Raw genomic sequence first — 113,156 nt, 5'->3', positions numbered from 1 at the left:
ATGAACCAGGAACATGCCTGGTGTCTGGCCATTGAAAAGCTGACCGGAGTTGAGGTGCCGCGCCGAGGTTCTCTGATCCGGGTGCTGTATTCCGAGATCGGGCGCATCCTGAACCACTTGCTGAACGTGACCACGCAGGCGATGGATGTGGGGGCGCTGACCCCGCCGCTCTGGGGGTTTGAAGAGCGCGAAAAGCTGATGGTGTTCTATGAGCGGGCATGCGGTGCCCGCCTGCACGCGGCCTATTTCCGCCCCGGCGGCGTACATCAGGACCTGCCGCCGGAACTGCTGGACGATATCGAGACGTGGAGCCACGAATTCCCCACCATTCTCGACGATATTGACGGTCTGCTGACCGAGAACCGCATCTTCAAACAGCGCAACGCCGATATTGGCGTGGTGACCGAGGATGACATCCAGAAATACGGTTTCTCGGGTGTCATGGTACGCGGATCGGGGCTGGCCTGGGATTTGCGCCGCGCGCAGCCCTATGAATGCTATGACGAATTCGAGTTCCAGATTCCGGTCGGCAAGAACGGCGACTGCTATGACCGCTATCTCTGCCGCATGGAAGAGATGCGCCAGTCCTTGCTGATCATCCGTCAGGCCATCGCCAAAATCCGCGAATGCCCCGGAGATGTGCTGGCCCGCGGCAAGATCACCCCGCCGAAACGCTCGGATATGAAAACCTCGATGGAAAGCCTGATCCATCACTTCAAGCTGTATACCGAAGGCTTCCACGTGCCCGCGGGCGAGGTCTATGCCGCCGTCGAGGCCCCGAAGGGTGAGTTCGGCGTCTATCTGGTCGCCGATGGCACCAACAAGCCTTACAGGGCCAAACTGCGCGCGCCGGGCTTCCTGCACCTGCAAGCCATGGATCACATCGCCGGAGGCCACCAACTGGCCGACGTCGCCGCCATCATCGGCACCATGGATGTCGTATTTGGAGAGATTGACCGCTAATGCTCCGCCGTCTTCATCCCGAACAACCCGAAAGCTTCGCCTTTACCGCTGCCAACCGGCAATGGGCCGAAGCGCAGATCACCAAATACCCCGAAGGCCGTCAGGCCAGCGCGGTGATCCCTCTGCTGTGGCGCGCGCAAGAACAAGAGGGCTGGCTGAGCCGCCCGGCGATTGAATCCGTCGCTGACATGCTGGGCATGGCCTATATCCGCGTGCTCGAAGTCGCCTCGTTCTATTTCATGTTCCAGCTGCAGCCGGTTGGCTCGGTTGCGCATATTCAGGTGTGCGGCACCACATCCTGCATGATCTGCGGGGCCGAGGATTTGATCGCGGTCTGCAAGGACAAGATCGCCGCCAAGCCGCATGCGTTGTCCGCCGATGGCAAGCTCAGCTGGGAAGAGGTCGAATGCCTGGGCTCTTGCACCAACGCGCCGATGGCGCAGATCGGCAAGGACTATTACGAAGACCTGACCGCTGAGGGTTTTGGCAAGATCATCGACGATCTGGCCGCTGGCAAAGTGCCGACACCGGGCCCTCAGAACGGGCGCTATGCGGCAGAGCCTCTGAAGGGGCTGACCAGCCTGTCCGAATATGACAGCGGCCGAACCCAGTATAATGCCAGCGTTCAGTTGGCGACTGATCTGGGGGATACCGTCAAACGCATCGACGGGACCGAGGTTCCGATCCTTACGCCATGGCTGGGCAAGGATGGCAAGGCAGCGGCGACAAAGGCTGCTCCGAAACCTCCCAAGGCCCCCGCACCTGCCAAACCTGCGGTGAAACAAGCGGCTGAAGCGAAGGCGGTCAAAGAAGACCAGCCCGATACGCTTTCGGGTGCGCGGGACGGCAAGTCGGACGATCTGAAGCTGCTTAAAGGTGTCGGGCCTAAGCTTGAGAAGACGCTGAACGAGTTGGGCTTCTATCATTATGATCAGATCGCCAAATGGACGCCTGAGCAGGTTGCCTGGGTTGATGCGCGGCTGAAGTTCAAAGGCCGGATCGAGAGAGACGGCTGGATTGATCAGGCCACCAAGCTGGCGGCGGGTGAAGAAACCGAGTTCGCCAAGCGGGCCAAGGACGACGGTACATACGAAGACTAGGATGTGTGCCCGCTCTGGGCATTTAGGACAAGATGGACAAGGACAAGGAACAGGCCATGGCCCGCAAGGGTCGACATATCGGAGTGGTCATCGCTGTGACCATGCTGATCTGGCTTGCCATGACCATGTTCATTGGCCCCGCGATGGAACTGCCGGGACGCTATGCGCTGCTGTTTGATTTTGCCGCGCTGGCCGGGTTCATCTATGCGGGCGTCAACATTTTTCAACTCTGGCGCATGCGTCAGGACAGCTGAAGGTAACACATGATGCTGAAGGATCAGGACAGGATCTTTACCAACATCTACGGGATGCATGAGCGTACATTGCGCGGTGCACAGGCCCGGGGGCATTGGGACGGCACCGCTGGCCTGATCGGCAACGGGCGCGACTGGATCATCCAGACGATGAAGGATTCAGGGCTGCGCGGCCGGGGCGGCGCGGGTTTTCCAACCGGTCTGAAGTGGTCCTTCATGCCCAAGGAAAGTGACGGTCGCCCGTCCTATCTGGTGGTGAACGCGGATGAATCCGAGCCTGGCACCTGCAAAGACCGTGAAATCATGCGCCACGATCCGCATACGCTGATCGAAGGCTGCCTGATAGCCTCTTTCGCGATGAATGCGCATACTTGCTATATCTACCTGCGCGGGGAATACATCCGCGAGCGTGAGGCGCTGCAGGCCGCGATTGACGAAGGCTATGACGCCGGTTTGTTGGGCAAGAACGCCGCTGGGTCAGGCTGGGATTTCGACTTGTTTCTGCATCACGGGGCGGGCGCCTATATCTGTGGTGAAGAAACTGCCCTGATCGAAAGCCTTGAGGGCAAAAAGGGCATGCCGCGGATGAAGCCACCGTTCCCGGCGGGCGCAGGTCTGTATGGGTGCCCGACCACGGTGAACAATGTGGAATCCATTGCGGTAGTGCCGACGATCTTGCGTCGCGGGGCCGACTGGTTCGCAGGTTTTGGCCGTCAGAACAATGCAGGCACCAAGCTGTTTGCGATCTCGGGCCATGTGAACAACCCCTGTGTGGTCGAAGAGTCAATGTCGATCCCGTTTGAACAGCTGATCGAAACCCATTGCGGCGGCATTCGCGGCGGCTGGGACAATTTGCTGGCGGTTATTCCGGGTGGTTCGTCGGTGCCCTGTGTGCGCGGTGAGAATATGCGCGACGCGATCATGGACTTTGACCACCTGCGCAACGATCTGGGCTCGGGCCTGGGTACGGCTGCCGTGATCGTGATGGATAAATCCACCGATATAATCAAAGCGATCTGGCGATTGTCGAAGTTTTACAAACATGAAAGCTGCGGTCAGTGCACGCCGTGTCGCGAAGGCACCGGATGGATGATGCGCGTCATGGACCGCCTTGTGCGCGGTGAGGCCGAGTTGGAAGAGATCGACATGCTGTTTGACGTAACCAAACAGGTGGAAGGCCACACGATCTGTGCCCTCGGTGATGCGGCAGCCTGGCCAATCCAGGGCCTGATCCGCAATTTCCGGGAAGAAATCGAAGACCGCATCAAGGCCCAGAAATCGGGCCGCACGGGTGCGATGGCAGCGGAGTGATTCAAATGGAAGTATTCTCGGACTATGGCCATGCACTTGCATCGGTGATGATCTTCACCCTCGTCGTCCTGTTCCTAGCCCCATTTTCGGCAATGGCCAAACAGGGTAAGGGGCTGGCGCCAGGCGCCACGCCCGAGCAAGATTATTCAGACAGGGCCTATCGGATGAACCGTGCTTATCTGAACGGCACTGAAACGCTTCCTGCTTTTGCGGCGGTTACGATCGCGGCAATTTTGGTGGGGGTCAGCCCGTTTTGGGTAAACTTGCTCGCCTCGGTGGCACTGGTTTCGCGTCTGGCAATGCTGTTTGTTCATCTGCGTGGACTGGGTAAGCCGAACTCTGGCTTGCGCTCGGTTCTTTACGTGGTTGCCTGGCTTTGCATGTTCGTGATGGGGATCATGGCATTGGTGGCGGCGTTTTAATGATTGAACGAACTGTTGATCATGTGACCAGAACCAAGAATGTTTCCTTCATCGGCGCAGTTTTACTGTTGGTGGCGGTTTCGGCCTGCGGGCTGATTAAGCCTTCGGAAGATCGTATTCTATTCGATGGCAAGTCGTTCAGAGCCAAAGCAAAGCACATCAACAAAAAAGCGTCCCCTTCGGATTTCACCGTTGTGATCAAAGGAGTATCTGCCTCATTGGATGGTGCACGCGAGGCCGGCCGTTATGAGGGCACCAAGTTTTGCATCGCGAATTTCGGATCCTCCAGGATCGACTGGAAGGTCGGGCCGGATACCGAACCACAAAACCTTCAGATCAACGATGACAGACTAACCTTTGCCGGGAGCTGCCGCCGTCCATGAAGCGGGTTTTTGCATATCACGCCGTGACAGGCCCATTGCTATTGCATAGCAATGCTGACCTCCGTCGTCTTGGTCTTTCCAAGACGAAAGGATTTGTCATGTCTGGTATCAAAATGCTTGCCGTTGCAACGGCGCTGACACTGCCTGCGGTTGCTTTGGCTAAACCTCCCTTGCGCGAAGTCAAAGAGATCGACAACGAACTCTATTACATCGCAATCGCGAACGAAATTTCGGAATACTGCCCCTCCATCAGCGGACGGCGTATGAAGGCGATTGGTGTGATGTGGGGCTTGCGGTCGAAAGCGAACCAGTTGGGCTATTCCGACAGTGAAATCCGCTCCTATGTCGATTCGGATGCAGAAAAAGACCGAATGCGCGCCAAGGGCGAGGCCTATCTGGCCCAAAATGGCGTGTCGTATGACCGGCCGAATTCCTTCTGTACGCTTGGTCGCGCGGAAATTGAAAGAAACAGCGCCATCGGCGTGTATTTGAGGGCGAATTGAGTATGGGTTTCAGAGCTTTGATGACGGGCTTTGCTGGTGTTTTGCTTTTGGTCTTAGCTGGATGCGAGTCAACATCCAGCCAAGCTTTGGACGCTGACACATCTCGCGCTCAGTTTCGTACACAGGTTCCGCAGAGCCTCTATGATGTGGCCTTTGCCAACGCTATGGCAGAGCAGATTGCAGGCGGTTGTCCGAATTTGTCGCTCAATCGATCGCAGATCAGGCAAAGCATGAAAACGGTAGCTGACGACCTAGAAGCCAAGGGGTATCGGGAAAGTGATTTTGTCTATCTCGAAAGAAATTTGCCGCGGAAGCGGATACAGGACGACGCTATTCGCTATATCCAAGGAAACGGCATCGTGATTGGCGTTCCAGATACGATGTGCTCGGCAGGGCGAAGCGAAATCGCCAAAAAATCTGCTATCGGCACATTCCTGAAAGGGTAGTTTAAATCATGTCTGACCTCCGCAAAGTTAACATCGACGGACAGGAAATCGAAGTCGATGGTGCGATGACCCTGATTCAGGCCTGCGAACAGGCCGGGGTCGAAGTGCCGCGCTTTTGCTATCACGAGCGTCTGTCGATTGCCGGGAACTGCCGGATGTGTCTGGTCGAAGTTGTTGGGGGGCCGCCTAAACCTGCGGCCTCTTGTGCCATGCAGGTGCGCGATCTTCGTCCGGGGCCGGAAGGGCAAGCACCGGTGGTCAAAACCAACTCGCCCATGGTCAAGAAGGCCCGCGAAGGAGTGATGGAGTTCTTGCTGATCAACCATCCACTGGATTGCCCGATCTGCGATCAGGGTGGCGAGTGCGATCTGCAGGATCAGGCGATGGCTTATGGCATGTCGGGCACGCGGTTTAAGGAAGCCAAGCGCGCGGTCGATGATCTGGATCTGGGTCCGCTGGTTGGTACCGCGATGACCCGCTGCATCAGTTGCACCCGCTGCGTGCGCTTTACAACCGAAGTGGCCGGGATCACTCAGATGGGTCAAACCGGACGGGGCGAAGACGCCGAGATCACGTCATATCTGAACCAGACGCTGGATTCGAATCTGCAAGGTAATATCATCGACTTGTGCCCCGTCGGGGCGCTGACCTCGAAACCCTATGCTTTTACCGCGCGCCCTTGGGAACTGATCAAGACCGAAAGCATCGACGTGATGGATGCATTGGGTTCGAACATTCGTGTGGATACCAAAGGGCGCGAAGTCATGCGCTTTTTGCCGCGCAATCATGATGGCGTGAACGAAGAATGGATCAGTGATAAGACGCGGTTTGTGTGGGACGGCCTGCGTCGTCAGCGGCTGGACAAGCCATACTTGCGTGAAAACGGTAAGCTGCGCCCGGCGACGTGGCCCGAGGCGTTGACCAAAGCGGCCGAGGCGTTGAAAGGGGCTGAAAAGCCCGCCGGTATCGTGGGCGACTTGGCCCCGGTCGAGGCTACGTTTGCTCTGAAGCAGATGATTGAAGGGCAGGGCGGGGTTGTCGAAAGCCGTACCGATGGCGCCAAGTTGCCAACGGGCAACCGCGCGGCCTATGCCGGGACCGCTGCGATCGAAGATATCGACAGCGCCGAGCGCATTCTGCTGATCGGAACCAACCCGCGTGATGAGGCGCCGGTGCTGAACGCGCGCATTCGCAAAGCCTGGGCGCATGGGGCCGAGATTGCTGTGGTCGGCCCGGCAGTCGATCTGACCTATGACTACCACCATGTCGGCGATGATCGTGCGGCATTGCAGCAGGTGGTGGATATGGGCGGAGATGATGAGGTCAAGGGCAAACGCTCGTTGGTCATCATTGGTCAGGGTGCATTGCAGGAAGCGGATGGCGCTGCGGTTTTGGCCGCTGCGCAAACCATTGCGGCGAATACCGAAAGCGGTTTGATTGTCCTGCACACAGCCGCCTCACGTGTTGGTTCTATGGATGTCGATGCCACCAACGAAGGTGGCATGGATACAATCAGCGCGGCGGATGTGATCTATAATCTCGGTGCCGATGAAGTTGAAATCGGCGACGGCGCCTTTGTCATCTATCAGGGCAGCCATGGCGATCGAGGTGCGCACCGCGCCGACGTGATCCTGCCGGGCGCAGCCTATACCGAGGAAAACGGCCTGTTCGTGAACACCGAAGGCCGCCCGCAACTGGCGATGCGTGCCGGGTTTGCACCAGGTGAGGCTAAGGAAAACTGGGCGATCCTGCGCGCTTTGTCTGCCGAACTGGGTGCGACGCTGCCTTATGACTCGCTGGCGCAACTACGCACCGCGCTGATCGAGGCGGTGCCGCATCTGGCCCGTATCGACGAGGTGATCGAAAACGAGGTTCAGGCGCTGAAGCTCGGCCCTCTGGGCAAGGCGAGCTTCCGTCACACCGTCAAGGACTTCTACCTGAGCAACCCGATTGCACGGGCCTCGCAGTTGATGGCTGAGCTATCGGCGCAGACGCAGGCACGCAAAGGCGAAAAGATCGCGGCGGAATGAACCGAAACTCTGTCATATCGCATTTCGACCCTGTGCTGGTCGGACAGGGGCTCGCCCCTGTTTTGCCTATGAAACGGAATAAAAAGGGTGGCGTAGAGGCTGCAGATGCTGTTTACACCAACGCGCCGACCCAGACGCACTTTACGCAGGCACATGGCCTTAGCATTTCGTGCGGAAAACGGAATACCCACGGTGTGAGGACCAATGGCTGAATTCTTTAACACCCCAGGCGGAATAGCCCTCATCATTCTGGCACAAGTGCTTGCCGTTGTGGCCTTTGTGATGATCTCGCTGTTGTTCCTTGTCTATGGAGACCGGAAGATCTGGGCGGCGGTTCAGATGCGCCGTGGCCCCAACGTGGTGGGCGTCTATGGCCTGCTGCAATCGGTGGCCGACGCGCTGAAATATGTTGTTAAAGAGGTGGTTATCCCAGCGGGTGCAGACCGCACCGTCTTTATCCTCGCGCCGTTGACCTCATTTGTTCTGGCGATGATCGCCTGGGCCGTGATTCCGTTCAACGACGGCTGGGTGCTGTCGGATATAAATGTCGCCATCCTGTATGTCTTCGCCGTGTCCTCGTTGGAGGTTTATGGCGTGATCATGGGGGGGTGGGCGTCGAACTCAAAGTACCCTTTCCTTGGCTCATTGCGCTCTGCCGCTCAGATGATTTCCTACGAGGTCTCGATTGGTCTGATCATCATCGGTGTGATCCTGTCGACCGGGTCGATGAACTTCGGTGACATCGTGCATGCGCAAGACGGGCGCTTTGGGTTCTTCAGCTGGTACTGGTTGCCGCATTTCCCAATGGTCTTCCTGTTCTTCATCTCGGCGCTGGCCGAAACCAACCGCCCACCGTTTGACCTGCCAGAGGCGGAATCCGAACTGGTCGCGGGCTATCAGGTCGAATACTCGGCCACGCCTTTCCTGTTGTTCATGGCTGGCGAATATATCGCCATTTTCCTGATGTGCGCGCTGACCACGCTGCTGTTTTTCGGCGGCTGGCTGTCCCCGATCCCGGGCCTGCCCGACGGCGTGTTGTGGATGGTCGCGAAGATGGCGTTCTTCTTCTTCCTCTTCGCAATGGTCAAGGCGATCACGCCGCGCTACCGCTATGACCAGCTGATGCGGCTGGGTTGGAAAGTCTTCCTGCCCTTCTCGCTGGCTTGGGTAGTCTTCGTGGCCTTTGCGGCGAAATTCGACTGGTTCTGGGGGGCATTCGCCCGTTGGAGCGTAGGAGGCTGACATGACCCAAATCGACTACACCCGCGCCGCCAAGTACTTCCTGCTACAGGACTTCTGGGTCGGCATGAAGCTGGGACTGAAGTACTTCTTCGCACCGAAGGCCACCCTGAACTACCCGCATGAAAAGGGTCCTCTGTCTCCGCGTTTTCGCGGTGAACACGCCCTGCGTCGCTATCCCAACGGTGAAGAACGCTGTATTGCCTGCAAACTCTGCGAGGCGATCTGCCCTGCACAGGCCATTACAATCGACGCCGAACCGCGCGAAGATGGCAGCCGCCGTACCACGCGCTATGACATCGACATGACCAAGTGCATCTATTGCGGTTTCTGCCAAGAGGCCTGTCCGGTCGATGCCATTGTCGAAGGTCCGAACTTTGAATTCGCGACAGAAACCCGCGAAGAGCTGTTCTACGACAAGGAAAAACTGCTCGATAACGGCGAACGCTGGGAAGCCGAGATTGCCCGCAATCTGGAAATGGACGCGCCGTACAGATGAGTGACACGCCCCAAAATCCGTTTGAGCTGATGATGAAGCAGGCGCAGGACATGGCCAAGGCGATGAACCCTGCGATGGAGAGCTTCTCGCCCAAAGGGTTCGAAACTCTATGGCCGACCATGCCGAAAGAAGTCATGGAGATGATGTTCGGCAACACCGTCAACAAAGACGGGTTGGATGCCAAGACTCGCCTGTTGCTGACACTGGCCGGGCTGACCTGTCAGGGCGCGCAGGCGGATGCGGCGGTGCGTCAGACCGTGCGCCACGCTGTGGAAGCCGGTGCCAAGAAACAAGAGATCGTGGAAACGATCGGTCAGATGTCGGTGTTTGCCGGCATCCCGGCCATGACCCGCGCGCTGGAATTGGCGCAAGAGGTCATGGGCGATAACGAGGATACGGATCAATGACCGTCTTTGCCTTCTACCTGTTTGCCATCAGTGCCATCACCGGCGGGCTGTTCACGGTGATCAGCCGCCAGCCGGTGCATTCCGTGCTGTGGTTGATCCTGTCCTTCCTGTCCGCGGCAGGATTGTTTGTGCTGCTGGGGGCTGAGTTCGTGGCGATGCTGCTGATCATCGTCTATGTCGGCGCGGTCGCGGTTTTGTTCCTGTTCGTCGTGATGATGCTGGACGTGGATTTTGCTGAGCTCAAGGCCGAGATGGCGCGCTATATGCCGCTGGCCCTGCTGATCGGTCTGGTTATCCTGATGCAGTTTGTCATGGCCTTTGGGGCTTGGGACAGCGCGCAGGGTGCTTCCGCCAATCTGGCACAGCCGGTTCCGGTGGATCGTCACAATACCGAGGCACTGGGTGTCATCCTTTACGACCAATACTTCCTTCTGTTCCAACTGGCGGGCCTGATTCTGCTGGTGGCCATGATCGGCGCCATCGTGCTGACGCTGCGCCACCGTCAGGACATCAAGCGTCAGGACATCATCGGCCAGATGATGCGCGACCCGGCCAAAGCGATGGAGTTGAAGGACGTGAAACCGGGGCAGGGGTTGTGAGGTTCGGTGCCATCATATCTGGTTTTGCTGTGGCAAGTATGCCTTTGTCAGTAGTCGCGTTTCCAATAACGGAGTGCGATGGCCTGCCGTTGTTGTCCCATCATTGGATTGCAACTGAGCACCAAGTGATCGGTGACGGAGTTGTAGCTTTCTACGAAGCCGGCGGTCTTTGCGACGAAGAATTGGGATGCACGGAATCGACATTCCTAAAAATTTCAGCTTGCGAGACTGGGCAAACACTTAATGTCGTGACGCAACTCAACAGGGAATACGACAATACCCTTCTGGATCGAACTGACGAGGCAAGTGAAACCCTACAAAAACTGGCCAAAGGTGGTGCAAGCCATTCGTGGGATTCGGTGAAAAAGACATTCGATCAGAAAGCCTTCGACGTCAGCGAAATCACGGAAACGAATGAAAACTGCGCCTGTGCGGCGGCTTTTCCAGAGCTCCGTAACGGGAAAGAGAAATTCGAGGGACTATGAGACGATGATCGGACTTGAACACTATCTTACGGTCGCGGCGACGCTGTTCGTCATCGGCATCTTCGGTCTCTTCCTGAACCGCAAGAACGTCATCATCCTGCTGATGAGCATCGAACTGATGCTGCTGGCGGTGAATATCAACCTTGTGGCGTTCTCCAGCTTCCTGGGCGATCTGGTCGGGCAGGTGTTTACGCTGTTCGTGCTGACCGTGGCGGCGGCCGAGGCGGCGATCGGGCTGGCCATTCTGGTCTGCTTCTTCCGCAACCGCGGCTCGATCGCGGTTGAAGACGTCAATATGATGAAGGGGTAAGGGCACATGGAAACCACCATCCTCTTTGCCCCGCTGGTGGGCGCGATCCTGTGCGGGTTCGGCTGGAAGTTCATTGGCGAGAAAGCCGCCATGTGGACCGCCACGGGCCTGCTGTTTCTGGCCTGTCTGCTGTCGTGGATCGTCTTCCTGACGTTCGACGGCCACACCCAGCAGATCGAGATCATGCGCTGGATCGAAAGCGGCTCGCTCTCGACAAGCTGGGCCATTCGTCTGGACCGGCTGACAGCAATCATGTTGATCGTGGTGACGACCGTCTCGGCGCTGGTGCACCTGTATTCCTTTGGCTACATGGATCACGATCCGCAATGGCGCGAAGGCGAAAGCTATAAGCCACGCTTCTTTGCCTATCTGTCCTTCTTTACCTTCGCCATGCTGATGCTGGTGACCGCAGATAATCTGGTGCAGATGTTCTTTGGCTGGGAAGGTGTGGGCGTCGCGTCTTATCTGCTGATCGGGTTCTATTACCGCAAGCCAAGCGCCAATGCGGCAGCGATGAAGGCGTTTATCGTCAACCGGGTTGGGGACTTTGGCTTTGCGCTTGGCATCTTTGCGCTATTCCTGTTGACCGACAGCATCAATTTCTCGGACATCTTCGCCTCTGCCCCGGCATTGGCCGAAGAGAAGCTGCACTTCCTCTGGGGTGAATGGACCGCGATCGAAGTGATCTGCGTTCTGCTGTTCATCGGTGCGATGGGCAAATCGGCACAGTTGTTCCTGCACACCTGGCTGCCGGATGCGATGGAAGGTCCGACACCTGTATCAGCCCTGATCCACGCCGCGACCATGGTGACTGCGGGTGTATTTTTGATCTGCCGCATGTCTCCGCTGATGGAGTTTGCGCCGGGTGCGACCGGGTTCATCACCTTCCTCGGCGCTTCGACGGCTTTCTTTGCAGCGACCGTGGGTCTGGTACAGACCGATATCAAACGCGTCATCGCCTATTCGACCTGCTCGCAGCTGGGTTACATGTTCGTGGCCGCAGGCGTTGGCATGTATTCGGCGGCGATGTTCCACTTACTGACCCATGCGTTCTTCAAGGCGCTGCTGTTCCTTGGGGCCGGTTCTGTGATCCACGCGATGCATCACGAGCAAGAGATGACGGAATATGGCGGGTTGCGGAAGAAAATCCCCTATACGTTTTGGGCGATGATGATCGGTACGCTGGCTATTACTGGGGTTGGCATTCCTCTGACCACATTTGGCTTTGCCGGGTTCCTGTCGAAAGACGCGATCATCGAAAGCGCCTTTGCGGGCGGTACGGGCTATGCGTTCTGGATGCTGGTGATTGCGGCGGTATTTACGTCATTCTACAGCTGGCGTCTGATTTTCCTGACCTTCTATGGCGAGCCGCGCGGGGACAAACACACGCACGACCATGCGCATGAAAGCCCGTTGGTCATGCTGGTTCCGCTGGGCGTTCTGTCGCTGGGTGCGGTTTTCGCCGGGATGATCTGGTATGGCAACTTTTTTGGCCACACCGACAAGGTCGGCCAGTTCTATGGCATTCCGGTTGCAGAGGCTTCGGTGGATGGCCACGCGGCAGAGGGCGCGCATGGGGACGATACCCATGCCGAAGATGATCACGGCGACGATACGCATGCGGATGCCGGTCACGCGGAGGACAGCCATGGTGTGAAGGACGCGCAGGGCGGCGATCACCATTATGCCTTTGTTGGGACGCCCGGAGAAGGCGCGCTCTACATCGCACCGGACAATCATGTGCTGGACGATGCGCATGCTGTTCCGAAATGGGTCAAGGTCTCACCCTTCGTTGCGATGCTGCTTGGTTTCATCGTGGCCTATTGGTTCTATATCGTGAATACGACGTTGCCCGCGCGCTTGGCAGCAAACCAGCGTCCGCTTTATCTGTTCCTGCTGAACAAATGGTACTTTGATGAGATCTATGACGCGATCTTCGTCAAACCTGCCTTGGCACTTGGGCGGTTCCTGTGGAAACGCGGAGACGGCAACACGATTGACGGTTTCCTGAACGGGGTAGCGATGGGCATCGTGCCATTCTTCACCCGCCTCGCAGGCAAGGCGCAGACTGGTTACATATTTACCTATGCCTTCTGGATGGTCCTGGGAATTGCTGCCCTGGTCACCTGGATGTCGATCGGCGGAGGCGCACACTAATGGACAATATCCTCTCGATCGTCACCTTCATCCCCGCAGCGGCGGCCGCCATACTGGCGCTGTTTCTGCAGGGCGACGACGCAGCCGCGCAACGCAATGCCAAATGGGTGGCCATGGTTGCGACGACGGTGACCTTCCTGGTCTCGATTGGCATCTATACTGGCTTTGATCCTGAAAACACCGGCTTCCAGATGGTGGAAGAGGGCCAGTGGCTGATGGGTCTGAAATACAAGATGGGTGTGGATGGCATCAGCGTCCTGTTCGTGTTGCTGACCACTTTCATTATGCCGCTGACAATTCTGGCCAGCTGGAATGTGACAGACCGCGTCAAGGAATACATGATTGCTTTCCTGCTGCTGGAAACGCTGATGCTTGGCGTGTTCATGGCGCTGGACCTGGTGCTGTTCTACCTGTTCTTCGAAGCGGGTCTGATCCCGATGTTCCTGATCATCGGCATCTGGGGTGGTAAGGAGCGCATCTATGCCAGCTTCAAGTTCTTCCTCTACACGTTCCTTGGCTCTGTGCTGATGCTGGTGGCTATGGTTGCGATGTATGCGGATGCAGGCACGACGGATATCGAAGCGCTGATGGCGCATCATTTCTCGTCCGACAGCTTTACCGTTCTGGGCATCCATATCGTAGGCGGTATGCAGACGCTGATGTTCCTGGCGTTCTTTGCCTCATTTGCGGTGAAGATGCCGATGTGGCCGGTCCACACCTGGCTGCCGGATGCACACGTTCAGGCGCCGACCGCAGGGTCGGTCGTGCTGGCGGCGATCCTGTTGAAGATGGGTGGCTATGGCTTCCTGCGGTTCAGCCTGCCGATGTTCCCGGTGGGGTCGGCGGTGATGACCGATCTGGTGCTGTGGATGTCGGCCATCGCTGTAGTTTACACATCGCTGGTTGCTCTGGTGCAGGAGGATATGAAAAAGCTGATCGCTTATTCCTCGGTCGCACATATGGGCTTTGTCACCATGGGCATCTTTGCGGCAAACCAGCAGGGTGTCGACGGAGCCATCTTCCAGATGCTCAGCCACGGGTTCATCTCGGCAGCGCTCTTCCTGTGTGTCGGCGTGATCTATGACCGGATGCACACCCGCGATATCGAGGCCTATGGCGGTCTGGTGATCCGGATGCCCGCCTATGCGCTGGTCTTCATGCTGTTCACCATGGCCAATGTCGGTCTGCCGGGCACCAGTGGTTTCGTCGGAGAGTTCCTGACCCTGATGGGCGCATTCCAAGTCAATACCTGGGTGACTGCTGTGGCCGCGACTGGTGTTATCTTCTCGGCGGGATATGCTTTGTGGCTGTATCGTCGGGTCGTATTTGGCGATCTTATCAAAGAAAGCCTCAAGGCGATGACTGATATGAGCTCGCGCGAGCGGTTGATATTTGCCCCCCTGATCGTCATGACGATCCTGCTGGGTGTGTATCCATCGCTGGTAACAGATGTGATTGGCAACTCGACTGCCGCGCTGATTTCGAACTATGATACGGCTCTGGCCGCGGCTGAGACCGCGACCCAGACAGCCGCCTCGCATTAAGGAGGCTTTGGAGACATGATCCAGGCTGATCTGACAATTATCCTGCCAGAGATCGTTTTGGCACTATATGCGATGGCGGCATTGCTTGCGGCTGTTTACACCACCAAGGACGGGCTTGCGCCGACATTGGTCTGGGTGACAGCAGGGCTGATGGCGCTGCTGGCGTTCTGGATCGCAACAAATGGCGACGGAACAAACATCGCGTTTAACGGCATGTTTGTTGATGACGGGTTCTCGCGCTTTGCCAAAGTGGCGATCCTGCTATCTGCCGCAGCCGTTTTGATGATGAGCCAGGACTATATGACCCGCCGCGGGTTGTTGCGTTTCGAATACCCTTTGCTGGTGGCGCTTGCCGCTGTCGGCATGATGATGATGGTCAGCGCGGGTGACCTGATGTCTCTGTATATGGGTCTCGAGCTGCAATCGCTGGCACTCTACGTTGTGGCTGCGCTGCGTCGTGACAGCGCCAAATCCACCGAGGCTGGCCTGAAATATTTCGTTCTGGGCGCGCTTAGCTCGGGTTTGCTGCTGTATGGGGCTTCGCTTGTCTACGGCTTTACGGGTACCACGCTGTTCTCGGGCATCATTCAAACAGTTCACCACGGCGATGTGACCCTTGGGTTGCTGTTCGGGATGATCTTCCTGATCTCGGGGCTTGCGTTCAAGGTATCGGCCGTTCCGTTCCACATGTGGACACCCGATGTCTATGAAGGATCGCCCACACCAGTCACTGCCTTCTTCGCCACGGCGCCCAAAGTGGCCGCTATGGCCCTGTTTGCGCGCGTGTTGCACGACGCATTTGGAGGTGTCGTAAAGGACTGGCAGCAGGTGATCGTACTCTTGTCTGTTCTGTCTATGCTGCTGGGGGCCGTGGCTGCCATCGGACAACGCGACATTAAACGGCTGATGGCGTTTTCGTCGATTGCCCATATGGGGTATGCGCTGATCGGACTGGCGGCTGGGACCGAGCTGGGTATCAAGGCGATGCTGATGTATCTGGCGATTTACGTGACCATGAATGTCGGAACTTTCGCCTTTATCCTGATGATGGAACGGGACGGTAAACCTGTTACCGACATTGACGCCTTGCGCCAGTATTCCAAACGCGATCCGGGTAAGGCTCTGGCCGTGCTGATCCTGATGTTCAGCCTTGCCGGTGTTCCACCGATGCTTGGGTTCTTTGCGAAATTCGGCGTCTGGCAAGCGGGTATTGAGGCTGGCCTGACCGGTCTGGTTATCATGTCTGCCATCGCCTCGGTGATCGGTGCATTCTATTACCTACGGATCGTATACTATATGTATTTCGGTGCCGAGAATGACGACCCGATCGACGCAAATTCGTCTCCGGTTCTATGGGTTGCTCTGATGGGGTCAGCTGCATTGATGTTGGTTGGCGTATTCTATCAGTTTGGGATTGAGGGCGCAGCGGCAGCTGCAGCGGCGACGCTTGTTAACTGATTTCGACCATTGCCCGCGGCCTATTGTTCTTGTGACATGAGTGATTGGCCGGATGGATATGGGCTGCATGTATTGCAAGAGGTCGATAGCACTCTGAACGAAGCCGCCCGGATCGCGCCGATGGCTCAGGGTCCGGTCTGGATCCTGGCGCACCGCCAGACACAGGCGCGCGGTCGGCGCGGACGGGTCTGGACAAACCCCGAGGGAAATCTTGCCGCAACGCTGCTGATGCGGCCCGCAGGACGCCCGGAACAGGCCGCTCTGCGCAGTTTTGTCGCCGCCTTGGCCCTGTTTGATGCATGTGTGGCGGTCACCGGACGCATATCGGGTTTGTCGCTAAAATGGCCCAATGATGTGTTGCTGAACGGTGGCAAGCTTGCGGGGATACTGCTGGAAAGTACCGGGCAGGGGCGGGACGTCTCGCATTTGGCAATCGGCATCGGCGTCAATCTCGCGCAGGCACCGGCTGCAGATAAAGTCGAACCAGGTGCGCTAAGGCCGGTTTCGCTGTTGTCCGAGACAGGGGCAGATGTCACCACCGAAGACTTTTTGACCGAGCTTGCATCGGCCTATGCGCGTTTCGAGGCCCAGTTTGTAACCTACGGGTTCGAACCCATCCGCGCTGCCTGGTTGTCCCGCGCAGCTAAGCTGGGTGAGGTCATCACCGCGCGTACTGTCACCACTGAGACCGTCGGGACCTTCGAAACGGTGGACGCACGGGGTAACCTTGTCCTAAACACCGCGAAGGGCCGCGTCAGCATACCTGCGGCAGACGTATTTTTCTGAAAGGGGCAACAATGCTTCTAGCCATCGACTGCGGCAACACCAATACCGTTTTCTCGATCTGGGACGGTGAGGAATTTGTCTGCACGCTGCGCACGTCTACGCACCATGCCCGAACGGCGGATGCCTATTTCACTTGGTACTCTACGCTGGTCAAACATTATGAGATCGAAGCTGATATCACCGATGTGATTATCGCCTCGACCGTGCCGCGTGTGGTTTTCAATCTGCGCGTCTTTGCGGACCGGTTTTTTGGCTGTCGCCCATTGGTCGTGGGCAAGCCAGAGTGTCTGCTGCCTGTCAGCCCGCGCATAGACGAGGGTACGGTCCCTGGCCCGGATCGCCTGGCCAATGCTGCCGGGGCGTTTGAACGGCATGGCGGGGATGTGGTTGTTGTCGATTTTGGAACGGCCACCAACTTTGACGTGGTGTCTTCGGATGGAGCATATGTCGGCGGCATCATCGCCCCAGGTGTAAACCTGAGCCTTGAAGCGTTGCACCAGGGGGCCGCCGCGTTGCCGCATATCGACATTACACGTCCCGAAAAAGTGATCGGAACAAATACGGTTGGCTGCATTCAATCTGGCGTGTATTGGGGCTATTCCGGTCTGATCGAAGGGCTGATTGCCCGGATCAAGACGGAATACGGCATGCCGATGAAAGTCGTGGGAACCGGGGGGCTTGCGCCTCTGTTCGATCAGGCAGATGTTGGGTTTGACGCTATAGAAGACGATTTGACGATGCACGGACTGACCGTGATCCATCGCTATAACAAGGAAAATGGCTCAACATGAGCAGTGAACGACTGATCTATCTGCCCCTGGGCGGGGCGGGCGAAATTGGGATGAATGCCTATGTCTATGGCTATGGCAAGCCGGGAAAGGAGAAGCTGATCCTTGTCGATCTTGGTGTAACCTTCCCAGATATGGACACAACACCCGGTGTCGACCTGATCCATGCCGATATCAACTGGCTAAAAGAACGTGCCGACCGGCTTGAGGCGGTATTCGTCACCCATGCCCACGAAGATCATGTCGGCGCTGTGGCGCATTGCTATGACGACTTGGGCGCCCCGATCTATGCACGCGCTTTCACCGCAAATCTCGCGCGTCGCAAGATGGAAGAGAAAGCCCATCCGACAGACGCGGTTCAGACCCTGTCAGCCTGGCCTGAACAGGTGACGGTTGGCCCGTTTACAGTCGGGTTTTTGCCGGTATCGCACTCGATCCCCGAAAGTGCGGCGCTTGTCATAGACTCGCCAGCGGGGCGGATCGTGCATACAGGGGATTTCAAGCTGGATGCCAACCCTGTGGTAGGTGAACCGTTTGATCAGGACCTTTGGGCAGAAATTTCAAAGGACGGTGTGAAAGCATTGGTCTGCGACAGCACGAATGTGTTTTCATCGCATGCGGGCCGCTCGGAGTCCGAGGTAGGGCCCGAGATCACCAAATTGGTCGAAAATGCCAAATCAATGGTGGTTGCGACGACTTTTGCCTCGAATGTCGCACGGGTGAAGACGCTGGCCGAGGCTGGGCAGCGCGCGGGACGCTCGGTCGTTCTGTTAGGTCGTGCGATGCGGCGGATGATTGAGGCCGCGACGGAAACCGGTATTCTCACGGATTTTCCCAAGGTTATCAGCGCCGAAGAGGCCGTAGATATCCCGCGCCAGAACCTGATGCTGATCGTAACCGGCAGCCAGGGTGAACGCCGTGCGGCCAGTGCCCAGCTTGCACGCGGTAAATACCGCGGGATCGAGTTGAAGGAAGGCGATCTGTTCCTGTTCTCGTCGAAGACGATACCGGGCAATGAGAAGGGCGTAATCTTCATCATGAACCAGCTCAGCGAAAAGGGCGTTGATGTGGTGGATGACAGCTCGGGTCTGTATCACGTCTCTGGCCATGCCAACCGGCCTGATCTGGAAAAAGTGCACGCCATAGTCAACCCGCAGATGGTTATTCCCATGCATGGTGAACACCGACATCTGCGAGAACATGCTAAACTGGCCGAAGCGGGTGGTCGTACCGGGGTTGTGGCAGTCAATGGCACGATGCTGGATCTCAGCGGCAATGCCCCCAAGGTCGTCGACTACGTCGAGACAGGCCGAACTTATCTGGATGGATCCGTAAAGGTCGGAGCCTTGGATGGAGTTGTCCGCGACCGCATTCGCATGGCCTTGAACGGGCATGTAACCGTGACGGTTATTTTAGACGAAGAAGACGAACCGTTGGGTGAACCTTGGTGCGATACGATGGGCTTGGCCGAGACCGGAACATCGCGCGCAGCACTGGTCGAAGTTCTGGAAGAGGACCTGAACCAATTCCTCATGCGGGCGGATACCAAAACTCGGCGCGACGATGACAAGCTGGAAGAGGCATTGCGCCGGATCGTGCGTCAGACAGCAAAGACCGAGATCGGCAAAAAGCCCGAGGTGACCACGGTGATCAGCCGAATGAAGTAGGTTCGGCTAGAAGTCCTGTTCGGACATTGGATAGCCTTTGATCTGTAAGAACAGGCTTTGTTCTTCTTGATTGAGGAAGAACGGAACGCTTTGGGGTGGTTCGGGTCGTGTGACCCGGGCTGCAACTTCGGCCAGAACAACTTCGGTTATGAAGGGAAGATCAAGCTCGCGCGCCTTGTTCAACGGAACCCATTGCAGGTGAGACAACTCATCCGAAGCGCGGCCAAAGTCATCCAGATCGCCTTGCAGGGCGTCTGCATCTACCAAAAAGAATCGTGCATCAAAACGGCGCGTACGGCCGGGCGGGGTGACGGCGCGAAAAACAAACTGCAATGCCTGTGCAGAGGGCAGAAATCCTGCCTCTGCATAGCTTTGCCAGTCAATCGGCACCTCACCTGTCCAAGCGCCGGGAACTCCAAGCACCAGGCCGGTTTCCTCCCAGAGCTCGCGGATTGCGGCGGCCGCCAAAGCATTCTGCAGCCCGGGCGGAGACTGTTCAGTAAGCCGATCGCGGCAGAGCTGGGACATGTCAGCCGATAGCGGGACCAGGGCGTCCTCTGCGTCTACCGCGCCACCCGGAAACACGAATTTGTTCGGCATAAAAACGGCTTTTGCGCCCCTTTGACCCATCAAAATGGAAGGGTTCGACATCCGGTCCCGCAACACGATAACAGTTGCAGCGTCCCGTATAGCCGTTTTGTCTGTACTCATCTCAGGGCCGACCCAATCATTCCAGTCATCGGTCCGTTTCGAACCCATGCATCCGTCGTGCCCACTGATAGGCGACAACGGCCCCTTTCAGTCGCGGTAGCAGGAACAGTGTCAAGGCTGTACATCCGAAAGCAAAAATCAGGAACATGTTCAGCGGGTCAGGGCGCCACTGGACATAAGAGATGTGCAAAGCGGGCGCCAGCAGGTGACCGACCAACAGGATCGTCAGATAGGCTGGACCGTCATCCGCACGGTGATGAAACAGTTCCTGACCACAGCTGCTGCAGCTGTCATTCACCTTCAGGTAGCTGTGCAACAGCTTGCCTTCACCGCATTTTGGGCAGCGGCAGCGGAAGCCTTTGATTAGCGCAGGCCGGGTTGGACGGTCGTTCTCGGATATTGTGTCGATCGTTTGATCTGTCATTTTGAAACTCGCGCATTCAGATTGCCCTGATATTGCGCTTGTTTTGCCCCACAGAAAAGGGGGGTGCGTCGCTTTGTGCCGCGATGAGATGTCCGGAAATTATGAGGTCGATGGCAGTGAGCAACAGAAAAAATTCAAATTGGGCGACGGAAACCGAAAACTGCACCGTTTTAACCTATGTGAGCAGCGACAAACCGGTCGCGAGAAACAAAGGAAAACGATATGAAAAGCGCGAAACTTATCCCGGCCATTCTGGTATCGGCCATTGCATTGACAGGCACAACCGCCTTGGCTGTCGGTCCGAAAGGCCGAGAGGACGTGACCTTTCAAGAGCTGGACCTGAACAATGATGGTCAGGTCACGCAGGAAGAAATGCAAACCTATAGGCAACAGCGTTTCACCAATGCCGACACCAATGGCGACGGCATGTTGAGCGTCGACGAGATGCAAGCGGCTAGCCAGAAGAAGGCGAATGAGCGTGTGAATCAAATGTTCGAAAAGCACGATGCCAATCAGGATGGCCTCTTATCCGATGATGAGTTGCCCAAGCCGCGCCGTGCTGGCAAGATGTTTGACCGCATCGACGCGGACAAAAATGGCACGATCTCGGAACAGGAATTTGCCGATGCGAAAAACCGGATGGGCTGGCATCACAAAAAACGTGACAAGGCTGGCACCGACGACAGCTAATGAAGGATGCGGGACCTGAGTACCTCATCAACGGGGGCTCGCAGCCAAAGTCAGGCTGCGGGCGACCCCGGAGACGATGCATTGTTGCGGCGGTTCGCCGAGGGTGACGCTGATGCGGCACGCATTTTGACCGATCGGCTTGGGCCGCGCAGTTTTTCGGTGGCGCTCAGGCTGTTGAACGACCGGGCCGAAGCCGAAGATGTCACACAGGAAGCCATGATGCGCCTATGGAAGATGGCGCCGGATTGGGTTGCTGGACAGGCAAAGGTGTCGACTTGGCTTTACCGGGTCACTCTGAACCTGTGTGTCGATATTCGGCGGAAGAAATCGGCGGACAGTCTTTCTGATGTTGCCGAACCTGAAAGCGATGCGATCAGTGCAACCGAACACCTTCAGGATGCCGCCAGGTTGGACGCACTGCAGTTCGCGTTGGCGCAACTTCCGGACCGGCAACGTCAGGCTGTTGTCTTGCGCCACATCGAAGAGTTGCCCAATCCCGAAATCGCGGGAATCATGGATATTTCCGTCGAAGCTGTAGAGAGTCTGACAGCTCGGGGAAAGCGGGCACTGGCACAGCAGTTAGCCGCAAGAAGAGACGAGTTGGGATATGCCGATGGATGAAAATAGCGACCTGAATCACCTGTTTTTACGTGCTCGTCAAGAAAATGAGCCGTTACCCGATGCACTCGCCCTTCGTATTCTGGCCGATGCGGAAACCGTTCGTTTGCAAAGGCTTCAGAAATCACCCCAAGGGTTCTGGGCACAGGCATTGGATAGTTTCTTTGGCTGGCAGGGGATGGGAGGTCTGGCGGCCGCGGGCATTGCTGGCATCTGGATTGGATTGACTGCCCCGGCCTTTTTGCCCGATCCGGCGACGTTGCTTTATTCGCAATCCTCTGGATTTGAGGTTGCGGATATGGATCTGAATACAATCTTCCTGGAGGAAGGCGAATGAGCGAACAGTCAAAACCTAAACGCCGGTGGATGCCTGTCCTGCTGATCGTGTCCCTTGCTATCAATCTGCTAGTCATCGGTGCGGTTGTTGGCACGGTGCTGCGCGTCAGAAACAATGACCACGTCAAAGCCCCTCCGGGATTTGGATCGGCGCTTTATCGCGCGCTTCCCAAGCATGAACGCCAGGCGATGCGGGCCGAGCTTTCGGGCCTGCACCGCCAAGGTGTCGATCATCGGACGGCGGATTTTCAAGCCCTTGGCGACGCACTTCGCGCCGAACCCTTCGCGGCTGACGCTGTAGAGATTTTGTTGGGTCAGCAGGCGCAGGTGATGTCAGAGATGCAGTCTGCTTTGCAGGAACAGTGGCTGATCCGTGTGTCAGCCATGAGCCCGAAAGAACGCGTCGAATACGCTGATCGTCTGGAAGATGTGGTGCACCGAAAATCGAAAGCGGGCAGAAAACACGACTGACCGGATCAGGCTGCGTGATCCTGGACCATGACCTGATTGCGTCCCGCCTTTTTCGCAGCATACAGGGCTGTATCCGCAGATTTTATCATGTTGTCCAATGGTGCGGGTGGGATGCCCTGGCGAAACGTGTTGTCATCAGCTGTAATGAGGCCGATGCTGATTGTCACTGCGATTGGTTCGGCGGCCTCGGATAGGTCAAATGGACACTGGCAGATGTCGTCGCAGACGGTTCGTGCGATCCCCAATGCTCGAGGCCCCGTAGTTTCAGGCAGACCGATCAAGAATTCTTCGCCACCGATCCGTGCCACAAAGCCGTCAGAACCAATGGAATTGCGCATGCGCTCGGCTGTTTCGATCAAGACCTGATCGCCTCCGGCATGGCCAAACTTGTCGTTGATTGATTTGAAATGGTCCAGATCGGCCACCATCACGGTAAACCCGAGCCCGGTCTGCGCAGACTGCCGGGCGATTTGCTTCAATGCTCGCATTGCATAGCGGCGGTTATGCAGGCCGGTCAGTGGATCCACCCAGGATTCCGCGATGCCACGCCGCAAAGAATCCCGCATCTGGTCAATTCGGCTTTTGCGGGCGAGCTGGTTATCAAGCCGCAACAGAGTTTCACGGGGGCAGAACCCCGCCATACAGATGGCATCCGCGCCACGATCCAGCGCTTCGGCAGCCAGAGACGCGTCATCCTTTCTCAAGATGCCGATCAGCACCGTGTGCCGTGTTGCCCCGCGCGATTTCAAATCCGCCAGAATACTCAGGCCTGAAGATTCGCCATCAATTTCGACAATAATCGCGTCCGGGATGGGGCCAGAAAGCAGGCGGTGAAGGTTCGATATCGTGTGAATTGACAGACTGTGATGCGTATGTTCGGACAGCGCCTTCTGCCAAAGTGCCCCGGTTTTAGCGGATTGCGTCAGTAGGGCGGCGCGCGCAGCTTTGGGTGGCGTAGCAAAGGCGCTTGTCGCTTCGGCAAATCCCAAACATGGCGATCCGCTATTGTCTTGCAATTCCTGCGTATCGGCGCGTGCCCGTAACAAGCTGCGAACCCGAGCTAACAACAACGTGTCCTTGAACGGGTGCGCCAATACATCGTCCAACCCATCTGACAATGCCCTCAACCTAGCGGATTTGTCGTTTTGCGGCGCGATAGCGACAATGGGTATATCCGCCAGATCCGGGTCGGCCATTACCACTTTCTTGACATCAGCCGCCGTTCCATCCGGCAATGACTGCGCGGTTAAGATCAAATCGGGGCGCACACGTTTCAGCAGCCCATCAAGACCCCGCAGATTTTCCCCCTGTGCGACGTGATACCAGGCTGCAGTAAGCTGTACCTTCAGCATAATTCGATTGGTTGAGGTCCCGTCCAGGACAAGGATCGTTCCTTGCACCGACATATCAGTCACCGTTGATTGCATGCGTTGCTAAAGTGTTTATGACTCTGGTTAACAAACCCTTTCCAATATCAGATCAGGGGCTTCTTTATGCCAATTTCCGCTCAATCCGCCGAAACGCTGGCGCTGAATGCCCTTGCCTGGCTTGTGGGCAATGATGACCTGCTGCCTGTATTTCTGGGTTCGACGGGGGCTTCGGTGCAGGACATCAAAGACAGGGCAGCAGAGCCGGAGTTTCTGGGCTCTGTTCTGGATTTTCTAATGCTTGACGATTCGTGGGTAGTCGAGTTTTGTGACGTCAATTCTGTGCCGTATGATCAGCCGGGCCAGGCCCGCGCCTTGTTGTCCGGCGGCGCGGAAGTTCATTGGACCTGAAAGCCTACCGGGCAGGAGTTTCACAATGCCAATCCAAGCCATCCTGTTTGACAAAGACGGTACCCTGTTTGATTTCGCGGAAACCTGGGGCTCGTTCGGGCGCAATTTTTTACTGCGAGTGACGAACGGAGATCATGCCCGGGCGGCCGAGCTTGGGCAGGTGATCGGCTTTGACCTCGAACAGGTTGCCTATTCTGAGGACAGTGTTGTCATTGCGGGCACCGTCGAAGAAATCGCCGAGGTTCTAGAGCCGCACCTCCCGGAAATGCCGCGCGAAGAGTTGGTGGATCTGTTGAATGCCGAGTCGGCCTCATCTCCGCAAGCCCAGGCCGTTCCACTTATCCCGTTCCTTGAGGGGCTGCGTGAGGCAGGGCTGAAACTGGGTGTTGCGACCAATGACGGAGAAATGCCCGCATCCGAGCATCTTTCGTCTGCAGGAATCCGCGAACATTTCGATTTTGTCGCCGGTTATGACAGTGGGCACGGATTCAAGCCAGGCCCGGGTCAACTCTTCGCCTTTGCGCAGCATGTGGGGGTAAACCCAGAAAACATAGCAATGGTGGGCGACAGCCTGCATGATCTGCAGGCCGGACGGGCAGCAGGTATGAAGACGATCGGGGTTCTGACGGGTCTGGCGCGTGCAGAAACGCTCGAAGCGATGGCCGATGTCGTCTTGCCAAACATCGGACATATACCTGCTTGGTTGTACGAAAATGCGTGATCGGGCTGTGAATTCGGCGGTTCAGACGTCGAAACCGACATAGCCTGTCGCAGACAGAGCGGCCAACAGTACGCGTTCGGGGCTTGCTTCTAGAAAGCCAAGTTCCGAGGAGTGTCCAATGACCGACAAGAAAGCACGCAGAGGTCGCAGCGGAGGACGGGCCGGTGCCGCCGAGAGACGGGGCGCAGCGGTTATTGATCAGATGCCGTGGAGCCCTCCGATCAACACCGACAAACCAACCGAACCGTTGGACGAGATCGGCGTCGCGGCGATCCACGAGGGCGCAATGCGGATTCTCGAAGAGATCGGGATCGAGTTCTACAACGAAGAGGCAATCGGAATCCTGCGTGAGGCCGGATGTACGATCAACGGCGACAACGTTCGAATGGGCCGGGACTTTGTCATGGAAATGGTGCGTAAAGCCCCATCCACCTTTACCATCACACCGCGTAATCCCGACCGCGCAATCGAGATCGGGGGCAAAAACCTGCTGTTCGGAAATGTGTCGTCCCCGCCGAACTACTGGGATATGGAGATTGGCACCAAGGTACCGGGAAATCGCGAGATGTGCCGGAACCTGTTGAAGCTGACGCAGTATTTCAACTGTATCCATTTTGCCGGCGGATACCCGGTCGAGCCAGTGGATATACATGCCAGCGTCCGGCATCTGGATGTTCTGTACGACAAGCTGACTCTGACCGATAAGGCGATGCATGCCTATTCGCTGGGCAAGGAACGCGTCGAAGACGTCATGGAAATGGTGCGGATTGCAGGGGGTCTGAGCCATGAAGAATTCGAAGCCAAGCCGAGGATGTATACCAACATCAACTCGACCTCGCCGTTGAAGCACGATCAGCCCATGATCGACGGTTGCCTGAGGTTGGCGCGGCGCGGGCAGGCGATTGTTGTGACGCCGTTCACCTTGGCCGGGGCGATGGCCCCCGTCACAATGGCCGGTGCAGTAGCGCAATCCCTGGCTGAGGCTCTGTGCGCGATTGCATTGTTCCAATATGTGCGACCAGGGATTCCTTGTGTCATCGGTACGTTCACCTCGAATGTGGATATGAAATCTGGTGCTCCGGCTTTTGGAACGCCGGAATACATGCGGGCGACACAGATGACCGGCCAGATGGCCCGATTTTACGACCTGCCCCTGCGGTCTTCGGGTGTCTGCGCGGCAAACGTTCCGGATGGCCAATCTGTGTGGGAGACCTCGAACTCATTATGGGCGGCGGTGCAATCGGGCACCAACATGGTCTATCACGCTGCAGGTTGGCTTGAGGGTGGCCTGATCGCAAGCCCTGAAAAGTTCATTATGGATTGCGAGATATTGCAGCAAATTCAGCGGTATATGCAGCCGGAATTGACGGCAACCGGCCCTGACGAGATTGCTCTGGATGCAATCCGGTCAGTCGGCAATGACGGGCATTTCTTTGGCATTCAGCACACTCAGGATCGCTATACCACGGCGTTTTATCAGCCGTTTCTGAGTGACTGGAAGAACTATGAGGGTTGGGAAGTCGCAGGAGGCGTCTGGACCGCTGAGCGCGCGCATCACATGTTCAAGGAAATCATCACCAGCTTTGAAGCTCCGTCAATGGATGAGGGCATCCGGGAAGAGCTTGCCGACTTTGTCGCACGACGCAAAACCGAAGGCGGAGCGCCGACAGATTTCTAGCGTAATCTCAGTCACTTCCACTTCGATACTTGCGTGAATTCTATGTGGTGACGCCCGCGTGTTGGGTGTTTGTTAACAAATTTCAGAGCACACTGCGTGAGAAACCAATTTGAGGTCTCTCATGCATGGTCTGATCAACCGGGCGATTCAATCCTTTGTTGCGGTGACCTACGGGCAGCCGTGCTGGATGCGCGTGTTGGATTCAGCCGAACTGGGCTTTGCCGAGTTCGAGGCCATGCTTGTTTACGACGATGATATTACCGAGCAGGTATTGGATAAGGTATGCACGGTCCTGAAACGTTCACGCAGTGACGTTCTTGAAGACCTGGGAACGTACCTTGTGTCTCATCCCAACATGGAAGACCTGCGCCGTCTGTTGCGATTTGGCGGTGTCAGCTATCTGGAATTTCTCCATTCGCTTGATGATCTGTCTGACCGGGTCAGATTGGCCGTATCGGATCTAAATCTTCCGGCACTTGAATTGCACGAGCTTTCATCGACGGAATACAGATTGTCCTGCCATCCAGGCCTGCCTGGCTTTTCAAGCGTCATGGTTGGTGTATTGCGCGCGATGGCTGATGATTACGGGGCTCTGGCTATGCTATCGCATGAGGGCCAGCAGGGTGAGATCGAGTTTATCTCAATCGTTCTGGTAGAAAGCGCTTTTTCAGAAGGTCGGCATTTTGATTTAGGGGCGCGAAAACCATGATGAACGCGAATAATCTGGCAGAGCTTTTGCAAACCCTGTGCCCGATGTTTTTGTTGGTGAACGAGGATGGGAAAGTGACCCGCGTCGGATCAACCTTGCAAAAGCTGCGCCCTGAAAAGCCGATGGAAGGTCAGAGCTTTCTGGATATCTTTGAGCTGCTTCGCCCTAGGGCGGTTACCACGGTTTCAGGCTTGATGTCACAGGCTGGCACCAAGTTACAGCTCAGGTTCCATGACGCCCCGCGCACAGCATTGAAGGGCCTTATCGCTCCGCTGCCCAAAGGTAAGGGGGCGGTCATCAATCTGTCTTTCGGAATATCGATTTTGGATGCGGTTCGGGACTATGCCCTGACCAGTGCGGATTTCTCGGGCACTGATCTGGCGATCGAATTATTGTATCTGGTCGAGGCGAAATCGGCAGCGATGGAGGCGTCCAGATCTCTGAACCTGCGCCTTCAAGGGGCGATGCTTGCCGCCGAGGAAAAGGCATTTACAGATACACTGACGGGGCTGAAAAATCGCCGGGCGATGGATGTTCTATTGGATCACATGATCTCGTCCAAATCTCCATTCGCGCTGATGCATCTGGATCTTGATTTTTTCAAATCGGTCAATGACCAATTCGGGCATGCCGCGGGCGACTATGTGTTGCAACAAGCGGCGCGGATCATGGGTGAGGAAACCCGCGGAGACGATACAGTGGCGCGTGTCGGCGGGGACGAATTTGTAATTATATACAAAGGATTGACGGACGAGGGTGTTCTCTCTGCAATCGCCAGCAGGCTGATCGAACGTCTGCGGGAACCGATGAAGTTCGACAACGTGTCGTGCCAGGTTTCAGCCAGTATAGGCACGGCGCTTTCGACCCAGTTTCCATCGCTTAAACCTGCTGAGATTTTGCATGCGGCAGACCTTGCCCTGTATGCGGCCAAGCGAAATGGCCGGTCTCGCCACTGTCTATATTCGCAGCTTGTGGATCACTCACACAGATAGGTTTCCCCCTAAAGGAACCGGCAAAGTGTATGTGGTCAGACGACTCTATTTCGATGAAGAAAAAGCTTTGAGAACGGACGCTATGTGTTGCTGCACCAGTGGCAGTTCACCCACAACCGGTAAAACCTGTCCCTTGAACTTGGCCTTGCTTAATTCTTGCGGCACATCCTCAAGAACATGGCCACCCGTGCAGGCAAAAAATGGCAAACACAGGGTTTGGGCGCCGGTTCCTGCGGCGGCCACAGAAATCGAAGGGGCCTCTTCGACAAACCCAAGGCGCAGGGATCCAAGTGGTATCAGTTGCAACAAAGTGTCGCCGAATGCCGTTGCAACGGCGGAAGGGTTTCTGCTGCGGCCCGATCCATGCGCAGCGATCACAAGGTCCGTTTCTTGTGACCGCCAGTCTTTGTCCTGCAGCGTTCCCTCAAGGGTTTGCGCGACCAACTGGGGCAATTTCGGGTCCGCGCCCAAGGGATCCAGAATAGGGTTTCGGCGGTCACCAATACGTTTCGGCAGCACATCTGTGACAAACCACCCTTTGGCCATGAATAGGGGATAGATGACGGCGTCGCCGGGAATCTTGTCCAGTGCGCTGTCAAGTGCCCCAGGGGCTGCCAGCGTTGCAGAATGAACCGAAACACCGGCACACAGGGCATTTACATCGGCCGCATAAGCCGCCAAGACCGCTTCGGCTGGTTCTGGGTCAGAAGGTTGGCCATGGGTAACGATAAGGGCGTGTGTCATAAATCTGTCCTGTCCGCTTTAGCGATAGGTGCGTCGCGCCGTGTAAAAGTCAATCCGCCTGCCGCACCGTCAGCCCAATAGGGTCAGCCAAAACCAGATGCTCAGGATAGATACTGCCGTCCCCAACAGAACAGAGGATGCAGCAACCCGTTTGGCGCGGCCATAGATGTTTGCAAAGATATAGGCGTTGAAACCAGGGGCCATGGCGGCTGTCATCACTCCGGACCGGAATAGATCCTGTGGCAGTCCAAGGGTGGATCCGAAAAGCCAGAAAAGGCTCGGGTGCAGCAGCAGAGAAACGCCGCAGACAAAGGCGATCGCCCTTAGGTCACCTTCGGGTCTGTATTTAACCAGAACGCCCCCAAGCGCGAACAGCGCGCCGGGAAGGGCCGCGCGGGTCACCAGGCCAAGGGCATCATCCACAACGGCTGGCACGCCGAGCCCGGACAGATTTACGATGAAACCCAGTGAGATCCCGACAATCAGAGCGTTGCGAAACATCGCGGTCAGGACCGAGCGAACCATTCGCGATCCTCCGTGGCCCCGGTTCCGGATCACCTCCATTACCGTGATGCCTAGGCCGTAACAAAACGGCGAGTGAAAGGCGATGACGGCATAATTGCCCGTAAGGCTTTCAGGGCCATAAGCCCGTTCAGTAATCGGCAATCCCAGCAGGACGGAATTGGAGAACAGGCAGCAAAAACCGATTGCGACGCAATCCTCCCATTCGCGGTTGAAGATCAGTCGCGCGCCGAACAGGCCGGCACAAAAGCAAAGCGCAGCAGCAGAGTAAAAGCTGATCAACAGCTTAGGATCAAAACTGACACTGAGGTCGAGATGTGAAATCGCAAGAAACAGAAGGCAGGGGATTGCAAAACCCTGAGTGAACTTCATCAGGCCATCAATGTGGTTTTCCTTGAAGTATCCAAGAAGAGTGGAGACGTAACCGGCTCCAATAACAAGAAAAACTGGAAGGATGACTTCAATGAGATTTTGCAGCATGTCAGCGTTCCGCAACAGTTATTCGCGCGGGAAAGGATATCTGCATGATCTCGGCCAGGGCTCTACAGAGCCTGATGTATCACCATGCCGTCATAAGCAGGGGTGATGTTGTCTGCGGTTTCTGCGTCGACCGTGGCATAGTCAAGATCGATATGCATGTTGGTCAGAACCGCGGTTTTTGGTTGCAACAGGTCGATCCAGCCAAGGGTCTTTTCCAAATGCGCATGGGTCGGGTGCGGGGACCGGCGCAGCGCGTCGATCACCAGACAGTCCAGACCCTCTAATGTGGTCCAGGCATCGTCATATATCTCTGCCACGTCCGGCAGGTAGGCCAGATTGCCCATTTTGAAACCAAGCGCGTCGATTGAACCGTGGTTCACCTTAAAGGGGTGAAATGGGATAGGGCCTCCGGGGCCAGTGATCTCGAACGGGCCGTCGATTGTCTTGAGGTTGAGGATCGGCGGGTAGGGTGAGTTTTCGGGTTGGATGAAGGCATAGCCAAATCGGCCCAAAAGATCATTCTGGGTGTCGCCATCAGCCCAGACCGGCACCCGTTCGCGCATGTTGAAGACAATCATGCGCAAGTCGTCAATGCCGTGGACGTGGTCGGCATGGGAATGGGTATAGACCACCCCGTCCAACCGCCCGGTGCCGGTGTCCAGCAGCTGGCTGCGCATGTCAGGCGTTGTGTCGATCAGAACCGAGGTGGTGCCTTCGGGCCCGTCACGTTCGACCAGCATCGAGCAGCGGCGGCGGATGTTCCTGGGGTTTTCGGGGTCGCAGTCGCCCCAGTGACCGCCAAGACGTGGCACTCCACCTGACGAGCCGCAGCCCAAAATGGTGCAGCGCAGCGTGGTCATGCCGCCGCCTTGTGAGAGGCGACCTTGGTGAAGAGTCTTTCGAAATTGGCCTGCGTCTGCGCCGCGAAATCGGTATAGCCCATGCCAAAGACCTCGGCGCCTTTGCGGGCGGTGTGGGCGGTATAGGCCGGTTCATTCCGTTTGCCGCGATACGGGGGGGGCGCCAGGTAAGGTGCGTCGGTTTCAACCAGGACGCGGTCTACTGGCGCATTTGCGAAAATATCGCGCAATTCCTGGCTTTTGGGAAAAGCGGCGATGCCCGACATGGACAGGTAAAACCCAAGATCCAGGGCGGACTGTGCCAGCTCGGCCGAAGACGAAAAACAATGCATCACACATGAATAGGGGGCATTGCCGTATTCTTCGGCCAGAATGCGGGCCATGTCTTCGTCCGCCGCGCGCGCATGAATGATCAAAGGCAGTCCGGTACGCTGAGCGGCCTCGATATGAACGCGCAGGGATTGCTGCTGAACCTGCGCACTGTTGGCGGTATAGTGATAATCCAGCCCGGACTCACCGATGCCTACGAATTTGGGATGCTGCGCCAGCGCCACCAGCTCGTCCACTGTTGCCATTGGTTCATCTGCGGCGCTCATCGGGTGCGTGCCTGCGGCGTAGAAAACCGGCGCGTGCGCCTCGGCTATGGCGCGCACCGCGGGTTCGTTCCGCAGCCTGGTGCAGATCGTCACCATCCGGGTCACACCGGCTTCGGCCGCATTTGCGACGATCAGGTCCAACTGTCCTTCAAAATCGGGGAAGTCCAGATGGCAATGGCTGTCGGTGATTTGGGGGGTGTCGCTCATCTGTTCTGACCGGCGGTTTCCTGTATCTTGAACACCGTATCTAGGACCAGAGCGGCAGGGTCAAGGTTCACCGCCTGCCCGTGGCGGGCGCGGGCGGTGATCTGGGCTGCGGTTTCCGCCCAAAGGCGTGCCTGCTCCGGCGATCTGGACAAACGGGACAGGATATCACCTTCGTTTGGCGCGGCCTCTGGCGATGGCGGAGCACCAGTCGCACCGGTCACAGCAAGACGTGACAAGGCAATGTCGATCAGCGTCAACAGCAACTCGAACCGTTCGGCTGCTCCGCGCTGTGCGGCGGCCTCGGCCAGAGCCAGAGCGCGTAGTCTGTCCAGCCGGGGCAGGGTGCCCAGGATCGCGATGAGCTCGGCATATATTTCGAGTCCGCTCAGGTTTATCAGGCGGACGGCGTCCCCAACGGACCCGCTGGCCAGAGCGGCCAGATGGTCGGGGTTTCCAGTCAGCTCAACCCCGGTCTGCGTCAGTGCGGCGTTCATATCTTCCGCGTTCAACGGCGAAAGGCGCAAGGTACGGCACCGGGATCGGATCGTGGGCAAAAGGCGGGACGGTTGGTGCGAAATCAACAGCAGCGTTGTCCGCGCAGGCGGTTCTTCGAGCATTTTCAGCAATGCGTTGGCGGCGCTGATGTTCATTTCATCCGCAGAATCTACGATGACGACACGGCGGCCCCCATCGGCCGAGGACAGGCCGAAGAACTTCCCAAGTTTGCGAATGTCGTCCACAACGATTTCATTTCGCAACCTGCCCTGATCGTTCACGGATCGTTTGATGGCGGCCAGGCCAGGCTCGGCACCAGCCAGAATACGATGAACAACCGGGTGATCTGGTGGAACCTCAAGCGTTTCAGGGGGAGGTGGCGCGCCAAACAGCCCGTCCTCTTCGACAGCCGGGGTCGCCAGCAGAAACCGCGCGATCCGCCAGGCCAGCGTCGCCTTGCCCACACCTCGGGGGCCGGTCAGCAGCCAGCCATGGTGCAGGCGATCAGAAGCATAAGCGCTAAGAAAGGCCTGCTCGGCCTCTGCCTGCCCAAACAGATGTGGCGTTTCGCGCGGATGAAGGGCACCGGGTGCCTGGTCCGGGATTGGGATGTCGTTGTTCATCAATCGTCTGTCACAAGGCTTGCATGACGATATCTGTCACATCGCGGGCAACGCTGTCCATGTCCCTATTGCCATCGACCAGGCGAAACCGGTCGGAAAATTCATCCGCCAGTTCCAAAAAACCGGCCCGCATCTTCTGTTGCAGGTGAATGCCGAAATCCTCGAACCGTTCTTCAGTGCCCTGCCGGCCCTTGGCCCGAGAGAGGCCGGTTTCAGGATCCATGTCGATCAACACGGTCAGATCCGGTTCACGTTTGATCATCAGCTTATGCAACTGATCGACCAAACCACGCAGGTCGCCGCGTGATAGGCCCTGATACATGCGGGTGCTATCGGCGAAACGGTCGCATATGACGATCTTGCCCGCTGCCAAAGCGGGTTCAATGGTGCGTTCCAGATGGTCGCGCCGCGCAGCAGTGAACAGCAGGATTTCCGTCTCAGCTGACCAGCGATCGGGATCGCCTTCAAGAACCAGCCTGCGGATTTCCTCGGCCCCGTCAGAGCCGCCAGGTTCACGCGTCAGAACGACATCATGCCCGAGCTCGCGCAAATGCTCGGCCAGCATACGCGCTTGCGAGGATTTGCCTGATCCGTCGATGCCTTCGAAGGTCAGAAATAACCCGCCTGCCGTCACATCGCGCCCAACGGGTTGCCAATGACATCTTTCGCGACAATGCCGCCAACTGTCATAATCCGCACGAAGAAACCGCCCTTTTCGACGCTTTCCGCTGCAACCAGAGGCCTACGGATCTCGGGCAGGCCATCGGGTTTGATGACAAGCTCAGCGATTTCCTGTCCTTTGGCGATGGGGGCCTCAAGCGGACCGTCATAGACTATTTCTGCCTCAACATTCTTATCCCCGAGAACAGGCAGCAGCAGTGTCAAATCCTCATGCGGGACAAGATCAACCGTTTTCGCGGTGCCCATCCAGATATCGGCTTGTCCTATCGGTTTTTCTGCTTCGGCAAGCTGCCTCTCGACAAAATTGCGAAACGACCAGTTAACGACGGCCTCAGCCTCCTCTGCGCGGCGGGCGACGCTGTCGAGCCCCGACAAAACGAAAATGACCCTGCGATCCCCCTGCTGTGCCGATCCTACAAGGCCATAGCCCGCTTCTTGCGTGTGGCCAGTCTTTAGCCCATCCGCACCAATCCCAAGTTTCAGTAAGGGATTCCGGTTACGCGAATTTGACGGCACCCGGTTGTCGAATTCGAACTCTTCCTCGGCGAACAGAGGGTAATATTCGGGAAAGTCGCTAATCAGATGGTCGGCCAGAATGGCGAGGTCATGCACAGACATCATGTGGCCTGCGGCTGGCCATCCGTTCGAATTCGCAAAGTTCGAATTATTCATGCCCAGCTGTTGCGCGCGTTGGGTCATGAACCGGGCAAACCCAGCTTCGGTTCCGTCCGGGCTGAGGGCTTCGGCGATAACAACACATGCGTCATTTCCTGACAGGACTATGATCCCGCGCAGCAGGTCTTCGACCCGGACACGGTCCTGCGTGTTCAAGAACATACTTGAGCCCTTATAGCTGGTCGCATGTTCGGAAACCGGAAGTTCCTCATTCAGTTCCAGGCGACCGTCCCGCAGCGCTTCGAATGCTACAAACAGGGTCATGAGTTTGGACATGGACGCGGGCGGCAACGGCTGGTCTGCGTCTTTGGACAAAAGAACGGTTCCTGTCGTTTGGTCCATGACATAGGCAGCACGGGCTTGCGTATCGAAAGCTTGTGCGGGCAGGGCAAACATAGCCAAACTGAGGGTCAGTACAGATGATCGAAATGAGGACAGCACGAGGGGGACCTCCTTTTGCTTAATTCTTCACGGTATAGGCGTCAGAAAAGCCCAGATCTTTGACGTCGCTTTGCATTGCGTTTCGTTCCGCCCGCGTCAAAGCAGGACCAACGATCACCCTCCAAACGGTTTTGCCATTGGCTTCGAGTTTTTGAACTTTCGCAGGCAACCCGTTTCGCCGAATTTTCTCGGCAGCACCTTCGGCATTTTCTTCAACTGTGAAGGTGCCCACCTGAATAAACGGTTTTGAAAGCGATGAAACGGAGGCAGCCTCAGTGCTGGCTGCGGTTGCTGCCGGGGTAGGGGCGGCCTCTTCGATGGCCGCTGCAGCGCCCTCTATCGGGTCCAGAGGTGTTTCGGTGATTTCGTCGGCAGACTTCTTTTGCCACCATTTACGCTTCGGTGCAGCCTCGGTTGGCGGCGTGACAGTGGGATCGGTCAGATTTGCGGTTGGTGCTGGCTCAGGCGCCGCCTCGATAATCTCTGTTGCCACCTCATCGGCCTTTTCTGCGGTTTCAGCCACGGCTGCAGCTGTCGCAGCACCAGCTGCGGCAACTGGAGCCTTCTTTTGCCACCATTTACGCTTGGCTGGTTTATCAACGTCTTCGGACACATCTGCCGTGGTCTGGCTATCGGTTTTCTTGTCCTGAGGTTCAACCGCCTCAGCCGTTGGGGTCTCTTCGGGTTCAGCGACCTCTTCGGGCTCAGGAGCTTTTTCTTCTACTTTCTCGGCAGGCTTGCGTCGCAGGGCAACAACTTCAACCCGAGTCGGTGCGCCTGCGAGGATACCCAGTTTCGCGGCGGCAGTCGAAGACAGTTGCAGCGCAGGGCCCGGCAAGTTGCGTTCGCGGCGGAAAAGTGCGCCGGTTACGGATTTGTTGTTCTTCGTATTCGTTATCCGAACACGTTCAGGCTGTGTAACGTCCGGGTGCGCGACCCAGATTCCGCCCAACGAGGGGCGCCCATCCCACAAACCGGCTTCGGTGACCTTGAAGACATCAGGAGCTTCAACATCATCACGCGCGTTCCCTGTCGTTTTGGGAAACAGCTCTAATTTGCCATCGTCCTGCACGCTTTCGTCCGCCTGCTCGGTGGATGTTCCACCCGATGTCAGGGCCTCGTCGCACCCTGACAGAGCAGCAACTGTTATTACCAGAACCGCCAGTGCCCGCGGTTTTGCGCGTGTCGTGGTCGCTCGATCCATATTTGCAATCCCTTGCCTGTAAGGGGCCTCTTTCATCGTACCCCGCCGCCGATCGCTGGTTCTGAACTGCCAGCCTGTCACGGTCTTTCACGCAAAGCATAGCCTGCACGTTCGGCCATGGAAAGTCTGCTGCACAGGCTTCGGCAAGATTTCCCTATTTGGTCTTGCCACCGTTTAAAGATAGCCTTAGACCCGGCCCCACGCGGGGAGGTGGCAGAGTGGTCGAATGCGGCGGTCTTGAAAACCGTTGGGCGTGAGAGCGTCCCCAGGGTTCGAATCCCTGTCTCCCCGCCACTCATACCTGTCTCACTTCAGTTGTATTTTCTGATCCGGAATTGTGCCGCAATTCCCGCGAGTTGGCGCATGCGCTTTCAATCAGAGATGGAGCAAGCCGTACACTCAGAACGCAATTCAGGCCTCAGTCTCAGTGGCGCATTTTGGCGGGGTCGCTTTGGGAGGGATTTCCCTGATACCCGGCAATTTACTGGGAATTTTCGTGAGATGGGTCTGGAACCCAGAGTTTCTCCTCTCAGAAATGTATGTTTTTCAGAGGTTTATGAGGGAAATTCCCTAATAGGTGGTACAGGGAATTTTCTCGTGCGAACAGGGAATTGTTCCGTCGGATCAGGGAGGGCGAACCTTGTAGCAGGGACGAAGGACTTGGAGATGTCAGAAGCCGAACAGGCGTTCCTGTTCGGACCAATCAGGTGCGTGGGTCACGCTGACCAGTCAGATGAGGCTGCTCAGCCATGGTGCCTGAGAACCCGATCAAGAACGCTTACTTCGGCGAAACTCATGTATATACTTCGTTTTCACTTGATGCCTTCATTGGAAGTGCACGCCTGACACCTTCGGACGCGTATCGCTTCGCGAAGGGTCAACCTGTCTCGGTAAACAACGTGCAGCGCAGAATCGGTCGACCTCTGGATTTTGCGGCCATTTCCGTTCATGCAGAATTTCTTGGCGAGATGCTCTCAACGCAGATCCCATCTGCTCCAGGGCATTACCAAGAAGCTGCGGGCTCTACACCGTTGGCCATCCCACATAATTCCAACGGAAGCAAAGGCTTGATGTTTGAGCCGATCGACAATGCCGGAAATCCAATCACGCGCGAATATGCCGAGCGCCGCGCCAAGTGGGAGCCGTTGATCGAAATGATGCAGATCAAAGGCAATTCCGAAACCCATCCCGGCGTGTCGCCTAACGATGAATTTGCGAACTTCGAGAATGCAGAGAGTATCGCTGCATTCAGCGAACGTTTCTTCCGCACCGATGGCTTCGTCCGTTGGGCTGCGACTAAAGGGCTCGACTATGAGCAGAAGCTAGGTGCGAACCCTTGGAAACTTGGTTTCATCGGAGGCACCGACAATCATAACGGTACCCCAAGTGATGTCGATGAGGCGACTTATAATGGCAGCCATGGTGTTGCCGACGGTACTATCGAACAACGCCGCGAAGGCGAGATAGACGGCTGGTTGCTTGGCCCGACGCCAACCCGGGCTCGCTCGCAGGCGTCTGGGCGTCCAAGAACACACTTGGTGCGATTTTTGACGCGATGCAAAGCCGCGAAACCTTCGCCACATCAGGCCCTAGGATACAGCCGCGTTTCTTTGGCGGTGCAATACTCCAAAGCAACAACGATCCCGTGAAGCTTGTAATGGACGGTTATGCCAACGGCGTGCCGATGGGCGGTTCTCTGACAGCTTTGAACGGCCCACCAAATTTCGCGGTGCACGCATTAAAAGATCCGATCGGAGCCAACCTCGATCGCGTACAAATCATCAAGGGTTGGGTCGATGTGGGCGGATCGCCGCAAGAACGTATCATTGATGTAGTGTGGTCAAGAGATCGCGTGCCGGACGTGAATGGCAAGCTGCCGCCCATTGGCAATACGGTTGATCCTGAAACTTCGACTTACAGTAACGCAAACGGAGCTGCGGAGTTGTTTGGTCATTGGACAGACGACGATTTTGATCCTGGCCAACATGCTCTGTACTACATGCGCGTCATCGAAATACCAACTCCACGCTGGACGACGTATGACGCCGTCCGCCACGGCTTGCCGCTCCTTGAGGATGTCGCGGTGTGGATATAAGAACGAGCATGGATTTCGCCAATTTGGTATTCACCGGAGCAGTAGCCCACGGTCTTGTCAGAAGAACATTGCTTGAGCGGGGCAGGGCGGTTGCGTAGTTTTTGCACATGACCAAACCTGCCTCTTTTAAAAACTTAAAGACCAGTCCCGAGATCATCCGCCTTGCTGTGATGCTGTATATTCGATTTCCGCTCTTCCGTTTCGACGACGCGAACGCGCGACGCAACGGTTCAGGCGCATGCGAAGTTTACAGAAATTCGCTGCCGTTCATTCTTCCGTCTAAAACCACTTCAACCAAGAAAGATCGCTCACCAGCCGAGACACCTTCAAGCTGACCCGCGCCGCCGCTCTTAGCGAGTGGCGTCAACTTTGTTCCGGATAAGAATTGCGTCCCTCGCGTACTGATCCGATGCCAAGGATAAGGTCGGCGCATCGTTCGCCAAGCATCATGGCAGGTGCGTTTGTGTTGCCGGCGTTGATGTCGGGCACTGCGGACATGTCGCACACCCGTAAGCTCTCGATCCCGCGAACGCGCATTCTGGCGTCCAGCACTGCCATTCCGTCGCCGTCCCGGCCCATTTTGGCAGTGCCCGCCGGGTGATAGTTGGTTTTTACGAATCTCTTGCAATGTGCTCGCAGCGTCTGGTCGTCGTCCGCTATCGGAATGACGATTTCGCGGATCCTTTGTGCAAGCGGGCCCGACGTGAATGCCCGACGAAAGAACCGCTGCCCCCGGATCATCTCTTGCATGTCGTCCTCATGCTTCAGAAGGTTGGGCGAAACCACCGGCATAGCTTGAGGATCGGCCGAGCGAAGCCGAACCTCTCCGCGTGATTTCGGTTTGACCACGACGGTCGTAACGGTCACGCCAAAGTCATCCTGCACCTCGTCCAGCGCGTCGCGATCCAGATAGACGATGGGCACGCAAAAGGCTTGAATGGTCGGTTCTCCATCAGGAACCGACGGATTGACGAAGGCACCAGCTTCGACCCCGGCCGAAGTCACTGGGCCGCTGCCGAACAGTTTGAACTGTATGCCGTTGCGAAGCATCCGCCAGCCATCACCTTGTTTAAAATATCCGTATGGACCGTTGGCAAAGGCGGTGATGGGAACTTCGGGGTGGTCGATCAGGTTCTGACCGACCCCAGGCAGTGGGCAGAACACAGGAATACCGTGTTCGGCAAGATGTGCATCCGGTCCGATACCCGAAAGCATGAGGATTTTCGGCGTGACCAGAGCGCCCGCCGCAAGGATAACCTCACCATCACACCGGACGGTGTGGAACCCGCCTTTGTCGCGATACTGCACCCCGACGGCCTTGTCGCTTTCGATGATGACTTTTCTGACCGTGGCGCCAAGCCGTATGGTCAAGTCCGGGTTCGTCTCGAGAGGGGCGAGGAAAGCATAGGCTGACGAGCTGCGCTTTCCAGCGCGATTGGTGAACTGATAGAACCCGACACCGCGCTGTGTTGCGCCGTTGAAGTCCGTGTTGAATGGTTCACCAAGGGCCTGCACCGACTGAACGAACCAACGGGACATGTCGTCGATATACCCCGGATCAGAGACCTGCACCGGACCATCGCTGCCATGCAGGTAATTATGAAGCCTGTTGTTGTCTTCAATCCTGCGGAAATAGGGCAGCACATCATCCCATCCCCAGCTGACCCCGTCGTTGGTCTGTCGTAGCAGGTCGTTCCACGCGTCATAGTCAGAAGGGCGGCCGCGCATATAGACCTGCGCATTCACTGACGACCCGCCGCCCAGTACGTTGGCCTGCGGAATCTCATGCACGCGGCCGTCCAGGTGGTCCTGCGGTTCGGTCTGGTGGTAGGTCATGAACTTGGACCCGTTGATCATCTTGAAAATACCCGGCGGCATGTCCAGCAATGGATGGTGGTGCGAATGCCCGGCCTCCAGCACCAGAACCCTGCACTTGCCCTGGTTGACCAGTCGGGCGGCGGCTGCGGCACCGGCTGAGCCGCCGCCGATGACGATGTGATCGAAGGTTTCCGTCATGATGTCGCCTTCAGGTCCGGCGTTTGGGTTCTCTGATCGAGTCGCGCTCGACCAGTTCGCATTCAAGCTTCACGAGTGGGTGCCTCTGACCATCCGTCGGCCCGTGGAATAGCTGTTCGACGACCCAGCGTCCCATCGCCCGGGTGGGAAGAATCATCGAGGTCAGTGGCGGCGAAAGGTGTCGCGCGGTTTCGTCATCGTCAAATCCGATGACCGAGATGTCCTCGGGGATGGACAGGCCAAGTTCCTTGAGTGCCTCATAGCAACCGATTGCCATGCGGTCATTCTGACAGAAAATGGCGGTTGGCGGAGAGGGCAGGTCCATCAATTCGCGCGTGGCGGCATATCCGGCGCTGGGCAACCAATTGCCTTCGACAACCAAGTCCTCGTCGAATGGAATGTCGGCGGAAGCCAAGGCGTTTCTATACCCGGTCGTTCGTCCCGCGGCGCATTCCATGAACGGCTCGCCGGTGATAGTGGCGATTCGTTTGTGCCCGGCCTTGATCAGGGCGTTGGTCGCCGTATGTCCAGCAGCGACTTCGCCGGGGATCACCGCAGGAAACGAGAGGTCGTCGCAAAAGCAGTTTAGCAGCAGAACCGGGGTTGCGGCCTGCGTGAGGATTTCCGGAACGACCACCCGCCGGGTGAAAACAGTTGCGTAAACGATGCCCGCAACCTGTTGGTCGAGGAAATACTTAAGCGTTCTGGGTTCGACCTCTGGGTCGTTTTGGGTTTCTGCCAGCAATACAAGATTTCCGGTGTCCCGAACGGCCTGTTTCACGCCGCTAAACGCGTTTACCATTTCGGGGCTCGACGCCAGATCGTCCACGACAAAAGCGATGGTGTCGTCTAGTGCCGAGGGTCGGCGCGCGCTGTCTTGGGGTTTCCTGAGTTGAGAGGGCATGGCGTATCCAAGCGTATTGGCGGCATCCAGGACTCGTTGCTTTGTGTCCTCGGAGATTTTGACGGAATCGTTCTTGTTCAGAACCAGCGATACTGTCGTTTGTGAGCATCCAGCGACGCGTGCAATGTCGTGCATCGTTATGCGCTGTCGGCCCGCGACTCGTCCTACACCCCTGTGTTGTCCGGCCTTGTTCGCTTGATCGTTCATCGCTCAACCTTTTTGTTCGTATCCTTTTTACCGATTATGCGGAGGACGTGCAACTAATATTAGCGGATAGTAATTAATATTAGTGTTGACTAAATAATAATATTAGTGTTTTGATCGGTGGTGCGGTCGCCATTGTGGTTTGACCGAGCAAGCGCGGGAGGCGAAATTGCGGTCTGTAGTGGGGGAGTTGGGTCAAGTCGTTCGGCATTCGATGTTCATCGATGGCCGCTTTGTCGACCTTGACGCGGACACGGTTGTTGTCGAAAACCCTGCGAATGAAGAGATCGTTGCGCTAGTTCCAGATGGCGCCGCCGCTCACGCGGATGCGGCGGTCGAAGCGGCCCATCGGGCTTTTGGCTCGTGGTCCTCGCGCCCGGCGATCGAGCGGGCTCGACTGGTCCTGAGGCTCGCTGAGGCCGTCCGGATCGACGCCGGTCGTTTGGCTGCTCTGATCACCGCCGAGCAGGGCAAGCCGATCTCGCAAGCCCGAGGTGAAGTGGATGCTGCCGTCACCTTTCTTTGCCATGCGGCTGAAGAGGCCCGGAGGATTTCGGGTGACATAGTTGCGTCGGACAACGAGTCCGAGGAAATCCAGATCCGGCGTCATCCTTATGGCGTTGTTGTTGCGTTGACGGCCTGGAACTATCCGTTGGCATTGGCCGCCAGGAAGGTCGGACCCGCGCTAGTCGCGGGCAACACCGTAGTTCTGTTGGGGCACGAAATCACGCCGCTATCCGGTCTTGCGGTCGCCGAGCTTGCCAACAAGGTCGGGTTTCCGCCCGGTGTTCTTAATGTTCTGACAGGCAAGGGGCCGGTGGTAGGGCAGCGGTTGGTCGAACACCCCGATACGTCACTGATCACGATGACCGGCAGCACACGCGCCGGGAAAGAGATTTTTCGCGCCGCGGCCAACCGGATCAAGGTTGTCCGGCTCGAGCTTGGCGGTAAGGCTCCGTTCATCGTGATGGAGGATGCGGATATTGACGCCGCCGTTTCGGCCGCCATTGCCGCCCGGTTTGCCAATTGCGGCCAGATTTGCACCTGCAACGAGCGTATGTATCTGCATCGCGGCATTGCGGATCAGTTCTTGGAAAAATTCGTGTCCGCGGTCCGCGCTTTGTCGATCGGGGAACCGATGGACGACTGCGATTTGGGTCCCAAAGTCAGCAAGGCCGAAGTGACCAAGGTCGCCGAGATCATCCAGCGCAGCATCGCCGAAGGCGCCACGGTTCATCTTGCAGGTGGGCCCCTGACGGACGGGGCGCACCATAAGGGGCACTGGATGTCCCCGACGGTTCTTGAGGTCTCAGACAACAGCAATGCCGCGATGCAAGAGGAGGTCTTTGGCCCCGTGGCAACAGCCATGCGAGTAGATGATTTTGATCAGGCGATAGACGTAGCGAATGACACATCATTCGGGCTGTCTGCCTATCTCTTTACGGCATCGCACCGGCGATTGATGGAGGCCCCGAGCCGTTTGAAGTTCGGCGAACTGTATCTGAACCGCTCCAATGGCGAGGCCGTGCAGGGATTTCATACCGGTTGGGGTATGTCCGGGGTTGGGGGTGAAGACGGCGCATATGGCTTCGATGGCTATCTGAGGAAACAGACGACTTACATGAATTGGGCATGACCTAAAACTCGCGGTCAAAACGTTGGCGACCGCACCAATGGAGGAGGAATAACCATGAAACGCAGAACTCTTTTGATCTCGACGGTTGTCGCGGGTGCGCTGTTGGGCACGACTGCGATTGCGCAGGATCTGCCACAGCTTGAGCAGAAGGAGCGCTACAAAGTTGGCTTTGCGCAGATGGAGTCGAACAATCCGTGGCGCATTGCCGAGACCAAATCGTTCCATGACACGGCCGAGGCCTGCGGCTGGGACCTTATCGCGACGGATGCAGCTGGATCTGCGGCCAAGCAGGTTGCGGATGTGGACAGCATGATCGCACAAGGCATCGACGTTCTGTTTCTGCCTCCAAGGGAAGAAAAGCCACTGATTCCGGCGGTTATGAAAGCACGCGCCGCCGGCATTCCGACTTTTCTCGTGGACCGCTCGGTTGATCCGGCCGTCGCCAAGCCAGGCGAGCATTTCGTAGCATTCCTGGGATCGGACTTCATTGATCAGGGCAACCGGGCCGCGCAATGGCTGATGGAAAATTTCGACGGCGACAAGGGCGTCATCGTCCAGTTGGAAGGCACAACTGGTTCTTCACCTGCAAATGACCGTAAAAAGGGTTTCGACGACGCGATCACAGCGGACGACCGCTTTGAGATCGTGGCTTCTCAGACCGGTGACTTTGCGCGCGACATGGGTCGTCAGGTGATGGAAACCCTGCTGCAGGCGCACCCCGATGTGAACGTGGTCTACGCCCACAATGACGAAATGGCGATCGGCGCGATCCAGGCTCTGGAACTGGCCGGCCGCAAGCCTGGCGAGGATGTGACCATCGTTTCGATCGACGGGACACGCGATGCTCTTCAGGCCATCATCGATGGCAAGATGGGGGTCACGGTGGAAAGCTCGCCCTTCTTCGGTCCTCTGGCTTGTGAAATCATGAAGAAATACGCGGCTGGCGAGACGATCCCGGAATGGGTGAAAGTCGAAGATCGCATCTTTACCAAAGACAATGCGGCTGATCACATCGATGAAGCTTATTGATTCTCCCTGGTGGGTGGTGCTGGCCTGAGGTCGGTGCCGCCTGCAAGCAATCGGAGGAAGACATCTTATGAATGCGCTCGTCTCGATGTCAGGAATTGAAAAGTCCTTTGCCGGCGTACCGGCACTGAGCCAGGCCAGTCTGGAGATCGCACTTGGCGAGGTTCATGCGCTGATCGGTCAGAACGGTGCCGGCAAATCGACGATGATCAAGGTTCTGACCGGAGTTTACGATCGGGATGCCGGCGACGTCCATTTGGCGCGTGGGCCTAGCCGCATTTCCACCCCGCGCGAAGCGCAGGAATCCGGAATTGCCACGATCTATCAGGAGCTCAACCTGGTTCCGCTGCGGTCAGTGACCGAGAACATTATCATGGGGTACGAGCCCAAACGTCTCGGTTTGGTCGACTGGCGCGAGGGCAACAGGCGCGCACGCGAGGTTCTTGCGCGCTTTGGTATAGAAATTGACGTGACTGAGCCGCTAGGAAATTTCTCGACTGCGATCCAGCAGTTGGTTGCGATTGCGAGGGCTGTTTCTCTTGACGCGAAACTTGTCATCATGGACGAACCCACGTCATCGCTGGATGCCAGCGAGGTCGAGGTTTTGTTCGGTGTGGTGCGCGAGTTGAAGAAACAGGGCGTGTCTGTTCTGTATGTCTCGCATTTCCTCGATGAGCTGTTCCAAATCTGCGATCGGGTCACAACGATGCGAGACGGGCGTACCGTCAGCACGCGCACCGTCCAAGACACGACCAAATTAGAAATGATCGCGGACATGCTGGGCCGCAACAAAGATGAGATCGCGGCAGACGGACTCACGGACTTTGCAGGTGCGAAGGCTAAGAAAGGAGATATCGTTTTGCGGGCCGACTCTGTTTCGACAGGCCCGCGATTGACGCATTTCGACTTTACACTCCACCGCGGGGAAATCGTTGGGTTGGGCGGGTTGCTGGGCTCTGGCCGGACTGAGGCGGCGTGCGCTTTGTTCGGCGTGGACGGAGCCCGCAGCGGTGCGATCGAGTTGCACGGCGCGGTTGGACAACCATCCGGACCGGGTGACGCAATCGCAAACGGCGTCGGCTTTCTGACCGAAGATCGCAAGGCCGAAGGGATCATTCCAGACATGTCCGTGCGCGAGAATATGACGCTGGCCCTACTGCCGAAACTGGCCAGCCGTGGTCAGATCGATTTTGCCCGCGAGCGAGAGATCGTTCAAGCCTTCATCGACGATCTGGGCATCAAGGCGGCGCATATGGACCAACCCATTCGTGAGCTGTCTGGCGGCAACCAGCAAAAGGTGCTGCTTGCCCGTTGGCTGGCAACGCAGCCCGACATCCTGATACTCGACGAGCCGACCCGAGGCGTGGATGTCGGCGCCAAGCGAGAGATCCAATCGTTCATTCGGTCGTATGTCGAAAAGGGGTTCGGCGTCGTTCTTATCAGTTCGGAATTCGAAGAGCTGGTGGAAGGCGCCGACCGCATCGTGGTCATGCACGAGGGGCGCTCGGTCAAGGAACTGACCAACCCCGGGATTACGGAGAACATACTGGTGCGCGCGCTTGCGCATCATGAAGAAGGAACTGGTTCATGGACCGCGCAATGAAGTTGCCGCAACGGGTCGCATCGATACCCTTCCGCTTTCATGGCGGCATCGCCGCGTTGGTCGCCCTGCTGGTGTTCAACGCGTTTTTCACCCCCAATTTCCTGCAGATGCAGACCCTGTTCGTGAATATCAGCCAGGTTGCCACGATCGCCATCGTGGCCATGGGTATGACGCTGGTCATCGCCACGGGTGGAATTGATCTGTCGGTTGGCGCTGTCATGGCTCTGGCGGGGGCGTTGGCCCCGCTGATCTTTCTGTCGGATCTGGGCGCCGCCAATCCGATGCTTGGCGTCATTTTGGCCATTGTCCTGCCACTGTTCGTCGCGGGTTTATGCGGGGTATTCAACGGCGTGATGGTTGCCGTGTTGAACGTGCAGCCCATTATTGCGACGCTCATTCTTTTCATCTCGGGTCGCGGTATTGCCCAGGTTTTGACGAATGGCAACCTGCAGACATTTTCAAACCCTTCATTCAGTTATCTTGGAACCGGCAAGGTGCTTGGCTTGCCGTTCCAGGGTTGGCTGGCGCTGGCCATTGCCTGTGTGCTGTTCTGGGTGATCACCAGAACCACTTGGGGCCGCTACCTGCTGGCGATCGGCGGCAATGAACGCGCGGCCTATCTGGCCGGTGGTCCCGTCCGGCGGGTCAAGATCGGGGCCTATGTCATCTGCGCGGCGCTTGCGGGCTTGGCTGGTCTGATCGTGGTTGCGATCAACTCGGCCTCGGACGCCGCGCGCAACGGCAATCTGATGGAGCTTGACGCCATCGCGGCCGCTGTCGTTGGCGGGGCTCTTTTGCAAGGCGGGCGGGCGCCGATCTTTGGTGCCATACTGGGAGCCGTCATCATCCAATTGGTCAAATATACGTTGTTGGCCAACGGGGTAGAGGACGAAGTTGCACTGATCGCCAAAGCGGTCATTATTATCCTGGCCGTCTGGGTCCAGCAGTTTCGGAGGGCTTGATCGATGTTGGATGAAACGGCTTTTGACCTGCGAAAGTACCTTCGGCGCAATTCGGCTTCGGTGACGGTGTGGATCGCACTACTGGCTTTGATCCTGTTTGGGCTGATGCGCTATGACAACTTTGGTAGCGCCTACAATTTCTCGTCTTTCCTGAACTACAACGCGATGTTCATCGCGATTGCGCTGGGTATGTGTTTTGTGATCATGACCGGCGGGATTGATCTGTCGGTTGGATCCGTTGCGGCCTTTACGTCGGTTGTTGCGGCTTATCTCAGCCCATACGGGATTCAGGTTGCGCTGCCGGGGGCCGTGCTTGCCGGGGTGGGCTTCGGAGCGATCAACGCCTTTTGCATCATCATCCTTCGGATTCCGCCCTTCATCGCCACACTGGCGACCATGCTTGCCGCAAAAGGCGGCGCATTGGTGATTTCGGGCGCCCAGACAATTTCGGTTGATTGGGGGTCGAACTTCACCAAGCTTGGCATGGGGCAGGCGTTTGGTCTGTTTCCATGGGCAATCGTCATCGTGGCCGGACTGACGCTGGCACTTTGGCTGGTGCTGGAAAGAACCACCATCGGGCGGACCGTCTTGGCGATCGGTGGCAGCGAGGATGCCTCGAACCTCATGGGCCTGAAGGTCAATCGCGCCAAGGCTTTTGTCTACCTGCTGTCGGGTGGCTGTGCGGGGCTGGCCGGAGTCTTTCTGGCCTCGGGTTTTGGAGCTGGGCAACCCCTTGAAGGCATCGGATGGGAATTGTCAGCTATCGCTTCCGTGGTTGTAGGCGGCACTTTGTTGACGGGTGGGATGGGATCGATCCCTGCGACGGTCGCCGGCGCGTTGTTGCTGGGGCTGGTTTTCAACGTTCTAAACTTTGAAAACGGTCAGGGCACCATCAGTTTCAGTGCCTATTGGCAAATGGTCATACGTGGAGGCTTTCTATTTGCGGTCATCCTTTTACAGTCTCGGGTTATTGCCAGGCAGCAGAAGGTCTTGGGTTAATGAATCGCATAGAAAGTGTATCAGCGCGGCTGTTCAACGTTCCGCTCGCAGAGGTCCTGGTCGACGCCAAACATGGGGATCACACGTTTTTTCAATTGATCACGGTCACCATTCAAACCTCGGATGGGGTCGAGGGGGTCGGGTATACCTATACCGGGGGCAAGGGTGGTCACGCCATTCTGGCGATGATCAAGCATGACCTGTCACCGTTCCTTGTTGGACAAGACGCCGAACAGATCGAAAGCCTGTACGATGCCATGCAGTGGCACGTGCACTACGTCGCACGGGGCGGGATCGCCTCGTTTGCCATCTCGGCCGTGGATATTGCACTGTGGGATATTCGCGGCAGAACGCAGAATGCGCCATTGTGGCAGATGGCCGGTGGAGCGTCGAAAAGGTGCAAGGCCTATGCCGGCGGGATCGACCTGAATTTCTCGTTGGAGAAACTGCTGCGTCAGACCGAAGGCTACCTTGCGCGTGGGTTCAACGCGGTCAAGATCAAGGTCGGTCAACCGGATCTGGCCGATGATCTGGCGCGGGCCCGGGCGGTGCGCGAAATGTTGGGGCCGGACCGGTTCTTCATGGTTGACGCGAATTACTCCATGAGCGTCGAGCAGGCCATCGTGGCAGCCCGAGGGTTCGCCGACTGCGATATCCTGTGGTTCGAGGAACCGACAATTCCAGACGATTACAAAGGCTATGGCCGAATTGCCGAAGCCACGGGTGTGCCCCTTGCTATGGGTGAAAACCTGCACACGATTCACGAATTCGAGTACGCCTTTGATGACGCGAAGCTGAGTTTCATCCAGCCCGATGCTTCAAATTGCGGCGGGATCACCGGCTGGTTGCGCGTGGCCGCGCTGAGCGCACAGCACGACATTCCGGTTTGCAGTCATGGGATTCAGGAGCTGCACGTCAGCCTTGTTGCCGCGCAACCCAACGCAGGGTGGCTAGAAGTACACTCATTCCCGATAGATCAGTACACGACCCGTCCGCTGGTTGTGGAAGACTGTATGGCCGTGGCCCCGGATACACCGGGAACCGGAGTGGAATTCGACTGGGACAAACTGAATGCGGAACACATGGAGATGCATACATGACAACCGAGACGATCTGTGCGGCATACTACAGGGGCAACAAGAGCTTTGCTGTACAGCAAGCCCAAGCGACGGATCCGGGCCCCGGCGAGGCTGCCGTTCGCGTTGCCTATTGTGGGATTTGCGGGACGGATATGCACGTCTACCACGGCAACATGGATGCCCGTGTCGGTCTAAACCGGGTGATCGGGCACGAGATGTCTGGTGTCGTTGAAGCAGTGGGCGAGGGGGTGCATACGGTCCAACCCGGCCAGAAGGTCGTTGTCCGGCCGCTTGATCATTGTGGCGAATGCCCGGCCTGCAAGCGGGGGCATCAGCATATCTGCCAAAATCTCAAATTTCTCGGCCTCGACACCGATGGCGCCATGCAAGAGATCTGGACCGTTCCGGCCCATACGTTGCACATTCTGCCAGACGACTTGCGCATGGATCACGCGGCGCTGATCGAGCCGGTCGCCGTTGCCTGCCACGATGTGCGGCTGTCTGGCCTGCAACCTGGCGAGGACGTTGTCGTTATCGGCGGCGGCCCGATCGGCATCCTGGTTGCCATGGTTGCGCGGGATGCGGGTGGAAATGTCGTGATTTCCGAAGTGAATCCGAACCGTCTTGCGATTGCTGAAAAACTTGGTTTTGACACGATAAACCCAATCGAAACCGACCTGGTGTCCACAATCAACGCGCGCACGGGCGACAAAGGCGCAGATGTGGTTTTCGAGGTGTCGGGAACGCAGCCCGGAGTTAATGCGATGACCGCCGTTGCCGCGACTCGGGCCCGGATCGTGATGGTCGCGATCCATGCACAAAAGCCCCAGATAGACCTGTTCCAGTTCTTCTGGCGAGAGCTGCAACTGATCGGTGCTCGGGTCTATGAGCCAGAGGATTACGAGAAAGCCATTGCAGTTGTCGCCTCGGGCGGAGTGGACGCGGATGTTGTGATTACTGACGTCAGCCCTCTGGCAGACATCCAGGCCGCGTTCGAAGCACTGGATCGCAGCCCAACCGCAATGAAAAGCCTGATCGAAGTAGGACCGCGTTCATGAGTGTTTTGAAAAGTTTCGACCTGACGGGAACGACGGCCCTTGTGACTGGGTGCAAACGCGGTATCGGGCGCGGAATGGCCGAGGCCTTGGCATCGGCTGGAGCCGATATAATCGGAGTGTCCGCCTCGCTTGAGCTGTCCGGGGCGGATGTCGAAAAAGCCGTGACAGCGATGGGACGCAGTTTCCGGGCTTACCAATGCGACTTCTCGGATCGCGCTGCGCTTCATGCGTTCATTGATCAGTTGAGGGCCGACGGACAAACTCCTGATATCCTTGTCAACAATGCCGGCACGATCAAACGAAAACCCGCCACTGAACACCCGGACGACTGGTGGGACGAAGTGATCGAGGTGAACCTGTCCTCGCAGTTCGTTCTGTCTCGCGAGATCGGCAAGGACATGCTGGCGCGCGGCTCGGGCAAGATCATCTTCACCGCCTCGCTGCTGACGTTTCAGGGCGGCATCACCGTTCCCGGATATGCGGCCTCGAAAGGTGGGATTGGACAGCTGACGAAGGCCCTGGCCAATGAGTGGGCCGGGCAGGGTGTGAACGTGAATGCAATCGCCCCCGGCTACATCGCGACCGACAATACCCAAGCCCTGCAGGACGATCCGGTCCGATCAAAGTCGATTCTGGAACGAACACCCCAAGGCCGTTGGGGTACGCCTGGTGATTTTGCCGGACCTGTAGTCTTTTTGGCTTCTGCAGCGTCGGACTACGTCAACGGTGAAATCCTTGTTGTCGACGGGGGCTGGATGGGGCGGTAACACCGTCAACTCTCCATGTGACCCAAGGCATCACGTCCCGATGTAGTGCACCTTCAATCGTCGTGTCTTGGGTGCCTCGCGATGTTCGAAGAGATACAGGCTTTGTACGCGGCCCAGCGGAAGCTGCCCCTGTTCGACCGGGATGGACACCTGCGTTTGCGTCAACAGCGCCCGCAAATGCGATGGCGCGTTGTCGTCTTCGCTCGGGCGATGGTGATATTTGCCTGATGATTTGGGGACCAGTTCTTCGAAGAACGTCTCGATATCCTTGACCACCTCGGGATCGGCATTGGCCTGAACCAACAGCGCGGCACCGGTGTGGACGCACCAAAGGGTCAGCAGGCCCGAGCCAAGTTCATGGTCAGACACCGCACCCTGAACCACCCCGCTGATGTCGGTGAGGGATTTGCCGGGCGTTTCAATGGACAGCTCAAAAAACTCTTGCTTCATCCATCAGATCCTTTCCTTGATTTTGCGCGAATGCGCCCAGCTTTCCGCACCCCATTCGGCATTCAACTTTGAGGCTTAAGTATATGATTTGTAAAGTACAATGGCGCTTCATTCATGCGAACAGGCTTTTGAACCTGTCCACACACAGACGAAACCCATCTTCGAAGTTTCCGTTGCCGGGATGATAAACGCTCTCGAAAGAAATGACGCCATCATAGCCGTCGGATCTGAGCGCGTCCGCGATGGGTTGGAACAGAGGCGCAAGCTGACCTTCCCCCATACGGCGCACTTCCAGCGTTGCCCGTGGCGTGTCGACCTTTACGTCCTTGATGTGAATGTGACCTAAATAGCCGCCGCGCAGTTCTTCGTAACCGTCCGGGTATGCCAGTTCATGGCACCAGCAGTTGTTTCCGGGGTCCCAAAGTACCTTCAACGCATCCTTTGCATCCAACTCGTCGATCAGTTTTCGGGCTGTATAGTTGGAATTGACCAGCGTGCCGTTTCCGGTTTCTACGACGAGCGTCACGCCCTCAGCCCTGGCAAGTTCAACCGCCGGCGCGATCAGCGGCGGCATCGAGTCCCATACCCCATGCGCCACGTTCCACTTCTCGGCGCCGTTTTTTCCCCAGAGTATCTGCTCTTTTCGTTGGGTAATGATCCGAACCAGCGGAGACCCCACGACATGCGCCATGTCGATCACGCGTTTCAAGGCTTCCATGTGTCGGGTGTGCAGGTCGTCACCGGGCCTGTTGGCAGCTGTCATCCCCGCAAAGATATGGCGCGACAGACATGACACAGGCTTGCCCCGGTCGCGCAAAAGCGCGTCGATCTCGGCAATTTCCTGCGGGGAATGGTCCCCGACCTCCGTATCTCCAACGAACTGAAGCTCTGCATAGTCCAGACCGAATTCGTCCATTACGTCCACGGCATGCCGCAGTTCGCGGGAAATGCCGTCGCAAATCACACCAAGTTTCATGTTCGTCCCCCCTCAGCGATGCAATTCTGCGCCAACGATCTCTTCGATGACCTGAGTACACACCCAGTTGTCGCCGTTCGGGTATTTGGTTTTTCCTGCGTGAAAGATCTGCATTGCGGATGACGCTGTGTGCATTGGAACGCCCAACGAACCGGCCAGTGCCAGCGAGATAGTCAGGTCCTTGTGCATGGTTGCGATATGGCTACCGGTGGCCTCGAACTTGCGATCAATGATGTTTTCAAGGGCGGTATTCACGACGCCGCACCCCGCGCTGGATGAGGAGAACACATCAAGTATTGCCTGACCACTGACACCGGCTTTGGCCGCAAGGGCCGCAGCCTCGAATGTGGCGGAAAAGATCGATCCGATCAGAGATTGCAGGCAGGCTTTCACGGTTTGCCCGTCGCCGGCGTTTTCTCCGACCCGATGAATGGTTGCCGACACTGCCTGCATGACTTCGGCGTTTTGGTCCAGCACATCCGCAGCACCGGCAGCCATCATCGTCAATGTGCCGTTCTGCGCGCCGGGGAACCCACCCGAGACAGGGGTGTCTATTAGGTGGATGCCCGAGCCCTCCATATCCTGCCCGATGGCGCGGGCTTCGGCCGGGGTAATGGTCGCCGACAGGATGACCGTTCCGCCTTTCGCCATGTTCGGAACCAGCCCGTTTTCACCCAAGATGACATCGCGGGCCTGATCTCCGTTCATCACCATGACAAACACAGTGGCGGCGTGACGACCGACTTGCCCCACGCTGTCCTTGGGCCGGCCGCCCATGTCGGCAAATGCCGCCATGCGTGTCACGCTCAGGTCGAAACCGGATGTTTCAAAGCCATTCTTGATCAGGTTCTTGGCAAGGCCGCTGCCCATGTCGCCAAGACCGATTACGCCTGCGGTTTTCATTTGGAATCCTCCCGTTCTTCCGTCGTTGCCGTCTGGCAGACGTTTCGAAAAATGATGCCCCAAGGCATCGGTTTTCGCGGGAGTTTCACGCGTCTTGAACAGACGTCGGGCGAGTCCGGAAGACACCCCGCTGCCCGTTTACGTCCCGCAAGTAAACGAAGAATGCGGCGCACAGGCAAGCAAAGAAGTGTTACGGACGGAAAGAAACTGCCTGATCCGACGTGTCAGGAAAACGCCGCCATGATGCCGCGCAATTCTGCCAGCCCGCGCATTCGTCCGATCAGCGGATAGCCGGGAGCGCTGTGTCCGCCCAGATCGCTCAGCAGCTCTTGTCCGTGGTCGGGTCGCATCGGAATTTGCCAGTCGTCCCGCCCTTGAGATTTGCGGCGGCGTTGTTCTTTCATCAGCTCGCGAATGGTTCCGATCATGTCAGTGTCGCCCTCCAGATGCGGAGCCTCATAGAAATCGGGCTTCTGGCTGTCTGACCCCGCGATGCGTCGGGTGTTTCGCAAGTGAACAAAGTGAATCCGGTCGCCATGCCGGCGAACGAACTCCGGCCCATCGAATTCAGGGGAAACACCCAGCGATCCGGTACACAAGGTTGCGCCGTTCGCGGGCATATCAACCGCATCCAGTACGGCGCCGTAGTCCTCGGTACTGGACATGACCCGCGGCAGACCGAGCAACGAGAAGGGCGGATCATCGGGATGACAGCACAAGCGCACCCCCAATTCTTGGGCTATCGGGGCGACCTCAGACAGGAAGTCGATGAGGTTTGCGCGCAGCCGGTCACGGTCTATCTCGGCATATGTCTGCAGCAAGCCGCTCACGTCCTCTACGCTCCACTGATCGTTGGCGCCGGGCAGCCCCGCAGTGACATTGTGCTGCAACTGGGCCTTGGATTCATCCGACATGCGCATGAAGCGATCCTTGGCCGCTTGGCGGACGTCGCCGGAATAGTCTTCGGACGCGCCCGGACGTTCGAGAATATGTATATCAAAAACTGCAATATCGGTCAGGTCGAACAGCATGGCCGTTCCGCCATGCGGCTGTGGGGCACGAAGGGCGGTGCGCGTCCAATCCAGGATCGGCATGAAGTTGTAGCAAACAATTTTGACGCCACGGACGGACAGGGCCCTGAGGCTGGACTTGTACGCCTGCAGATGCTCGGCCATGTCTGCCGACTGCGTCTTGATCGCCTCCGATACGGGCAGGCTTTCGACAACGTCCCAACTGTACCCGGCCGCGGCAAGAACGGCCTGCCGTTCGGCGATGCTCTGTTCATCCCAAGGCTGTCCGGGTGGGATGTGATGCAGCGCGGTGACGATTCCCTGAACCCCGACTTGATGGAGATCGGCCAGGGCGATCGGATCCTCGGGTCCGAACCAACGCCAGCATTGTTTCATGGCAGCCATCCTTCATACAGTGGGTGATCGGGCCTGATGGGAAGGGCAACGCGCTGCCCGGTGCGCGCCGCGTGATAAATCGCCGTAACAAGGCCGATGGACGCAGCGCCATCCTTCAGCGTAACGGCCGAATTTGCCTCGGACCGCAGCGCTTTGCCGACTTCGGTAAAAAAACCTTCGAACCCCGTTGGCTCGGCAGCGGCGGCGGCAAGAGCCGCGTCGATAGCGGCTTGATCCGCCGGATCCCGCGCGGCGAATGTCCAAGGCGTTTGGCCCGGGGCATAGGGTTCCGTGCCAGAGGTGGCGGTCACCTTTTCAAAGACGAACCGCAGCCGGGTTTCGTCCGTGGCGGCGCCTAGTGTGATATTGCTTGTGCACAATGCTCCGGAAGTCATGCCAAAGCAGATCGCGGCGCAGTCTTCCGTCTCGATCGGGTTGACCCGCGTCGTTGTCATTGCAGACACCCAGGCGATATCGCCCGCGATATGAGTCAGCAGATCATGGTTGTGGATGGCATGGCCCAGAACCGCGCCGCCGCGTTCACCGGCCCATGTTCCTCGCCACGGCACCGCGTAATAGTCCGCCTCTCGGGACCAATGGGTTTCAAGCGCGGCAGTTTGGACCGCTCCGGTCAGGCCTGCGCGTTGTAAGTGGCGCAGTTGGGCCAGTGACGGGCCCCACCGGTATTGAAAGACCGGAAACACCTGCTTGCCCGCGCTGCGTGCGGCTGCCGTGATCCGATCCACATCCTGCATCGAGGTCGCAAGAGGCTTTTCGCAGACAACGTGTTTTCCTGCCGCCAGTGCCTCAAGGGTGGTCGGTACATGCAGATGGGGCGGCAGGCAGATGTCGATGACATCAATCGCCGGATCATCCAGCGCGTCTTGAATGTTGGTCAGTGCTCGAAAATTCGCGTTCTGTCGAATCTGTTCGATCCGGTCCGTATTCTGGTCGACCATGGCGGCTACGCGGAAGTCGCGGTCAAGCCGTTCCAGTGCGCTCAGATGTTGCGCACCGATACCAGCGCCAAGGATCGCAACGTTGATCATCTGCGTTCCGCCATTTCCTGCGCACGTAGCGCCAGTTCCATGACCTTAAAGCAGTGGGTCTGCGTCATTGCAGTTTCGGTCCGGTTACGGATGTCATCGGCGAGGCGCGCAAAGTAGGGAAGGCCGGCGTCAGATGCGTCGATCTTTTGGCAGGTTTCACCGTTGACGATGATCAGATGGTCTGTCCCTGAGGCCCCACCCACATCAACATATTTTCGCAACTCGATATAGCCTTCGGTTCCTAGGATCGTCAGACGACCATCCCCCCAGTTCGGAAGGGCATCCGGCGTAAACCAGTCAACCCGGATGTTCCCGGTGCCATTCTCGCTTAGTAGATTGACCTCGCCAAAATCCTGCAACCCGGGATCCTTGGGGTTTGCGTAGTTCGCCACGTAAGCGTTTGTGATTTCCGCGGTTTCCGAACCTGTGTAATGCAAGAACTGATCGATCTGATGCGAGGCAATGTCGGTCAGAATTCCGCCATAGCGGTCACGCCTAAAAAACCACTCCGGCCGGGTTGCCCGGTTCAATCGGTGCGGGCCAAGTCCGACCGTTTGGATCACGCGCCCTATGGCGCCGGCCTCGACCAACTCGGTCGCCATGGTGCTAACCGGCGTTTCAAATCGTTCAGAAAAATTTACCGACCAGATTCGACCGGTGTCCGCGACCGTTCGCTTGATCTGGTCGAGTTGCTCGAACGTCGTGCAGCCCGGCTTGTCGCTCATGACATCCATGCCGTTCTGCATAGCGCGGATCGTCAACGCGGCCCTATCTGCCGGAATTGCGGAAATCAGCGCTAGATCCGCCCCGCAGGTTAGGGCGTCTTCCAATCGGGCCAGCCGCGGAGTATTGGGAAACCTTTTGACGTAGCCCGGCAGCGTTTCTGGATCGCCTTGTGTCCAGTAGCCGACGCAGTCCACGCCGATTTTACGCATGTTTTCCGTCATGCCATAGATATGGCGGTGGTCCAGACCAAGGGCGACGCAGGTCAGGCTCATGAGGCGACTCGTGTTTTCTGGCCGGTTCGATTGGCGATCTGCATCGCGTCTATGACGGCGTGAGTCAAAAGGGCACTGCGTCCGCTGGCCAGCGGCCTCGTTCTACCGGCGACGGCCTTGGCGAAATCCTCGATAACCGTCTGGTGCCATTCATGAGTGAACGCCATGGGATCGGCCCCTCCGCCTGTGGCGGACGTTTCGCCAACCGTGGATTTCCGACCGTCGAAAGTAGTCAAGGTCAGAACACCTGATTCCAGATGCGCTTTGGCGTGCGTGCCCTGGATCGTGATAGATTCAGCGGCCCCGGGATATACGGCGGTGGTTGCCATCAACGTTCCCACCGCGCCGTTATCCATTTCAAAGATTGCACCTGCCCAATCCTCGGCCTCGAGATCGTGCAACGGAGTTTTTCTCATCATGGTTTGAATGTCCGAGATCGGCCCCAGCAGCCACATCGCGAGGTCAAGCGTGTGGATTGCCTGCGAAATCATGACACCGCCTCCGTCGCGTGCATAAGTGCCGCGACCTGGCTCGTCATAGTAGCTCTGATTGCGCCACCAGGGGACATGGATTTCCACCGTGGCGATCGCGCCCAACTCACCCTGTACAATGGCTGATTTCAGCGCCTGCGAAGCGGCGCGGGCGCGGTGCTGAAAGACTATGCCCAGCGGAACACCAGACACCTCGCACTGCTCGACAATGGCCGTCGCGGCGTCCAGCGTTCTTTCGATGGGCTTTTCCATCAGGATCGGTTTCGAAGCGGTAGAAAGAACCCGCACCAACTCTGTGCGCTGATCAGGCGGGGTTGCGATGATCGCAAAGTCGACGTCTGGTTCGTTTGCGATTTCCTCGACCGAGCTGAATGTGCGGGTGTCGTTTCGCTGCGCGAACTCAGCTGCTTTTTCAGGATTGCGCCCGAGGACGCCGGCAAGATTGAGGCCTTGGTCCGATGCCCGAATGGCAGCCACATGCGTGCCCGAAACCATCCCCAAACCAATCAGCGCAATATTCATTCATTCCCCCGGATCACCCGGTCAGTCTGCGGGTTCGAACGGGAAAGATGCAACCATTAAAAACTGTGTTAACAATTGCGGGCAGCAGTATCGGAGGAAGAATTGACCGATAATTTGAATGGCATGGCAGAAGACCTGTACCTGGGCATCAAGAACCTGCCGATCGTGTCTCCGCATGGTCACTGCGATCCGGGGTGGTTTGCAGCCGATGAGCCGTTTCCCAACCCGGCCGAGCTGCTGGTGGTTCCCGACCATTACGTGTTTCGTATGCTCTATTCGCAGGGCGTTCCCTTGTCCGAACTTGGCGTTGGGGAAGAGGGGCGAAAGAAGGATCCTCGCGCCGTATTTCGCACCTTTGCCGAGCACTGGCATCTGTTTCTGGGAACGCCATCTCGGATATGGATGAACTACGTGCTGCATGAAACGTTGGGCGTGTCTGAGGAGTTGTCTTCGCGCACGGCTGACCTGATTTATGATAAGATCTCAGAAAAGCTGGTGCGACCCGAATTTCGTCCGAGGGCTTTGTTCGACAGGTTTGGGATCGAGGTTCTGGCCACCACGGATTCTGCTCTCGACGGCCTCGCGGAGCATCGGGAGATTCATACAAGTGGTTGGGGCGGGCGCGTTGTTCCGACGTTCCGCCCAGACGGGGTTTTGGATGGGGCGGACCCGGAGTTCGTACAGAACCTGAACAAGTTGGCCGAGCTGACAGGCTGCGATCTGGGCAGCTATGATGGTTACCTCAACGCGCTGCGAATGCGGCGGGCTTATTTCATCCAACTGGGATGTACTGCCACCGACCACGGTATCGAACGTGTTCAGATCGAGTGGCTGGAAGACCCGGATGCGCTGTACCAACGGCTGAGACGGCGGGAAGGTACCGAACAAGATGCTCGCCGGTTCTATGGGCATATGCTGATCGAAATGGCGCAGATGTCTGTCGATGATGGTCTGACCATGCAGATACATGCTGGCAGCAAGCGCAACACCAACGACGCGGTAATGCGGGACTTCGGACGGGACAAGGGGGCCGACATTCCAATCGCGATGAATTGGGTCACGGGCCTTGAGGCGCTTTTGAACCGGGTCGGAAACTCGGCGGAACTGCGCATCATACTCTTCACATTGGACGAAAGCACCTATGCCCGTGAACTGGCGCCCATGGCGGGACATTGGCCGTGCCTTAGGATCGGGCCGCCTTGGTGGTTCCACGACAGCCCAGCCGGTATAGCGCGGTATTTCGATCAGATTGTTGAAACGTCCGGATATTACAATCTGGCCGGATTCAATGACGACACGCGGGCTTTTCTGTCCATTCCTGCACGTCACGACCTGTGGCGACGGGGGGTGGCGATTCATCTGGCCCAGCAGGTTGCGCGCGGCTATTTCGGTCGGGACAGTGCCGAGCATCTGGCGCGGTTGTTAGCGGTCGATCTGGCGAAACAGGTTTACGGATTGCAAAGCTAGATGGGTACAATTCTTCACTTCGGCCTTGGAAACTTCGCCCGGGCGCATTTACTGGACTACACCGATCATGCGGGCGGATGGGGCGTTGTCGGCGTCAGCCTGCGTTCATCCTCGGTTCGGGATGGATTGGCGCGACAAGGTTTCGAGTACGATTTGTGCGTACAGGGGCAGGGCGTCCGGCGCATCAAAGCTCTGCGGGATGTTCTGGTCGCGCCCAAGGATTGCGCAGAGATTTTTGATGTGATGGCGGATGCCGAGATCATTTCGGCAACCGTTACCGAGAAAGGTTATCACTTGGACGCCGCGGGCAAGCTGAACCTTCAGGACCCAGCGATTGTCGCCGATCTGGCGCGTCAAGGGCCCGCGACGCTGATCGGGTTTCTAGCTTTTGGCCTTGCGGAACGGCGCAAGCCAGTGACAGTGCTAAGCTGCGACAACCGCATGGAAAACGGCAAAACGCTCGAAACGGCAGTTGCCGATTTTGCGGAAGCAGCCGGTCTGGACGTGAATTGGGACGCTGTTCGCTTTCCCAACGCGATGGTCGACCGGATCACCCCGGCTACCACGGACGCCGTTCGCGCAATCAGCGGCGATCCTATGGCTGTTCCAACCGAGGCGTTCTCGGAGTGGGTGATCGAGGACAATTTCGTTGGCCCACATCCGGATTGGCCGGGCGTGCAACTGGTCGATGACGTGGCCCCGCACGAGATGCGAAAGCTGCGCATGTTGAACGGTGCCCATTCCCTCTTGGCTTATGCCGGGTTGGAACAAGGCCTGAACTACGTTCACGAAGCGGTTCGAGACCGGGTTTTGCGCCCGCTGGTTGCCGAGTTGATGCTGGATGTGGGCGCAACGCTGCCCGCTGCACTGCAAGCACAAGCTCCGGACTATGCCGAGGCTCTGTTGCGCCGTTTTGAAAACCCCGAGCTGGCGCACCGTCTGGACCAAATCGCGATGGATGGCAGCCAGAAGCTGCCGTATCGCTTTGTTCCCACACTCCGTGAAACCGGCTCTCAGGCAGTGATCGCGGGGATGCGGGCCTGGATCTCCTATTGCGTGTCTGAGACAGCCGAAGGCAGGGCGCTGACCGATCCTTGCGCGTTGGAAATCGCCTCGGCTGTCAAGCAGCCAGATCCGGTAGTACCGCTCTTGGGTCTTATTGGTGCTGAGGATCTCGCGCCACTTATCCGGGAATGATCGCGCCGCGGAACTGAACAACGGTGGAAGCCAGATTGTGTCCAGCCATCAGGGCCTCGGCCTGTGAATTTCCCGTCAGCAAGGCCGCGAGGTACCCACCGTTGAAACTGTCGCCCGCCGCTGTGGTATCCAGCACGTTATTGGCAGGCTCATAGGTTTGGTCAATGTTCTGGCCGATGGGCAGAGGACCATTCTCTCCGCGTTTCAACGCACCGACACCGTGATGATCGGCAAAGCGTGCCGCCACCTGATCAGTGCTTTCCCCGAAAAGCGCCATCTCATCGTCGATAGATGGTAGGGCAATATCTGCACGCTGCCAAAGCCGTTGGTTGATTTGCCGGGCGTGTTCGACGCTGTCCCAGAGACGCGGACGAAAATTGCTGTCATAGACCAACCGAACTGAAGAGCCTTCTAGCCAGTCCAGAAGCGCAAGCCTCACCGAATGCGGAAGAATGGCTACGGAAATCCCTGACAAGTACAGCACGTCGTAACCGTTAAGTGGGCTGAAGTCGTGATCGGCAAATAGCTGACGGGCGGCCGCCTCGCTGCGCCAATAGGTAAAGCTGCGTTCACCGTCCGCAGATGTCGTGATTGCGTATAATCCCGGAGAGGCGTTCGGAATGATGCGGATGCCGGATGTCCCGATTCCATGACTGGCGATAAAGCCGGCGATGCGCCCTGAGAACGGGTCGTCGCCCAGACATGTCATATACTCCACCTGCAGATCAGGAGCGGCGCGGTGCATGTAGATGGCCGTGTTCAGCGTATCCCCCGCGACGCCCACCTTTGCACCGGTTTCCAGCATGGACAATTCGATCATTGCTTCGCCGATGCAGGCAATTCGCTTCATTTCTTTTCTCTCTTCCAGATGATGAGACCGGCAGTCATGATTAGAGCAGCCCCTGCCAAAGTGAATGCGCCCGGTACCGTGTCAAAGAACAAATAGCCCCAAATCGCAACGTAGATCAGGAACGAATAGGTGAATGGCATCAACTGGTTCGCCGTTCCGAACCGATGCGCGTTCGTCAATAGTTGATGCCCGCACCAGCCAAAGACGCCAAGGCCGATCAGTACAATCAGGCTCCACGTGTTTTCTGGCTGGACCCAAAACCATATGGCGAACGGCAGCAGAACCACCGTCCCGGTAAGCCCAAGGTAGAATTGCATGGTGTCCACGGCAACAACCCCGGACAGCTTGCGCGTCATGATCGAGTACAAGGCCAAAGCGGTGGCATTGTAGACGATCAACAGCATGGTCGGATGAAAGGCTGAACCAAACGGCCGCACGACAACCAACACCCCCAGAAAGCCCAGGGTAATAGCCGCCCAACGCCATGGACCCACGCGTTCTTTCAAAACGAAGACGGACAGAAAACACACGATGACCGGGCTTGAGAACATGATTGCTGACACGACGGTCAGAGGCAAAAACCGCAGGGCATAAAAATTGAAAACGGTCGCCGAGATCAGCAGCAAGGCCCGGCTAATGACCTGCCATGGATGGTCGGTCTTGAACCTGCTGGCCTCAATCCCGCCCTTGGCGATCACGCCCACAGAGATCACAAAGTGCCCCGCATAGCGCATGAATGCCAACTGAAATGCCGGCACGCCCGCCAACGCCAACCACTTGGCCCCAAGATCCACCAGCGAAAAGAATAGCCACGCCGTCAACATCAGCACGATGCCAAGGCGCGGCAGGTCCGCAGTGGGGCTGGCGGTGACGGCCATCGATCAGGTGTTGAAACGCTTGACGTAGTAGTCAACCATCTGGCTGACCATGTCGTCCGCCTGACCGTGGTCGCGCGCGTCAATCAGCGCCGAAAGCGCGCCCTGCGACATCACGCTGGTAACGCCTGCCTCGCGTGCCATGCGGTCATAATACCCAAGGTCTTTTGCCGCGTTCTTGATGGCAAAGGCCAGCTGATTTGGGTCATCCTCGACGCCGTAGGCTTTGACGAAATCCATCATTCCGGAATGCAGCGGCCCTGCGGCCATAACGTCATACACCTGCTTGCGGTCAACACCGGTAATATCTGCCATGGCAAAGGCTTCGGCCATTGCGTTCGCGACGGTCATTCCGAAGAAGTTGTTGATCAGCTTGATCGTGTGTCCGGACCCAACGGGGCCAAGGTAAAAAACGTTTTCGCCCAAGTCTTTCAGTGTCGGCTCGGCCTTGTCAAAGTCAGCCTTGTCGCCGGAAGTCATAATGTTGAGCTTGCCCGCTAGCGCGTGCGAAGGCGTACGGCCAAGCGGCGCATCAAGATAGCTTCCGCCGGCTGCGGCAACCTCCTCGGCCAAGGCGCGTGTGCTGCCTGGAAGCGAAGTGCCAAAGTCGATGACGATCGCCCCGGGTTTCAATCCCGAAATCACTCCATCTGCACCGCGCATACGGCCCTCGACCTGTTCGGAGGTACCCATGCACAGCATCACGATGTCACTGGCCTGAGCCAGCTCGTGGGCGTTTTCCATCTCGCGGGCGCCTCGGTCAATCGCGGCGTCCAGGTATGTGCGGTCGCGGTTTCCCAATACCGTGACCGAGTATCCTTGGTCCAACAGTCGGTTCACCATGGCTCCGCCCATTAGTCCCAAGCCGATAAACCCGATTGATGGTTTGCTCATTGGTTTCCCTTTCCGTAAATGTCTCTGGTTTTCATTCTTGTGTCTGGCGCGGGCGGTTTTGAAGTTCGGATGCTCATATTGCCCGGCGTGTAATCATAGGTTTTTGGGTGGCCCGGTTCTTCGCCGGGGCCGGATTTCCTTCAGGTCGGTGCCCGCGCTCGAGCTGACCGCGCTTTTAGCCCCTGTTCTATCCGTGATGTGACCTCGAGCGTCCGGGCCGCATCCTCGACGTCGATCAACGGTGAGGCGCCGTCGATCACGTCAAGGAAGTGATCCAACTGGGCCTCCAGCGGCTCGCGTTTCTGTTTCGGTCGTAGAAGTTGGTCTTTTTGGGCCGCAGTGCCCCAATCCTTTCCACACCACAGGGTCATGGAAGGAAAACTTACAGCGCCCTTGGTTCCAGTGATCCACATCATGTCCTGTCGGGTTGTGCCGATATTCGGGTTTTCGCCGGTTCCGGCCTCAAACCCCCAAGGGCTGGGTGCGGTGTCGGCAAAGCTGATAGTGCCCGTTGCGCCGTTTTCGAACGCGATCGCGATAGCCCCGCTTTCTATCCGATCTGATCCGCGGATCGACGCGCCAGGCAGGGCGACGACATCTGAGATTTCTCCGATCACAAAGCGCATGACATCGATATCATGCACCAGGTTGATCATGACTGGGCTGCCATCGAAAGTCCGCCAGTTCTGTTCAAAATAACTCTCGGGTTTGCGCATGGCCCACAGCAACGAGACGTTGATAACTTGTCCGATCGTACCTTGCGCGATCACCTCTTTCAGTTGCTGCAAGGTTGTGTGATAACGCCGATGGTGGCCTACAAGGCTGCGGACATTAGCCTGGCGAACGGCCGTCCTCAGGCGCAGGGCATCATCGACTGATGCGGCAACCGGCTTTTCGATTAGCATGTGCCAACCGCGGGATGCGGCCAGAATGCCATGTTCTGCATGCAGGCGGGTCGGCGTCGCAATGATGACGCCATCCACCGGGTCCTGCACCTCGTCCACACTAGCAAAACGCGGCACGTCTATCTTGATCGAGCCATCTGGATCGGCCAACCCGACCAACATACAGCCGGGATGCTCAATCACGGCGCGGACGTGGCGGATACCGATCAACCCACCACCGGCTACAAGGATCCTTTTCACATCACAGCTCCGATTTGCCAGGGAACGAATTCGTAGTCACCCAAGCCCTGCGCCTCGGACTTGGTCCGCGCGCCCGAGGCGACTTGGAGCAGCCGTTGGTATATTTCCCGTCCTTTTTCTTCGACGCTGGTACCTTCGGTCAGAATGTCGCCCGCATCCACGTCCATGTCTTCGGGCATGCGCGCTGCCAATTCAGAGTTAGTAGCGATTTTCAGCGTGGGTGCCGGTTTGGACCCAAATGCGGAGCCGCGCCCCGTGGTAAAGCACACAAGGTTGCACCCGGCCGCGATCTGCCCGGTCACCGAGGCCGGGTCATATCCGGGGCTGTCCATGAAGGTGAAGCCTTTGGCGGTGATGGGTTCGGCGTATTTGAATACACCGGTCAAAGGGGTGGTTCCGCCCTTCGCCGCTGCCCCCAGCGATTTCTCAAGGATGGTCGTCAGACCGCCTTGCTTGTTGCCGGGGCTTGGGTTGTTGTCCATCGAACCGTGATTGCGAGCGGTATAGTCCTGCCACCAATCGATCAGTCCGATCAGTTTGTCCCCAGTTGCACGACCAAGGGCGCGGCGGGTTAAAAGGTGTTCGGCTCCATAGATTTCGGGCGTTTCCGCAAGGACTCCTGTGCCTCCTTGGGCAATCAACAGGTCGCAGGCATGTCCGAGCGCAGGGTTCGCGGTCACACCTGACCAAGCGTCCGATCCACCGCATTGCAGCGCAACCATCAGTTCGGACGCCGGGGCTTCGCTGCGCCGCGCTTCATTGGCAAGGGGCAGCATCTGGTTGATCTTGCTGATGCCGATTTCCACGGTCCGGCGCAATCCGGCGACGTTCTGGATGTTCATCGTATGGAAGGTGGGGCTCTGCTTCAGCCCATACGCGTCCAACAGCCAGTCGATCTGGTTCATCTCGCAGCCCAGACCGACCATCAGAACAGCAGCGTGGTTGGGATGTTTCGCAAACCCCCACATGACCCGTTGAAGAGCTTCGAAACCGTCGCCAGAGTCGGCCATTCCGCAGCCCGTTCCGTGGACAAAGGCAACCACGCCGTCGACGTTCGGAAACTCTGCCAGCTTGTCCGGTGTGAAGTGGTTGGCAATCATGCGGGCCGCAGTCGCCGAACAGTTCACGGTGGTCAGAACCGCGATGTAATTGCGCGTACCGAACCGACCGTTGTCCCGGTGGTAGCCCATGAACGTATCGACCGAGGTGGCGGGTTTCATGGGCCGGTGGTCCGTCGCAAACTCGTAGTCCACGCTGGTATTACGGAACTCGATATTGTGGGTGTGCACATGGTCGCCAGGTTCGATCCGTTGGGTGGCGTAACCGATAATCTGGGCGTATTTTCTGACCGGATCACCGGGTGCAAGCATACGCGTGGCGACCTTGTGTCCCGAGGGGATGCGCGCATTGGTCGAGACATCTTCGACCATACTACCGGCCTCCAGCGGCCGAGTTGCAACCACCACGCTATCCGTTCGATCTAAACGTACAAAAGTCATAATCAGCTTTCTTGGCGGCAGCAGCTAGGCGCAGAACGGCGAGTCCGATGTCCACCGGTGAATATCTATATGCGGCTGTCCGGACAGCCTTGCTCGTGCCGCTTCCCAATTGGACTTGCAGACGCGCCAATCTCGCAGCTCGGTTTCGGGGTGCGATCTGGACCTCGCGATGAAGCTGGGGAAATGATCTCGACCGGTGGGTTGGCCTGTCGCACTGAAGCGGATGTCGAACGACCAGCGGAACCGGTCCGTTTCATTGACCAGCGAAGCATGTGGCGTCAGAGGGTGAAACAGGATGATCCCGCCTGCCTTGACAGGAAGGGGCACGGCTCGGTCTTCGTCAATGAACCCGTCGGCAATGCCTGTCTGTGTCCGCGCGCAATGCGGCAGGATGGATTGGTCTTGTGCCTTTGGCAGCACTTGCAAGCAGCCGTTTTCAACCGTTGCATCGTTGACGGCAATCCAAACCGTGACCATGTCGGTCTGGTCCGCATCCTCCAACGCAACCGCCCGGTCCTGATGCCAGTCCGTTGCGGTGATGTGCGCGCGCACCTCGTCCTTGCACAGCTTAAGGGCAGGGGGCTTCAGCCGAACGTGCTGGATCGGATTGCTGACCAACTCTGGCCCGATCAACTGCTCGACAACGTCAAGCATGGGCTGGGCCGTCAGCAAGTCGAACACTGCGGGCCCAATATGTAACGGCGTGTCCGCCATGATCCGATCGCCGGGCAGCGAGATGTCCAGCGGCTGGAAATAGTCGCAACCGGCCTGATAGGCGGACAGAAGTTTGTCCCAGAAGGTCATTCTCGACGGGTCGTTCTTGACCAGCCCTTTGTTGTACCAACCGTCATAGAGCCGGTTCAGGACATCCGAGTATTCGGCCTGTACCCGATCCAGGACATCGCCGGGAATTACATCCTCGACCACAAGGTATCCGTCCGTCCGGAACTTGCCAATCTGATCTTGTGTCAGCATGGGTGCAACCTCACAACAGCAGCGCGATGATGCCCGGCCAGATCAGAAGAACGGAAAGCGCCAGCAACTGGATCCCGATGAATGGCAGGAAGCCGCGGAAGATATCCGTCAGGCTGATATGAGGCGGGGCTACCGACTTCAGGTAGAACGCGGCCGGTCCGAAAGGTGGCGAGAGGAAGCTGACCTGCATGTTCATACAGAACACGACGCCGAACCAGATGGCGACATGACTCGGCTCTAGCTGGCCAAAGACCCCGATTTCCTCAATGGGAAGGCGCAGGACGATCGGTAAAAAGACCGGAATGATCAACAGAACGATGCCGACCCAATCCATGAATGCGCCCATGAACAGCAAGATCAGCATCATCACCAGAATGACCAGCATGGTCGGCAGCTCCTGGCCGACGATCAGGTCGGCCACGTATTGGGGCCCGCCAGCAATGGTGTAGGCACCCGCCAGCGCGGCGGCCCCGATCGTAACCCAGATAATGGTACCTGTGGATTTTAACGTCCGCATCAAGCTGTCCCAAACCAGCTCAAACGATCCCTCGCCCCGCAGGATAGCGATGATCAGGACGGCGAAGGCGCCCATGCCTGCTGCCTCGGTGATGCCTGTGATCCCGCCATAGATCGAGCCGAGAACGACGCCGATGACGACCAGCGGTGCAACGAGGCCTTTGCCCATTTCCCACCCTATTTTGGCGCGCTCTCTGCCAAAGACGAAGAAGATCAGCAGTAGGGCGACGATCGTGATGCCGGCAAACCAGGGCAGGTAGTCAGCTGTCCCCAGCCGCGCTGGTTCACCCTGGCTGGCAGCGTTTGATCCGGAAAGCTCGAAGAACGCAGCCCGGATAAACAGAACGGTGGAAAATCCGGCGACGACGATGCTCATGAAAGCCCCAAACAGTTTGCGTTTTTCAGCCGGTTCGGGGTCGTTCGGGTCCGGCTCCGGCAGCGGAGCGTGATGAGGATTCAACTGCGTGCGGATGATGATGTACAGGATGATCATTGAGGCCAACATGAAGCCGGGAATGAAAGACGCGGTGAACAGCGACTTGATCGAGGTTTCGGTGATCAGCCCATAGATGATCAGAACGATCGAGGGAGGGATCATAGTGCCAAGCGACCCCGAGGCGCAGATGACGCCGATCGCGAGATTCTGATCGTAGCCGAGGCGCAGCATCTGGGGCAGGGCGATAAGGCCCAGCAGGACAACCTCACCGCCGATGATGCCGGACATGGCCGCCATGATCACCGCCATGATCGAGGTCACGATTGCGATGCCGCCGCGTGTTCTGGACAGCCAGACATTCAACGACGAATACATGTCCCGCGCGATCCCGGACCGCTCTAGCAGCGACGCCATGAAGATAAACAATGGAACTGATATGAGCACGTAGTCCGTTAAGAGCCCGTATATCTTCTGCGCCAGGATATAGAGCGGCCCAGTGCCTGGTCGACCGGTGAGAACCCCGTCGCCGAATGAAAACGGGTTCAAAAGCAGTGTCGGTTCAAACTTCAGGACCAGAACCAGAACAGCAAGAGAAGCCGAGGCCAGACCCAAGGGCATTCCGATCGCCAGAAGCACGATCAGGGCGACCATCAGGATGAGTGAGATTGTTCCAATATCCATCAGTCTTGTCCCACCGCTCGTTTGATCATTTCAATTTCGTCTTCGTCCGGTTCATCTGTGTGGATTTCCGGTTCTTTGTTCCAATCCGCGATCAAGTTCAAAATTGCTTGCATTGCGACGAGCGTAATCACGATCAGCACCATCGGCTGCAACGTCGCCGGGATCGGAGGATTGAAGGCGGAGCCATAAAGCTCCCATTTATAGAGCTTGTTGACGAACACCTGTTTGTAGCTGCCGTAGACCAGAAAGAAGGCAAACAGTACGATCAGGATTGTCGAAACCGTATCAAAAACACGCTGAAGCCAACGTGGAACTGCGTCGTACAGCAGGAATATTCGAATGTGACTGCGTTGTTGCATGGCGTAGTAGCCAGACATCAAAAACACAAAGCTGGCGAACCAGAGTGTCATTTCGTTGGCCCACTCGGTCGGCTTTTCCAGGATATAACGCATGAAGACTTCGTAGAGCATGACGACAGTCATGATTGCGATCATCATCATGGTAACTCGGCCTATGAACAGGGCGAAACGATCCATAACCGTCGAGCCTTCGAACTCCATTGTCGCTGGGCGCACGGTCTTGGTGCCAAACACTGCAAGAAACGGTAGAAGGACGAGCGCGGCCACGTCGATGATGTCGACATACCCCCCGAACACGCCAGGTAATTCGGGCGTGACGTCGCTGCGCAGATATATTTCCGTTACCTGGCTTTTGAGGGATTCAGAGGTGTAAGGCAGCCAATCCAATAGGAATGCCGGGAGATGCCAAACAAGCCAACTGGCAGTCGCGACGAAGGCCAACGGTATGAGCCATTCAATTGGTCCGCCTGAATTCTTGTGCATCGCGTAACCCTCGTCCCTATCCTTCGATCCTGTAGTGATCGATAAAGTCTCGATCCGGCTCGACCCCCAGTCCGGGGCCAGTCGGGATCATGACACGGCCGTTGTTGGCCTTGACCTGATTTTGAATTTCCAGCGGTACGGTCAGCAGATCGTCCCGAAACTTGTTGTCCGTCGTGTCGAACTCCAGCATAGGCTCCCAAGGATGCAAGCCGCCTGGAATTGGGGGCATGGCCGCCAGTAAATGCAGATTAGTTGCGACAGCGATGGCGCTACCCCAGACGTGATTTACGACCGGAGTGAAATGTGCGTGGCATAGTGCTAGTATCCTGAGATACTCTGAAACACCGCCCAAAGCGCATACTTCTGGCTGCGCTATATCGATGCCGCGATTTTCAAGAAGATTGCGCCAAGCCCAGCGATTGAAAACTGCCTCCCCGCCCGAGATGTTGACTTTCAGCGAAGTGCGCAATTCGCGGTACCCGTCAATGTCTTCTGGCGCGACAGGTTCTTCGAACCAATATACGTCCAGTTCTTCCAACGCCCGACCGACAAAAAATGCGTCCGAAGTCGTATAAGCATGGTTTGCATCGACCATATAAGGAAAGTCGTCACCAACTCCGCGTCGAACTGCTTCGCACAGCTTCACATCAGGCTTCGGGCCAAAGCCCGTTTTCATTTTGGTGGCGGTAAATCCCATTTCTTTGATCTTTGCGGCTTCCTCCTCAAAACGGCTGGCCAGACTAGAAATCGGTTCATCCCGAAGCATCATGCCGTAGCCGTAGCAAGGAACGCTTGTGCGATGCGCGCCGCCGACAAGCTTATGGAGGGGGAGGCCAGAGATTTTGCCGGTGATATCCCAAAGTGCGATGTCCACCCCGGACAAAGCCTGTATTGGCATTCCGCTTTGGCCATGGTCTCGCAGAAGGTTGTACACCTTGTGCCAGATCACGTCTTTGTCCAAAGGGTCCATGCCAAGGACCAATGGTTGGATTACCTTTTCTACGATAGACTTGTTGGCAATGGCTACGTTTCCGGGACCAAAACACTCCCCCCAACCGGTTACCCCTTCATCTGTCTGAATCTCGACCAGATGGGTTGTACGCTTGTCATAATACTGTTGCGAATAGCCCAAAACTTCCGGCATGTCGTACTGCAGTATGTGACTTATTATTCTGTTGATTTTCATGAAGTTCTGGATCCCGGCGCCAATCCGGAGGGGCCGCTAGAGCGGCCTCTCCGTGCGTCGTAATTCGGTCGAAGCCTGACTACTGCATTGCTCCCAGGTCACGCAGGAAGTTGATGTGGCTTTCCAAAAGCGCCTGTGCCTCAGGGGTCGTCGCGAATTCAGTCCAACCGACCTGAACGGCCGCGCGATACGCTGCCAGGTCTTCAGGCGACCATTCGTACAACTGAACACCTTTTGCTTTCAGGTCTTTTGCAGTCTGAGCGTTCTGCACTTCATTGATTGTGGCATTGTGCAATGCCAAGCTATCCATTGCGACTTCCATGATCTTCTTGTGGTGCGCGGGCATAGCTTCCCAAACTTCTTTGCGACAGGCTAGGTGATCTGCCGGCATCGAGTGAAAACCGGGATAGTTTGTGTGACCTGCGATCTCGTACAGACCCAGTCCCACGTTGTTAGTCAGGTTCGCGGCATCCGCGCCATCAATGATACCGGTTTCCAAAGCCGTAAAGATTTCGTTGAAGTCCATAACGATCGGAGAAGCACCAAGTTCCGCGAACACTTTGGTCGCAAGGCCTGGAGGGGAGCGGAATTTCCAATCTTTGAAGTCGTCCACTTTTGCAATCGGCTTGGTCGAAGAAAGCGACTCCGGCCCGGGAATCCACCATCCGATGAACTCCATGTCGTAGCCGTTGTATAGATCATTCACAGCTTCTCTTCCGCCGCCATGAAGAAGCCAAGCCATTTGCTGATATGGGTTCTGATACCCGCCGAGCAGGTCGCCCGCAAACTGGAAGGCCGGATTTTTACCGGTCTGATAGCCGCCGCCCGTCATGTCGCAGTCCAAAATCCCCGTAGCAGCGGCATCGAAGGTTTCAACTGATTTGACCACCGAAGAGGAATAGAACATTTCAACTTCGATTTCGCCGTTCGACATCTCCTGAATGTCTTCAACGAATTTTGCAGCCATCTGACCAGAAAGAGTTTCGGGCGAAAAATGGGTTTGAATTCTAAGTTTCGTTGTTTCAGCCATCGCGAAACCGGCTGCCATTGTCGTGGCTACGGCCGCCACGGCCGCTGTCTTGACTATTTTCATGGTGTCCTCCCAGACGTTGAGCATTGCGCTTAGTGGGAGATCTTGTCGCCTCCGCTGCTGTCACGCAGATAGACGTTAAGCCGACGAATCGAATGCAACAAGAAAAATTTGAAATTTCTAAAAATTTCGAGATTATTGCATAAATTCGAAAAATTGCTTACGACGCTACTTGGACAAAAATTGAAGGCGCATACCTGGATGAAAGAAGAAATCGATATTTATCAAGACCTTAAAATGCGCCTAATCTCTAATGGATTTGAGCATGGAGCCAAGGTGAGAGCCGAAGAACTTCGTAATGAGTATGGCTGTTCTGCGAGTGCGGTTCGGGAAGTCCTTTTTCGTTTGGCCGCTGTTGGATTGGTGGACTTTCAGGAACAAAAAGGTTTCCGCGTGCCGATGCGTTCGCCGCAGAAGCTTATCGAATTGACACACGTCCGTGTTTTGTTGGAGGCCGAAGGCACTGCGATGTCGATCCGCAATGGCGGAGTGGATTGGGAAGCAAGATTGACGGCCGCTCATCACAAACTTAGCCATATCGAAAAACGCATACACTCCACAGACGACCCGAGCGGCCTTATCGAGATATGGTTTGCCTCGGAGAAGGAGTTTCACCAAACGCTTATTTCTGCCTGTGGCTCGGAAACCTTAAAACAAATGCATAGCCGAGTTTACGCGCAATTCAGACAGCAATTGATGGTGGCAGATCGGAACTTTGAGTTCATTTCTCAAAACATAAGACACCATGCCGATATACTTGAAGCAGCATTGTCAGGGGATGAGCAGTTAACACGAGAAAAGATTCACGATCATCTGAAACGCCACCTAACTGGAAAGACGATGGGCGACTAAAGCCGAAAATCGTCTTCCAAATACACCTGAATGATTTCGTCGAAGCTTGATTCCGCCTTGAACCCCAACTCCCGAGCGCGATCTGTTTGAAAGTCGCGCGGCCAATTCTTGACTATTCGTTCGATTGCCTCGTCGGGTTCTCGCCTGATGAGGCCAACTGCATCTTGACCGGCCACATCGCGCAGCGCTTCGATTTGTTCGGCGACGGTGCAACTTACGCCCGGCATGTTTAATGCGCGTCTGTCATTCAAAAGCTGCGTGTCCAGTGTTGCTGCATGGGTCAAAAAAGTCGCAGCGGCGCGGGGGCTGGCGTGCCAGTGGCGAACAGTTACGGCAACTGGTAAGACAGCCTCATCCCCATTCAGTGGCTCTCGGATTATACCTGAAAAGAAGGAAGAAGCGGCAGCGTTGGCCTTGCCCGGGCGTACACACAAAGTGGGCAAGCGCAAGGAAATACCGTCGATGTATCCTTTCCTGCTGAAATCCGTGATCATCAACTCAGACGCTGCTTTCTGCGCTCCGTAACTGGTCAAAGGTGCCGAGAGGAACTCATCGCCAATCTTTTCAGGGAACGGTGCTCCGAAAACTGCTATGGACGAGGCAAAAACCAGACGAGGCGTGTACTCGCCTCCTGATGCCGCGTGTTCATCTCTGAGTGCATTCAGCAGTGCCCAGGTCGCCATAAGGTTGACATCCCAGCCCAACGCAAAGTCTTTCTCAGCTTGGCCTGAAACGATAGCTGCAAGGTGGAATATGACGACCGGGCGCTGAGCTGCAACAGACTTGGCGATGCCTGGTGCAGTCAAGTTCCCCACAATTTGCTTACCTGGCGCACTGTCGAGCGGGAACGAGAGATCGAACAGTGAGATTTGGGCTTCTGGTCCAAAAGTTTCTTGGGTCGAAATTCTATGAGCCAGTTTCTGGCCCAGCATTCCTCCACCGCCTAACACAAGGATCCTCGTCACAGCATCCCGTTCCGTTTTTTAAGTTCCAAATACAAGGCCGAATGATCCAGCTCAGCCCCATCCATTTCGTCTATCAAATATTCGAAACGGTCGCGCACAGATTGGGTGCTGGGTAGCTCAACGCGAAGGCTGCGCGCTTCCTCTAGTGTGTTGTCCAAATCCTTTATTTGAAACTTAGACAAACCTCCGGGTACAAAATTTCCGTCAGACATGCGTTCGCCATGTTGTTGCAAAATAATGCTATCCGCAAAGCCCCCCTTCAGCGCGGCCCTCAACGCGGTTGGGTCTGCACCGCCTTGCTGAGCCAGTAGTGTCGCTTCGGCGACAGCAGATATTGTCACAGCGACAATTGTTTGATTGGCCAATTTGCACAATTGACCGGAACCACTTGGGCCAACATGCACAGGCCGGCCTATTGCTGTCAGAACCGGTCGCATGCGCTCCATAACGTCCTTATCACCACCGACCATGATCGCAAGGGTGCCAGCTTCGGCTCCTTTGGTGCCACCGGAAACCGGGGCGTCCAGATGCTGCACCCCCATCGAGGATAATTGCGCGGATTGCTCTCTGGCGTGTTCGGGTTTAGCGCTGGACATATCAATCCAGATCATCCCCGGTTTGAGTTGTTCGCGGAAAGCCTCGTCAGAAAGTAGCGCGCCGGTCGCGTACCCATCCGACAGCATGGTTACTATTACGTCTGCACCCGAAACCGCCAGCGGGGCAGTTTCCGCCAATGTCGCGCCTTCTGCCGTCAACGGTTTTGCCTTTTTCAAGCTGCGGTTCCATACGGTTAGCGGATATTCGGCGCGCAAAATATTCCTCGCCATAGGAGCGCCCATCAGGCCGGTTCCCAATAGAGCTACTTTTAACTGCTTGCTCATAATCCTCTGTCCTTCCGAAGGTGCGCCACGCATGGTTATGGCCAAACCAAAATCTCTGACATACGCTAACGGCTCTGGGCCCACATGCCAGAAGTCGTTGCAAATCCGCCAAGGTTTCTCTGCTTCTCGGTTGATCTGTGGGACGAAGTAACACTTGTCCAGTCGCCACTTTTAGGGTCGGAAAATATATATGTCAGAGAGACTTAAGGGAAAAAACGTCCTGGTCACAGCCGCCGCGCAAGGGATCGGACTTGCAAGCGTAATTGCGATGGCAAGAGAGGGTGCGAAAGTCTATGCGACGGATATTAACCCTGGAAATTTAAATTTGATTCGCGATCAGAATCACGAAAATCTCGAAATTTTCGAGATGGATGTGACGAATAATGACAGTATTCATCATGGGGTCGCGCGAGCGAAGCCGGACGTTTTGTTCAACTGCGCCGGGTTCGTGCATCACGGAACGATTCTGGATGCGACCGATGAAGAATGGGACTTCGCCATGGACCTTAATGTGCGCTCAATGGTGCGCACGACAAAGGCTGTATTGCCGGGGATGCTAGAGCGCGGAGGAGGCTCGATAATCAATATGTCTTCCGCACTGGGTTCCATAATCGGTGCGCCAAATCGTTGTGTATATGGAACGACAAAGGCTGCTGTAGTTGGGCTGACTAAATCAGTAGCCGTGGACTTCATAACACAAGGAATTCGGTGCAATTGCATTTGTCCGGGAACAGTCGACAGTCCCAGCTGGCGTGACCGCGTAGATGCGTTGGGAGAGCAACTGGGCAACAGAGAAGAAGCCCTTGCACAATTTGTGGCGCGTCAGCCTATGGGGCGTGTGGCGAAGGCAGAAGAGATTGCCGCATTGGTCGTCTATCTGGCAAGCGATGAAAGTGCATTCACCACGGGACACACGCACATAATTGACGGGGGATGGTCAGGCCAATGACTAAAATATCAAAAAATGATCTGCGATCTCGCAAGTGGTTCATGAACTCTGAGAACCTTGAGATGACGGCATTGTATTTAGAGAGATACCTGAACTACGGGTTGACCCGCGCAGAACTGCAATCAGGCAAGCCGATCATTGGGATTGCTCAGACCGGCAGTGATTTGAGCCCCTGCAACCGGCATCATATCGAGTTGTCCAAACGCGTTCGCGACGGAATCATCGCCGCCGGGGGAACGTGCATCGAAATACCAGTCCACCCGATACAAGAGACCGGTAAACGGCCAACGGCCTCTCTCGACCGCAATCTAGCTTATCTGTCCCTCGTTGAGAGTCTATTCGGGTACCCGATTGATGGCGTTGTTCTGAACATTGGTTGCGACAAGACAACGCCCGCTCTTCTTATGGCCGCTGCGACCGTCAACATCCCAGCGATTGCGCTGTCGGTCGGCCCAATGCTCAACGGCTGGTGGAAAGGTGAGCGCGCCGGATCAGGAACGGTTATTTGGAAAGCGCGCGAAGACCTTGCGGCTGATGAAATCGACACCGATGAGTTCATGGAGATCGCAGCCGCCGCGGCACCTTCGGTGGGTTATTGCAATACGATGGGGACAGCAACGACCATGAATTCGCTTGCTGAAGCCTTGGGAATGCAATTGCCGGGATCAGCAGCCATACCTGCCCCGTATCGAGAGCGCGGTCAAATCAGTTATGAAACAGGTAGACGCATTGTGGACATGGTCTGGGAGGATTTACGCCCCAGCGATGTGATGACACGTCAGGCTTTTGAGAATGCGATTGTCATAAACTCGGCGATTGGCGGATCGACGAACGCGCCGATTCACCTGAATGCAATCGCCCGGCATCTTGGTATTCCATTGAACAACGATGACTGGCAGAAACTTGGCCACGAAGTTCCTCTGTTGGTTAACATGCAGCCTGCGGGCAAATATCTGGGCGAAGATTACCAGCAGGCCGGGGGTGTTCCCGCCGTTGTCGGAGAGCTTCTTGATGCTGGATTGCTGCCGCATCCCGATGCGATAACGGTGAACGGTAAGACGATGGGCAATAACTGCTCGACGCGCCGGTCTCAGAATAGCGACGTAATCAAGCCTGTCAGTAGCCCGGTTAAGCAACAGGCGGGGTTCATCAATCTCTCGGGCAACTTGTTCGAGAGTGCGATTATGAAGACATCTGTGATCTCACAGGCATTTCGAGAGACCTACCTGTCGAACCCGGATGATCCTAATGCATTCGAGGGCAGGGCGGTTGTGTTTGATGGGCCCGAGGATTTTCACCATCGGATCGATGATCCCGCAGAAAAAATAGACGCAAACTGTATTCTGATTATGCGCGGAGCAGGACCAAGAGGGTACCCAGGTGCCGCAGAGGTCGTGAACATGCGACCACCTGCATATTTGTTGAAACAAGGCATCGAAGCCCTTCCTTGCATCGGTGATGGCCGGCAATCCGGCACATCAGGAAGCCCGTCTATCCTGAATGCTTCACCCGAAGCAGCAGAGGGCGGTGGGTTGGCCTTGGTGCGAACTGGCGACCGACTGCGCATCGATCTAGGTAAAGGCACAGCAGATATGCTGGTTTCGCTTGAAGAACTGCATGAACGCGCTCGCGATCTGGAGGCAAAAGGTGGGTATTCAATGCCGCCCAACCAATCCCCGTGGCAGGAAATATTTCGCGAAAAAGTAGATCGGTTGGATCGCGGTATGACGCTCAAAGGTGCAGAAAACTACCGCGATATTGCGCGAGGCTTCATGCCACGCGACAATCACTAAAAGGAAAAGAAATGAAACTAGTTCGTTACGGAGCCGAGGGCTCGGAAAAGCCTGCCCTGGTCGACTCTGAGGGGCATTTGCGGGATCTGTCCGCTCACATCAATGATATCACCGGCGAGATTTTAGATGACGGAACTCTTGATAGTCTGCGCTCATTAGATCCGAGTAACCTGCCAATTGTGGAGGGTGATCCTCGTATCGCACAGTGTGTCGGTGACATCGGTAAATTTCTTTGCATCGGATTGAACTACTCGGACCATGCTGCAGAAACCGGCGCAGATATTCCCGAGCATCCGATCCTTTTTTTCAAGGCAAACTCAGCCGTCATAGGTGCCTATGACGATGTTGTTATGCCGCGGGGGTCTACACATACCGACTGGGAATGCGAACTAGGGGTCGTCATCGGTAAGACGGCCAAATACGTTTCCAAGGCCGACGCACTCGAATATGTTGCGGGCTATTGCATCGTAAATGACGTGTCGGAAAGGCATTTTCAAACTCAACTGACCGGTCAATGGACCAAAGGAAAATCGTGCGACACATTTGGCCCTACCGGCCCGTGGCTAGTGACCCGGGATGAGGTGCCTGATCCTCAAAGCCTTGGAATGTCACTGGATGTAAACGGTCAGCGCATGCAAACCGGGAATACTGCTACGATGATCTTTTCCGTTACCGAGATCATAGAGCATCTAAGCCAACTATTCACACTGCACCCCGGTGACGTAATTTCAACTGGAACACCGCCCGGTGTTGGAATGGGGATCAAACCGGAGCCAATTTATCTGAAAAAAGGCGACGTCATGGAGCTTCGCATCGATGGGCTTGGTGTTCAGCGGCAAAAGGTTGGTCAAGATGACTGACTTGTTGCAAATCGGAGGGATCACTGAACGGATGCGAGAGCGCCTGTCCGCAGCGTTCGACATTCATCAATTGGACAATTTCAACGCTGAAAGTGTTACGCATATTGTAACGAACGGACATGATGGTGTTCCCCATGACCTGATGACATCACTCAGTAACCTGAAGATGATCAGTGTCTATGGGGTCGGTTACGACGCTGTCGACGCAAATGCTGCGGTTGAGCGTGGGATTGTTGTTACGCACACACCCAATGTTTTGAACAAAGAAGTCGCTACCACCGCCGTTCTGCTGTTTCTGTCATGTTATCGAGAGCTCATACGTGACGATGATTACGTTCGGTCCGGACGGTGGGAAGTTGAAGGTAATGCCCCTTTGACGCGATCAGCGGACAATCAAAAGATAGGCATTCTTGGTCTTGGTCGCATTGGTCAGGCGATCGTTGATAAGTTGGAGCCGTGGGCCCCCGAAATTTCTTATCACACCCGCAATCAAAAGGATGTCCCGTACCCGTATTTCGACAATTTGGTTGAAATGGCAGAACATGTGGACGTCCTCATATGCATCACGCCCGGCGGTCCTTCGACCAACAAGTTGGTCAACGCTGAGGTGCTGCACGCGTTGGGGGCAGGCGGCACTCTGATAAACGTTAGTCGAGGTTCGATCGTCGACGAAACTGCCCTCATTAATGCATTGCAAAACGGTGAGCTCGGGTGGGCAGGGCTTGATGTTTTCGAGGACGAACCGCGTGTTCCAAAAGCATTGCGCGAGCTGTCCAATGTCGTTCTGCTCCCTCACGCTGGTAGCGCGACTATTGAGACGCGTGCAGCTATGGGTGACCTAACTGTCGACAATCTCCTGCAACACCTTAAGGACGGATCGGTGATTACAGCTGTGCCGGAATGCAGAGATCTGTAAAAGGCCAATCTGAACAGTGTTTGAATTTGCCGTTGCGGTTTTCTTTCTGTTGATTACGCCTGGCCCAGGTGTTTTGACAACTGCGGGTATTGGATCAGCATTTGGTTTTCGAGCTGGGCTCGCTTTTGTGGCCGGTTTGATGCTGGGCGGGTTCATCAACATGATGTTGGTTGTTTCTGGAGTCGCTGCAGTAGCTTTGGCTATACCGGTACTTAGAACTTTGCTGCTATTTGCCTCTGTCGGGTATTTGGGATTTCTCGCCTGGCGTATTGCAAGCGCTGGCTCAAAGGTCGGGTTTTCCCCCGCGGTCTCGCCACTTGGGTTTGCGAACGGGCTGACACTTCAGTTCATTAATCCCAAGGCTTACGTGGTCGGCACTGCATTGTTTTCAGGGTTTGCCTTTATGCCCGATGCGCCCGTTTGGGAGGTCGTCATAAAAATCGTAGTATTCAATATGATTTGGGTGCCAGTTCACATGATCTGGCTGGGTGCTGGCGCAAAGCTGGGCAGCCTTGATTTAAGTGAGAGTTCACATCAAAGGATCAACTTTGCGATGGCGGCTTCATTGATGGTTGTTGTGGTGATTGCTTTGGCGTCGGCGCTTTAAACGAAACCTGCGTCAGTCGTACCTAGCAGACGGTTGAAAGACACAAATCAAAGTGACGCCGTTATTCCGCCATCAACGTAGAGAGTATGTCCATTGACGAAACTGGATGCAGGGGAGGCAAGGAATATGGCGGCGCCGACAAGTTCTTCTACATTGCCCCAGCGACCGGCTGGGGTGCGTTTCTCAAGCCATGCACTGAACTCTGGGTCAGCTACCAATGCGGCGTTCAAAGGTGTATCGAAATATCCAGGCGCAATGGCATTGCAGTTTAGACCATATTTAGCCCAATCAGTTGCCATTCCCTTTGTAAGGTTGGTCACGGCGCCTTTTGTCGCCGTGTAAGGCGCAATACCCGGTCTTGCTAATGCGGATTGAACCGAAGCAATGTTAATGATCTTGCCTGACTTTCTTTCAATCATGTGCCGTGCCACAGCCTGACCGACGTGAAAGACGGACGCAACATTTGTCTGTAGTAGGCGCTCGAACGCTTCAGCGGGGAAATCCTGTAACTCCGTCCTGTGTTGCATTCCGGCGTTGTTTATCAGGATGTCTATGGGGCCGACATTGTCTTCAAAGTTGTCCACGGCAGATCGGACACCTTCATGATCGGTTACATCGAACGAAAGTTCACGTACCGAGGCGCCTGTTTCCCTCAACTCGGATGCTGCTGCCGCTAGCTTCGCGGTGTCGCGCCCGTTCAAAACGACCTGAGCACCGGCGGCAGCCAAGCCACGGGCCAACGCAAATCCAATGCCTTGGCTAGAGCCTGTTACTAGTGCGCGTGTTCCCTTTAGGTTGAACATTTCAAGCGTCATGCAAAAACCCCTTGGTTGTCAGCACCGACTATCCGTATCTTTTGGCAATCTGTATAGGGAGTCTGTGCAATGTCTTCGGCCAGTGTTGCTGTTGTTATCCATGCCGCAAAAGATCTGAGGTTGGAAAACCGAGACGTACACGATGTGGGGCCAGACGAAGTCTTGATTGCCATGCGCGCGGGTGGGATTTGCGGATCTGACCTGCATTACTACAACCACGGTGGTTTCGGTGCGATAAAGTTGCGTCAACCGATGGTACTTGGACACGAAGTCGCCGGGGAAATCGTGAAAGTTGGGTCAAGTGTGCAGGGGGTGCACTCAGGTCAACTCGTTGCAGTTTCTCCATCCCGCCCTTGCCAAGCCTGCATTTATTGTCTGAACATGCAGCAAAACCACTGTCTTGATATGAAGTTCTATGGCAGCGCGATGCCGTTCCCGCATATCCAAGGCGCTTTTCAAAGCAAACTCGTGGCAAAAGCAGGTCAATGTGTTCCGGCAGATGGGTTGAGCCCCGCGCAGGCCGCTATGGCCGAACCTCTGGCGGTCTGTTTGCACGCGATTAAACAAGCTGGGAGCCTCTTAGGTAAAACGGTACTTATCACGGGATGCGGTCCGATCGGCTGCCTCACGATCTTGGCAGCACGTCGTTCAGGGGCGGCCAGAATAGTGGCAACCGATATCTCGGACCAGACCCTCGCTTTGGCGCGTGAATGCGGGGCAGACGATGCCATCAACACTTACGCCGATCCGCAAAAACTGGAGACGTTTGAAAAGGACAAGGGCCAGATTGATGTCCAACTGGAGTGTTCCGGGGCTCAATCTGCTCTGGCTTCTGGAGTCGCATGCTTGCGACCGGGTGGAACATTGGTTCAGCTTGGTCTGGGCGGAGATATGAAAGTGCCGATGCAAGCGTTGACTGCAAAAGAGATAGTGCTTCGCGGGTCTTTCCGTTTCCATTCCGAGTTCTCAGTCGCGGTCGAGATGATGCGAAGCGGACTAATAAACGTCGACCAGTTGGTGACGCATACCTTCGAAGTTGGCGAGGTTGTCACTGCCTTTGAGGTCGCGTCTGATCGAAGCCAGTCAATGAAGGTACAGTTAACGTTTCCGGAAAATGACGATGGATAGACGAATGCGTGATACTGCAAAGGCTTATGAAAGAGACGGTTTCGTAGCGCCGCTGGATATCCTGACAGCTTCCGAGGTCCAAACGCTGCGCGATGGTTTTGAGAAAGCAGAGCGCATTCTCAGAGACGACCCGGAGAAACTCAAGCTTCTATATTCTTATCCGGACAGGCTAATACCATCATTCGATGCACTTCTTCGCCATCCGAAGCTGATTGAGGCTGCTTCAACAGTGTTGGGGCCGGACCTCATGGTTTGGAGCGGAGCACTTTTCGTAAAAGAAGCGCGATCATCAAAGATAGTCTCGTGGCACCAAGACTTGACCTATTGGGGTTTGGATGATGCTGAAGAGGTAACCTGTTGGGTTGCGATTTCAGAAGCGTCTGAGCAAAGCGGGTGTATGAGGTTTGTTCCTGGCAGCCATAAAAGCCGTATCGTGCCTCACGTGGACACCTTCAGCGAAAACAACCTGTTGTCACGAGGGCAGGAAATCGCAGTCGATGTGAAGGAAAAAGATGCGGTCGCTGCCGAATTGCGTGCGGGGCAGGCATCCATGCATCACGGGCATCTCTTTCACGCATCAGGGCCCAATAACACAGACGATAGACGCATTGGTGCGGCGTTGCGTTTCATAAAGCCCTCAATGAAACAGCAAAACGGCGTGAAGACTTTGGTTGCGCTAGTCGCAGGCCGAGATGATTATGGGCATTTTTTAGTTGCGCCCTCCCCTCAGGGTTTTTTGCATGAGAACGATTTCGATTTGTGTCAAAGGGATGCAGATCGCAAGAAACAAATACTCTTCGCGGGAGTGAAGTGACACCCCTGGCAGGTCTTGTCAGAAGAACTTTGCTTGAGCGGGGCGGGGCGGTTGCGTGGTTTTTGCACATGACCAAACCTGCCTCTTTTAAAAACTTCAAGACCAGTCCCGATATCATCCGCCTTGCTGTGATGCTGTATATTCGATTTCCGCTCTCGCTTCGGAATGTCGAAGATCTGCTGCATGAACGAGGCATCGACGTGAACCACGAAACTGTCCGGTATTGGTGGAACAGGTTCGGCCCGATGTTTGCTGCTGAGATAAGGCGGAAGCGAGTCCAGCAACTGCGGGCATTTTCGAAATGGAAGTGGCACGTGGACGAAGTTTTTGTGAAGGTGAATGGCAAAAGGTACTACCTCTGGCGGGCCGTAGATCATGAAGGCGAGGTGCTGGAAGCCGTTGTCACCAAGCGCCGAAACAAAGCTGCAGCACTGAAATTCCTCAGGAAACTGATGAAGCGGCACGGTTGCGCCGAAGAGATCGTCACAGATCGCTTCGCTTCCTACAAGGCTGCGCTCAGAGAAATGGGCGCGCTCGAAAAACAACAGACGGGCAGGTGGCTCAACAACCGCGTAGAGAATTCGCATCTTCCGTTTCGACGACGCGAACGCGCGACGCAACGGTTCAGGCGCATGCGAAGTTTACAGAAATTCGCTGCCGTTCATTCTTCCGTCTAAAACCACTTCAACCAAGAAAGATCGCTCACCAGCCGAGACACCTTCAAGCTGACCCGCGCCGCCGCTCTTAGCGAGTGGCGTCAACTTTGTTCCGGATAAGAATTGCGGATCCCGCTGCACACTGAGACTGGTTCGAATTAGTCTGGCAGCACCGCCACTCATACCTGTCTCACTTCAGTTGTGTTCTCTGACCCGGAATTGAGTCGCAATTCCCGCGAGTTGGCGCATGCGCTTTCAATCAGAGACGGAGCAAACCGTACACTCAGAACGCAATTCAGGCCTCAGTCTCAGTGGCGCATTTTGGCGGGGTCGCTTTGGGAGGGATTTCCCTGATACCCGGCAATTTACAGGGAATTTTCGTGAGATGGGTCTGGAACCCAGAGTTTCTCCGCTCAGAAATGTATGTTTTTCAGAGGTCTATGCTGCAAATTCCCAAAAAGGTGGAGCAGGGAATTGTTCCCACAGATCAAGGAGGGCGAACCCTGTATCTGGGAGGCCGGTTCTTGAGGTGTCAAAAGTCGAACGACATTCCTGTTCGGCCCAATCAATTGCGTGGGTAACGCTGACCAGACGCTTGAGTGTGAGTTCGGGCGGCTAGGTGCTGTCGAGAATCGTGGCCTGAATCTTCGGTGAGAGAAAGGCAGTCAGGTCGCAACTCCCGATGAAGCGAGAGAAATCCTGGACTTGAATGGAGGGGACCGCGTCGCGTTTTGAGGATAGGATGACTGACATCAACTCCCATCGAGCAACATTTTTTTTGGATTTCTGAAAACCCTAAGGAGATCGAACCATGCGAGTGAGTGTTTTGACATTCAGCGCGCTTCTTACAGGGTTTACTTCCGTTCAAGCTCATGCTCAGAACGCGGCTGAGGACATCACCAATCTTTTGCTCAGCAACCGGTCTGGAGACTGCGCGGACTATGCTGGAGTATATTCTGCTTCAGTGGAAGACATCACGCGACAACAACAATTTAGGCCCATTGATTTCCGTTTGGCTGCGTGAATCATCGCGCTCAAATGAGCGGTGCACATGTCTGATCGGGCGCACCAAGGGCGGCATGAACACATAGTTGCATGCGGTTTGTGACAGATGAGCCCCTTTGCGCTATTGGTTCAAGCACAATGGCGAATGAAGCCCCTGGGATCTGTCTGTCACTGCCGGATAGGTCAGCAACTACATTAGCGCGAGGGCATTGGTCAGCAGCCCGCCAAATGTCGAATGGTAGCTGGGTGAGCGCGGATATGATGCCGATTGGTTCAGAGAAGCGTTGAAAGACAAAGGGATACGCGCGTGCATCCCAGGCCGCAAACAGCGCAAGACAACTGTCCGATACGACAAGTGCCGCTACAAACGTCGCAATCGGATTGAGATCATGTTTGGCAGATTGAAGGACTGGCGACGCGGTTCGACAGGTGTCTCAAAGTCTTCCTCTCAGAAATCGCTCTCGCCGCTTTGGTCATCTATTCGCTATGTGTCCTGAGCCTAATGCTTCCTATCTCGACCTCCCTTTTGCGTTTAGACGAAGCAACCGCGGCGAGAACGATGGCCAATGATTTTAGGTTGGTTCTTGCAGATGTTGAGGGCTCTCGGTCGTCTTCAATTGAACAAAGAAGCTCCCCCATGGCGCCACGAAACCCGTCGTTGAACCATTGTCCTTCGAGTGCAGGCCGCGCAATGCCATGCGCTGTCTCAAGTGTCACAGATTGCGTCGACAGATCCGGTCCAACTGATGTCAGGCTACCGGTCGTACCTGCAACGTATGTTGTATCGCGAGGCCCAAAGGGAACGCCCCCGTCAAAAACCAGGCTTGCTTGGCCTTGGTCCAAACGAACCAGAGCCTGCGACATCAGAGGCACTTTGTTGGCCTGGCCGCGTGCAGATGTAGCAGCTGCAAAGACGCTTTCCGCTCTATCTCCGACAAGAGACGCAAGAAAGTCGAACCAGTGAATTCCAAAGTCGTAAAGTATCAGCTGGTCGATTTCGTCAAACGGGGTACCTGCAGTCCAGCTGTGATCCCAGTGAATTGAGATATGGGCCGACAGAACATCACCGATCAATCCGGCTGAAACCGCCTCACGCATCCAGGACAGGTGCGGGGCCCAACGACCGTTCTGGTTTACCGCTAGTTTAACGCCTTGATCATCTGCCAGCTTCACAAGGTCATTACCCAGATCGAGGTCGGTAACAAAAGGCTTCTGGCTGAGCACGTGTTTGCCTGCTTGCAGGGCAGCTCTGATGATTGGCACACGATGTTCGGGGTGCAGCGTGACATCGACAACGTCGATCTCGCTATCGGCAAGAAGCGCCTCCCAGTCATCTTCGATGCGTGCAGAGGGGCAGTATTCAGCAGCTTTCTCTTCAGCCTTTGAGCGCGTACGGTTCCAGATTGCGGCGACGTCCCAGCCTGCTGTTCGGTAGGCATCAAGATGGCTTGCAGAAATCCCACCCGTACCAATAACCCCGATCCGGGGTTCATAGCGTCGAGGCATTGGTGGAAGATACTGCAGATCCGGCGCATCGATTTCGTGCAGATGAGCAGATTTTAGTGCGTACTGGTCTGTATTGGCACTGTCTGAGGTCATGCGAGTAATCGAAGTGTTCGTTTTTCATATGCCGAGCGGAGCGCTGTATCGACGATCCGTTGCGCTGTCAGGCAAAGTGCTGGATCCAGTGGCCCTTTGACCGGGACTTCTCTGGATATGCAGTCAAGGACGTACTCAATCGCATTTCGTTCACCTAACGGTAGCGGAGTCACTGGTATCTCGTGCCGGTCAGGTCGTGTGCGGGTTTGAACCGTTATGTGATCGGCATAATCGGGCGATGAAATGGTGCCGTCTGTGCCCACAAAGACGAATCCGCAAGTTGGTTGAGGTTGCGTTGTCCACGGGTCGGTGAAGGTGCCCCAGCGCGTTTCCATTTTTGAGAGCCCGGTTTCATAACGGCAAACGGCAATGGCGTGTTGATCGACCTCAATCCCCGGTGTCTCATCGACTGTGCATGTCACCTCGATCGGCTCCTCGCCCCCCATATACCAGGTTCCAAGCGTCGCGCCGTAGCCAAGGTAATCCAACAGCGACCCACCGCCCGATGCACGCTTATACCACCATGAGTTCGGTTTCTGACGCTCAACCTCGTCCGGGGTGACTTCGACCTTGTCGGCCAGATGGTATAGAGGTCCGCGATTTCCGTCGTAGAAATGCACTTCGTGCAGGTCGCCGATCATCCCGTCATCAATCAACCGTTTGGCCGTCACATGGCTTTCGACCCATCGCAAAGGCCAGTTGATGATCAACTGCTTGTCGGTCCTATCCATTGCAGCCATCATGCGGCGCGCATCATCAGAAGATGCGGCAAAGGGCTTTTCGACAAAAACATGCAGGTCGTAAGAGGCCAGACGTTCGGTATATTCCGCATGCTGAGCCGTTGCCACACAAAGAATTGCCATGTCGTAGGGTCCCGCAGCCATGCATGTGTCGAAGTCGGTAAAGATCCGATCTTCGGGAACGCTGAAGGCCGTTGCCGCTGCCTTCATCTTGTCCCAATCAGGATCGAATATACCGGCGATTTCAGCGTCTGGATGATCGTGCACCATCCGAAGCAAGTCACCCATATGCATGTGATCGAAACTGATGCCGACGATCCGGAATTTGGCCATTGGAAACTCCCTTTAGCGCGTGCCGGTGATCCTGACGTAGAGTGCGGTAACTGCAAGAATGATCAGCCCAAACAGGGCCGTGCGCGCACCTTCCGGCATTTGCATCAATGTTAGCATAGTATCCAGCACACGCAGAATAAGTGCGCCCACAATCGCACCTGCGAAACTGCCACGACCTCCGAAGATTGATGTGCCGCCAATCACCGCCGCAGCGACAGAGGGTAACAATAAGGGGTTGGCAAGGCTCAGCGAAGTTTGACGGATCATGCCGAGATAGAGCAAGCCAGCCAGCGCAGCGATCAAACTTGAAAGCACGTAGAGCCCCAGATAGACCTGCCATGCTCGGACCCCGGACAGCTTAGCGGCCTGCTCATTAGAGCCTAGGGCGAACAGCAGCCGACCAAATCCTGTATAGCGCATCAGCCACAGGATAAAGAGCGCAAACGGGATGAATACAAAAAGGCCGTTCGGCATTCCAGCGGTGCGGCCGGTTCCGAGCCAGGCAAGGAAGGCGGGAATTTCGGTGCCAGCATTGATAACGAGGCGTTGATAGACCTGAAGACATCCGGTGGCGATTAACCCTGTTCCTAGGGTCATGATCAATGGATGGACCCGGACCAATCCCACGCCGATGCCATTTACAACGCCCACAACTAGGCCAGCTGACAGCGCGATCAATACTGCAGGTGTCACGCCCCAAATCGCACTAAGTGTTGCGCAAACGAAGGCTGACACGGTGGCAACTACCCCGACCGAGAGATCAATTCCTGCGGTTAGCATTGTCAGCACCTGACAAGCCGCAAGCATCGCCAATGGAATTGCGAACTTGATCAGGTTGCCAACCCAAAAGGTTGAAATCAGCCCATCCCGACCTGCTCGGACCGGGGTAACGATACCTGGCCGCAATACTTCCAGCACAGCGATCATCAGGACAAGGAAGACCAATAGCGGAAAAATTGGGTTGTCGCGCAGATAACGGCCAAAGCGGACCATCGGTGGATCTATGGTGTCCATGCTCATCGGCGGGCTCCCTTTAGTGAAGCCGCCGTGCCCAACATAACGACGAGAACCATAATTGTGCCTTCGATAATCGTGGTCACGTTTGGATCGACGGCCAGCAATGTCAGGATCGTCCGAATGATCCGCAAAATGAACACCGCGATGATCGGCCCAAGCAGACCGCCTTTGCCACCGCCCAGCACGACACCGCCCAGAACTACGGCCGCGACCGAGGCCATAAGATATGGCCCCGGTACCGGCTCTCCAATCCCGGTCAGCGCAGCGAGGCTTAGACCGCCCATGGCACAAAACAGCCCGCATAGCGCATAGGCTGCTATCTTTGTTCTTCCCACTGAAACACCAGAACGGAAGGCGGCAAGCTCGTCTGATCCGGTGGCGTAAATCGAGAGCCCGAGTTTGGAGCGCCGGATCGGCAACCAGACAACAGCGATGCCAAAGGCAACGATGAGCAATGCCTTAGGCAGCCCGTCGAATAGAAACTGACCGCGTATTGCCTGTTCCAGCCAATCTGCAGTCGCGCCGCCCGGTGTCTCAAGTATCAACAGCGCGACGCCTTCCCAGACAAACAGCATGGCGAGTGTCACAACGATGTCGGGCACGCGCGTTACAACGATCAAAAGACCATTGATCAACCCCATCAAAAACCCGACCCCCAACACGATAAACAAGGCCGGTACACCGGCCATGCGCTCCATCAGAACGGCTGCAGTCACAGCACAGACCGCCATCATAGACGCAACAGACAGGTCGATACCGCCGACAATTACGACGATGGCCATACCGGCGGTTGCGAAAGCAAAGGGCAGGGCGGCGCGGGCAATACTCTCCAGTCCTGACGCACCGAAAGTTGGCTGTATCAATTTTGTGATGGTCAAAAGGACCATGAGAAGAATCGCTAACCCCATGACCCATGCGTGTTTTCGGATGGCCACGCTCACGCCGCGCCCTCCGTCTCGGTCAGGCCATAGGCCGCACGCATCAGTGTTTGTTCATCCGCGTCAGCGGCATCAATCACATCAACCACACGACCGTTGAAGATTACGACCGCGCGGTCACAGGCAAGTGGGATTTCTTCCAACTCGGACGTGTAGAATAGAACCGCCGCTCCTTGATCTGCCAACTCACGGACAAGCGGGTAAATCTGGCGTTTTGTGCGCACATCGATGCCACGGGTCGGATCGAATAGAAGCAGGGTTTCGACACCTGTCGCGAGCCAGCGACCAATGGTGACTTTCTGTTGGTTGCCACCTGAAAGCCTTTGCACCTCGCCCTGCGCGCGTGTGTCGATCTGCAGTTTCTCGACCGCATAAGCGACCCGATCGCGCTCATGCCGCAGTTTTATTGGTCCCCAGTTCTTGAGCCGGGCAGAAAATGGCAGAGCGATGTTTTCTTTAACTGACCTTTGCGCCAGCAGAGCGTCTGAACGATCTCCCGGAACGAAAGTTATCCCGACGGCAATGGCGTCGGCGGGGTGGGCGAAGTTTACGGGCTTTCCATCAACTTCCATCGATCCTGAAGACGGGCGATCAAAGCCCGCCAGAACCTCAAACAGTTCATCCTGCCCCTGACCCTCAAGCGCGACCACCCCTAGGACCTCGCCGGGGAATAAGTCGAACGAAACATCCGAAAAACTGGGCTCAAAAGCCAGTGACTTAATGCTCAGGCGCGGTGTCTTAGCCTGTGGTTTATTTGCTCGAAGGATCTGACGTGTTCCAATATCAATCTTCTGACCCAGCATCAATTCGACCACGCGTTCTTCTACGCCGGGTTCAATGTCGAGATCTCCGACAGACATGCCATCCCGCAACACAGTGGCCCGATCGCACAGTTCCGAAATCTCGGTGAAACGGTGAGAAACATAGATCACACCCATCCCGTCATTTGCTTTGCGCCTTACGGTCTTCAATACGCGTTCAACCAGATCCGTCGGCAGCGCCGCGGTCATTTCGTCCAGCAAGAGGACATCTGGTTCAACAGCCAGCGCGCGCGCCAGATCAAGGATGCGCAGTGTAGCAAGTGGCAGGTCGCCAATCATTGCCGATAGTTTCATACCTTCGATACCAAGTTCTGTAACCCAATTTTGAAACTGATCAACAGGTGTGTCTGTCAGCCGAAGATTGTCGGATACGTCGAGATCAGGTATGAGTGAGGGTTCTTGATAAACCGGCACCAAACCGGAACGGCGCGCCTCGGCGGGGCTTGCGACAAACGCATGTTTGCCTCTGATCAATACCTGTCCAGCGTCGGGTTTAAGGGCACCGGTAATGATCTTGACGAAAGTGGACTTGCCAGCACCATTTGCGCCCATCAAGGCGACGATCTCGCCTTCAGCAACCGTGAGGTGCGCATTGGTCAACGCCCGTACGGCGCCAAAATTTTTGGCCACGTCAGACGCGTCGAGAAGTGGTGTGCTGCTCATGGAAGTCCTTGAATGCCGAGTGGGTTGGTTTTGCCTTCCGCCCAGCTAAAGGCGGAAGGCCAGTCAATTCGGGTCAACCTTCGCCGGGTCCCTTACAGTCGATGATTTGTTCCATCGTGTAGTCGGTCCAGTCGGGAACGGTCACTGATACGGGCCACTCTGGGTCAAGGTTAGGATTCTGAGCCGCTGTGATCGTTTCACGGCCTGCGTCCGTCGCATTCTCCCAAAGCACAGGATCTACAAGAACGGTTTTGTTCTCAGGTGCCTTGCCGTTAAGAATGTCGACAGCCAGAGCAATGCCTGCGCCGCCGACTGAGCCAGGATTTGTCACTGCCGCGCCGTTCAATCCCTCAACCTCGGTCAAGTATTGAACAAAGCCCGCGTTGTCTGCGCCGACGATCGGCACCAAAGGTGCCCCGGATTCGGTGAACGCATCGACGATTACGTTGTCGATGCCGCTGGTCCAGACACCGTCAAACGGGATGCCGGTGGCCAGGTAATCAAAGATCTGTTGCTTACCCTGGTCTTGCTGCCAGCCGGTGAAAACTTCATGCACCACATTGATATCGGGGTGTTCTGCCAACGCGCGTTTAAAGCCGTTGTCGCGGTCAGTATCGGCTGAGACGCCAGCAATGCCTCGCATATAGACAACGTCACCTTTGCCACCGAGCTGTTCAAATAACCACTTGGCGCCAAGATAGGCGTATTCTTCTTGATTGTTCGAAAGAATGTAGGCGCCTTCAGCCGAAACACCGGCATCCACGGCAACAATGACGATATCTTGCGCCATTGCTTTTTCCAGTGCCGAATTCAGAGCATCCGGGTTGGATGGGTTCAGCACGATGGCGTCTACACCCGCTTCGATGAGGTTGTTGATGTCTTCCAGTTGCCCGGCTGAATCAGTGTTGCGATGCGCGACGATCAGGTTTGTCACATCGGCTTCGACCAGAGCTTGGGCACGCATGGCGCAAATCATCTGTTCGCGCCAGCCATTGCCTTGAACGGTGTTGGACACTCCGATTGTGTATTGCTTGTGCCCGTCAGCCATCGCCACAGTTGAAAGAGACGCTGAAACTGCAAGAGCAGCAACACCATAAAGTAGGTTCTTCATTTTAGTTTCCTCCCAGTTTTAGTCATTTCAAATTTGATAATTTCTTCACTTGATGAATGGTGACAGGACATCCCGGGCCAGCAGAAAACCCCGCTTGACCTTTTCGTCAGTCCCTTCGAACAACCTGTCTTCATGTTCGATAATGATCGGACCGTCGTAACCGGCGCGGTACAGGCCGGAAAAGAAACCGGACCAATCCACATCGCCCAGCCCGCAAAGCCGTGGGATTTGCCATCCCATGCCGGTAGACATCACACCGTTGTCATAAAGCCCGTCCTCATCAACCATCACGTCTTTGGCATGGACATGAGCCATGTGAGGACCGAACTCCTTGATGAACCGTGTCTGATCGATGAACTGCCAGATCAGATGTGAAGGATCGAAGTTCATGCCAACCGCATCGCCCCATTCTTCAAAAATCCGCCGCCAGATTCTTGGCGAGTAAGCAATGTTGTGACCCCCGGGCCATTCGTCATAGCTGAAGATCATCGGGCAGTTCTCAAAGCACAGACGCACACCAGAGTTTTGTGCATGCTTCACGATCGGATCGAAAATTTCAGTGGCACGCTCCCAGTTCGCGTCTAGATGCAGAGTGCGATCTCCGCCGACGAATGTGTTGACAACTTTGATGCCCATAACACCGGCGGCGGTGATTACTTTGTTAAGATGTCCAATAACTTCAACCCGATGCTCTTCATCGGCGTGGAGCGGATTGGGATAGTACCCCAGACCCGAAATCTCGACCCCCTGATCGCCGAGTTGCCCAACAATTTCAGTGCCCTGATCCGCAGAAAGGCCATCTACGTTGATGTGGCTGGTTCCCGCATAGCGCCGTTGTTCGCCACCTGACGATGGCCAGCAGGCGACCTCCATCGCCGAAAACCCATTGGAACCGGCCCAGGCCGCCACCTCAGTCAATTGAGAGTTTTCGAATGGTGCAGTCAGTAAGCCCAGTTTCATGTCATCGCCCTCAAATCTCGCTCAAATCGACCCAGCGGCTCTCACTCGCCGACTTCACGACTGCATCGCAGAACTGCATCTCGTAGTGGCCGTCCTCAAATGTGGCCCATGTGCTGCCTTGTTGCCGCCCGCCCGCGATGACGTCGGCATAGACCGCCCGGAAAAAGTTGAAGAATGAATCTGCGAACCCTTCGACATGCCCGGGCGGCAAGGTGGCGGCTGCGATCCCCGGACTGTTCATCAAGGTGAAGTCACGCATCAGGGTCTGGTTGGGCGCGTCACGATGCCCAATGAACAGATGATCAGGAGTTTCACTGTCCCAAGCCGCACTGGCATTTGCTCCGGCGATGTCCCATTGCAACGAGTTCTTTCGACCCATGTTCACCTGGGATGTGCTCATCACGGCCCGCGCTCCGTTCTCATATCGGATAAGGATCATCGCAGCATCGTCGGTGTCGATATGCACAGTTTCGGTTTCGCTGGTTCCGCTGGTAAATGTCTCAACCGGGCCAAGAGGTTTCTGGCGTTCCGGAAGGAAGGTTGTCAGCTCAGCAAAGACAGAGGTCGCCTTCAACCCGGTGACGAAGCTGGTCAGGTCAACCCAGTGCGTTCCGATGTCACCAACTGATCGCAGCGCGCCGCCCATTTCGCTTTCTAGCCGCCAGTTCCAGTCGCTAGGTTTGGCAAGCCAGTCCTGATGGTAGTGCCCGGTAACAAAACGGATATCACCCAGATCCCCGGCCATTACCATGCCGTGGGCTTGTTGGTTCAGCGGATAAAAGCGAATGTTGTAACAAACCGCTGCAACCTTGCCAGAAGCCTTGGCTAGGTCGACCATCTCGGCGCTTTCTACGGACGTCATGGCAAGTGGTTTCTCGCAGATGACGTGTTTGCCCGCAGCTAGGATCGATTTCACTTGCGGATAGTGTGCGTGGTTAGGGGTCGTTACGTGTACTATATCGATGTTTTCATCCGCCAACAGATCCTCCAGAGAGTCATAAGCCCGGGCTACGCTCATTGCCCGCGCTCGTTCCCTTCCGCGCTCTGGCGATGACCCAAGAACACCTCTTACGTCCACGCCCAGACGCCGAAGCGCCTGAACGTGCACTGTTCCTATGAAGCCAGTCCCGATCACCGCAGCGCGGATTTTTGCGAAGTCACTCATCGTGCACTCCTGTCAAACAACCGAATACCCTCCGTCCACGATCACGCAGGCACCGGTCACAAAGGCTGCCGCATCGGATGCGAGAAACAAGGCTGTTCCAGCGATATCTTCTGGGTGACCCCAGCGTGCCAAGGGTGTGCGTGCTTCTACAGCTGTTGAGAAACTGGCGTCTTTTCGGGCTTTCGCCGATTGCTCGGTCACGATGAACCCGGGCGCGATCGCGTTCACCCGAATACCGTCTTTGGCCCACGCAATCGCCAGTGATTTTGTTAGTTGTTCCACGCCGGCTTTTGACGCGCCATAGGCTGGGTTGAGCGGTGAACCAAAGCGCGCATACATGGAGGCAACATTTATGACGCGCCCTTTCGCAACCGAAAGGGCAGGGTGCAGCGCTTCGGCGCAGCGAAAAGACCCTGTTAGATTTACGTCCAGCACGTGGGAAAAGAACTCAGGTGCCATTTCTTCACCGCGTCGAGTCACCGCCGCACAGTTTACCAAGACGTCAATATGGTCGCGTGTGCTTGCGAAATTGTAGACTTCGTCGGTGTCGGTTACATCCAGTTGAATGTAGTCAAACCGGGCGGCGTCCTCTTCGACGCATTGCGGTTCCACACCGGTAATCTCCACTGTGGCACCCGAGTCCTGAAATTCTCTTGCAATAGCGGCACCAATGCCGGCTCGGCTGGCACCGATCACCAGGACCTTTGCCCCGGCAAAGTCGAATGTGACCTTCGAAACCATCAAAGAACCTGGCTTTTGTTGCGTTTGAATTCGGATGCCATCAGTTTCCCTCGTTTGGCGAAATCGTTACTGCAATCGATTACATTTTGGAAAATACCTACTTTCCAAATTGTGTAATCGATTACATAATCGGCATCACATGAGATTCGAGTCAAGCCAGAAATCGACTGCCAAGCAATGAGCAAGATACCCAAACCCGCCACAATACAGGACGTCGCACGTGTTTCGCAGGTGTCGACAGCCACTGTCAGTCGTGTTCTGTCCAATCCCGATCTGGTGTCAAAATCAACACGTGTTGCTGTTTTGGAAGCTATTCGCGAGACGGGATATCGCGTTAATCAGGCAGCCCGAAACCTGCGGATGAAAAGGGCGGGGGCCGTACTGATCCTTGTTCCCAACCTCGGCAAACCTTTCTATTCGGGCATACTTGCCGGTATCAGTGAGGGGTTTGCGGGCTCGGACTATGCAGTTCTGATTGCCGATACCGAAAGTAATCCGCTGCAGGAAGAAACTCTTGCCGGGTACTTTCGAGACGGCCGGATAGATGGCGCAATCTCTTTGGATGGTGGCATTCCTTCGACCGCACTTCAGCAATGCGTCACATACGGCGCGGGCGACCGCATAGTATTTTTGTGTGAATGGGTGGAAGGCGAGGCCTTTCCGGTGATTTCCAGCGACAACGCCGAAGGTGCGCGATTGGCGATCAGGCATCTGCATGATTTGGGCCACAAAAAAATCGCGCATGTTACCGGTCCCGACGGGAATGTTCTGACGACCGCTCGGCGTAAGGGCGTGGTCGAAGAACGGACACGCTTGGGGCTTCCAGCGCGGCCCGAGTGGATTATCAGAGGCGACTTTTCGCTGGAATCCGGACATGAGGCCGCCAGACGAATACTTGCGATGGATGAGCGCCCAACGGCGGTGTTCTGCGCTGCGGATATGGTTGCCTTTGGGTTGATTTCTGGGCTGGTCGCGGGTGGGTTGAAGGTGCCCGGTGACATTTCGGTTGTTGGTTTCGACGATATCGAAATGTCAGGATCCTATGTTCCGGCTCTGACAACAATCCGACAGGACCGACACCAACTGGGACGCCGTGCGGCAGAGGTTTTGCTGGGCCAGTTGGCGAACACTGGTAAAGCGCTTCCAATGAAATCAGCGCTTCCCGTAGAGCTTGTAACACGGGCGAGCTCTGCGCCGCCCAATTAGCGAAGTCAAAATTCAGGCGCCTTTGCTATAGTCTAGGAAGAAGCGGGAGGCGCTGTGAGCGATGGAGACAGGGGAAATGAGTAAGTCGACCACACCCATTGGCTCTGAACTCACTGTTCGGGATTATTCCCTGACTGGTGTAAATACGCGTCAAGCGATCGAAAACGGTCTTTCGGCCGCGGAATGGTACCACAGCGATGTTCCTCGTAAGAAGCTGAAATCGCTTATGAAGCGCAGGGATGCGCCGGCCATTCGTGACACAGTGATCTGGATCGCTTTGCACTTTGTATTTGCGGCTGGCGGGCTGTACTTCTGGGGTAGCTGGCTTTGCGTGCCTTTCTGGTTTGCATACGGTGTCGTGTATGGTTCGGCCTGCGATAGCCGTTGGCACGAATGCGGACACGGAACGGCGTTTCGAACCCGCTGGATGAACGACGTCGTGTACCACATCGCGTCCTTCCAGATTATGCGAAACCCGGTCAATTGGCGCTGGAGCCATGCTCGGCATCACACCGATACACTCATTGTTGGCCGCGATCCGGAAATAGCGTGGATGCACCCGATCAGCCTCGTCCTGAAAGCGCTTGCGTTTGTGGGGATTGTTGAAACGTGGACCTCGCTCAAAGTTCTGACGCGAAATGCGATGGGAAACTTGTCGCAAGAAGAGCGGGATTACATTCCGGAAAGCCAATGGCCCAAAGCGGTCCTTTGGGCGCGGATTCACATTGCAATCTACGTTGCCGTCTTGTTGATTTCATTTGTTTTGCTTGTCTCCGGGGCCGCATGGAAATCCCTGATCCCCATACTCTTAATCGGAGGTCCTCGGGTCTATGGGTGTTGGCATTTTGTAATGACGGGGTTGCTTCAGCATGGAGGGCTTGCGGAGAACGTTCTTGATCACCGTTTAAATTCACGTACACTTTATATGAACCCGATAAGCCGTTGGGTTTACTGGAACATGAATTACCATATTGAGCATCACATGTTCCCGATGGTTCCGTATTACTCTCTTCCAGCGCTTCATGATCTGATCAAGGATGATCTGCCGCCGCCGAATACTTCGATTTGGGACGGCTACAAAGAAATGATGGGTTCTGTCATGAAGCAGCGTGTTGACCCGAGTTACGCCATACGAAAGTCTCTCCCGCCGACGGCCCGCCCATATCGGGAACATTTTCACTTGGCAGTTCCGGAGAGAAACACGGGGTTAGAAATCGGTGATCGAGGAGGAACGTAATGCCTTGGGTTGACGCATGCGCCGTAGACGATGTTGAGGAAGAAGATCTCATTCGTTGGGACCACGACGGTAGAACCTACTTGATTGTTCGCAGTTTGGACAATGAGTTCTATTGCACCGACGGCCTCTGTACACACGAACAAGTGCACTTATCGGACGGTCTGGTGATGGACAATGAGATAGAGTGCCCCAAGCATAATGGGCTATTCGACTATCGCACGGGCAAAGCTTTGAGGGCGCCCGTATGCGAAGATCTTCGCACCTACGAAACCAGAGTAGGAAATGGTCGCGTCATGGTATTGGTGGAATGATTTTTTGGGCTAGGAGTGGTTTGTGATCGAGCTGTCCGCAACAGGCATCCGGCTTTCATTCGATTTGCAGTTGGGGTTGATCGAGAGTTTCAGTGTGTACGACGGTAACGCTGAGATTTCACCACTACATCGCGCACCTTGGGTCGGCACAGACGAAGTTATGCCCGAAGGTATAGCTCCTCATTTGGAAAAACTCGGCGGTGATTTCTTCTGCGCCCCATTCGGGTCAACTGAGGGGACATCGCCGCTGCATGGGTGGCCAGCTAACTCTCGTTGGAGACTAGAAGAAAAGACCGACAGCTATTTGCGCGCTGAGCTCGACAGAACGGTCTATGGAGCTAGGCTGCAAAAAGAGATTACACTGCATCCTGAGCATCCATTCGTCTACCAGCGTCACACTTTCATTGGTGGCGACGGCACGATGCCGGTTGCAAATCACGCAAATGTATCCTTGCCCAATGGTGGGATCATTCAAACCTCTCGAAAGCAGTGTTGGAGAACGCCTAAGGTTGAACAGGAAGTTGATCCGGCATTAGGCTATTCAGCGCTTAGATATCCGGCTGAAAGCCAAACGTTGGCGTCTTTTCCCGGGAAAGACCGCGAAGTGAATCTGTCAAACTACCCATGGTCTCCACAGAGTGAAGACTTTGTTGTTGGATTGGATTCGCCTGAAGAGAAATTGGGTTGGACCGCGGTAACTCGCCCCGTGGAGGGCGACATGTTCCTGTCGCTTAAATCGGCTCAGGCCTTGCCGATGACGATGTTGTGGCATTCGAACGGTGGTCGATATTATGCTCCTTGGTCGAGCCGCCACTTCGCCTGCCTTGGGGTTGAGGAGGGGGCCGCTTCGCCCATCCTAGGAAATGTCGAAAATAGTTTCCCGAACGATCACGGCGTCATTCATCTAAACCCCGATCGCCAAGTTGAGGTTACACATGTAATCGGGGCGCTTCGTTGGTGTAGTGGAGCCAGGGTGATTGCAGTTGAAACTCTGGGAAACCAACTTTTGATCCGAGGTACAGAAAATCAGGAGATTCTTGTGCCATTCGATCCGCAAGCCCTGAACATTTGAACGGGTGGTGCAGGGGAAATTGGCTTGAGACAGGCAGGGCAGTTTCGTAGCTTCGCTTGATGACAAAAACGCTCACTTTTTTGTTGCTTCAAAACCAACCCTGAGATCATTCGTCTAGCAGTGATCGTGTATGTTCGATTCTGGTTGAATAGGTTTGGCCCTATCTGTGCCGCAGAAATTAGCCGAAAACGCATAAATCGGATGCGATGTTTCGCGAACTGGTGGCGGCATTTAAATAAGGTTATTGTTGAAGATCAACGGCAAGCAATATCACCTGTGGCGGGTAGCCGACCATGAAGGCGAGGTGCTGGAAATCTATTTCACGAAGCGCCGTGATCGTGTTGCGGCCCTTTTACACTTGAAGACAGCGATGAAACGATGGGGCCAGTCAGGTTTCGTCGTCACTGACAAGTCGCACTCTTACGACGCGGCGATGAAAGTCATAGGAAATGCCTCAAGGCAAGAAACCGACCGTTGGAAGAACAATCTTGCTGAGTATTCCCATCTTCCGTCGGCGAAAAGAACGTGCGATGCTCTGCTTCCGGCAAATGCGGTGTTTGCAAAAGTTTGCCGCAGACGACACTTCCGTCCATAGTCACTTCAATCATGAACGGCAGCTTTACTCACGCGACAAGTTCAAACTCAGTTGAACTGCCGCCCTTTCGGCGTGGAGCCAATTTAGTTTCGCCTAATTTTCAGCTTTCTGAGGTAGACTGAGACTGGTTCGAATTTGCCTGACAGCACCGCCACTCAGCCTGTTTCACCAAGCAACCTGCGATTTCTTTCTTCAGCAAACGCGGATTGGCTTCGCTGCAAGAATGTGCGTCGCGCTGCAGATCCTTCGAAAATATTTCCCACGAATAAGGGTCAGTTGCCCTGATTGCGGGCTTCCAACCGTTCAAGGTTCACAACGGTCGACAGCATCAACCTGTCATGGCTCCAGTCGTCTACAGGCTGCAATGACGCAGCGCCTAACGCCAATATCACAGCAAAAGCCGCGCTTAAGGCAAAGAACAGAGGGGGCATTGTGGGTTGGATTGCAGGGGCATCTGCCAGGGCAATCACACGTTGACGCAAGACGCGTTTGGCCTTGCCCCCTTTAACCAATGCTACGTTCAATACACGCGGGCTGCCGCGCATTACTGAATTGGAGCAATAGTTCAGCAGGCAGGACGTGTATTCGACCGCGTTGATTTCACGGCGCGAAACGACGGATTGATCACAGGCCAGCTCGCGCAGCCGATCGAATTGAAACTTGAGAATCAGATATGCCGGGTTCCAGAACAGGAACGGCCGCAAAAGCTCGAACCCCAGTTCCCATTCAACATCGGCAGCCCTTACATGTTGCAGCTCGTGTGCAAGGGCAAACCGCATATCGCTGGGGGTGTTGAGCAGATGGCTGGGCAATACCACATGCCTGCGCCACAAACCGCGAACGGCGAAGGGGACTGTGACCCGGTCGGACAGGCGGATATCGACCTTTTCCGAGCTTCGCCACAGATAGCTGGAGCGAACAATGCCTCGGATTGCCAAACCGTCACGGATAATGCGCAGGATGCAGACCGCAGAATAGAGCGCCATTACCACCAAGATTGCCGATATAATCGGGTTTTCTCCTGCAAGGGTCTGTTCGATCCACCTTTGCCGGGTATTGAGCAGGGCCTCGAACTGGGTGGCGGGCATGGCGATATCGCCACGCAGATAGGCGGCAACGGCAAGATCCCCAATGGCGACCCCGCCTTCAACGGAATACATCGCCATGACCAAACCAGCCCCGATTGCCAAAAGGGGGCTGAGCAGTACGCAAAGACACAGAATTTTCAATGCGCGCAGCTGTGCAACAAACCCGTGTCGCATCTGCGTCATTGAAACCACGTATCTTGCCGCGATCCATACAATCGCTGCTAGGGCAAGAACCAGATTCAGTTCGAGAAATGCGTCGAGAACCGGTTTAACCGCTGTCATTTTGCAGTCTCCTCTCTACCAGTGCCCGAATATCCTCAAGATCTGCCTCGCTCAGACCGGCGTCATCTACCAACCGTGCAACCAGCGTGGCTGGTGTGTCATCGAACAAGGTTCGTGACAGGTTCTGCAGTGAGCGCGCCTGATACCTATCCTTTTCCAGAAGCGGCGTATAACTCAGGGTCTTGCCGTTTTTGCGACTTTCTACAAAGCCTTTTTCGTCAAGAATGCGAAGGATTGTGGCCCCTGACGTATAGGCCAGGTTCCGATCCGGTGGCAGCCGGTCCAGTACATCACGCACCGAGCCCTGACCCAGAGCCCAGAGTTCGTTCATGAACTCCAGTTCGACCTCGGTCAGCAGGTTTGTCGTCTTTTTCTTTCGCATTGATCCCAGTGCCGTCATTTTACCTGTGCCTGACAGACAAGCATTCTTTGATGGTTTCGCAAAGCTTAAACTTTCCAGAACACGAAAACGCCCCAGCCGATGGACAGGAACAGCGGTGTCCAGACCGGTTGCCCGACTAGCCCTAACCAGGCCAGAAAAATGTAAGCTGCCCCAAGCAATGTGATGAACAGCCGGTCGCCCAATGTGGTGGTCAAGCCCAGAACGCCGCGCCGTTCAATCCCGTCGCGGAATTTGAACCCTTCCAGCAGACCGATCAGCGCAATGGCTGAAAAGATGCCGACAAATACGGCCAGGGTCGCCGGTGTCCACGCCATCCAGAAATCCGGCCACAAGGGCGCAGTCCAGGAAAACTCTTTTTCTTCGGGCTGACCTACACTTCCCCACCCGGCCTGTGCTTGCGCCAAGGCCGAACCCGGGATCAGAAAGGGGATCAAAAGCAGTTTACGCATATCGAACCTCATACACGCCCCATCGCGAAACCACGCGCGATGTAGTTGCGGACAAACCAGATGACGATGGCGCCGGGGATGATGGTCAGCGTCCCGGCGGCGGCCAGCAGGCCCAATTCGTACCCGGCGCTGGACGCGGTTCGGGTCATTACGGCAGCGATGGGTTTGGCCTCGACCGCTGTCAGAGTCTTGGCCAACAGCATTTCGACCCATGAGAACATGAAGCAGAAGAATGCCGCGACGCCTACGCCCGCTTTGATATTTGGCAGGAATATCGTGACGAAAAAGCGCGGGAAGGAATACCCGTCCACATAAGCGGTTTCGTCCAACTCCTTGGGGATGCCACGCATGAACCCTTCCAAAATCCACACCGCTAGCGGCACGTTGAACAGCGTATGCGCCAGCGCCACCGCCAGATAGGTGTCAAACAACTGGATTGACGAATAGAGCTGAAAGAACGGCAAGGCGAACACCGCAGCCGGTGCCATCCGGTTGGTCAGCAGCCAGAAGAACAACTGCTTGTCCCCTAGGAACCGATAGCGTGAGAACGCATAGGCCGCTGGCAGGGCGACACAGACGGAAAGCACCGTGTTCAACGTCACATAGGTGATCGAGTTGATGTAGCCCCAATACCACGTCGGGTCTGTGAAGATCGTGATGTAATTTTCTAGCGTAAAGGTCTGCGGGAACAGAGAAAAGCCCGACAGGATCTCGTTCGTGGTCTTGAAGGACATCGCCACTAGCCAATAGATCGGCAGCATCAGGAACGCGATATAGAGGATCGGGATGAGGGAGCGCTTTTTCATTCGGCGTCATCCTTTGTCATCAGAGTGTAGAAGACCCATGAGACCAGCAGTGTGATGGCGAAATAGATCAAGCTCATCGCAGCCGCAGGGCCAAGGTCGAACTGTCCCAGCGCGATCTTTACAAGATCGATCGACAGTAAGGTGGTCGAGTTTCCGGGACCCCCGCCAGTCAAAACGAAGGGTTCGGTGTAGATGTTGAAACTGTCCATGAACCGCAGCAGGATAGCGATTGTCAGAACCGTCTTCATCTTGGGTAACTGGATATACCGGAACACTGACCACGGGCTGGCACCGTCGATCTTGGCCGCCTGATAATAGGCGTCCGGGATCGAAACCAGACCCGCATAGCACAGTAGAACCACCAGCGAAGTCCAGTGCCAGACATCCATGATGATGACAGTGATCCAGGCCGACAGAGGCTGTTGGGTCATGTCATAGTTGATGCCCAAAACGTCATTTAGGAAGTATCCAAGCAGGCCGATCTTGGGCAGCGTAAAGATGTTCCACATCGAGCCCACCACATTCCACGGTATCAGCATCGGCAGGGCCATCAGAACCAGACAGACCGGCACCCAAAAGCCTTTACGCGGCATGGATAGCGCGACGATGATACCCAAGGGCACCTCGATGATCAGGATCATGAAGGTAAACAGGAACTGTCGCCCAAGTGCGGCCTGAAACCGGTCCGACCGCAGGATCTGTTCGAACCAACCCAGGCCTTCCCAGAAAAACTGATTGTTGCCGAAGGTCTCCTGCACCGAGTAGTTGACCACCGTCATCATTGGCACCAGCGCGTTGAACGCGACCAGTGCCAGAACCGGCAAGACAAAGAACCATGCTCTTTGGTTTATTGTTCTCATTGGGCCCGCTCCTGCGTTGCGATCCAGCCGTCGCGATAGACGCGGGACTGCTCGGGTTTGAATTGCAGAAAGACCATCGAGCCTTGTTCGGGCGCATTGTGTTCGGTGACGGCCTTGATCGGTGTGTTCCCAACCATGGCACTGACCACGTAATGGCGCCCGATATCGGCTACTTTGGTGACATGTGCCGGTATGCCGGATTGGCCGAAGCCTACATATTCCGGGCGTATTCCTAGATCGGTGCGACCACCTTCACCATGGGTCGGACCTTCCAAGACCACCTCATGCCCTTCGAAAATAGCGCGATCGCCCTTGGTCTCGCAGGGCAAGACATTCATGCCGGGCGAGCCGATAAAGTGACCAACGAATGTATGCTGAGGCCGCTCGAACAGTTCAACCGGCGTACCAATCTGAACCACTTCACCATCCTGCATGACCACGACTTCATCAGCAAAAGTCAACGCCTCGGTCTGGTCGTGGGTGACGTAGATCATTGTGGCTTTTACGCGCTGGTGCAGCTCTTTCAACTTGGACCGCAGTTTCCATTTCAGATGCGGGTCGATCACGGTCAGCGGCTCATCAAACATCACCGCATTCACGTCATCGCGCACTAGTCCGCGCCCCATCGAGATTTTTTGCTTGTTGTCCGGGCTCAGGCCAGAGGCTTTGGTGCCCAGCATATCCGCGACATCCAGCATTTCGGCAATCTCATCAACACGCCGCTTGATGGTTGCCGCGTCAACGCCCCGGTTTTTCAGAGGAAAGGCTAGGTTCTCGCCTACGGTCATCGTGTCGTAGATCACTGGAAACTGAAAAACCTGCGCAATGTTGCGCTGATCAGGGGGCAGGGCGGTCACGTCGCGGTCATCAAACAGGATCTGCCCCTCGGAAGGTGTCAGCAGGCCCGAGATGATGTTCAGCAGCGTAGACTTGCCGCAGCCCGAAGGCCCCAGCAGCGCATAGGCCCCACCATCGCGCCAAGTGACATCGATTTCCTTCAGCGCATAATCCTCGGGGCCTTGCGGCGATGGCATATAGCTGTGTCGAAGGTTTGAAAGCTTGATCTGTGCCATGTCAGGCCACCCTTTTGCCGTCTTGGCCGAAATACCGGCAATGAGCCGGATTCATATAGAAACTATGGTCTTCGCCAACCTGATAGGGATGTACGCCCGCCGCCAATGAAACCCATGCGTCGTTCCCATGTTGGAAATGCGCACTGGAGTCAGATCCGGATAGCTCGGTCACGATCACACGCCCGGTCAGTTCTATATCTGCGTCCGACGTGCGGAAGGGCGTCACACGATGCGGGCGTACCGCCACTGTGTATTCACCGTCTGCGATGCCGGTGACGGCCCAGCCACCGCCCCCTGCAAGTTGCGCCTGTGTACCCGAGACGGTGATATGCGCGACGTTGATCGGCGGATCCGAGAACACACGTGCGGCAGCGATGTTTTCCGGATTGCGGTAGATATCAGCGGTTGGCCCAAATTGGGTGACCCGGCCGTCTGCCATCAGAGCGGTATGACCACCGAGCAGCAATGCTTCTTCCGGTTCTGAAGTCGCATAGACCACAACGGCCCCGCGTCCGGCAAAAAGATCAGGAAGTTGCTCGCGTAGCTCTTCGCGCAGTTTGTAGTCCAGATTGGCAAGGGGTTCATCAAGGAACACGGCCCGGCTTTCCTTGGCAATCGCGCGGGCCAAAGCGGTGCGTTGTTGTTGTCCACCCGACAGCTCGTGCGGGCGGCGCTGCAGCATCGGGCGCAGCTGCAGCAGATCTGCGGCCTCTTCCACGCGGCCTTCGATTTCGCTTTTCGCCATGCCTGCTACGCGCAGGGGCGAGGCAATGTTGTCGAAAACGCTCATATGGGGGTAATTGACGAAAAACTGGTGCACCAGACTGATCTTACGCTTCTGCGTATTCAGCCGGGTCACGTCCTGCCCGTCCATCAGGACCTTGCCTGCGGCGATCGGATCCAGTCCGGCCATCATCTTGATCAGTGATGTTTTCCCGGAACCGGTGGCACCCAGTAACACATTGAAATGGCCTGTTTGCAGCGTCAGATTCGTGGGTTTGATATGGATGACGTTGCCGACTCGTTTGGTCGCGTCTTGAAGTTCGATCATCTGGTGTTCTCTGGGGGTATTTGGGGGTAGGCCGGGTCTGAGCCCGGCCTACGAGTTTACGCTTACTGGGACTGCCAGCGCTGAACCAGTTCGTCATAGTTGACGGTCTGGCCTTGCGGCTTTTCGTTCTCCAGCTTGGCTTTTGGCGAACCCGGCTTTTCCAGCCAGAAGGACGCATCCTGCGGCTCGTTCAAGCGCGGACCACAACCGCCGTAGACACCGGCGCTTTCATCCGCGGCCTGCATCCGGCCCATTGTGATGTCCATCTCTTCGGCCAGACGATCCATCGCTTCTTGCGGAGTGAAGGCACCCGAGTTCACGTCACCAATCTGCTGCCACCAGATCTGGGCCAGCTTCGGATAATCCGGCACGTTGATGCCGGTCGGCGACCATGCCACGCGGTCAGGTGAGCGATAGAACTCGACCAGACCACCCAGCTTGGGCGCGCGTTCGGTGAACGACTCGTGGTTGACCGAGCTGTCGCGAATGAAAGTCAGACCCACATGGGACTTCTTCACGTCGACCGTCTTGGATGTCACGAACTGGGCATACAGCCAAGCCGCCTGAGCACGATCCGCAGGGGTCGACTTCAGGAAAGTCCAGGATCCCACGTCCTGATACCCAACCTTCTGACCATCTTCCCAATAGGGGCCATGCGGGCTCGGCGCCATCCGCCAAAGCGGTGTGCCTTCGTCGTCGACGGTGTTGTTGCCTTCGGACTTCGGCTTCACCATGTCGGCGGTAAAGGCGGTGTACCAGAAGATTTGCTGGGCCACGTTGCCTTGGCTAAGCGCCGGCAGCGACTGGTAGAAGTCATAAGACGCGGCACCTGGAGGTGCATAGTTGCGCAGCCATTCGTCCCATTTGCGGATCGCATAGACCGCAGCTGGACCGTTCGCAGCACCGCCGCGCGACACAGATGCGCCAACAGGGTTACAGGTGCCCGCTTCCATGCGGATGCCCCATTCGTCAACGGGGATGCCGTTCGGCTCACCCTTGTCGCCAGCACCAGCCATCGACAGCCAAGCGTCGGTCATACGCCAGCCAAGGTCAGGCGCGCGCTTGCCGTAATCCATGTGGCCATAGATCGCGGTACCGTCGACTTCTTTCACATCGTTGGTAAAGAAATCGGCGATGTCTTCGTAAGCGGACCAGTTGACCGGAACACCCAGATCATAGCCGTACTTCTCTTTGAACGCGGCTTTGTTTGCCTCATCGTCGAACCAATCCTTGCGGAACCAGTAGAGGTTCGCAAACTGCTGATCAGGCAGCTGATACAGCTTGCCATCCGGACCGGTGGTGAACTGAATGCCCATGAAGTCATCCAGATCCAGCGTCGGAGAGGTCGTGCCCGCCCAGTCGCCACCCATCATGTCGGTCAGCGGATACGCCAACTGCAGACGCGAGTGGGTGCCGATCAGGTCACTGTCGTTCACGTAGCCGTCATACAGGTTCCGACCTGTTTGCAGCTGGGTTTGAACGGCTTGAACTACTTCGCCTTCACCCAGAATCTGGTGATTGACCTTGATGCCGGTAATTTCTTCGAACGCCTTGGTCAGAACCTCAGATTCGTAAGAGTGCGTAGGGATGCCTTCGGACAGGACGTTGATTTCCATGCCATTGTAAGGCTGTGCAGCTTCGATGAACCATTGCATCTCGGCCATCTGCTCGTCTTTCGACAGGGTTGATGGCTGGAATTCGTCGTCGATCCAGCGTTGTGCTGCGGCTTCGTCGGCCCAAACGGGACCGTGCCCCGCAATGACGGCAGCCGCCGCCACTGCGGAAAGTAGATGTCTCCGCATCTGTTTCCTCCCAAAGATAATGTGATCCGGCGCAGACCGGATGACGATCAGCATCAGCGATTTGCCTCCTGCGTGTCAAACTAAATTTTTAGTAATTGAGGTGATGGCAGGGATAAATTTCTGAAAATGAATTGATTTATATCATGTTTTAAAGCACCATTTGCCCATTAATTTCAGTTCGCAGACCCCTTGAATGCAGGGTCGCGCGCGTGGTTTTTCGGCAGACGCTGTGATGTGGGTCCATTTGAAAAGCAGACCTTTGTGACCGTTTGCTGCACGATTTGAGTTCAATCAAGTTTTCAGGCTAAGAGGATCAGCAATGTCCCGAAGTCTTCTGAAATTTACCCGCGTTCTCGAGATCGTGGGGGATACGCTAAAGATAAAAGTTCCGAGTGACGGGTCCGCTGACGCGACGGTGCGTTTCAACGATCTGGCCGTGATCGAAACGGTCGATGGGCACAGAACGCTGGCGCAAGTCATCTTCATCGACCGCGATGTGATAACCTTGCAAGTGTTCTCGGGTACCAAGGGGATTTCGACCGAGGCGACAGCAACGTTCCTTGGTCATCCGATGCAAACCCCGTATTCGGCCAATATTCTGGGCCGGGTGTTTGACGGCGCAGGCGAGGCGATTGACGGCGGCCCGGACTTGTCTGCCGAACCGCGCATCGACATTGGGGGACCGACGGTGAATCCGGTTGAGCGGTCGGTTCCCAACAAGATGATTCGCACGGATGTGCCGATGATCGACGTGTTCAATACACTGGTCGAAAGCCAGAAGATCCCAATTTTTTCGGTATCCGGCGAGCCGTTCAACGCGTTTCTCAGCCGCATCGGCATTCAGGCGGATGCGGATATTGTTGTGTTTGGCGGGTTAGGGCTGATTTTTGACGACTACCACACGTTCAGAACCTCGTTCGAGGATGCGGGCGTGTTCTCGCGGACCGTGATGTTCGTCAATCAGGCCATGGACCCGTTGGTCGAACGCCTGCTGGTGCCGGATATGGCGCTGGCCGTTGCCGAGAAATTCGCTGTGGAAGAGGGCAAGCGTGTTCTGGTCCTGCTGACGGATATGACCGCCTATGCCGATGCGATGAAAGAGGTTGGGATCAGTCAGGAACGCGTCCCATCGCAGCGTGGATATATGGGCGATCTCTACTCGCAACTGGCACGACGGTATGAGAAAGCTTGCGACTATGCCAAGGGTGGATCGGTTACTGTGCTGACTGTCACAACCATGCCCGGGAATGACGTGACCCATCCGGTCCCAGACAACACCGGGTATATCACTGAAGGCCAGTTTTACCTGCATTCCGGGGTGATCGACCCGTTCGGCAGTTTGTCGCGCCTCAAGCAGAATGTAATCGGCAAAACCACACGCGAAGACCACGGCCAGATCATGAACACGATGATCCGGTTCTATTCCGAAAGCCGAGATGCCGCGCAGAAACAGGCCATGGCGTTTGACCTATCGGATTATGACAACCAGTTGCTGAAATTCGGCGCTTTGTTCCGTAAACGCTTTATGGACATCAACGTCTCGATCCCGCTGGAGGATGCGCTAGATCTGGGATGGAAGACACTAGCTGAATGCTTTGCCCCCGAGCAGTTGCTGATGAAGCAGGATCTGATCGACAAATACTTCCCAAAGGATGCACATGGCGCGGTTGCAGCTGAATAAATCGTCGCTTGCACGCGAGCAGACGCAGCTGAAAAGCTATGAGCGGTTCTTGCCGTCTCTGGACCTGAAGCGTCAGCAACTGATGGCTGAACGGGCCAAGGCACGTAAAAATGTGCAGTACCTGCAGGAGGAGGTGACGCGCTTGGCACAGCAGGTCGGGGAAAAGCTGCCCATGCTGGCGCAACAAGGTGTCGACCTGGAAGGGTTGGTCGAACTAAAGGATTACCGGCTGAAGAAGGTCAACGTGGTTGGCGTTACCATGCCCGATCTGGACCGGATCGAGGTCGCGGTACGTCCGTATTCCCTTTTGGCCAAGCCACATTGGGTGGATGCAGTGGCGCGTTTGTTGCATGACATGATCGAAGCTCGATTGCGCGTGAAAGTGGCCGAAGAAAGGGTCAGGATTTTTGACAAATCAGTGGCCACGATCACCCAGCGCGTCAATCTGTTCGAGAAAGTGTTGATCCCGCGCGCCAGGGCCAACATCAAGAAAATCCGCATCTATCTGAGCGATGAACAGATGCAATCCGTTGTGCGCTCGAAAATCTCCAAACGCAAACATGCGAAGGAGGTTGCGGCATGAGTGTTGCAAGGCTGAAGAAACTGTCTTTGGTCGGCCATGCCGCGAACAAGGGGGACACTCTGGGCGCGCTGCAGACATTGGGATGCATGCATGTTTTGCCTTTGGCACCGCCGCCGGCAGAGCCAGAGCGGATCAACGAGCGTGGTGCCCGAAATGCGTATAAAGCATTGCGGTTTTTGAAAGAATCGTCGGAAACGCGTCGTCAGGTTCGGCGCGATTCTGGTTTTGATATGGACCAGTTCGTCGGTGAAGTCCTGGACTTGATGCAGCGCATAAGGGATATGACCGACCACCGGGATTTTTTGGCCCACCGGATCGCTCAGGTGCGCCCGTGGGGAGATCTGGATTTTCCGCCGAGTGATGTGTTGGCAGGCAACCGGCTTTGGTTCTATCAACTGCCGCTAAAACACCGTGAGGCACTGGCGGAGCTTCAGTTGCCCTGGGCCATCCTGCAAGAGGACCACCGGTTTCTCTACGCCGTTCTGATCGCCCCGGAAGATCCCGAAGACGACATCCTTCCAGTGCCGCGCACCCATACGGGTTCGTTGCCCATTCACGAGCTTGAAGCTCAGCTGGAAGAGGCCGAAATCGCCATTGAGGCGCTGGAAGCCGAGCGTATCGGGCAGACCCGTTTTCTGACGTTGATGCGGCGTAATCTTGCCGCCGCCGAAAGCGCAGCCGAACTGGCCCATGCCACGCAAAAGGTCCGCGACGAAGGCGAAGTGTTTGCCCTGCAGGGTTGGGTGCCCAGCGATCAGGTCGAGGCTGTCCTGGACATGGCCAATTCGCAGAACGCCGCTGTTTTGATCGAAGACCCGGGCCCGAACGAGATACCTCCGACGCTACTTGAGCAGCCGGAAAATCGCAGTGCAGCGGTAGACCTTGCCCTGTTCTATCAGGTTCCTGGGTACCGAGAATGGGACCCCAGCATAATCGTGTCCGTCTCGTTCGCGATCTTCTTTGCGATGATCGTTGCGGATGCCGGCTATGGCCTGGTTATCCTGCTGGGGCTGTTGGCCTTCTGGAAACGTCTCGACAATACACCAGCGAAAAGATCGTGGCGGCTTTATGGTCTGATCATTTCGGGCGCGACGGTCCTGTACGGGATTTTGGTTGGAAGCTATTTTGGCGCTTCCCCGGCCTCGAGCACGATCTGGGGGAAACTCAAGCTGTTGGACCTGAACAATTTCGACTCGATGATGATGATTTCAATCGTGGTCGGCGTTCTGCACCTGATATTGGCGAATGCGCTTGCAGCACGCGCGTCTTGGGGGCGGCGCAGTTCCGTTGCCAATCTTGGCTGGATCGCGGTGTTGATCGGCGGGTTCATACTGTGGCTGAGCTATATGAAAGGGGGACCCACAGCAGCGGGTGCTGCGATTATGATCGCAGGCGCTTTGGCGATCCTTCTGTTCACCAGCGAGCGCAAGATTGCCAAACCGTCAGACTGGCTTTGGCGCCTTATAGAAGGGGTACAGGGGTTGGCCGGGGCGATGGGCGCCTTTGGAGATGTTCTTAGCTATATGCGCCTGTTTGCACTGGGATTGGCCTCGGCCTCACTGGCGATCACGTTCAACGATCTGGCGGTCTCGGTGATGCAGTCCCTGAAAGGGCTGGGCCTTCTGTTTGGCGTGCTGATCCTGATCGCCGGGCACATCCTCAATTTCGCGCTCGCCATGATGAGTGGCGTCGTTCACGGATTACGTCTCAATTACATCGAATTCTTTAAATGGGGTCTGCCGGATGAAGGCATCGTCTTTCGCCCGTTCGCCCGCAAGGAGGTTCAGGAATGAATGAGCTTGTACTTACATTGGGCTGGTTGGGAATCTATGCCCCCATGGCGCTGGGCGCCGCAGCAAGCGCGATTGGCTGTTCCATTGCTGGACAGGCCAGTATCGGAGCGATGACGGAAACCGAAGGCGGGTATGGCCGGTTCATCGGCGTGTCGGCCTTTCCCTCGACCATGGTGATCTACGGCATTGTCATCATGTTTACACTGAACCGCGATGTGACGCCTGAAAATGCAGGCGGGCTGTTCGGGATCGGCATTCTGTCGGGCATCGCCCTGATGTATTGCGGCATCTGGCAGGGAAGGGCCTGTGCTGCAGCGATTAACGCAACCAAGGAAAAGCCCGAGATTTTTGGCCTGGCACTTGCGCCGGCTGCAATCATCGAGGGCTTTGGCGTATTTGCCTTTGTCTTTGCTTTGGTCATCAGCGCGGGGATTAGCTGATGGCACAGGACGGGATGATTTCGCATGGGGTGGATGCGCTGATCGACAAGCTGCGCAGCGATGGTGTGGCTGCCGGTCAGGCCGATGCAGACAAGCTGCGCGCTGATGCCAAAGCCGAGGCGGCCAAAATTCTTGCCGATGCCAAGCGCGACGTAGATGAGTATCGGAAAAAGGCCCGTGCCGAGGCGGATAATTATCGCACAGCCGGAGAAGAGGCGCTGAACACAGCGATGCGTGATGCGGTGCTTACAATGAAGGCCGGTCTGACAGATCGATTTCGCAAGGATGTTGAACGGCTGGTCACCCAAGAAATGACTGATCCTGAACTGCTGAAACAAATGATCCTTGAGGTCGTCGGTCGCGCCGCGTCAGACGCCAGATTGGAAGGGCCTGCGCAAGTCATACTGCCCCCCAGTGTCGCCACTCAGGATGACATCAAACAAAACGCCGATGATATTCAGTCGGGAAAGCTGACGCGTTACGTTCTGGGACTGACGGCTGAAATGCTGAAGGAACAGGTTGAGCTGCACAGCGCGGATGACACCCAGAATGGCATCCGCATCCGGGCTGATGAACAGGGGGTTGTTCTGGATCTGACCGATAAGGCCGTCGCCTCGTTGTTGATGGAACATTTGCAGCCGCGCTTTCGTGCCGTTTTGGAAGGTGTGATCCGGTAACATGTCGGACCCTGACGCCTATATCGCGCTGATCAGCAGCCTGCCGGGCTCGGAACGGTTGTTCATCGCCAAACAACCTCCGCTGTCGCGGCTCAGGCTGGACCGGCGCTTGCGGGCGCTGACACCAGCGGATGCACGGGTTCTGGAGGTAATGGAACACGCTCTGAACTGGAACAACTATGATATGAACGTCACGGATGCACAGACCATTGAGCGATGCAAAGAAGCGCTCCGGCACATTCCACAACCGACCTTGCGCAAGCTGTTCATGGAACGGATGGATTTGAGGACGGCGGTTGCCGCGCTGCGCCTGCGCAAACAGGGGGGTGCTGCACCTAGTGGCGTCTATGGCATTGGACGCTGGAGCCGACACATTCCGGCCAACTGGGGCGACCCTGCCTTTCGGCTGGAAACCCCGATGCCCTGGATCAAAGAAGCCAAACACTTGCTGGATGTCGATGATCCCCTGGGGCTTGAACGGTTGCTTTTGTCGGTCAGCCATAAGCAACTGAAACGCTACGCCGCGCGCCATCTATTCGATTTCGAAGCCGTGGCGATTTATGTTCTGATCTGGAATATTTTTGATCGCTGGGCGCAAAGCAATGCGCGTGACGCGGCAACGCGCTTTGAGAAACTGGCGCAACACGCCATGGCAAGTGCGATCGACTTAGATTTCGAGGGAGTAAGCGCATGACAGCCCCAACCTCCGCCACGCAGACCTCTACTGCCCGCGTCGTCTCGGTACAGGAAGGGCTGGTACAAATTCAGGCGAACCCTGATGCCACAGGCCATCCCGGACAGCTGGTCAAGAATGAGGTCGTTTTCATTCTGCCCACGCGGCCCAGCCCCGGTGGACGTCAGGAACGTCTGAAAGCCGAAGTGTTACGGGTGCGGGGCGACACTGCCGATGTGCAGGTTTACGAAAGCACTGATGGCGTCGCCGTGGGCGACCCGGTCGAACAATCCGGGCAGCTGCTCTCGGTCGAACTTGGTCCTGGGCTGTTGGGGCAGGTGTTTGACGGCTTGCAGTCGCCTTTGGCCAAAGTGGCGGCAGAATTCGGAACCTTTCTGCCGCGTGGGGCGGACGTGGCGCCGCTGGACACTCAGGCAAAGTGGTCGTTTACCCCATCGGTCAAGGTGGGCGACACGGTCACTTCAGGCGACAGCATCGGGGCGGTGCCCGAGGGGCATTTTACCCATAAGATCATGCTGCCCTTTAACTGGGTTGGGGATTACAAAGTCATTTGGGTTCAGAAGGGTGCGGCCATGATCCATGATATCGTGGCGCGGCTTGAAGATGCACAGGGGGGTGAGCACACGCTGACCCTGTCGCAGAAATGGCCGGTACGGCGGGCTTTGCCGGAAAACGTTCTGAAACGCACTTTGTCCGAGCGGCTCTATCCAACCGAACCTGTGCTGACCTCTCAGCGCCTGATCGACACGTTCTTTCCGATTGCCCGCGGTGGGACGGCCTGTATTCCCGGTCCGTTCGGCGCAGGCAAGACGGTGCTGCAGAACCTGATTGCACGCAACGCCAAGGTGGACATCGTGATCGTGGTGGCCTGTGGTGAACGCGCGGGTGAGGTTGTCGAGACGATTGCGGAATTCCCGAAGATGACCGACCCGACCACTGGCGGCAGTCTGATGGACCGGACGATCATCATCTGCAACACCTCCTCGATGCCCGTAGCCGCGCGCGAGGCGTCTATATTCACCGGGATCACCCTGGGCGAATATTACCGCCAGATGGGGTACGACGTGCTGCTGATTGCGGACAGTACCAGCCGCTGGGCTCAGGCCATGCGCGAGACCTCCGGCAAGCTCGAAGAAATTCCGGGGGAAGAGGGCTTTCCCGCCTATCTCGAAAGCTCGATCAAGGGGTTGTACGAACGCGCCGGAGCGATGAAGACCAATGATGGGGACACCGGCAGCCTGACCCTGATCGGGACCGTGTCACCGGCAGGTGGGAACTTTGATGAACCGGTCACGCAATCGACGCTGTCCACGGTGAAGTGTTTCCTCGGCCTGTCGTCCGAACGCGCCTACAAGCGGTTCTATCCCGCAGTCGATCCGATGCTCAGCTGGTCGCGTTATCTGGAACAGCTCTCGGACTGGTACGACACCAACGCCGAAGCCGGATGGACGGCCAAAGTGCGCGACTTGCTGGCATTGATCGAAAGGGGCGAACAGGTTGACCAGATGATGCAGGTGACCGGCGAGGAAGGGGTCACGATCGAGGATTTTGTGACTCAGCAAAAGGCGCTGTTTGTCGACATGGTCTATCTGCAGCAGGATGCCTTTGACCCGGTGGATGCGTCGGTTCCGCTAGAGCGTCAGAAGATGACGTTCAAACTGGTCTATGGCGTCACTCAATCCACCGCGCAGTTCGCCGACAAGGCCGAGGTACGCCAGGTCTTCACTCAGCTTACGGGATTGATGAAGAACTTCCACTATGCCGCCGAAAACACGCCGGAATTCAAATCTGTCTGGGGACAGGTGCAGGCCCTGTGTCAGGAAAAGTTCGGTGTGTGAAGAAATGGTAGCCCGTAGGGGAATCGAACCCCTCTTTCCAGGTTGAAAACCTGGCGTCCTAACCGATAGACGAACGGGCCAC

Annotated in this window: 110 protein-coding genes, 2 tRNA genes and 5 pseudogenes (1 of these 117 running past the window's edge); 66 read left to right on the top strand and 51 right to left on the bottom strand. The window is 56.2% G+C overall.

The window, feature by feature from the left end:
- The 21 genes from AC2FIZ_RS05975 to AC2FIZ_RS05875 all read left to right on the top strand — a co-directional run.
- Positions 1-963: the 3' portion of an NADH-quinone oxidoreductase subunit D gene (locus AC2FIZ_RS05975; protein ID WP_496689751.1), read on the top strand. 261 nt of this gene lie to the left of the window's left edge; 963 of the gene's 1,224 nt are visible here — the last part of the coding sequence; its start codon lies beyond the left edge, outside the window; it ends in the stop codon at positions 961-963.
- Positions 963-2,063: an NADH-quinone oxidoreductase subunit NuoE gene (gene nuoE, locus AC2FIZ_RS05970; RefSeq protein WP_496790744.1), complete on the top strand. Its 1,101-nt coding sequence runs from the start codon at positions 963-965 to the stop codon at positions 2,061-2,063. The genes AC2FIZ_RS05975 and nuoE overlap by 1 nt, the downstream gene beginning before the upstream one ends.
- Positions 2,064-2,095: 32 nt before the next feature.
- Positions 2,096-2,317 carry a DUF5337 domain-containing protein gene (locus AC2FIZ_RS05965; protein WP_271950193.1) on the top strand — a complete coding sequence of 74 codons (222 nt, stop codon included), beginning with the start codon at positions 2,096-2,098 and terminating at the stop codon, positions 2,315-2,317.
- A gap of 12 nt (positions 2,318-2,329) precedes the next feature.
- Positions 2,330-3,628 carry an NADH-quinone oxidoreductase subunit NuoF gene (nuoF, locus tag AC2FIZ_RS05960; protein WP_281972838.1) on the top strand — a complete coding sequence of 433 codons (1,299 nt, stop codon included), beginning with the start codon at positions 2,330-2,332 and terminating at the stop codon, positions 3,626-3,628.
- Between the two features lie 5 nt (positions 3,629-3,633).
- Positions 3,634-4,050 carry an MAPEG family protein gene (locus AC2FIZ_RS05955; protein ID WP_496790742.1) on the top strand — a complete coding sequence of 139 codons (417 nt, stop codon included), beginning with the start codon at positions 3,634-3,636 and terminating at the stop codon, positions 4,048-4,050.
- The gene (locus AC2FIZ_RS05950) at positions 4,050-4,433 is read left to right on the top strand and encodes a hypothetical protein (protein ID WP_281994870.1); all 384 of its coding nucleotides are present in this window, start codon (positions 4,050-4,052) and stop codon (positions 4,431-4,433) included. Before AC2FIZ_RS05955 ends, AC2FIZ_RS05950 begins: the two co-directional genes overlap by 1 nt.
- 98 nt (positions 4,434-4,531) lie before the next feature.
- Positions 4,532-4,936, top strand: a complete 405-nt coding sequence (locus AC2FIZ_RS05945; RefSeq protein ID WP_271950189.1) for a DUF5333 domain-containing protein — start codon at positions 4,532-4,534, stop codon at positions 4,934-4,936.
- A gap of 2 nt (positions 4,937-4,938) precedes the next feature.
- A complete protein-coding gene (locus AC2FIZ_RS05940) occupies positions 4,939-5,382 on the top strand; it encodes a DUF5333 family protein (protein WP_496790741.1) in 444 nt (147 codons plus the stop codon).
- 8 nt (positions 5,383-5,390) lie between these two features.
- Positions 5,391-7,412 (top strand): NADH-quinone oxidoreductase subunit NuoG, encoded by a 2,022-nt coding sequence (gene nuoG / locus AC2FIZ_RS05935; RefSeq protein ID WP_281972813.1) that lies wholly within the window; start codon positions 5,391-5,393, stop codon positions 7,410-7,412.
- Between the two features lie 204 nt (positions 7,413-7,616).
- On the top strand, positions 7,617-8,654 hold the full coding sequence (nuoH, locus tag AC2FIZ_RS05930) for an NADH-quinone oxidoreductase subunit NuoH (protein WP_142634879.1): 1,038 nt from the start codon (positions 7,617-7,619) through the stop codon (positions 8,652-8,654).
- 1 nt (position 8,655) lies between these two features.
- The gene (gene nuoI, locus AC2FIZ_RS05925) at positions 8,656-9,150 is read left to right on the top strand and encodes an NADH-quinone oxidoreductase subunit NuoI (protein WP_037307839.1); all 495 of its coding nucleotides are present in this window, start codon (positions 8,656-8,658) and stop codon (positions 9,148-9,150) included.
- On the top strand, positions 9,147-9,557 hold the full coding sequence (locus AC2FIZ_RS05920) for a carboxymuconolactone decarboxylase family protein (RefSeq protein WP_496790739.1): 411 nt from the start codon (positions 9,147-9,149) through the stop codon (positions 9,555-9,557). The genes nuoI and AC2FIZ_RS05920 overlap by 4 nt, the downstream gene beginning before the upstream one ends.
- Complete coding sequence (locus tag AC2FIZ_RS05915) at positions 9,554-10,156, top strand: NADH-quinone oxidoreductase subunit J (RefSeq protein WP_281972815.1); 603 nt, start codon at positions 9,554-9,556, stop codon at positions 10,154-10,156. The genes AC2FIZ_RS05920 and AC2FIZ_RS05915 overlap by 4 nt, the downstream gene beginning before the upstream one ends.
- 38 nt (positions 10,157-10,194) lie before the next feature.
- Positions 10,195-10,641: a hypothetical protein gene (locus AC2FIZ_RS05910; protein WP_281972816.1), complete on the top strand. Its 447-nt coding sequence runs from the start codon at positions 10,195-10,197 to the stop codon at positions 10,639-10,641.
- 4 nt (positions 10,642-10,645) lie between these two features.
- Complete coding sequence (nuoK, locus tag AC2FIZ_RS05905) at positions 10,646-10,951, top strand: NADH-quinone oxidoreductase subunit NuoK (protein ID WP_050602759.1); 306 nt, start codon at positions 10,646-10,648, stop codon at positions 10,949-10,951.
- Positions 10,952-10,957: 6 nt separating this feature from the next.
- Positions 10,958-13,108 carry an NADH-quinone oxidoreductase subunit L gene (nuoL, locus tag AC2FIZ_RS05900; RefSeq protein ID WP_496728874.1) on the top strand — a complete coding sequence of 717 codons (2,151 nt, stop codon included), beginning with the start codon at positions 10,958-10,960 and terminating at the stop codon, positions 13,106-13,108.
- The gene (locus AC2FIZ_RS05895; RefSeq protein WP_281972818.1) at positions 13,108-14,652 is read left to right on the top strand and encodes an NADH-quinone oxidoreductase subunit M; all 1,545 of its coding nucleotides are present in this window, start codon (positions 13,108-13,110) and stop codon (positions 14,650-14,652) included. The genes nuoL and AC2FIZ_RS05895 overlap by 1 nt, the downstream gene beginning before the upstream one ends.
- A gap of 15 nt (positions 14,653-14,667) precedes the next feature.
- Positions 14,668-16,110: an NADH-quinone oxidoreductase subunit NuoN gene (gene nuoN, locus AC2FIZ_RS05890; protein WP_271950168.1), complete on the top strand. Its 1,443-nt coding sequence runs from the start codon at positions 14,668-14,670 to the stop codon at positions 16,108-16,110.
- 36 nt (positions 16,111-16,146) lie between these two features.
- Complete coding sequence (locus AC2FIZ_RS05885; RefSeq protein ID WP_281972819.1) at positions 16,147-16,896, top strand: biotin--[acetyl-CoA-carboxylase] ligase; 750 nt, start codon at positions 16,147-16,149, stop codon at positions 16,894-16,896.
- A gap of 11 nt (positions 16,897-16,907) precedes the next feature.
- On the top strand, positions 16,908-17,687 hold the full coding sequence (locus AC2FIZ_RS05880) for a type III pantothenate kinase (protein WP_142634866.1): 780 nt from the start codon (positions 16,908-16,910) through the stop codon (positions 17,685-17,687).
- Positions 17,684-19,351: a ribonuclease J gene (locus tag AC2FIZ_RS05875; RefSeq protein WP_496790737.1), complete on the top strand. Its 1,668-nt coding sequence runs from the start codon at positions 17,684-17,686 to the stop codon at positions 19,349-19,351. The genes AC2FIZ_RS05880 and AC2FIZ_RS05875 overlap by 4 nt, the downstream gene beginning before the upstream one ends.
- 6 nt (positions 19,352-19,357) lie before the next feature.
- Here AC2FIZ_RS05875 and AC2FIZ_RS05870 read toward each other — a convergent pair whose 3' ends face one another.
- Positions 19,358-20,062: an NUDIX hydrolase gene (locus AC2FIZ_RS05870; protein ID WP_496785805.1), complete on the bottom strand. Its 705-nt coding sequence runs from the start codon at positions 20,060-20,062 to the stop codon at positions 19,358-19,360.
- Between the two features lie 25 nt (positions 20,063-20,087).
- The gene (locus AC2FIZ_RS05865) at positions 20,088-20,486 is read right to left on the bottom strand and encodes a DUF983 domain-containing protein (RefSeq protein WP_271950164.1); all 399 of its coding nucleotides are present in this window, start codon (positions 20,484-20,486) and stop codon (positions 20,088-20,090) included.
- A 222-nt stretch (positions 20,487-20,708) separates the two neighbouring features.
- On the opposite strand from AC2FIZ_RS05865, the gene AC2FIZ_RS05860 reads away from it, so the two are divergent.
- Genes AC2FIZ_RS05860 through AC2FIZ_RS05845 form a run of 4 tightly spaced genes read left to right on the top strand, consistent with a single transcriptional unit; the run spans position 20,709 to position 22,601 of the window.
- A complete protein-coding gene (locus tag AC2FIZ_RS05860; protein ID WP_142634858.1) occupies positions 20,709-21,176 on the top strand; it encodes an EF-hand domain-containing protein in 468 nt (155 codons plus the stop codon).
- Positions 21,177-21,182: 6 nt separating this feature from the next.
- Entirely contained in the window at positions 21,183-21,797 is a 615-nt protein-coding gene (locus AC2FIZ_RS05855) for an RNA polymerase sigma factor (RefSeq protein WP_281994866.1), read from the top strand.
- Positions 21,784-22,131: a hypothetical protein gene (locus AC2FIZ_RS05850; protein ID WP_281994865.1), complete on the top strand. Its 348-nt coding sequence runs from the start codon at positions 21,784-21,786 to the stop codon at positions 22,129-22,131. The genes AC2FIZ_RS05855 and AC2FIZ_RS05850 overlap by 14 nt, the downstream gene beginning before the upstream one ends.
- A complete protein-coding gene (locus tag AC2FIZ_RS05845) occupies positions 22,128-22,601 on the top strand; it encodes a periplasmic heavy metal sensor (RefSeq protein WP_496790735.1) in 474 nt (157 codons plus the stop codon). Before AC2FIZ_RS05850 ends, AC2FIZ_RS05845 begins: the two co-directional genes overlap by 4 nt.
- 5 nt (positions 22,602-22,606) lie before the next feature.
- Here AC2FIZ_RS05845 and AC2FIZ_RS05840 read toward each other — a convergent pair whose 3' ends face one another.
- A complete protein-coding gene (locus tag AC2FIZ_RS05840; RefSeq protein ID WP_496790733.1) occupies positions 22,607-24,028 on the bottom strand; it encodes a diguanylate cyclase in 1,422 nt (473 codons plus the stop codon).
- 66 nt (positions 24,029-24,094) lie between these two features.
- Here AC2FIZ_RS05840 and AC2FIZ_RS05835 point away from each other — a divergent pair, with 66 nt between their 5' ends.
- From AC2FIZ_RS05835 to AC2FIZ_RS05815, 5 genes are all read left to right on the top strand, one after another.
- The gene (locus tag AC2FIZ_RS05835) at positions 24,095-24,379 is read left to right on the top strand and encodes a DUF3572 domain-containing protein (RefSeq protein WP_142634849.1); all 285 of its coding nucleotides are present in this window, start codon (positions 24,095-24,097) and stop codon (positions 24,377-24,379) included.
- Between the two features lie 25 nt (positions 24,380-24,404).
- Complete coding sequence (locus AC2FIZ_RS05830) at positions 24,405-25,100, top strand: HAD family hydrolase (RefSeq protein WP_142634847.1); 696 nt, start codon at positions 24,405-24,407, stop codon at positions 25,098-25,100.
- Positions 25,101-25,218: 118 nt separating this feature from the next.
- On the top strand, positions 25,219-26,778 hold the full coding sequence (locus AC2FIZ_RS05825; RefSeq protein WP_281972826.1) for a trimethylamine methyltransferase family protein: 1,560 nt from the start codon (positions 25,219-25,221) through the stop codon (positions 26,776-26,778).
- Between the two features lie 121 nt (positions 26,779-26,899).
- Complete coding sequence (locus AC2FIZ_RS05820) at positions 26,900-27,487, top strand: heme NO-binding domain-containing protein (protein WP_281972827.1); 588 nt, start codon at positions 26,900-26,902, stop codon at positions 27,485-27,487.
- On the top strand, positions 27,484-28,479 hold the full coding sequence (locus tag AC2FIZ_RS05815) for a diguanylate cyclase domain-containing protein (RefSeq protein ID WP_281972828.1): 996 nt from the start codon (positions 27,484-27,486) through the stop codon (positions 28,477-28,479). The genes AC2FIZ_RS05820 and AC2FIZ_RS05815 overlap by 4 nt, the downstream gene beginning before the upstream one ends.
- 45 nt (positions 28,480-28,524) lie before the next feature.
- Here AC2FIZ_RS05815 and AC2FIZ_RS05810 read toward each other — a convergent pair whose 3' ends face one another.
- The 8 genes from AC2FIZ_RS05810 to AC2FIZ_RS05775 form a co-directional block, all read right to left on the bottom strand.
- On the bottom strand, positions 28,525-29,223 hold the full coding sequence (locus AC2FIZ_RS05810) for a CbiX/SirB N-terminal domain-containing protein (RefSeq protein WP_282021415.1): 699 nt from the start codon (positions 29,221-29,223) through the stop codon (positions 28,525-28,527).
- Positions 29,224-29,292: 69 nt separating this feature from the next.
- A complete protein-coding gene (locus tag AC2FIZ_RS05805; RefSeq protein WP_281972830.1) occupies positions 29,293-30,225 on the bottom strand; it encodes an AEC family transporter in 933 nt (310 codons plus the stop codon).
- A gap of 62 nt (positions 30,226-30,287) precedes the next feature.
- Positions 30,288-31,085, bottom strand: coding sequence for an MBL fold metallo-hydrolase (locus AC2FIZ_RS05800; protein WP_271950144.1), 798 nt, complete (start codon positions 31,083-31,085; stop codon positions 30,288-30,290).
- A complete protein-coding gene (locus AC2FIZ_RS05795) occupies positions 31,082-31,888 on the bottom strand; it encodes a TatD family hydrolase (RefSeq protein WP_496790731.1) in 807 nt (268 codons plus the stop codon). Before AC2FIZ_RS05795 ends, AC2FIZ_RS05800 begins: the two co-directional genes overlap by 4 nt.
- On the bottom strand, positions 31,885-33,006 hold the full coding sequence (locus tag AC2FIZ_RS05790) for a DNA polymerase III subunit delta' (RefSeq protein WP_271950141.1): 1,122 nt from the start codon (positions 33,004-33,006) through the stop codon (positions 31,885-31,887). Before AC2FIZ_RS05790 ends, AC2FIZ_RS05795 begins: the two co-directional genes overlap by 4 nt.
- 10 nt (positions 33,007-33,016) lie before the next feature.
- Positions 33,017-33,640 (bottom strand): dTMP kinase, encoded by a 624-nt coding sequence (tmk, locus tag AC2FIZ_RS05785; protein ID WP_271950139.1) that lies wholly within the window; start codon positions 33,638-33,640, stop codon positions 33,017-33,019.
- Positions 33,637-34,758, bottom strand: coding sequence for a D-alanyl-D-alanine carboxypeptidase family protein (locus AC2FIZ_RS05780; RefSeq protein ID WP_271950137.1), 1,122 nt, complete (start codon positions 34,756-34,758; stop codon positions 33,637-33,639). Before AC2FIZ_RS05780 ends, tmk begins: the two co-directional genes overlap by 4 nt.
- Positions 34,759-34,822: 64 nt before the next feature.
- Complete coding sequence (locus tag AC2FIZ_RS05775) at positions 34,823-36,007, bottom strand: SPOR domain-containing protein (protein ID WP_281972834.1); 1,185 nt, start codon at positions 36,005-36,007, stop codon at positions 34,823-34,825.
- Between the two features lie 204 nt (positions 36,008-36,211).
- On the opposite strand from AC2FIZ_RS05775, the gene AC2FIZ_RS05770 reads away from it, so the two are divergent.
- The 4 genes and pseudogenes from AC2FIZ_RS05770 to AC2FIZ_RS05755 form a co-directional block, all read left to right on the top strand.
- A tRNA-Ser gene (locus tag AC2FIZ_RS05770) sits at positions 36,212-36,301 on the top strand.
- A 455-nt stretch (positions 36,302-36,756) separates the two neighbouring features.
- Complete coding sequence (locus tag AC2FIZ_RS05765; protein WP_496790730.1) at positions 36,757-37,656, top strand: DUF3604 domain-containing protein; 900 nt, start codon at positions 36,757-36,759, stop codon at positions 37,654-37,656.
- A complete protein-coding gene (locus AC2FIZ_RS05760; protein ID WP_345742122.1) occupies positions 37,551-38,102 on the top strand; it encodes a DUF3604 domain-containing protein in 552 nt (183 codons plus the stop codon). The genes AC2FIZ_RS05765 and AC2FIZ_RS05760 overlap by 106 nt, the downstream gene beginning before the upstream one ends.
- 187 nt (positions 38,103-38,289) lie before the next feature.
- Positions 38,290-38,484 (top strand): annotated as a pseudogene (locus AC2FIZ_RS05755) (IS6 family transposase); the annotation flags it as partial.
- Here AC2FIZ_RS05755 and AC2FIZ_RS05750 read toward each other — a convergent pair.
- The gene (locus AC2FIZ_RS05750; RefSeq protein ID WP_496790728.1) at positions 38,466-40,118 is read right to left on the bottom strand and encodes a GMC family oxidoreductase; all 1,653 of its coding nucleotides are present in this window, start codon (positions 40,116-40,118) and stop codon (positions 38,466-38,468) included. The pseudogene AC2FIZ_RS05755 and the gene AC2FIZ_RS05750 overlap by 19 nt on opposite strands.
- Positions 40,119-40,128: 10 nt before the next feature.
- Complete coding sequence (locus tag AC2FIZ_RS05745; protein ID WP_246097150.1) at positions 40,129-41,229, bottom strand: LacI family DNA-binding transcriptional regulator; 1,101 nt, start codon at positions 41,227-41,229, stop codon at positions 40,129-40,131.
- Positions 41,230-41,395: 166 nt separating this feature from the next.
- On the opposite strand from AC2FIZ_RS05745, the gene AC2FIZ_RS05740 reads away from it, so the two are divergent.
- The 8 genes from AC2FIZ_RS05740 (at position 41,396) to AC2FIZ_RS05705 (ending at position 50,356) form a co-directional block, all read left to right on the top strand.
- Complete coding sequence (locus AC2FIZ_RS05740; protein WP_221929474.1) at positions 41,396-42,862, top strand: aldehyde dehydrogenase family protein; 1,467 nt, start codon at positions 41,396-41,398, stop codon at positions 42,860-42,862.
- Positions 42,863-42,916: 54 nt separating this feature from the next.
- Complete coding sequence (locus AC2FIZ_RS05735; protein WP_281994854.1) at positions 42,917-43,891, top strand: ABC transporter substrate-binding protein; 975 nt, start codon at positions 42,917-42,919, stop codon at positions 43,889-43,891.
- Positions 43,892-43,958: 67 nt separating this feature from the next.
- Positions 43,959-45,491: a sugar ABC transporter ATP-binding protein gene (locus AC2FIZ_RS05730; protein WP_496790725.1), complete on the top strand. Its 1,533-nt coding sequence runs from the start codon at positions 43,959-43,961 to the stop codon at positions 45,489-45,491.
- Positions 45,476-46,453: an ABC transporter permease gene (locus tag AC2FIZ_RS05725; protein ID WP_281994852.1), complete on the top strand. Its 978-nt coding sequence runs from the start codon at positions 45,476-45,478 to the stop codon at positions 46,451-46,453. Before AC2FIZ_RS05730 ends, AC2FIZ_RS05725 begins: the two co-directional genes overlap by 16 nt.
- 3 nt (positions 46,454-46,456) lie before the next feature.
- Entirely contained in the window at positions 46,457-47,452 is a 996-nt protein-coding gene (locus AC2FIZ_RS05720; RefSeq protein WP_170403549.1) for an ABC transporter permease, read from the top strand.
- Entirely contained in the window at positions 47,452-48,552 is a 1,101-nt protein-coding gene (locus tag AC2FIZ_RS05715) for a mandelate racemase/muconate lactonizing enzyme family protein (RefSeq protein WP_496790724.1), read from the top strand. Before AC2FIZ_RS05720 ends, AC2FIZ_RS05715 begins: the two co-directional genes overlap by 1 nt.
- Positions 48,549-49,589 carry a zinc-dependent alcohol dehydrogenase gene (locus AC2FIZ_RS05710; protein WP_496790722.1) on the top strand — a complete coding sequence of 347 codons (1,041 nt, stop codon included), beginning with the start codon at positions 48,549-48,551 and terminating at the stop codon, positions 49,587-49,589. Before AC2FIZ_RS05715 ends, AC2FIZ_RS05710 begins: the two co-directional genes overlap by 4 nt.
- Complete coding sequence (locus AC2FIZ_RS05705; RefSeq protein ID WP_142634800.1) at positions 49,586-50,356, top strand: SDR family oxidoreductase; 771 nt, start codon at positions 49,586-49,588, stop codon at positions 50,354-50,356. Before AC2FIZ_RS05710 ends, AC2FIZ_RS05705 begins: the two co-directional genes overlap by 4 nt.
- Before the next feature lie 30 nt (positions 50,357-50,386).
- Here the strand turns inward: AC2FIZ_RS05705 and AC2FIZ_RS05700 are convergent, their stop codons facing one another.
- The 7 genes from AC2FIZ_RS05700 to AC2FIZ_RS05670 form a co-directional block, all read right to left on the bottom strand.
- Positions 50,387-50,806 (bottom strand): secondary thiamine-phosphate synthase enzyme YjbQ, encoded by a 420-nt coding sequence (locus tag AC2FIZ_RS05700; protein WP_271946117.1) that lies wholly within the window; start codon positions 50,804-50,806, stop codon positions 50,387-50,389.
- Between the two features lie 112 nt (positions 50,807-50,918).
- Positions 50,919-51,782: a sugar phosphate isomerase/epimerase family protein gene (locus AC2FIZ_RS05695; protein ID WP_496790721.1), complete on the bottom strand. Its 864-nt coding sequence runs from the start codon at positions 51,780-51,782 to the stop codon at positions 50,919-50,921.
- Between the two features lie 12 nt (positions 51,783-51,794).
- Positions 51,795-52,685, bottom strand: coding sequence for an NAD(P)-dependent oxidoreductase (locus AC2FIZ_RS05690; protein WP_281994849.1), 891 nt, complete (start codon positions 52,683-52,685; stop codon positions 51,795-51,797).
- Between the two features lie 224 nt (positions 52,686-52,909).
- On the bottom strand, positions 52,910-54,091 hold the full coding sequence (uxuA, locus tag AC2FIZ_RS05685) for a mannonate dehydratase (RefSeq protein WP_496790719.1): 1,182 nt from the start codon (positions 54,089-54,091) through the stop codon (positions 52,910-52,912).
- Positions 54,088-55,140, bottom strand: coding sequence for a Gfo/Idh/MocA family protein (locus tag AC2FIZ_RS05680; RefSeq protein ID WP_281994847.1), 1,053 nt, complete (start codon positions 55,138-55,140; stop codon positions 54,088-54,090). The genes uxuA and AC2FIZ_RS05680 overlap by 4 nt, the downstream gene beginning before the upstream one ends.
- Positions 55,137-56,138, bottom strand: a complete 1,002-nt coding sequence (locus AC2FIZ_RS05675) for a Gfo/Idh/MocA family protein (RefSeq protein ID WP_281994846.1) — start codon at positions 56,136-56,138, stop codon at positions 55,137-55,139. Before AC2FIZ_RS05675 ends, AC2FIZ_RS05680 begins: the two co-directional genes overlap by 4 nt.
- Positions 56,135-57,151, bottom strand: coding sequence for a Gfo/Idh/MocA family protein (locus tag AC2FIZ_RS05670; RefSeq protein ID WP_496790718.1), 1,017 nt, complete (start codon positions 57,149-57,151; stop codon positions 56,135-56,137). Before AC2FIZ_RS05670 ends, AC2FIZ_RS05675 begins: the two co-directional genes overlap by 4 nt.
- A 123-nt stretch (positions 57,152-57,274) precedes the next feature.
- Between AC2FIZ_RS05670 and uxaC the strand changes: the two genes are divergently transcribed.
- The gene (uxaC, locus tag AC2FIZ_RS05665) at positions 57,275-58,618 is read left to right on the top strand and encodes a glucuronate isomerase (RefSeq protein WP_496790843.1); all 1,344 of its coding nucleotides are present in this window, start codon (positions 57,275-57,277) and stop codon (positions 58,616-58,618) included.
- Positions 58,619-59,815 carry a mannitol dehydrogenase family protein gene (locus AC2FIZ_RS05660; RefSeq protein WP_281994844.1) on the top strand — a complete coding sequence of 399 codons (1,197 nt, stop codon included), beginning with the start codon at positions 58,619-58,621 and terminating at the stop codon, positions 59,813-59,815. It begins immediately after the preceding gene.
- Here AC2FIZ_RS05660 and AC2FIZ_RS05655 read toward each other — a convergent pair.
- From AC2FIZ_RS05655 to AC2FIZ_RS05610, 10 genes and pseudogenes are all read right to left on the bottom strand, one after another.
- Positions 59,802-60,665, bottom strand: coding sequence for a sugar kinase (locus AC2FIZ_RS05655; protein ID WP_496790717.1), 864 nt, complete (start codon positions 60,663-60,665; stop codon positions 59,802-59,804). The genes AC2FIZ_RS05660 and AC2FIZ_RS05655 overlap by 14 nt on opposite strands.
- Positions 60,662-61,543, bottom strand: coding sequence for a DMT family transporter (locus AC2FIZ_RS05650; RefSeq protein WP_281994842.1), 882 nt, complete (start codon positions 61,541-61,543; stop codon positions 60,662-60,664). The genes AC2FIZ_RS05655 and AC2FIZ_RS05650 overlap by 4 nt, the downstream gene beginning before the upstream one ends.
- Before the next feature lie 3 nt (positions 61,544-61,546).
- A pseudogene (locus AC2FIZ_RS05645) lies at positions 61,547-62,476 on the bottom strand (NAD(P)-dependent oxidoreductase); the annotation flags it as partial.
- Positions 62,477-62,574: 98 nt separating this feature from the next.
- The gene (locus AC2FIZ_RS05640) at positions 62,575-63,579 is read right to left on the bottom strand and encodes a Gfo/Idh/MocA family protein (protein ID WP_281994841.1); all 1,005 of its coding nucleotides are present in this window, start codon (positions 63,577-63,579) and stop codon (positions 62,575-62,577) included.
- A complete protein-coding gene (locus AC2FIZ_RS05635; RefSeq protein WP_496790714.1) occupies positions 63,576-65,078 on the bottom strand; it encodes a UxaA family hydrolase in 1,503 nt (500 codons plus the stop codon). The genes AC2FIZ_RS05640 and AC2FIZ_RS05635 overlap by 4 nt, the downstream gene beginning before the upstream one ends.
- Positions 65,079-65,102: 24 nt before the next feature.
- Entirely contained in the window at positions 65,103-66,053 is a 951-nt protein-coding gene (locus AC2FIZ_RS05630; protein WP_281994839.1) for a phytanoyl-CoA dioxygenase family protein, read from the bottom strand.
- Positions 66,054-66,063: 10 nt separating this feature from the next.
- Positions 66,064-67,686 carry a TRAP transporter large permease gene (locus AC2FIZ_RS05625; protein WP_142634770.1) on the bottom strand — a complete coding sequence of 541 codons (1,623 nt, stop codon included), beginning with the start codon at positions 67,684-67,686 and terminating at the stop codon, positions 66,064-66,066.
- Positions 67,686-68,528, bottom strand: a complete 843-nt coding sequence (locus AC2FIZ_RS05620; protein ID WP_246097147.1) for a TRAP transporter small permease subunit — start codon at positions 68,526-68,528, stop codon at positions 67,686-67,688. Before AC2FIZ_RS05620 ends, AC2FIZ_RS05625 begins: the two co-directional genes overlap by 1 nt.
- Before the next feature lie 16 nt (positions 68,529-68,544).
- Positions 68,545-69,714 carry a mandelate racemase/muconate lactonizing enzyme family protein gene (locus AC2FIZ_RS05615; protein ID WP_142634768.1) on the bottom strand — a complete coding sequence of 390 codons (1,170 nt, stop codon included), beginning with the start codon at positions 69,712-69,714 and terminating at the stop codon, positions 68,545-68,547.
- A 79-nt stretch (positions 69,715-69,793) separates the two neighbouring features.
- Entirely contained in the window at positions 69,794-70,807 is a 1,014-nt protein-coding gene (locus AC2FIZ_RS05610; protein WP_142635164.1) for a TRAP transporter substrate-binding protein, read from the bottom strand.
- A gap of 198 nt (positions 70,808-71,005) precedes the next feature.
- Here AC2FIZ_RS05610 and AC2FIZ_RS05605 point away from each other — a divergent pair, with 198 nt between their 5' ends.
- On the top strand, positions 71,006-71,656 hold the full coding sequence (locus AC2FIZ_RS05605; RefSeq protein WP_142634766.1) for a GntR family transcriptional regulator: 651 nt from the start codon (positions 71,006-71,008) through the stop codon (positions 71,654-71,656).
- Here AC2FIZ_RS05605 and denD read toward each other — a convergent pair.
- Together denD and AC2FIZ_RS05595 are read right to left on the bottom strand one after the other, a co-directional pair.
- Complete coding sequence (denD, locus tag AC2FIZ_RS05600; protein ID WP_282027516.1) at positions 71,653-72,621, bottom strand: D-erythronate dehydrogenase; 969 nt, start codon at positions 72,619-72,621, stop codon at positions 71,653-71,655. The genes AC2FIZ_RS05605 and denD overlap by 4 nt on opposite strands.
- Positions 72,618-73,502: an NAD(P)-dependent oxidoreductase gene (locus AC2FIZ_RS05595; protein ID WP_281994837.1), complete on the bottom strand. Its 885-nt coding sequence runs from the start codon at positions 73,500-73,502 to the stop codon at positions 72,618-72,620. Before AC2FIZ_RS05595 ends, denD begins: the two co-directional genes overlap by 4 nt.
- A gap of 190 nt (positions 73,503-73,692) precedes the next feature.
- Between AC2FIZ_RS05595 and AC2FIZ_RS05590 the strand changes: the two genes are divergently transcribed.
- From AC2FIZ_RS05590 to AC2FIZ_RS05570, 5 genes are read left to right on the top strand one after another with little or no spacing between them, the layout of a single operon-like run.
- On the top strand, positions 73,693-74,451 hold the full coding sequence (locus tag AC2FIZ_RS05590) for an SDR family oxidoreductase (RefSeq protein ID WP_496790711.1): 759 nt from the start codon (positions 73,693-73,695) through the stop codon (positions 74,449-74,451).
- The gene (locus AC2FIZ_RS05585) at positions 74,448-76,244 is read left to right on the top strand and encodes an IlvD/Edd family dehydratase (protein ID WP_281994836.1); all 1,797 of its coding nucleotides are present in this window, start codon (positions 74,448-74,450) and stop codon (positions 76,242-76,244) included. The genes AC2FIZ_RS05590 and AC2FIZ_RS05585 overlap by 4 nt, the downstream gene beginning before the upstream one ends.
- Before the next feature lie 11 nt (positions 76,245-76,255).
- On the top strand, positions 76,256-77,104 hold the full coding sequence (locus AC2FIZ_RS05580) for a fumarylacetoacetate hydrolase family protein (protein WP_281994835.1): 849 nt from the start codon (positions 76,256-76,258) through the stop codon (positions 77,102-77,104).
- A complete protein-coding gene (locus tag AC2FIZ_RS05575) occupies positions 77,097-78,020 on the top strand; it encodes a 2-hydroxyacid dehydrogenase (protein WP_281994834.1) in 924 nt (307 codons plus the stop codon). Before AC2FIZ_RS05580 ends, AC2FIZ_RS05575 begins: the two co-directional genes overlap by 8 nt.
- A 16-nt stretch (positions 78,021-78,036) precedes the next feature.
- A complete protein-coding gene (locus tag AC2FIZ_RS05570) occupies positions 78,037-78,627 on the top strand; it encodes a LysE family translocator (RefSeq protein WP_271946164.1) in 591 nt (196 codons plus the stop codon).
- Between the two features lie 47 nt (positions 78,628-78,674).
- Here the strand turns inward: AC2FIZ_RS05570 and AC2FIZ_RS05565 are convergent, their stop codons facing one another.
- Positions 78,675-79,442 carry an SDR family oxidoreductase gene (locus AC2FIZ_RS05565; protein ID WP_142634750.1) on the bottom strand — a complete coding sequence of 256 codons (768 nt, stop codon included), beginning with the start codon at positions 79,440-79,442 and terminating at the stop codon, positions 78,675-78,677.
- A 69-nt stretch (positions 79,443-79,511) separates the two neighbouring features.
- Here AC2FIZ_RS05565 and AC2FIZ_RS05560 point away from each other — a divergent pair, with 69 nt between their 5' ends.
- The 4 genes and pseudogenes from AC2FIZ_RS05560 to AC2FIZ_RS05545 form a co-directional block, all read left to right on the top strand.
- Complete coding sequence (locus tag AC2FIZ_RS05560) at positions 79,512-80,570, top strand: L-idonate 5-dehydrogenase (protein ID WP_496790709.1); 1,059 nt, start codon at positions 79,512-79,514, stop codon at positions 80,568-80,570.
- 4 nt (positions 80,571-80,574) lie between these two features.
- A complete protein-coding gene (locus AC2FIZ_RS05555) occupies positions 80,575-81,384 on the top strand; it encodes a phytanoyl-CoA dioxygenase family protein (RefSeq protein ID WP_246097144.1) in 810 nt (269 codons plus the stop codon).
- A 68-nt stretch (positions 81,385-81,452) separates the two neighbouring features.
- Positions 81,453-82,160 (top strand): annotated as a pseudogene (locus AC2FIZ_RS05550) (IS6 family transposase).
- Positions 82,161-83,227: 1,067 nt separating this feature from the next.
- Positions 83,228-83,532, top strand: a pseudogene (locus AC2FIZ_RS05545) (transposase); the annotation flags it as partial.
- Here the strand turns inward: AC2FIZ_RS05545 and AC2FIZ_RS05540 are convergent.
- The 9 genes from AC2FIZ_RS05540 to AC2FIZ_RS05500 form a co-directional block, all read right to left on the bottom strand.
- Entirely contained in the window at positions 83,523-84,644 is a 1,122-nt protein-coding gene (locus tag AC2FIZ_RS05540) for a Gfo/Idh/MocA family protein (RefSeq protein ID WP_496689790.1), read from the bottom strand. The pseudogene AC2FIZ_RS05545 and the gene AC2FIZ_RS05540 sit on opposite strands and share 10 nt — an antisense overlap.
- Complete coding sequence (locus AC2FIZ_RS05535; RefSeq protein WP_496689791.1) at positions 84,641-85,717, bottom strand: Gfo/Idh/MocA family protein; 1,077 nt, start codon at positions 85,715-85,717, stop codon at positions 84,641-84,643. Before AC2FIZ_RS05535 ends, AC2FIZ_RS05540 begins: the two co-directional genes overlap by 4 nt.
- A 12-nt stretch (positions 85,718-85,729) precedes the next feature.
- The gene (locus AC2FIZ_RS05530) at positions 85,730-86,737 is read right to left on the bottom strand and encodes an ABC transporter permease (protein ID WP_496790707.1); all 1,008 of its coding nucleotides are present in this window, start codon (positions 86,735-86,737) and stop codon (positions 85,730-85,732) included.
- Complete coding sequence (locus AC2FIZ_RS05525) at positions 86,734-87,597, bottom strand: ABC transporter permease (RefSeq protein ID WP_281972358.1); 864 nt, start codon at positions 87,595-87,597, stop codon at positions 86,734-86,736. Before AC2FIZ_RS05525 ends, AC2FIZ_RS05530 begins: the two co-directional genes overlap by 4 nt.
- A gap of 74 nt (positions 87,598-87,671) precedes the next feature.
- Complete coding sequence (locus AC2FIZ_RS05520; protein ID WP_496790705.1) at positions 87,672-89,156, bottom strand: sugar ABC transporter ATP-binding protein; 1,485 nt, start codon at positions 89,154-89,156, stop codon at positions 87,672-87,674.
- Positions 89,157-89,229: 73 nt separating this feature from the next.
- Positions 89,230-90,267 carry an ABC transporter substrate-binding protein gene (locus AC2FIZ_RS05515; protein WP_496790704.1) on the bottom strand — a complete coding sequence of 346 codons (1,038 nt, stop codon included), beginning with the start codon at positions 90,265-90,267 and terminating at the stop codon, positions 89,230-89,232.
- Between the two features lie 45 nt (positions 90,268-90,312).
- Positions 90,313-91,227, bottom strand: a complete 915-nt coding sequence (locus tag AC2FIZ_RS05510; protein ID WP_281972357.1) for a sugar phosphate isomerase/epimerase family protein — start codon at positions 91,225-91,227, stop codon at positions 90,313-90,315.
- 10 nt (positions 91,228-91,237) lie between these two features.
- A complete protein-coding gene (locus AC2FIZ_RS05505; protein ID WP_496790703.1) occupies positions 91,238-92,392 on the bottom strand; it encodes a Gfo/Idh/MocA family protein in 1,155 nt (384 codons plus the stop codon).
- Between the two features lie 12 nt (positions 92,393-92,404).
- Positions 92,405-93,133: an SDR family NAD(P)-dependent oxidoreductase gene (locus tag AC2FIZ_RS05500; RefSeq protein WP_281972355.1), complete on the bottom strand. Its 729-nt coding sequence runs from the start codon at positions 93,131-93,133 to the stop codon at positions 92,405-92,407.
- A gap of 177 nt (positions 93,134-93,310) precedes the next feature.
- Between AC2FIZ_RS05500 and AC2FIZ_RS05495 the strand changes: the two genes are divergently transcribed.
- The 5 genes and pseudogenes from AC2FIZ_RS05495 to AC2FIZ_RS05475 all read left to right on the top strand — a co-directional run bounded on the left by AC2FIZ_RS05495 (position 93,311) and on the right by AC2FIZ_RS05475 (position 97,609).
- Entirely contained in the window at positions 93,311-94,339 is a 1,029-nt protein-coding gene (locus AC2FIZ_RS05495; protein WP_281972354.1) for a LacI family DNA-binding transcriptional regulator, read from the top strand.
- Positions 94,340-94,415: 76 nt separating this feature from the next.
- Entirely contained in the window at positions 94,416-95,576 is a 1,161-nt protein-coding gene (locus AC2FIZ_RS05490) for a fatty acid desaturase family protein (RefSeq protein WP_496790702.1), read from the top strand.
- Positions 95,576-95,887 (top strand): MocE family 2Fe-2S type ferredoxin, encoded by a 312-nt coding sequence (locus tag AC2FIZ_RS05485; RefSeq protein WP_271946204.1) that lies wholly within the window; start codon positions 95,576-95,578, stop codon positions 95,885-95,887. The genes AC2FIZ_RS05490 and AC2FIZ_RS05485 overlap by 1 nt, the downstream gene beginning before the upstream one ends.
- 22 nt (positions 95,888-95,909) lie before the next feature.
- A complete protein-coding gene (locus AC2FIZ_RS05480; RefSeq protein WP_496790700.1) occupies positions 95,910-96,959 on the top strand; it encodes a hypothetical protein in 1,050 nt (349 codons plus the stop codon).
- Between the two features lie 105 nt (positions 96,960-97,064).
- Positions 97,065-97,609 (top strand): annotated as a pseudogene (locus tag AC2FIZ_RS05475) (DDE-type integrase/transposase/recombinase).
- A 217-nt stretch (positions 97,610-97,826) separates the two neighbouring features.
- Here the strand turns inward: AC2FIZ_RS05475 and AC2FIZ_RS05470 are convergent.
- The 8 genes from AC2FIZ_RS05470 to AC2FIZ_RS05435 form a co-directional block, all read right to left on the bottom strand.
- Positions 97,827-98,924 (bottom strand): M56 family metallopeptidase, encoded by a 1,098-nt coding sequence (locus tag AC2FIZ_RS05470; RefSeq protein ID WP_496790698.1) that lies wholly within the window; start codon positions 98,922-98,924, stop codon positions 97,827-97,829.
- Positions 98,911-99,306 (bottom strand): BlaI/MecI/CopY family transcriptional regulator, encoded by a 396-nt coding sequence (locus AC2FIZ_RS05465; RefSeq protein ID WP_142634715.1) that lies wholly within the window; start codon positions 99,304-99,306, stop codon positions 98,911-98,913. Before AC2FIZ_RS05465 ends, AC2FIZ_RS05470 begins: the two co-directional genes overlap by 14 nt.
- 65 nt (positions 99,307-99,371) lie before the next feature.
- Positions 99,372-99,776, bottom strand: a complete 405-nt coding sequence (locus tag AC2FIZ_RS05460) for a DUF2160 domain-containing protein (RefSeq protein WP_281972348.1) — start codon at positions 99,774-99,776, stop codon at positions 99,372-99,374.
- An 8-nt stretch (positions 99,777-99,784) separates the two neighbouring features.
- Complete coding sequence (locus AC2FIZ_RS05455; RefSeq protein ID WP_142634711.1) at positions 99,785-100,582, bottom strand: carbohydrate ABC transporter permease; 798 nt, start codon at positions 100,580-100,582, stop codon at positions 99,785-99,787.
- Complete coding sequence (locus tag AC2FIZ_RS05450; protein WP_142634709.1) at positions 100,579-101,442, bottom strand: carbohydrate ABC transporter permease; 864 nt, start codon at positions 101,440-101,442, stop codon at positions 100,579-100,581. The genes AC2FIZ_RS05455 and AC2FIZ_RS05450 overlap by 4 nt, the downstream gene beginning before the upstream one ends.
- Entirely contained in the window at positions 101,439-102,515 is a 1,077-nt protein-coding gene (locus AC2FIZ_RS05445) for an ABC transporter ATP-binding protein (protein WP_271946215.1), read from the bottom strand. The genes AC2FIZ_RS05450 and AC2FIZ_RS05445 overlap by 4 nt, the downstream gene beginning before the upstream one ends.
- Position 102,516: 1 nt before the next feature.
- The gene (locus tag AC2FIZ_RS05440; RefSeq protein WP_281972347.1) at positions 102,517-103,566 is read right to left on the bottom strand and encodes an ABC transporter ATP-binding protein; all 1,050 of its coding nucleotides are present in this window, start codon (positions 103,564-103,566) and stop codon (positions 102,517-102,519) included.
- Between the two features lie 62 nt (positions 103,567-103,628).
- Positions 103,629-105,368, bottom strand: coding sequence for an ABC transporter substrate-binding protein (locus AC2FIZ_RS05435; RefSeq protein ID WP_271946219.1), 1,740 nt, complete (start codon positions 105,366-105,368; stop codon positions 103,629-103,631).
- A gap of 319 nt (positions 105,369-105,687) precedes the next feature.
- Between AC2FIZ_RS05435 and AC2FIZ_RS05430 the strand changes: the two genes are divergently transcribed.
- The 7 genes from AC2FIZ_RS05430 to AC2FIZ_RS05400 are packed head-to-tail and all read left to right on the top strand — an operon-like array spanning position 105,688 to position 113,074.
- Positions 105,688-107,049, top strand: coding sequence for a V-type ATP synthase subunit B (locus AC2FIZ_RS05430; RefSeq protein WP_282021390.1), 1,362 nt, complete (start codon positions 105,688-105,690; stop codon positions 107,047-107,049).
- Positions 107,027-107,632 carry a V-type ATP synthase subunit D gene (locus tag AC2FIZ_RS05425; RefSeq protein ID WP_271946224.1) on the top strand — a complete coding sequence of 202 codons (606 nt, stop codon included), beginning with the start codon at positions 107,027-107,029 and terminating at the stop codon, positions 107,630-107,632. Before AC2FIZ_RS05430 ends, AC2FIZ_RS05425 begins: the two co-directional genes overlap by 23 nt.
- Positions 107,629-109,425: a V-type ATP synthase subunit I gene (locus AC2FIZ_RS05420; protein ID WP_496790697.1), complete on the top strand. Its 1,797-nt coding sequence runs from the start codon at positions 107,629-107,631 to the stop codon at positions 109,423-109,425. The genes AC2FIZ_RS05425 and AC2FIZ_RS05420 overlap by 4 nt, the downstream gene beginning before the upstream one ends.
- A complete protein-coding gene (locus tag AC2FIZ_RS05415) occupies positions 109,422-109,865 on the top strand; it encodes an ATP synthase subunit C (RefSeq protein ID WP_281972343.1) in 444 nt (147 codons plus the stop codon). Before AC2FIZ_RS05420 ends, AC2FIZ_RS05415 begins: the two co-directional genes overlap by 4 nt.
- The gene (locus AC2FIZ_RS05410) at positions 109,865-110,542 is read left to right on the top strand and encodes a hypothetical protein (protein ID WP_281994824.1); all 678 of its coding nucleotides are present in this window, start codon (positions 109,865-109,867) and stop codon (positions 110,540-110,542) included. Before AC2FIZ_RS05415 ends, AC2FIZ_RS05410 begins: the two co-directional genes overlap by 1 nt.
- Position 110,543: 1 nt before the next feature.
- Entirely contained in the window at positions 110,544-111,236 is a 693-nt protein-coding gene (locus AC2FIZ_RS05405) for a hypothetical protein (protein WP_281994823.1), read from the top strand.
- The gene (locus AC2FIZ_RS05400; RefSeq protein WP_281994822.1) at positions 111,233-113,074 is read left to right on the top strand and encodes a V-type ATP synthase subunit A; all 1,842 of its coding nucleotides are present in this window, start codon (positions 111,233-111,235) and stop codon (positions 113,072-113,074) included. Before AC2FIZ_RS05405 ends, AC2FIZ_RS05400 begins: the two co-directional genes overlap by 4 nt.
- A 5-nt stretch (positions 113,075-113,079) precedes the next feature.
- Here the strand turns inward: AC2FIZ_RS05400 and AC2FIZ_RS05395 are convergent.
- Positions 113,080-113,154 (bottom strand) — tRNA-Glu (locus tag AC2FIZ_RS05395).
- Between the last annotated feature and the right edge of the window lie 2 nt (positions 113,155-113,156).

The organism is Ruegeria sp. CDSB022 (assembly GCF_059611145.1).
Note: the sequence above shows the minus strand (reverse complement) of the source record. Positions and strands in the feature narration are given on the sequence as shown.

Bases quoted from the DNA above. Each gene is read 5' to 3' on its own strand.
- AC2FIZ_RS05965 (WP_271950193.1), top strand. From the start codon at position 2,096: ATGGACAAGGACAAGGAACAGGCCATGGCCCGCAAGGGTCGACATATC.
- AC2FIZ_RS05435 (WP_271946219.1), bottom strand. From the start codon at position 105,368: ATGCGGAGACATCTACTTTCCGCAGTGGCGGCGGCTGCCGTCATTGCG.
- AC2FIZ_RS05465 (WP_142634715.1), bottom strand. From the start codon at position 99,306: ATGCGAAAGAAAAAGACGACAAACCTGCTGACCGAGGTCGAACTGGAG.
- AC2FIZ_RS05795 (WP_496790731.1), bottom strand. From the start codon at position 31,888: ATGAGCGACACCCCCCAAATCACCGACAGCCATTGCCATCTGGACTTC.
- AC2FIZ_RS05620 (WP_246097147.1), bottom strand. From the start codon at position 68,528: ATGCACAAGAATTCAGGCGGACCAATTGAATGGCTCATACCGTTGGCC.
- AC2FIZ_RS05585 (WP_281994836.1), top strand. From the start codon at position 74,448: ATGACTAAAATATCAAAAAATGATCTGCGATCTCGCAAGTGGTTCATG.
- AC2FIZ_RS05955 (WP_496790742.1), top strand. From the start codon at position 3,634: ATGGAAGTATTCTCGGACTATGGCCATGCACTTGCATCGGTGATGATC.
- AC2FIZ_RS05710 (WP_496790722.1), top strand. From the start codon at position 48,549: ATGACAACCGAGACGATCTGTGCGGCATACTACAGGGGCAACAAGAGC.
- AC2FIZ_RS05655 (WP_496790717.1), bottom strand. From the start codon at position 60,665: ATGAAGCGAATTGCCTGCATCGGCGAAGCAATGATCGAATTGTCCATG.
- AC2FIZ_RS05940 (WP_496790741.1), top strand. From the start codon at position 4,939: ATGGGTTTCAGAGCTTTGATGACGGGCTTTGCTGGTGTTTTGCTTTTG.
- AC2FIZ_RS05945 (WP_271950189.1), top strand. From the start codon at position 4,532: ATGTCTGGTATCAAAATGCTTGCCGTTGCAACGGCGCTGACACTGCCT.
- AC2FIZ_RS05485 (WP_271946204.1), top strand. From the start codon at position 95,576: ATGCCTTGGGTTGACGCATGCGCCGTAGACGATGTTGAGGAAGAAGAT.
- AC2FIZ_RS05520 (WP_496790705.1), bottom strand. From the start codon at position 89,156: ATGAGCAGCACACCACTTCTCGACGCGTCTGACGTGGCCAAAAATTTT.
- AC2FIZ_RS05730 (WP_496790725.1), top strand. From the start codon at position 43,959: ATGAATGCGCTCGTCTCGATGTCAGGAATTGAAAAGTCCTTTGCCGGC.
- AC2FIZ_RS05590 (WP_496790711.1), top strand. From the start codon at position 73,693: ATGTCAGAGAGACTTAAGGGAAAAAACGTCCTGGTCACAGCCGCCGCG.
- AC2FIZ_RS05560 (WP_496790709.1), top strand. From the start codon at position 79,512: ATGTCTTCGGCCAGTGTTGCTGTTGTTATCCATGCCGCAAAAGATCTG.
- AC2FIZ_RS05470 (WP_496790698.1), bottom strand. From the start codon at position 98,924: ATGACAGCGGTTAAACCGGTTCTCGACGCATTTCTCGAACTGAATCTG.
- AC2FIZ_RS05775 (WP_281972834.1), bottom strand. From the start codon at position 36,007: ATGGATCGAGCGACCACGACACGCGCAAAACCGCGGGCACTGGCGGTT.
- AC2FIZ_RS05490 (WP_496790702.1), top strand. From the start codon at position 94,416: ATGAGTAAGTCGACCACACCCATTGGCTCTGAACTCACTGTTCGGGAT.
- AC2FIZ_RS05440 (WP_281972347.1), bottom strand. From the start codon at position 103,566: ATGATCGAACTTCAAGACGCGACCAAACGAGTCGGCAACGTCATCCAT.
- AC2FIZ_RS05650 (WP_281994842.1), bottom strand. From the start codon at position 61,543: ATGGCCGTCACCGCCAGCCCCACTGCGGACCTGCCGCGCCTTGGCATC.
- AC2FIZ_RS05950 (WP_281994870.1), top strand. From the start codon at position 4,050: ATGATTGAACGAACTGTTGATCATGTGACCAGAACCAAGAATGTTTCC.
- AC2FIZ_RS05845 (WP_496790735.1), top strand. From the start codon at position 22,128: ATGAGCGAACAGTCAAAACCTAAACGCCGGTGGATGCCTGTCCTGCTG.
- AC2FIZ_RS05870 (WP_496785805.1), bottom strand. From the start codon at position 20,062: ATGAGTACAGACAAAACGGCTATACGGGACGCTGCAACTGTTATCGTG.
- AC2FIZ_RS05400 (WP_281994822.1), top strand. From the start codon at position 111,233: ATGACAGCCCCAACCTCCGCCACGCAGACCTCTACTGCCCGCGTCGTC.
- AC2FIZ_RS05810 (WP_282021415.1), bottom strand. From the start codon at position 29,223: ATGACACACGCCCTTATCGTTACCCATGGCCAACCTTCTGACCCAGAA.
- AC2FIZ_RS05865 (WP_271950164.1), bottom strand. From the start codon at position 20,486: ATGACAGATCAAACGATCGACACAATATCCGAGAACGACCGTCCAACC.
- AC2FIZ_RS05855 (WP_281994866.1), top strand. From the start codon at position 21,183: ATGCGGGACCTGAGTACCTCATCAACGGGGGCTCGCAGCCAAAGTCAG.
- AC2FIZ_RS05840 (WP_496790733.1), bottom strand. From the start codon at position 24,028: ATGCAATCAACGGTGACTGATATGTCGGTGCAAGGAACGATCCTTGTC.
- AC2FIZ_RS05425 (WP_271946224.1), top strand. From the start codon at position 107,027: ATGGCGCGGTTGCAGCTGAATAAATCGTCGCTTGCACGCGAGCAGACG.
- AC2FIZ_RS05510 (WP_281972357.1), bottom strand. From the start codon at position 91,227: ATGAAACTGGGCTTACTGACTGCACCATTCGAAAACTCTCAATTGACT.
- AC2FIZ_RS05690 (WP_281994849.1), bottom strand. From the start codon at position 52,685: ATGAAAACCGCAGGCGTAATCGGTCTTGGCGACATGGGCAGCGGCCTT.
- nuoF (WP_281972838.1), top strand. From the start codon at position 2,330: ATGCTGAAGGATCAGGACAGGATCTTTACCAACATCTACGGGATGCAT.
- AC2FIZ_RS05735 (WP_281994854.1), top strand. From the start codon at position 42,917: ATGAAACGCAGAACTCTTTTGATCTCGACGGTTGTCGCGGGTGCGCTG.
- AC2FIZ_RS05850 (WP_281994865.1), top strand. From the start codon at position 21,784: ATGCCGATGGATGAAAATAGCGACCTGAATCACCTGTTTTTACGTGCT.
- AC2FIZ_RS05885 (WP_281972819.1), top strand. From the start codon at position 16,147: ATGAGTGATTGGCCGGATGGATATGGGCTGCATGTATTGCAAGAGGTC.
- AC2FIZ_RS05680 (WP_281994847.1), bottom strand. From the start codon at position 55,140: ATGATCAACGTTGCGATCCTTGGCGCTGGTATCGGTGCGCAACATCTG.
- AC2FIZ_RS05530 (WP_496790707.1), bottom strand. From the start codon at position 86,737: ATGAGCATGGACACCATAGATCCACCGATGGTCCGCTTTGGCCGTTAT.
- AC2FIZ_RS05805 (WP_281972830.1), bottom strand. From the start codon at position 30,225: ATGCTGCAAAATCTCATTGAAGTCATCCTTCCAGTTTTTCTTGTTATT.
- AC2FIZ_RS05720 (WP_170403549.1), top strand. From the start codon at position 46,457: ATGTTGGATGAAACGGCTTTTGACCTGCGAAAGTACCTTCGGCGCAAT.
- AC2FIZ_RS05660 (WP_281994844.1), top strand. From the start codon at position 58,619: ATGGGTACAATTCTTCACTTCGGCCTTGGAAACTTCGCCCGGGCGCAT.
- AC2FIZ_RS05675 (WP_281994846.1), bottom strand. From the start codon at position 56,138: ATGAGCCTGACCTGCGTCGCCCTTGGTCTGGACCACCGCCATATCTAT.
- AC2FIZ_RS05595 (WP_281994837.1), bottom strand. From the start codon at position 73,502: ATGAGCAAGCAGTTAAAAGTAGCTCTATTGGGAACCGGCCTGATGGGC.
- AC2FIZ_RS05835 (WP_142634849.1), top strand. From the start codon at position 24,095: ATGCCAATTTCCGCTCAATCCGCCGAAACGCTGGCGCTGAATGCCCTT.
- AC2FIZ_RS05630 (WP_281994839.1), bottom strand. From the start codon at position 66,053: ATGCTGACACAAGATCAGATTGGCAAGTTCCGGACGGACGGATACCTT.
- nuoI (WP_037307839.1), top strand. From the start codon at position 8,656: ATGACCCAAATCGACTACACCCGCGCCGCCAAGTACTTCCTGCTACAG.
- nuoL (WP_496728874.1), top strand. From the start codon at position 10,958: ATGGAAACCACCATCCTCTTTGCCCCGCTGGTGGGCGCGATCCTGTGC.
- AC2FIZ_RS05610 (WP_142635164.1), bottom strand. From the start codon at position 70,807: ATGAAAATAGTCAAGACAGCGGCCGTGGCGGCCGTAGCCACGACAATG.
- AC2FIZ_RS05695 (WP_496790721.1), bottom strand. From the start codon at position 51,782: ATGAAACTTGGTGTGATTTGCGACGGCATTTCCCGCGAACTGCGGCAT.
- AC2FIZ_RS05415 (WP_281972343.1), top strand. From the start codon at position 109,422: ATGAATGAGCTTGTACTTACATTGGGCTGGTTGGGAATCTATGCCCCC.
- nuoG (WP_281972813.1), top strand. From the start codon at position 5,391: ATGTCTGACCTCCGCAAAGTTAACATCGACGGACAGGAAATCGAAGTC.
- AC2FIZ_RS05625 (WP_142634770.1), bottom strand. From the start codon at position 67,686: ATGGATATTGGAACAATCTCACTCATCCTGATGGTCGCCCTGATCGTG.
- AC2FIZ_RS05535 (WP_496689791.1), bottom strand. From the start codon at position 85,717: ATGGCCAAATTCCGGATCGTCGGCATCAGTTTCGATCACATGCATATG.
- nuoH (WP_142634879.1), top strand. From the start codon at position 7,617: ATGGCTGAATTCTTTAACACCCCAGGCGGAATAGCCCTCATCATTCTG.
- AC2FIZ_RS05405 (WP_281994823.1), top strand. From the start codon at position 110,544: ATGTCGGACCCTGACGCCTATATCGCGCTGATCAGCAGCCTGCCGGGC.
- AC2FIZ_RS05875 (WP_496790737.1), top strand. From the start codon at position 17,684: ATGAGCAGTGAACGACTGATCTATCTGCCCCTGGGCGGGGCGGGCGAA.
- AC2FIZ_RS05505 (WP_496790703.1), bottom strand. From the start codon at position 92,392: ATGAGTGACTTCGCAAAAATCCGCGCTGCGGTGATCGGGACTGGCTTC.
- AC2FIZ_RS05420 (WP_496790697.1), top strand. From the start codon at position 107,629: ATGAGTGTTGCAAGGCTGAAGAAACTGTCTTTGGTCGGCCATGCCGCG.
- AC2FIZ_RS05705 (WP_142634800.1), top strand. From the start codon at position 49,586: ATGAGTGTTTTGAAAAGTTTCGACCTGACGGGAACGACGGCCCTTGTG.
- AC2FIZ_RS05800 (WP_271950144.1), bottom strand. From the start codon at position 31,085: ATGACCACGCTGCGCTGCACCATTTTGGGCTGCGGCTCGTCAGGTGGA.
- AC2FIZ_RS05825 (WP_281972826.1), top strand. From the start codon at position 25,219: ATGACCGACAAGAAAGCACGCAGAGGTCGCAGCGGAGGACGGGCCGGT.
- AC2FIZ_RS05780 (WP_271950137.1), bottom strand. From the start codon at position 34,758: ATGTTTGCCCTGCCCGCACAAGCTTTCGATACGCAAGCCCGTGCTGCC.
- AC2FIZ_RS05615 (WP_142634768.1), bottom strand. From the start codon at position 69,714: ATGAAAATCAACAGAATAATAAGTCACATACTGCAGTACGACATGCCG.
- AC2FIZ_RS05410 (WP_281994824.1), top strand. From the start codon at position 109,865: ATGGCACAGGACGGGATGATTTCGCATGGGGTGGATGCGCTGATCGAC.
- AC2FIZ_RS05700 (WP_271946117.1), bottom strand. From the start codon at position 50,806: ATGAAGCAAGAGTTTTTTGAGCTGTCCATTGAAACGCCCGGCAAATCC.
- AC2FIZ_RS05915 (WP_281972815.1), top strand. From the start codon at position 9,554: ATGACCGTCTTTGCCTTCTACCTGTTTGCCATCAGTGCCATCACCGGC.
- AC2FIZ_RS05455 (WP_142634711.1), bottom strand. From the start codon at position 100,582: ATGAAAAAGCGCTCCCTCATCCCGATCCTCTATATCGCGTTCCTGATG.
- AC2FIZ_RS05460 (WP_281972348.1), bottom strand. From the start codon at position 99,776: ATGCGTAAACTGCTTTTGATCCCCTTTCTGATCCCGGGTTCGGCCTTG.
- AC2FIZ_RS05605 (WP_142634766.1), top strand. From the start codon at position 71,006: ATGAAAGAAGAAATCGATATTTATCAAGACCTTAAAATGCGCCTAATC.
- AC2FIZ_RS05820 (WP_281972827.1), top strand. From the start codon at position 26,900: ATGCATGGTCTGATCAACCGGGCGATTCAATCCTTTGTTGCGGTGACC.
- AC2FIZ_RS05540 (WP_496689790.1), bottom strand. From the start codon at position 84,644: ATGACCTCAGACAGTGCCAATACAGACCAGTACGCACTAAAATCTGCT.
- nuoK (WP_050602759.1), top strand. From the start codon at position 10,646: ATGATCGGACTTGAACACTATCTTACGGTCGCGGCGACGCTGTTCGTC.
- AC2FIZ_RS05430 (WP_282021390.1), top strand. From the start codon at position 105,688: ATGTCCCGAAGTCTTCTGAAATTTACCCGCGTTCTCGAGATCGTGGGG.
- AC2FIZ_RS05750 (WP_496790728.1), bottom strand. From the start codon at position 40,118: ATGACGGAAACCTTCGATCACATCGTCATCGGCGGCGGCTCAGCCGGT.
- AC2FIZ_RS05895 (WP_281972818.1), top strand. From the start codon at position 13,108: ATGGACAATATCCTCTCGATCGTCACCTTCATCCCCGCAGCGGCGGCC.
- AC2FIZ_RS05745 (WP_246097150.1), bottom strand. From the start codon at position 41,229: ATGAACGATCAAGCGAACAAGGCCGGACAACACAGGGGTGTAGGACGA.
- AC2FIZ_RS05715 (WP_496790724.1), top strand. From the start codon at position 47,452: ATGAATCGCATAGAAAGTGTATCAGCGCGGCTGTTCAACGTTCCGCTC.
- AC2FIZ_RS05495 (WP_281972354.1), top strand. From the start codon at position 93,311: ATGAGCAAGATACCCAAACCCGCCACAATACAGGACGTCGCACGTGTT.
- nuoN (WP_271950168.1), top strand. From the start codon at position 14,668: ATGATCCAGGCTGATCTGACAATTATCCTGCCAGAGATCGTTTTGGCA.
- AC2FIZ_RS05500 (WP_281972355.1), bottom strand. From the start codon at position 93,133: ATGGTTTCGAAGGTCACATTCGACTTTGCCGGGGCAAAGGTCCTGGTG.
- AC2FIZ_RS05575 (WP_281994834.1), top strand. From the start codon at position 77,097: ATGACTGACTTGTTGCAAATCGGAGGGATCACTGAACGGATGCGAGAG.
- AC2FIZ_RS05920 (WP_496790739.1), top strand. From the start codon at position 9,147: ATGAGTGACACGCCCCAAAATCCGTTTGAGCTGATGATGAAGCAGGCG.
- AC2FIZ_RS05880 (WP_142634866.1), top strand. From the start codon at position 16,908: ATGCTTCTAGCCATCGACTGCGGCAACACCAATACCGTTTTCTCGATC.
- AC2FIZ_RS05515 (WP_496790704.1), bottom strand. From the start codon at position 90,267: ATGAAGAACCTACTTTATGGTGTTGCTGCTCTTGCAGTTTCAGCGTCT.
- AC2FIZ_RS05450 (WP_142634709.1), bottom strand. From the start codon at position 101,442: ATGAGAACAATAAACCAAAGAGCATGGTTCTTTGTCTTGCCGGTTCTG.
- AC2FIZ_RS05910 (WP_281972816.1), top strand. From the start codon at position 10,195: ATGCCTTTGTCAGTAGTCGCGTTTCCAATAACGGAGTGCGATGGCCTG.
- AC2FIZ_RS05580 (WP_281994835.1), top strand. From the start codon at position 76,256: ATGAAACTAGTTCGTTACGGAGCCGAGGGCTCGGAAAAGCCTGCCCTG.
- uxaC (WP_496790843.1), top strand. From the start codon at position 57,275: ATGGCAGAAGACCTGTACCTGGGCATCAAGAACCTGCCGATCGTGTCT.
- AC2FIZ_RS05445 (WP_271946215.1), bottom strand. From the start codon at position 102,515: ATGGCACAGATCAAGCTTTCAAACCTTCGACACAGCTATATGCCATCG.
- AC2FIZ_RS05765 (WP_496790730.1), top strand. From the start codon at position 36,757: ATGGTGCCTGAGAACCCGATCAAGAACGCTTACTTCGGCGAAACTCAT.
- uxuA (WP_496790719.1), bottom strand. From the start codon at position 54,091: ATGAAACAATGCTGGCGTTGGTTCGGACCCGAGGATCCGATCGCCCTG.
- AC2FIZ_RS05815 (WP_281972828.1), top strand. From the start codon at position 27,484: ATGATGAACGCGAATAATCTGGCAGAGCTTTTGCAAACCCTGTGCCCG.
- AC2FIZ_RS05565 (WP_142634750.1), bottom strand. From the start codon at position 79,442: ATGACGCTTGAAATGTTCAACCTAAAGGGAACACGCGCACTAGTAACA.
- AC2FIZ_RS05555 (WP_246097144.1), top strand. From the start codon at position 80,575: ATGCGTGATACTGCAAAGGCTTATGAAAGAGACGGTTTCGTAGCGCCG.
- AC2FIZ_RS05635 (WP_496790714.1), bottom strand. From the start codon at position 65,078: ATGACTTTTGTACGTTTAGATCGAACGGATAGCGTGGTGGTTGCAACT.
- AC2FIZ_RS05860 (WP_142634858.1), top strand. From the start codon at position 20,709: ATGAAAAGCGCGAAACTTATCCCGGCCATTCTGGTATCGGCCATTGCA.
- AC2FIZ_RS05830 (WP_142634847.1), top strand. From the start codon at position 24,405: ATGCCAATCCAAGCCATCCTGTTTGACAAAGACGGTACCCTGTTTGAT.
- AC2FIZ_RS05725 (WP_281994852.1), top strand. From the start codon at position 45,476: ATGGACCGCGCAATGAAGTTGCCGCAACGGGTCGCATCGATACCCTTC.
- nuoE (WP_496790744.1), top strand. From the start codon at position 963: ATGCTCCGCCGTCTTCATCCCGAACAACCCGAAAGCTTCGCCTTTACC.
- AC2FIZ_RS05790 (WP_271950141.1), bottom strand. From the start codon at position 33,006: ATGAACAACGACATCCCAATCCCGGACCAGGCACCCGGTGCCCTTCAT.
- AC2FIZ_RS05670 (WP_496790718.1), bottom strand. From the start codon at position 57,151: ATGAATATTGCGCTGATTGGTTTGGGGATGGTTTCGGGCACGCATGTG.